This is a genomic window from Pseudacidovorax sp. 1753 (assembly GCF_040544975.1).
GTDB lineage: Bacteria > Pseudomonadota > Gammaproteobacteria > Burkholderiales > Burkholderiaceae_C > Xenophilus.
Map to the genome: position 1 here is coordinate 1 of NZ_JBEPKY010000016.1, position 113,413 is coordinate 113,413.

The following is a 113,413-nucleotide window of genomic DNA, read 5'->3' on the forward strand; positions in this document are numbered from 1 at the left end:
CAGCGCCACGGGCAGTCACCACGAGGGCACGGAAGTCGGTTCGCCACCTCAGCACCTGTCCGGGGCAGCGTCAAGATGGAGGTTGCCTTATGAGCGCAGCCCGAGCCCTCACCATGCGCGAAGACGCAGCCAGCGCGCTGCGTGACGCTTCTCTCCTCTCCAGGGCTTTCCGATGAGCACCCCGCCCCTGCTGAAGGTCACCGACCTGGTCCGCCACTACGCGCTGCCGCGTGAGAAGCTCTTTTCTCCGCCGCCCACCGTCAAGGCCCTCAACGGCGTGAGCTTCGAGGTGCAGGCCGGGCGCAGCCTGGGCATCGTGGGCGAGTCGGGCTCGGGCAAGTCCACCATCGCCCGGCTGGTGATGGCCCTGGACAAGCCCACGTCCGGCCGCATCGAACTGCTGGGCCGCGACCTGAACCGGCTGTCGGCTGCCGAGCTGCGCACCGCGCGCCGCGACTTCCAGATGGTGTTCCAGGACCCGTACGGCTCGCTCGACCCACGCCAGACCGTGGGCCGCATCGTGGCCGAGCCGCTGGACGCGCTGGCCAACGCCTCGCGCGCCGAGCAGCGCGAACGCGCCGCCGAATCGCTGGCCGCCGTGGGCCTGCGCAGCACCGACATCGACAAATATCCGCACGAGTTCTCGGGCGGCCAGCGCCAGCGCATCGCCATCGCCCGCGCCCTCATCACCCGGCCCAAGCTCATCGTGGCCGACGAGCCGGTGAGCGCGCTGGACGTGTCGGTGCAGGCCCAGGTGCTCAACCTCATGCAGGACCTGCAGCAGCAGTTCGGCGTGAGCTACCTGCTCATCAGCCACGACCTGGCCGTCGTCAACCACCTGTGCGACGACGTCTGCGTGGTGCTCAAGGGCCGCATCGTCGAGCAGGGGCCGCCCGAGCGGCTGTTCCGCGAGGCGGAGCATCCCTACACCCGCAGCCTGCTCGAAGCCGTTCAGCACGCGCCCTCCGGCGACGTGCTGCACGCGGCCTGAAAGCCGCTCCAGAGTTGGGCCACAATGGCCCGCGCCGAGGGGCCGCCGGCCGCTCGTGAACCGTTTCCGTCAGCCTTTTCGGAGATCTCACCTCATGTTGAATCGTCGCACCCTCCTGGTCACCGGCAGCGCCTCGGTCGCGCTGGCCAGCCCCCTCGCCTCGCTGGCCCAGAGCCGCAAGGACACCATGGTGCTGGGCATGACGCTGGAGCCGCCGGGCCTGGACCCGACCGCCGGCGCCGCCTCGGCCATCGGCGAGGTCGTGCTCTACAACATCCTCGAGACGCTCACCAAGATCAATGCCGACGGCAGCGTGTCGCCGCTGCTGGCAGAGAGCTGGGAGGTCTCGCCCGACCTCAAGACCTACACCTTCAAGCTGCGCCGCGGCGTCAAGTTCAGCAACGGCGAGCCCTTCAATGCGCAGACCGTCAAGTTCGCCTTCGACCGTGCCGGCGGCGAGAAGAGCACCAACAAGGACAAGCGCACCTTCGCCGCCATCAGCACGCAGGCGGTGGACGAGTACACCGTGGTGCTGATCAACAAAGAGATCGACCCCGACCTGCCCTTCGTGCTGGGCCAGGCCACGGCCGTGATCGTCGAGCCCAAGAGCGCCGACGGCAACGCCGCCAAGCCCGTGGGCACCGGCCCCTACAAGCTGGACGCCTGGGCCAAGGGCTCCACGCTGACGCTGAGCAAGTGGGAGGGCTTCCGCGATCCCAAGCTGGCCAAGCTCAACAAGATCGTCTTCCGCTTCATCTCCGACCCGGCGGCGCAGGCCGCCTCGCTGATGGCCGGCGACGTGGACGCTTTCCCGCGCATCGCCACGCGTGTGGTACCGCAGTTCAAGGCCAATCCGCAGTTCCAGGTGATCCTGGGCGGCTCGCGCGCCAAGACCATCGTGGCCATCAACAGCAAGAAGAAGCCGCTGGACGATGTGCGCGTGCGCCGTGCCATCCTGGCCGCCATCGACCGCAAGGCCTTCATCGATGGCGCGGCCGACGGCTTCGGCACGCCCATCGGCAGCCACTACGTGCCCGGCGCGCCCGGCTACGTGGACACCACCGGCATCAACCCCTACGACCCCGAGAAGGCCAAGAAGCTGCTGGCCGAAGCCGGCGTCAAGCTGCCGCTGGAACTCACCATGACGCTCCCGCCCCCGCCCTATGCCCGCCAGGGCGGCGAGGTGATCGTGGCGCAACTGGCCAAGGTCGGCATCACCGTGAAGACGCAGAACGTGGAATGGGCCCAGTGGCTCAGCCAGACCTATGGCGGCGGCCACAACTACGACCTGTCGATCATTTCGCATGTCGAGCCCTTCGACCTGGGCAACTATTCCAAGCCCGACTACTACTGGGGCTACGACAGCAAGGCCTTCACCCAGCTCTACGACAAGATCAAGACCACGGGCGACGCCAAGGAGCGCAACAAGCTGCTGGGCGACGCGCAGAAGATGCTGGCCCAGGACGCGGCCAACGGCTTCATGTACCAGCCGCAGTTCCCGGTGATCGCCAAGAAGAGCGTGAAGGGCCTTTGGACGCAGATGCCCATCTTCTGCAACGACCTGGCGGCGCTGCACTGGGGCTGATGCCCGCTCGATGAGGCGGCGGCAGAATGGATGCATGCCCGCCGCCTCCAACTTGCCCGCCGACCCGTTCGGCAACCCGATCAGCGTCAGCGACACCACCAGCCGCCGGCTGATCGACGACTTCGCCTCGGGCTTCCTGGCCTGCGAATCCAGGGCGGCCAACCTCGTCACCGACGGCCACGACGACGACGCCCCGCTCTTCCAGGCCTATGCCGCGGCGCTCCAGATGTTCGCGGAGACGGGCGATGCGCCCGCAGCCGCCCGGCCCCACATCGAACGCGCACGGGCGGGCGCTGCCGGCGTCACGGAACGCGAACGGCGCTTCATCGAGGCCGTCGCTGCCTGGGTCGACGGCGACATGTGCCGCGCGGTGCAACTGCATGAGGAACAGGCCCGCGAGTTTCCGCGCGACCTGGTCTCGGTCAAGCTGGGCCAGTACCACTGCTTCAACCTGGGCGACTGCGCCGGGATGCTGCGCCTGGGCCTGGCTGCCCTGCCCCATGCGGCCGACGTACCGCAAGTGCATGGCATGGTGGCCTTCGGCTTTGAGCAATGCCATCGACTGCGCGAAGCCGAGGCCAGCGCCCGCCGCGCCATCGCCCTGCAGCGCAAGGAACCCTGGGCCCACCATGCGCTGGCGCACGTCATGCTCACCGAAGGCCGGCTGCGCGAAGGCCTGGCCTTCATGGAGGACGTGAGCGAGACCTGGACGGGCCTGAACTCCTTCATGGTCACGCACAACTGGTGGCACCTGGCGCTGTTCCTCATCGACCTGGGCCGCGCCGACGAGGCGCTGGCGGTGCATGACCGGCACTGCTGGGGCGTGGCCAAGGCCTATTCGCAGGACCAGATCGGCGCCGTCTCTCTGCTCGCCCGGCTGGAACTGGCCGGCCAGGACGTGGGCGAGCGCTGGACCGAACTGGGCACCTACCTCGCCGAGCACACGCAGGATCAGGTGCTGCCCTTCCTGGATCTGCAGTACCTCTACGGCCTGGCCCGCGCCGGCCGGCCCGAGGCCAACGGACTGCTGGCACGCCTCGAGGCCTTCGCGCCCCGGGCGCCGGAAGCCAGCCGCCATGCCTGGCAGAAGGTCTGCGTGCCCGCAGCCCATGGCCTCGTGGCCCATGCACGCGGCGACTTCAAGGAGGCGGCCGAGGCACTGGGCACCGCGCTGCCCCGCATGATCGAGATCGGCGGCAGCCATGCGCAGCGCGACCTCTTCGGCCAGATCCATGTCGACGCGCTGGTGCGCAGCGGCGAGGCCCGCCACCTGGCGCAGGCGCTGGATGTGGTGCAGCCGCAGCGCAACGGCCAACCGGAATCGCTGCGGCTGGCGCGGCTGGCCGATACGATCCACGCCGGCCTGGGGCTGCCGCCGGTGGCGCACTGAGCACGCGGCCGCTGCGGCGGTGTCTGCGACATGCCGCCTGCATGCACCGCTGGCGCCGTGCCTGCCTCGGTTCCTGACCCGCCGCATCCCTCTATCGTCTTCGGCCTCCGCCCTTCCATGACCACGCCCGTCCCGCATTTCACCGAGCCGACGACCCACTACTGGCAGCAACTGCTGCCGGCCGACGCCGCGCCGGCGCCCATGCCGCCCTGGCGCCACGGCGTGCCCGCCACGCTGCCGGACGGCCGGGTGCTGGTGCTGCCCATCCGCCAGATGGCCGACGACCCGGGCCTGGCGGTCGCCTCCTTCCTGTGCAACCAGGCCTCGCTCGACGTGGTGGATGAACTCGGCCGCCTGCTGGCCGAGCGCCTGGCGCCGCTGGCGCCCGAGGTCGTCATCGGCCTGCCCACGCTGGGCCTGACCTTCGCGCCGCTGGTGGCCCGCCACCTGGGCCACGCGCGGTACGTGCCGCTGGGCTACTCGCGCAAGTTCTGGTACGACGAGGCGCTGTCGGGGGCGGTGCAGTCGATCACCACGCCGACAGGCGGCAAGCGCGTCTATCTCGACCCGCACCTGCTGCCGCTGGTGCAGGGCAAGCGCGCCGTGGTGGTGGACGATGCCGTGAGCAGCGGCCGCACCCTGCTGGCGCCCTGGACCATGCTGGAGTCCATCGGCGTGCAGGTGGCGGCCGTGGGCGTGGCGATGCGCCAGGGCAACCGGTGGCGCGACACGCTGGGGCCGGAGCGCGCCGCGCGCGTGGTCGGCATCTTCGAAAGCCCGCTGCTGCGCGCCACCGACGAGGGCTGGGTGCCGCGGGACTAAGCGCCGGCGGAGCCCGCCTGGGCGTCGCGGTCGTCGCTCTGGTGCCAAGGTGGTACGCAAACTGCTTGAAGCAGCCGCATCGCCCTTCCGTATCCCTTTTCGTATACGTTCTGGTGCATGCAGCGGCTCGCGCCTCGGCCGCGCTGCTGCCGCGCCAGGGTGTGCGATGGAGCCCCGCATGTCCCGATCCACCCTGACCGCCCGTCCTCCCCTGCCCGCAGGGACCCTCACCCGCCGCAGCTGGCTGCAGGCCGCCGCAGCGGCCGGCGCCACCATCGCCGCCCCGGTCCTGGCGCAGACCCGCGCCATCAGCATCACCCTGCCGTGGGTGGTCAACGGCTCCAACTACTGGCCGATGGTCGGCAAGGAACTGGGCTTCTTCAAGAAGCGCGGCATCGACCTCACCGTCTCGCGTGGCAATGGCTCGGTGGCCGCGGCCCAGGCCGTGGCCAACAAGCAGTTCGACATGGGCGTCGTGTTCTTTGGCGGCACCCTGGTCAACATGGCGCGCGGCCTGCCGCTGCAGGCGCTGGCCACCGTGGGTTACGACTCGCTGATGGGCAACCTGGTGCTGGCCGACTCGCCGATCCGCGGCCCCAAGGATTTTGAAGGCAAGCGCGTCGGCACCGTCGCCACGTCGGCCGAGTCGCCCTACTGGGCCGCCTACGCCGCCAGGACCGGCATCGACCTCACGAAGGTCACGCGGCAACAGCTCGATGCGCGGCTGATCGAACGCGCGCTCATGGACAAGCAGGTCGACGCCATCACGGCCATCGGCTCGTCCAGCATTCCCGTGCTCGACTCCCTGGGCGTCAAGACCCGCTTCATCCCCTGGTCCGCCGCCGGCATCGAGCTGTATGCGGCCCAGGTCATCGCCCGCACCGAGACCATCCAGGCCGACCCGGGGCTGTGCCAGGCGATGGTCGACGGCATCCTCGAATCGGTGGTCTACACGCTCAAGAAGCCCGAGGAATCGCTGGAGATCCTGTTCAAGGCCCAGCCCGAGATCGCCTTGACCAAGGGCGGCAAGGAGAACGCCCGCCTGTCGCAGGGCCTGGCCCAGGCCACCATGGTGGCGCCCGAGGCCATCGAGCACGGCATGGGCTACAGCAGCATTCCCAAGCTGGCCGGCATGATCTCGCTGGCCGCCCGCGCCGGCGCGCTCAAGGCCGATGCCAAGCCGCTGGTGCCCGAGGACCTGGCCACCAACCGCTTCGCCGGCCGCATCAAGCTGAGCGCCGCCGAATGGGACGCGGTGCGGCGCAACGTGGCACCCTACGCCAAGCTGGTGGGCATGGCCTGATGGCCGCGCAGGCCAGAGCGATCACGCTGCCGACACTGCCGGAGCCGCTGGAGGCCTGCGCCTCGCAGACGGCGCTGGTGGTGATCGACATGCAGAACGGCTATCTGTCGCCCGGCGGCTACCTGGACCTGGCCGGCTTCGATGTCAGCGGCACGCCACCGGTGATCGAGCGTGCGACACAGGTGCTGCAGGCGGCACGCCGCGCGGGGCTCATGGTGGTCCATGCGCAGAACGGCTGGAGCCCCTCGCTGGCCGAAGCAGGGCCACGCCGCTCGCCGATGTGGCACAAGTCCAACCCGCTCAAGTACATGCGCGCCCATCCCGGCAGCCAGTTGCTGATCCGCGGCACCTGGGACCATGCGATCGTCGAAGCGCTGCAGCCGCTGCCGCACGAACCCGTGGTGCACAAGCCCCGCTACAGCGCCTTCGCCGGCACCCACCTGGAGATGATGCTGCGGGCCCACGGCGTCACCACCCTGGTCTTCGTCGGCGTCAACACCAACGTGTGCGTCGAGACGGCCGTGCGCGATGCCTTCCACCGGGAGTTCTTCGCCGTGATGGTCGCCGACGCCACGCTGCAGGCCGGCCCGCCGTCCGTCTACGAATCCAGCGTGTTCAACATCCAGAAGTTCTTCGGCTGGACCGCCACGACCGCCGACATGGTGGCTTTCCTGGAGGGCCTGGCGGCGCCGGGCGCCGAGGCCATCGCCCCATGACAGCACCGTTGCGCCGCATCGTCCTGCCGCTGGCCTTTGCCCTGATCACCCTGCTGGCCTGGGAGGCCGCGGTGCGCGTCTTCGCCATCCGCGAGGTGCTGCTGCCGGCGCCCAGCGCCGTTGCAGCGCGGCTGGTCGACACCTTTCCGCTGCTCATGCAGCATGCCTGGCCCACGGTATGGGAAAGCGTGGCCGGCTTCGCCATCGCATCGGTGCTGGGCGTGGCGCTCGCCGCACTGCTCAGCGCCTCGGCACTGATGCGCGACATGCTCTATCCCAACGTGGTGCTGTTCCAGCTCATTCCCAAGATCGCGCTGGCACCGCTGTTCATCGTCTGGCTGGGCATCGGCTTCCAGTCGCGGCTCACCTTCTCGGTGTTCATCAGCTTCTTCCCGGTGGTGATCGCCACGCTCGCAGGCTTGGACCATGTGGACCGGTCGCTGCTGCGGCTGTGCCGGGCGCTCACCGCGTCGAGCTGGCAGGTCTTCGCCTGGGTGCGGTTGCCGCATGCACTGCCCTACGTGTTCAGCGGCATGAAGATCGCGACCACCTTCGCCATCATCGGCGTGGTGGTGGGCGAGTTCATCACCTCGCAGGCGGGGCTGGGGTACCTGGTGCTGTTCGCCTCGGCCCAGGCCGACACCGCACTCATCCTCGCAGCCATCCTGGTGCTGTGCTTCTTCGGACTGGCCTTCTATGGCCTGGTGGCGCTGCTGGAGCGCTGGACCCAGGGCCGCTTCGGTGGCTGATGCCGCGCTGCCCATGACGAACCCACCTTCCTGGCTGCTGCCCGACAGCACCGCCCCCGACCGCGCCGCCAGCTACCTGAGCGTGCAGGACGCCGGCAAGACCTATGCCGGCCGCAGCGGCGCCGTGCAGGCCGTCGCGCATGTCGACTTCGACATCGACGAGGGCGACTTCGTGAGCCTGGTCGGCCCGAGCGGCTGCGGCAAGAGCACGCTGATGTCCATGATCGGCGGGCTGGAGTCGCCCAGCACCGGCCGCATCCGCGTGGGCGGCACGCCCGTGGACGGTCCGCGGCGCGACTTCGGCTACGTGTTCCAGGACGCGACGCTGCTGCCCTGGAAGAGCGTGCTGGACAACGTGCTGTTTCCCATCCGCGCGCACCGGCGTCCGGTGGCCGAGTTCCGGCCCGAAGCGGAACGGCTGCTGCGCCTGACCGGCCTGTGGGACTTCCGCGACAAGCGCCCGGCAGAACTCTCCGGTGGCATGCGCCAGCGCGTGGCCATCTGCCGCGGGCTCATCCACGACCCGCGGCTGCTGTTGATGGACGAGCCCTTCTCGGCGCTGGATGCCATCACCCGGGACGACATGAACCTCGCGCTGGCCCGGCTGTGGGACCAGCAGCAGCGCCGCACCGCCGTGTTCATCACGCACAGCATCCGCGAGGCGGTGCTGCTGTCCGACCGCGTGCTGGTGATGAATGCGCGGCCCTCGCGCATCGTGGCCGACATCCGCGTGCCGCTGGCACGGCCGCGTCATGCGGGGCTCCAGGAGGACCCGGTGTTCAACCAGATCTGCGCCTTCGTGCGCGAGAAGATCCATGAAGGCCATGGCGGACAGGACCTCTGATTCGCCGCTCTCGCGCCTGGTGCGCGAGCGCCTGGGTGCAATGGGCGTGCGTCCATCCACCGACGACATCGTCCATGTGCTGCACCAGGCCATCGTGCGCGGCCTGCTGGCGCCCGGCCTCGCGCTGCGCCAGGACGAGCTCGCGGGGCTCTTCCAGGTGAGCAAGATCCCGGTGCGGGAGGCACTGCGGACGCTGCAGGCGCAGGGCTTCGTCGAACTCCAGCTCAATCGCGGCGCCATCGTCAAGCCGCTGACGCTGGCACAGCTGCGCGACGCCTTCGACCTGCGGCTCATGATCGAGCCGCACCTCATGCGCACCGCCGCGCCGCGACTCACGCCGGCCATGCTGGACCAGGCCGAGGCACTGATCCAGGACATGGACGACGCGGCCGACGCGTGGCGCTTCAGCGAGTGCAACACCCGCTTCCACGACCTGCTCTATGCGCCCGCCGACCTGCCGCTGTCGCGCTCCATCCTCGCCATGCTGCAGGGGCACATCCAGCGCATGTCCTTCATGCAGCTGTCGCTGGCGGGCTTCAACCGCAGCTCCAACGAAGACCATCGAACGATCGTGGCCGCCTGCCGCACAGGGGATGCACTGGCGGCGGCGCGGGCCGTCGGGGTCCATGTGCAGAGCGTGCGCGACATCGTGCTGGCCCTGTACCTGCGCCACCATGCCGAAGCCGGCTGAGCGCGGCGCGCCGCCTAAACTCGGCGGCGCCCGTGACCTCTTCCACACCTGCCTACCTGCCCCATGTGCGCGACCTCTTCGCACGCATGCAGGCCCGCGCCCGAACCGCCGGCGTGGCGTTGCGCCCGCCGCCGCCCGAGCCCACCACCTGCTGCGGGCGGGGCTGCAACGGCTGCGTGTGGGAGGGCTTCTATGCCGCCGCCGACTGGTGGATGGAGGACGCGCAGGACGCCCTCGCCGCGGCCAAGGCTGCAGCCGACAGTCAGCGCAGGTAAGCCTGAACCAGCGACACCCAGTAGCTCGCCGTGCTGGGCAGGATCTCGTCGTTGAAGTCGTAGCCGGTGTTGTGCACCATGCAGCCCGGCCCGTTGCCCGGCGTGCCGTCGCCGTTGCCCACGATGAAGTAGCAGCCCGGCACCGCATTCAGCATGAAGGCGAAGTCGTCGCTGGCCTGCAGCGGCGCCATGTTCTCGATCAGCGCGCGCTCGCCCATCGTCTGCAGCGCCACCTCGCGGGCGAACGCCGCCGCGTCGGCATCGTTGACGCAGGGCGGCATCTTCCACTGGTAGTCGACCTTGGCGGTGGCGCCGTGCACCGCCGCCTGTGCGGGCGCCATGGCCGTGATGCGATCACGCAGCAGCGCCCGCACCTCGGGCCGCCGCGCGCGGATGGTGAGCTTGAGCTCGGCCGTGTTGGGAATCACGTTGGGCGCCTGCCCCGCATGCATCGAGCCCACGGTGACCACCGCCATGTCGTTCGGGTCCACCTCGCGCGACACCAGCGTCTGCAGCGCCAGGATCAGGTGCGCCGCCACCACCACCGGGTCCACCGTGGTGTGCGGCATGGCGCCATGGCCGCCCTTGCCTTCGATGGTGATCACCGCCGTATCGGAGGAGCTGTAGATCGGCCCCGCCAGGAAGCCGAAGCGCCCGGCCGGAAAGCCTGGCTCGTTGTGGTACGCGTAGACGGCATCGCAGGGAAAGCGCTCAAACAGGCCTTCTTCGACCATGCGCTTGGCGCCCATCAGGCCTTCCTCGGCCGGCTGGAAGATGAGGTTGAGCGTGCCGTTGAAGGCGCGGCTCGCGGCCAGCACCTGCGCCGCCGCCAGCAGCGTGGCGGTATGGCCGTCGTGACCGCAGGCATGCATGCGGCCGGGCTGGCGGCTGGCCCAGGGCAGGCCGGTGGTCTCGGTCATCGGCAGCGCGTCCATGTCGGCGCGCAGGCCCAGGCGCCTGCCGCCCGAGCCCACTGTCAGTGTGCCCACCACGCCGGTGCCGCCCAGGCCGCGGTGCACCGTGTAGCCCCATCGGGCCAGACGCTCGGCCACCAGTGCGCTGGTCTGCTCTTCCTCGTAGCCCAGCTCGGGGTTGGCATGGATCTGCCGGCGCAGGCCGACCATGTCGTCGAGGTGGGCGGCGATGCCGGGATGGATAGGGACGTCGATCATGCGAAGGGTCTTGCAGTTGCCATGCCACACGGCGACGGGCAGGCGCCGGTCAGCCGAAGGCGCGCATTCTGCGCCGCTGCGCCAGCCCCCGGCAAATGGCCCTGAACTTGCTATAAACAGTGCCCTCCCGGCCTGCCCAGAACCCACAACACCATGGCTCCCTCCGACCTCCCTTCTTCCCTCACCCGCCGCCAGCTCGGCCTCGGCGCCATCGCCCTGGCCGGCGGACTGGCCGCGGGCCCGCGTGCCTGGGCCGCCACCGGCAAGGGCACGGCCGTGCTGGGCATCGATGCCGACCCGCCCACCCTCAACCTGGGCACCACCACCGACTTCGCGGCCGGCGACGTGTCGGCCAAGATCCTCGAGGGCCTGGTCTGGCTGGACCAGCAGTACAACCCGCAGCCCTCGCTCGCCACAGCGTGGACCGTGTCGCCCGATGGCAAGACCTACCGCTTCACGCTCCGCAAGGGCGTCAAGTGGCATGACGGCCGCGACTTCAGCAGCGCCGACGTGCGCTTCTCACTGACCGAGATCGTGGGCAAGCTGCATCCGCGCGCCGCGCCGGTGTTCAAGAACCTGGGCGTGGAGGTGGAGGCGCCCGATGCCTCCACCGTCGTCATCAAGCTGCAGAAGCCCTATGCGCCCTTCCTGTCGCAGATGACGGTGTTCGACGCACCCATCCTGCCCAGGCACCTCTACGAGAACGGCAACGTGGGCACCAACCCCGCCAACCAGAAGCCGGTGGGTACGGGCCCCTTCAAGTTCAGCGAATGGAAGCGCGGCTCGACCCTCACGCTGGTGCGCAACGACCAGTACTGGGACGCCGGCAAGCCCTACCTGCAGAGCCTGATCTTCCAGGTCATCCCCCAGGCGGCCAACCGCGTGCCCGCGCTGCAGACGGGCGAGATCGACGAGCTGCTGGACTTCTACACCCCAAAGCCCGAGGTACCCCGCATCCTGGCCGACAAGGGCCTGGCCACGCGCCGGGGCGTCAACATCCCGGCCATCTACTTCCTGATGTTCAACACCCAGTCGCCGCTGCTGTCGAAGGTGGAGGCACGGCATGCGCTGGCCTTCGCCATCGACCGGCCGCGGCTGGTCAAGCAGGTGATGAACGGCATCGCGCGGCCCGGCGCGGGCGCCTTCGGCGACGGCTTCAAATGGCTGATGAACGACGAGGTGGGCTACGAGCGCAAGTACCCGCTCAATCCCGCCAAGGCCCGTGCCCTGCTGGACAAGCTGGGCGTCAAGCCCGGCACGACCACGCTGCGCATGCCCTTCGACGCCGGCCGCGCGCAGATGCGGGCGCAGGCCCAGATCATTCAGGACAACCTGCGCCAGATCGGCCTGGAGGTGAAGCTGGAGCCGCTGGAGCGCTCGGTGTACTACGACCGCGTGTTCGCCAAGCGCGACTTCGACATGACGCTGGCCTCGTACTTCTCGGCGGGCGATCCGGCCATCGGCTACACGCGGCTGTACAACACCTACGCGGGCACGGCGCCCAACACCAACGCCAGCGGCTATTCCAACGCGAAGGTCGATGCGCTGCTGGCCGAGGCCGCCACCTCAGTGGACCGCGCCCAGCGCGCGCGCGACTACAAGGCGCTGCAGGTCATCCTGAACGAGGACCTGCCATCGCTGGTGCTGTTCGACGAAGAGACGGTGGACACCGCCTCGAAGAAGCTCAGCGGCGTGTTCCCGGCCCTCGACGCCCGCGACCAGTGGGCCGGCGTGCGGCGCGCGGACTGAGCGCAGCGCCAGTCCGATGGGCCGCTTCATCCTCCGACGCCTGCTGCAGGCGCTTCCGCTGCTGCTGGCGGTGGTGGTGCTCAACTTCCTGCTCATCGCCTTCACGCCGGGCGACCCGATCACGCTGCTGGTGGGCGACTTTCCGGCACCGCCCGAATACCTGGCGCAGATGCGCCGCGACTACGGCCTGGACCAGCCGGTGTGGATGCAGTTGCTGCACTACCTGGGCAAGGTGCTGCAAGGCGACTTCGGCTATTCCTTCGCCAACCAGCAGCCGGTGGCCAGCCTGATCCTGGAGCGCCTGGGCGCCACGCTGGAGCTCACGCTCACGGCGCTGGGTCTGGCCAGCGTGCTGGGCGTCGCCTTCGGCGTGCTGGCCGCCCGCGCCCGCGGCGGGCCGGCCGACTCGGTGATCCAGGCCGCATCGTCCGCGGGTTACGCGGTGCCGGACTTCTGGCTGGGCCAGTTGCTGATCCTGGCCTTCGCCATCGGCCTGGGCTGGCTGCCCTCGCAGGGCTACAACCCGGTGCGCGGCGTGGCGCCGGGCTGGGAAGGCTTCGTGCAGCACCTGCGCTACCTGCTGCTGCCGGCGCTGGCGCTGTCGATGCGCTACCTCACGCTCATCACCCGCATCACCCGCGCTTCGATGCTGGAGGTGATGAATGCGGACTACATCCTCGCCGCCCGGGCACGGGGCAGTGCCGAGTTGCAGGTGGTGCTCGGCCATGCGCTGCGCAACGCGGCGGCGCCGGTGCTCACCGTGATTGGCTACAACCTGGGCTTCGTGCTGGCCGGCTCGGCGCTGATCGAGGCCGTCTTCGCCTGGCCGGGCATCGGCCGGCTGCTCTATGAATCCATCGCCAAGCGGGACTATCCGGTGATGCTGGCCATCCTGCTGATGGTGTCGGTGACGGTGGTGCTGGCTAACCTGTTGACGGACATCCTGCATCGGCTGCTCGATCCCCGTCTGGAGCGCGCATGACGCACGGCTCTTGCGCTCAACGACGATGACCTCCCCCTCTTCTTCTTCCTTGCCGCTGGCCACCGAGCCCGCGGTGGGCACGGCCTTCCAGCGCGCGGGCTTCTGGCGACGCCTGCTGCGCCGGCCGGGCAGCCGGCTCGCCCTGGCCTGGCTCGTGCTGCTGCTGGCTGCGGCGCTGCTGGCGCCCTGGGTCGGCCGGGTCGATCCGCTTTCGGGCGGCGGCGATGCGCTGCTTCGACCCTTCTCTGCCGGGCACTGGCTGGGCACCGACGACCTGGGCCGCGACGTCTGGGCACGCGTGGTGCACGGCTCGCGCATCTCGCTGATCGTCGGCGTCGCCAGTGCGCTGCTGGCGGTCGCCGTCGGCGTCATCGTGGGTGCGCTGGCCGGGTACTTCGGCGGCCTGCTCGACGCGGTGCTGATGCGCACGGCCGAGTTCTTCCAGACGCTGCCGCGCTTCGTGGTGGCGCTGATCGTCATTGCGCTCTACGGCACCAGCGTCTTCAAGATGGTGCTGGTGATCGCGGCGCTGTCGTGGCCGCAGCTGGCCCGCGTGGTGCGCGCCTCGGTCGCCAGCCTTCGGCAGTCGCAGTTCGTGGAGGCGGCGCGCGTGGCGGGCATGGGCCATGGCGGCATCATCCTGCGCCAGATCCTGCCCAACGTGGCGGCGCCGATCATCGTGCTCGGCTCGCTGGACATCGCCATGGCCATCCTGATCGAGGCCAGCCTGAGCTTCTTCGGCCTGGGCGATCCGAACCAGGTGTCATGGGGCACCATGCTCAACGAGGCACAGCAGTACCTGCGCGATGCCTGGTGGATGTCGGTGTTTCCCGGCCTGGCCATCGCGCTCACCGTGCTGGGCTTCAACCTGATGGGCGACGCCCTGAACGATGCGCTCAATCCGCGCGGGGAGTCCTTCCGATGACGGGCCTGGAACCCACCACGCCGTTCGGCGTCGATCCCCACGCGCCGGAAGCCGGGCCACCGCTGCTCGACGTCCGCGGCCTGTCGGTGGATGTGGGCCGGGGCGAGCGGGCCCTGCGGGTGGTGCGCGACGTGAGCTTCAGCGTGCGCCGGGGCGAAGCCGTGGGCCTCGTGGGCGAGTCGGGCTCGGGCAAGTCGATGACCGCCTTCGCGCTGATGAACCTGTTCCCCTCGCCGCTGGCCCGCGTGGCCGAGGGCCAGGTGCGGCTGGAGGGCCATGAACTGCGCGCGCTCGATGCGCAATCGATGCGTCAGGTGCGCGGTGCGCGCATCGGCATGGTCTTCCAGGACCCGACCAGCTACCTCGACCCGCTGATCCCCGTCGGTCGCCAGATCGCCGAGCCGTTGCGCGCCCATGGCCGCACCGACGGTCTCGACGCCCGGGTGCGCGAGCTGATCGAACTGATGGAGCTGCCCCAGCCCGCGCAGACGGCGCGCAAGTACCCGCACGAACTCTCGGGCGGCCAGCGCCAGCGCATCCTGATCGCGGCGGCGCTGGCCATGCGGCCCGCCCTGCTCATCGCCGACGAGCCCACCACCGCGCTCGACGTGACGGTGCAGGCCGGCATCCTGCAGCTGCTGGCGCGGCTGCGACGCGAGCTGGACCTGGGCATCCTGCTCATCACCCACGACCTGGGCGTGGTGGCCGAGACCTGTCAGCGCGTCAACGTGATGTACGCCGGCGAGATCGTCGAGCAGGAGGCCGTCGGCCCGCTCTTCACGGCACCGCGCCATCCCTACACGCAGGGGCTGCTGGGCAGCATCCTCACGCCGCGCTCGCGGGCGCACTCGCTGTTCTCCATACCGGGCGCGGTGCCCATCGCCGGACGCTGGCCGAGCGGCTGCCGCTTCCATCCGCGCTGCCCCATTGCCCGCCCCGGCCTCTGCGACACACAGCCGCCCGCCTTGCTCGGCAGCGGCCTAGGTGAAGGCTCGGACCGCTGCCATCTGAGCGCCGAGCGCGGCAGCGCGAATGCATGGCGCTCCGCGGAGGCTGGCACATGACAGCCTCCCAGTTGCCAGGTGAGGCCGACACCGCACGCCCGCATGCCGGCGGACAACCCGCCGGCGGCACGCTGCCGCTGCTCGAAGCCCGCGGCGTCGGCCGCAGCTTTGCCCAGCGCGGCACCGGCGGCCTGTGGCGCGCGCGCCAGACCCAACTGGCGGTCGATGGCGTGTCGATGCAGATCCATCCCGGCGAGGTGGTGGCGCTGGTCGGCGAAAGCGGCAGCGGCAAGACCACGCTGGGCCGCTTGCTGCTGGGCCTGACCGCACCCAGCAGCGGTCAGGTGCTGTTCCGCGGCGAAGATGTCGCACAGTTGCGCGGCACCGCGTGGCAGCGATTCCGCCGCGAGGTGCAGGTGGTCTTCCAGGACACCGGCGGGTCGCTCAACCCACGCCACACCATCGGCCAGAGCGTGGCCCTGCCGCTGCGCCACAACCGCGGCCTCGACGCCGCCGCCAGTGCGCGCGAGGTCGATGCATTGCTGGAACAGGTCGGCCTGCCGCCCGCGCACTTCCGCCACCGGCTGCCGCACGAGCTGTCGGGCGGCCAGCGCCAGCGCGTGGGCATCGCCCGGGCGCTGGCCTCGCAGCCGGCCGTGATCGTGGCGGACGAGCCGGTGTCGGCCCTGGACGTCTCGATCCGCGCACAGATTCTTCGGTTGATGGCCGAACTTCAGCGCGAACGTGGCCTGGCCTACCTGTTCATCACGCATGACCTGGGCGTGGTCCGCGCCCTGGCCGACCGCGTACTCGTGATGACCGGCGGCCGCGTGGTCGAAAGCGGCAGCGCCGACGAGGTGCTGGAGCGGCCGCAGCATGCGTACACCCAGCGGCTGCTGGCGGCGACGCCGGTGCCGGATCCTGGACGGCAGCGGACCGACTGAAGCACAGACGACGAGCGGCTCCTCCTCGTTGAATCGCCTGAGGACGCGGCCGCTGACGTTCAGCCCTGCGCCATCAGCGCATCGCACTCGCGCGTGAACGCCGCGCGCCAGGCACTGCGGGTGCTGTCGTCGATCCAGGCCGCATCCAGGCCGTTGAACATGAAGTCGCGCAGGTCCTCGCGCGTGAAGCCGAAGTCGCTCACCATCTTGCGCCAGGCCTGCGTCGGCGTGACCAGGTGCAGCGTCGGGTCATCGGTGTTGGGATGGATGCGCAGGCCCAGGCCCGGCATGCGGCGGATCGGATGGTCCAGCGCCCAGCGCTCGGGCGGCAGGGTGCGCAGGTAGTAGGAGTTGGTCGGCACCACGGTGAAGACGATGCCGCGCTCGGCGCATTCGCGCGCGAAGTCGGGCGCGTCGACGATGGTGTAGCCGTGGTCGATGCGGTCCACCTTCAGCAGCTCGACGGCGGTGCGCACGTTGGTCCAGGGCATGCCGAACTCGCCGGCATGGGCGGTGGTCTTGAGGCCGCCCTCCCGCGCCAGCGCATAGGCAGGTACGAACCACTCGGGCGGGTGTTCGATCTCGCTGTAGTCGATGCCGATACCCACCACCTCGTCCACGCGGTGCGCCCGCACCCACTCGACCATCTCCACGGCCGCCTCGGGCGAGGCCTCGCGGTCGATGGCGGGGATCAGCCGGCCGACGATGCCATGGTCCGCCTCGGCATCATGGATGGCACGCACGATGGCAGCCAGGGCCTGCGGATAGGCGATGCCCGACTTCTGCGCCGTGCCCGTGGGGTTCCAGAAGAACTCGGCATAGCGCACGGTGTGGGCGGCGGCGTCCTGCAGGTATTCGTAGGTCAGTCGGTGCAGGCCGTCGGGCGAGCGGATGAGCTGCGCATCCAGCGTGCGCAGCGCCTTGAGCACACCCACCGGCTTCTCGCCGCGGATGTAGAAGGCGTCGATCTCGGGCTGGGTGATGGCCGCCTGCGCACGCCGCGCCAGGTCGCTGAAGGTGGCGTGGCGTACGGTGCCGAGCAGGTGGCAATGCAGTTCCACCTTGGGCAGGGCATGGCAGAAGTCGGTGAGCGCGTCGGTCATCGGGGCATCGTAGTGCCGGGCTGCTCGGTGAGCGTGATGTGCAGCGTCCGACCCAGTGCAGGGCTCGGGCTCAGGTCGCCGCGGCGGCCAGGGCGTCCAGCACCACGCGCCGCACGCGCGCCTCGTCGGCGATGTGGGCCACGCGCGCATTGGCCGGGGCCTTGCGCGGCACGCGCCACTCCACCACGGTCATGCCGCGGGTGTGGCGGCCCTCGCACTCGGCCACCACATGGGCCGGGCGCCACTGCATGCAGTCGGCGTCCACCAGCGCCGCGGCGGCCGTAGGGTCGTACAGCGACATGGGCAGGCGGCCGTCGGGGCTGGCGATGCGCACATAGCCCAGCAGCAGGTCGCCCAGCAGCCGGCCACGCGGTGTGCCCAGGTCGCGCAGGCGCTGCGCATCGTCGGCATGCACGCGCACCTGGCGGCAGGCATCCAGGCCCACCATCTCCAGCGGCACGCCGGCATCGAGCACGACATTGATCGCCTCAGGGTCCACCGCGGCGTTGAACTCGGCCGCGGCCGTGTGGTTGCCCGGGCCGGCGCTGCCGCCCATCCAGACCAGCCGGCCGATGCGCGGTGCCAGCGCGGCGTCGCGCTGCAGCAGGGTGGCGACGTTGGTGAGCGGGCCCAGGGCCAGCACGGTGGCCGGCGCGTCGGCCTGCCGCAGCCAGGCGGCCAGGGCGTCGAAAGCAGGCAGCGCATCGAGCACCGCACGCGCAGGCGGCAGTTGCTCGCCAGCCGAGGCCATCGCGTCCTCGCCCAGGATGTTCTGCGCCGTGACCAGCGCGCCCACCAGCGGCGCAGAACAGCCCGCATGGATCGGCATGCGCCAGCCGAAGCAGTGCGCCGCGCGCAGGGCGTTGTCCGTCACCACCGGCAGCGGCGCATTGCCGGCCACCAGGGAGAGTCCGTCGATGGTCCAGCCCGGCTGCTGCGCCACCGTGATCACGGCGGCCAGGTCGTCGAAGCCGAGGTCGGTGTCGATCCAGACGTGGTTCATGCGTCGGCTCAGCCGATCTTGAGATGCCGCCGCTGGTCGTAGCTGGGCTGCGGGCCCAGGCCTTCCAGATGCGCCGTCTCGGCCCAGCCGACGATGGCCAGCGCCTCGGGCCTCGCCGGGTCGTCGATGCGGATGCGGTTGATGCCCGCGTTGGGAATGTCGCTCTGCCGCGGCCCGTCCAGGCCCAGGCCGTGCACCGTGCGCCAGACCATGTCGAGCACGCCGCCGTGCGTGACCACCAGCACCGGGCCGCCCGCATGCTGCGCAGCAATGTCGGCCAGCGCCTGCATCACCCGGGCATGGAACTGCCGCGTGCTCTCGCCGCCGGGCAACGAGCGGTCGGCCTCGAAGCGCAGCCAGCCGTCCCAGGCTTCGGGATGCTTCTCTCGGATCTCCTCGGCCCGCAGGCCCTCGCCCACGCCGAAGGCCTGCTCGCGCAGCGTGACCGTGGTGCGCACCGGCAGGCCCAGTTGCTGCGCCGCGGGCGCTGCCGTCTGCTGGGTGCGCAGCAGGTCGCTGCAGACGATGTGCTGCACCGGCTCACGGGCCAGCGCCAGGCCCAGGCGGCGGGCCTGCTCGTGGCCGGTGTCGTTGAGGGGAACGTCGATGTGGCCCTGGAAGCGCAGTTCGCGGTTCCAGTCCGTCTCGCCATGGCGGATGAGGATCAGGTCGGTGGGCATGCGCCGGCCATTGTCCATGGCGGGCCGGCCCTGTTCCTGTCAAGCCAGAGGCAGAGCCAGGGGCAAGGCCCCCACCGGCATGCGAGGAGCGGGTGTGAACACCGACAGCAGCGCACCCAGCACCAGCGAAGCCACGATGGCGCACAGCGCGAACACCACCGTGTAGACCAGCGCCTTGTCCGCCGGGCATTTCATGAGCACCGGCACGCCGGTGTAGAAGAGATAGACCGAATAGAGGCCCACCAGCGCCCCCAGCACCGCGAGCGAGGGCAGCAGGCTGAAGATGCCGCCCACGAAGCCGGCGGTGCTGGCATAGGCCACCAGCTTGAGGGCCTGGATCGGGCTGCGCTGCCCGCCGAAGCTGGGCGCCAGCGCGTCCACGATCAGCGCCAGCACATAGACCATCACCAGCGACAGCACATAGCTCACGACGGCCTGCACCAGCCCGGTCACGATGGGCAGCCGGAAGCTGACGCCAAACGCGCCGGCCCCGATGATCGACAGGCCGATGAAGCCGGCAATGGCCGGGATCGCCGCCAGGATCAGCACGTACTCGCGGTAGAGCGTGGCCGCGTCGGTGGATTCGGCCTCGATCTCGGGCCAGGTGCGCTTGGGGTGCAGCAGGATGTCCTGCACGCGTTGGACCAGGTTCATGGAAAGGGGCTCCGGCGTTGGATCGACGCGCAGTCTAGGCAGCCGGGACCGCGCTGGCTGCTGGCCGTGCAGCCTATGCCGATGGCGCACCGCGCGACGGCCGCTGCAACAATGGCCGCATGTCCGACACCGCACTGCCCCGCCTCGTTTTCCTGCCCGGCCTTGCCTGCGACGAACGCCTGTGGGAGGCACAGATGCCGGCCATGCCCGCCGCGCTGCGCCCCCGTGTGGCGGACGTCAGCCGCCACCACGACACCATCAAGGCCATGGCCGCCGCGCTGCTGGCGCAGGAGGACGGCCCGCTGCTGCTGGCCGGTGCCTCCATGGGCGGCATGGTGGCCATGGAGGCCGCGCGCCAGGCGCCCGGGCGCATCGCCGGCCTGGCGCTGCTCGGGACCTCGCCCCTGCCGGAAACGCCGGAGATGCACGCGCTGCGCAGCGCCGCCATCGAGGAGTTCGCCGCCGACCGCGCCGAGGCGGTGATCCGCGCCAACATGGCCTTCGCCTTCCATCCCACGAATGCCGCGGACCCGGCCCTGGTGCAGCGCTACCTGGCCATGGTGCTGGATGCCGGTGCCAAACAGCTGATCCGCCAGAACCGCGCCGTCATGGCACGGCCCGATGCGCGGCTGCACCTGGGCGGCCTGCGCTGCCCCGTGCTGCTGATGTGCGGCGAGGCGGACCGGCTCACGCCACCGGACTGCACGCACGCGATGGCGGCGCTGATCCCGCAGGCCGAGGTGGTGTGGCTGGCCGAGGCGGGCCACATGCTCACCATGGAAGCGCCGGACGCGGTGAATGCCGCGCTGCTGCGGTGGCTGGCGCCCTTCCTGCGCTGATCACCATCCACGTCGCGCGCCCAACGAAGCGGCGCCCGTCCCCGGCGTCACCCGCGCCACACACGCCGCCGGACGTATGCTCGGCCTCCCGTCCGCTGCCGAGGTCGCCCATGAGAAACCTCTGTTCCTGGTCTTCGGAAAGCCTGCCCGAGCCCCAGCGGCTGCGCGGCTGGCGCGATGCGCTGCATGCCACCGTGCTGGAGATGGACGCCGTGCCGCTGCAGCGCGACGGCTTCTTCGGCAGCATCGAGCGCTGTGCCCTGCAGCGCATCCTGCCGCACCAGGCGCGCGGCACGCCGCAGAAGATCGTGCGCGGCGCGGCCGACATCGCACGCAGCCAGCACAACGCCTACTACCTGCTCTCCCAGCCGCGCCTGCCCTGGCGCGCCGCCCAGGCGGGCCACACGGCCCTGCTCCAGCCGGGCGATGCGGTACTGATCGACTCGCGCGAGCCCTATGCCTTCGACTTCGGCGCGGGACTGGACGACCTGTCCATCGAACTGCCCATCGACTGGGTGGCGCACTGGGTGGCCGACCCGGCCCGGCTCATCGGCCGGCCGCTGCGGGCCGATGCCGGCTGGGGCCTGGCGCTTCGCGGCGTCAAGGAGGCGCTGGTGCCCCGGGCCTTGCGCCAACAGCCGGCCGACCATGACGCCTTGATCGAGGCCCAGTTGGGCGGCCTGCTCTCGCTGCTGGGCGATGCGCACGCCCCTGCGCAGCCCGAGCCACCCGATGCGCAGGCCCGCATCCTCGGCGTGCTGCGCGCGCGCTTCATGCAACCCGGGCTGACTGCGGCCGAAGTCGCCACCGAGGCGGGCGTGTCGCTGCGCGCCCTGCACCGCGCCATGGCGGCGCAGGGCCGCGGCTTTCTGCCCACGCTGATGGCCCTGCGGGTGGAGGCCGCCGCCGGCATGCTGGCGCAGCCGCGCCTGCGCCACCTGGGCGTGGCCGAAATCGGCCGGCGATGCGGCTTTGCCGATGCCTCGCACTTCGCACGGCAGTTCCTGCGCCAGCGCGGCATCGCGCCCGCCGCCTTCCGCGCCCAGGCACTGCGCTGAGCGCCTGCGCGCCGCGCCTCCGCTGGCACGCACCGGCCAGCCGGCTGGCGCGATACGGCGAGCCGCCGGGGCAACGGCTTCCTAGACTTTTCCGGCAGGCCGCCCGCGCGGCCGCCGCGCCAGCGTGCGTGCTTCCAACGACACAGGAGACAGACATGACCCTCAAGACGACCCTCGACACCATCCTGGCCGAAGGCGTGGCCAGCGGCCAAGCCCCCGGCGTGGTGGCTCTCGTGGCCGACCGCGACGGCCTGGTCTATGAAGGTGCAGCTGGCGAGCGCCAGTTGAGCAGCGGCGTCGCCATGACGTCCGATACCGTGCTCTGGATCGCCTCCATGACCAAGGCCCTCACCTCGGTCGCGGCCGTGCAGTGCGTGGAACGCGGCCTGCTCGACCTGGACGCGCCCGCTGCCCGCGTGGTGCCCGCCATCGGCGAGCTGGGCGTGCTGACCGGCTTCGACGCCGAGGGCCGGCCGACCACCCGGCCGCCCAGGCGGCCGGTCACGCTGCGCCACCTGCTCTCGCACAGTTCCGGCTGCAGCTACGAGATCTGGAACCCCGACATGCAGAAGGTGCAGGCGGCGCTGGACATCCCGGGCGTCATCGGCTGCCAGCTCAAGGCCCTGACGCTGCCGCTGCTGGCCGACCCTGGCGAGCGCTGGGAATACGGCGTGGGCATCGACTGGGCCGGCCGCATGGTCGAGGCCGTCAGCGGCCTGACGCTGGGCGAATTCATGCGCCAGAACCTCTGGGAGCCGCTGGGCATGGCGAGCACCGGCTTTCGCATCACGCCCGACATGCGCCAGCGCCTGGCCGGCGTGCACCTGCGGGGCGAGGACGGCGCCTTCGCGCCCTTCCCCTTCGAGATCGCGCAGGAGCCCGAATTCCACATGGGCGGCGGCGGGCTCTACAGCACCATGGGCGACTACGCGCGCTTCATGCGCATGGTGCTCAACCTGGGCCAGCTCGACGGCGAGCGCGTGCTGCGGCCCGAGACGGTGACCACGCACCTGTCGCTCAACCAGATCGGCAATGCGCGCGTGAGCCTGCTCAAGGCGGCCATCCCGCTCACGGCCGACGCGGAGTTCTTTCCCGGAATCACCAAGCGCTGGAGCCTGGCCTTCCAGATCAACGAGCAGCCGGCGCCCACCGGCCGGCCCGCCGGCAGCCTGTCGTGGGCGGGGCTGGCCAACAGCTTCTTCTGGATCGACCCGCACACCGGCATCGCCGGGCTGCTGGCGACGCAGACCTTCCCTTTCGCGGATGCACGGGTGATGGAGCTGCTCTATCGCTTCGAGAAGGGCGTGTACGACACGCTGGGCTGAGCGCCTGCGCTGCCTGCCCGGCGCCAAGGGCGAAAGCGAGCGTCAGCCCGCGAAGGGTGCGACGCCGATGCCCTCGGCCGCCAGCCGCTCGCGGATGCGGCGCGCGAAGGCCAGCGCATGGGCGCCGTCCCCATGCAGGCACACGCTCTGCGCGTTGACCGGCACCACGCTGCCGTCGATGGCGGTGACCTGCCGGTCGCGCACCAGCGACAGCGTCTGCGCGAGCGACTGTTCCTCGCTCTCGATCAGCGCGCCCGCCTGGCTGCGCGGCACCAGGCTGCCGTCGGGCATGTAGCCCCGGTCGGCGAAGACTTCTTCGACCGGCGTCAGGCCGGCGGCGCGTGCGGCGTCGATCATGCCGCTGCCCGCCAGGCCGAAGAATTTGAGCGACGGGTCGAAGCGGCGCACCGCCTCGCACAGGGCCGCGGCCAGCTCGGGCTCCTTCACCGCCTGGTTGTAGAGCATGCCGTGCGGCTTGACGTGCGCCAGGCGCCCGCCTTCGGCGCGCACGATCGCGTCCAGCGCGCCGATCTGGTAGAGCATGTCGGCCACGATCTGCGCCGGCGGCAGCTGCATGGCGCTGCGGCCGAAGTTCTCGCGGTCCGGAAAGCTGGGATGCGCGCCGATGGCCACGCCCTTGGCCAGCGCCCAGCGCACGCACTGCTGCATGGTCAGCGCGTCGCCGGCATGCCAGCCGCAGGCGATGTTGGCCGAACTCACCAGGCCCAGCAGGGCTTCGTCGTTGCCGGCGCCTTCGCCGAGGTCGGCATTCAGGTCGATCTGCATGGTTCCTTGCTCCAGAAAGAGAGTCAGAGGCGTACCGGCGGCGCGGCCGGCCAGCCGAGCGCGGCGAGGCCGCGGTCGATGTCGTGGCGCCAACGTTCGAGCGCCTGCCAGGCCCGCGCCGCCGCGGCGGCGTCGACCTCGACCATGCGCAGCCGGCTGCCCAACGGCGCCTGCGCCAGCTTCCACAGGTCGGCGCGGATCACCACGCCGATGCGCGGATAGCCGCCGGTGGTCTGGGCATCGCCCATCAGCACGATGGGCTGGCCCGAAGGCGGGACCTGGATGGTGCCGGGCACCACACCGGCGGAGAGCATGTCGACCTCGTGCCCGCGCTTGAGCGCAGGGCCTTCGAGCCGGCTGCCCATGCGGTTGCTCTGCGGCGTGATGCGCCAGGCGGCCTGCCAGAACTGCGTGCGCGCCGCGGCGCCGAACTGCGCGTATTCGGGCCCGGGCATCACGCGCAGCGGCCACACGCCGTCTTCGGGCGGCAGCGCGCAGACCGGCTCCGCCGCGCCCTCGTCGCGCCAGGGGTCGAGCGGATGGATACCGAAGGCGGGCCGCGCGCGCTGCGCCTCCGTCAGCGCGGACACGCCCAGCGGCAGCCGGTCGCCCTTCTTCAGCGCCCGACCGTCCAGCCCGCCGAAGCCGGCCTTGAGGTCCGTGCTGCGCGATCCCAGCACCTGCGGCACGTCGATGCCACCCGCCACGGCCAGCCAGCTGCGCACGCCGGCCTTGCCCGCCTGCGCATTGACGCCACCCAGCACCAGGCGCGCGCCCGCCTGCACGGGCACGCTCCACCCCGGGCGCAACGCGCGACCGTCCAGGCGGGCGCCGAAGTCGTCGCCCATCAGTGCGATGCGCGTCGGCGCCTCGAAACGCAACTCGGCGTTGCCCATCGTGAGTTCGAGCCCGGCGGCGCCACACGCATTGCCCACCAGCCGGTTGGCCACCGCCAGCGCCGCGCGGTCCAGCGCGCCGCCCGGGCAGATGCCGCGCTGGCGATGGCCCTCGCGGCCCAGGTCCTGGACCGAGGCGAGCAGCCCGGGCTTGTGGACGAGGATCACAGCGTCACGCTCTCAGGCACGAAGCGCACCCGATCGCCCGGCTGCAGCAGCGTGGGCGGCTCGGCCGCCGGGTCGAACAGCGTGAGCGCGGTGCGGCCGATCAGCTGCCAGCCGCCCGGCGAGTCGAGCGGATAGATGCCCGTCTGCGCACCGCCGATGCCCACCGACCGCGCCGGCACCGCGGTGCGCGGCTCGCGCCGGCGCGGCGTGTGCAGCTCGGGCGCAAGGCCGCCCATGAAGGCGAAGCCGGGCAAAAAGCCCAGCAGGTAGACCACGTACTCGCCGGCCGCATGGCGGCGCACCACCTCGGCCGGAGACAGGCCCGTGTGACGGGCGACATCGTCCAGGTCGGGGCCGTGCTCTCCGCCATAGGCGACCGGGATCTCCACGACGCGGCCAGCGCCCGGGGCCTCGACGGCGAGCGCGGGCCATGCGGTGAGCACGCGCAACTCCAGCTCGCCGGCATCGACCTGCTGCGGATCGAACAGCAGGGTGAGGTTGTTCATGCCCGGGAGCACCTCCTGCACCTCGGGCCACGCGGCGGCCTCGCGCGCCAGGGCCCAGATGCGTTGCTGCGCCAGCAGCGTGGAAGGCGGCGGCAGCTCGCACAGCAGGGCGGCGTCGCCCAGGGCGTGGAGGCGGGGAAGGGCCCGCGCGTTCATGCCGCGCGAAGGACGGCGGGCGAGCCCGGAATGTGCACGGGTCCGCCCACCCGCCTCATTCGCGGCCCAGGCTGCGCACCTTGGCGGCCAGCCGCTCCTGCACGTGCGGCGAGACAAACTTGTCCACCTCGCCGCCGAGCATGGCGATCTCGCGCACGAAGGTGCTGGAGATGAACTGGTACTTGTCGCTGGGCGTGAGGAAGACGGTCTCGACCTCGGGCATGAGCGAACGGTTCATGCCGGCCAGCTGGAATTCGTAATCGAAGTCAGTCACGGCGCGCAGGCCGCGCACCATGGCCTTGCCGCCGCGCTCGACCACGAAGTCGCGCAGCAGGCCCGAGAAGCTCTCGACCGTCACCCGGTCGCCAAAGGGCTCGGCCACGGCGCGGGCCATCTCGATGCGCTCGGCCAGCGAGAACAGCGCCTTCTTGTGGTGTCCGGCCGCGACGGCCACGATCACCTTCGGGAACAGCTGCGTGGCACGGCGGACCACGTCCTCATGGCCAAGCGTCATGGGGTCGAAGGTGCCGGGGTAGACGGCTATCACATCGGTCGTCATCTCTTCCTCCTGGGTCGGGGGCCGGGGGTTGTCTCGGCGCGCATTATGTACGCCACGCTGCACTGCACCATATCGCGCCCGGGTACGCGCGGACGCGCGTCAGGTCGCCGGTGCCAGGGGCTTGAGCAGGTGCGCATGCACAGCGCCTGCCTTGAGGTGGCGGAAGACGGCCAGCCCGTAAGGCGCAAGGCGCTCGTCGGTCCAGGCCTGGTCGGCCTCCAGATAGACCACGCCGTCGGGCTGCAGCGCTGCCGCCGCGGCCTTGAGTGCGCGCTCGTACAGCGCCGCCTGTTCGAAGGGCGGGTCGAGGAAGATGGCATGCCAGTGGCGCGGGCTGCTGCGCTCCAGCCAGGCGGTGCCATCGCCACGCTGCACCTGCACGGCATCGGCCTGCAGCTTGTCGCGCGTGGCCTTCATCTGCTGCAGCAGCGCGGCATCCTGCTCGCAGACCAGCACCTCGGCCGCACCGCGCGAGGCCGCCTCGAAGCCAAGCGCGCCGGTACCCGCGAAGACGTCGATGCAGCGCCAGCCCGGCAACTCCCCGCCGCTGGCACCCGCCAGGCTGGCCAGCCAGTTGAAGAGGGTCTCGCGGACCCGGTCGGGCGTGGGGCGCAGACCGGGCCGATCGGCGACGGGCAGCCGCGTGCGGCGCCACGCGCCGCCGATGATGCGGACTTCGTGGGGCCGGCCCGCACCGGCCTTCGTGGAGGACTTGCTTCGGTTCATCGGGCCGAGCTTAACGGCGCCCATGACCCGGACCGAGGACGCGGGGGCGCCGATGCGCCCCGCGCCGTGCTCAGCGCGCCTTGTCCGTGCCGCCCACGATGACCGTCACCATGCGCTGCGGCTGCAGCTTGCGCTGGAAGGCGGCGCGCACATCCTCGACGGTGACGGCGTTCACGCGTTCGCGCCAGGTGTCGAGGTAGTCCAGGGGCAGGTCGTTCCACGCGATGTTGGCCACGTTGCCCAGCAGCTTGCGGTTGCTGTCCAGCAGCAGGGGAAAGCCGCCGATCAGGTTGTCCTTGGCCGCCTGCAGTTCGGCCGCCGTCGGCCCCTCGGCGACGAACTTCGCCAGCACCTCGCGCGCCACGGCCACGGCCTGCTCGGCCTGATCTGGCCGCGTCTGGAAGCCGATGCGGAAGGCGCCCGCATGCAGCCCGGGCGAGAAGCCGCTGTAGACGCTGTAGGCCAGCCCGCGCTTCTCGCGCACCGCCTCGGTCAGGCGCGAGACGAAGCCGCCGCCGCCCAGGATGTAGTTGCCCAGCGTGAGCGCGAAGTGGTCGGCATCGGCCCGGCGGTAGCCCGGCTGGCCGATCCACACATGCACCTGCGCCGAGTCGAAGGGGATGCGCTCCAGGCGCGGCTCGGCCAGAGGCGGCACCTCGGGCACCGCGGCGAGGGCCGGGCAGCCCTGCTGCGGCAGGCGCGAGAGCAGCTGCGTCGCCAGGCGTTCCGCGCCCGGCCGGTCGATGGCACCCACCACGCTCACCTTGGCCCGGCAGGGCCGCACGAACTCGGCATGGAAGCGCCGCATGTCCTCGATGCCGATGGCCGCCAGGGTCGCCTGGGTCATCTCCTGGCCGTAGGGATGGCCGCCGTAGACATCGCGCGCGAAGGCGCGTCCGGCGACGCTGGCCGGCCGGGTGTCGGCCTCGCGCAGGCCGGCGGCGATGCGCTCGCGCTCACGGCGCCAGACCTCGTCGGGGAAGGCCGGCTCGCCGATCTCGCGCGAAGCCAGGGCCGCCGCGCGGGCCAGCAGCGCCGGATCGGCCAGGCTGCGCAGGCTGAAGCTCATGCGGTCGGCGCTGGCGCCGACGTCGAACTCGGCGCCCAGGTCGGCCCAGGCCTCGCCCAGCTGGTTCTCGTCCAGCGCGGGTTCGCTGCCGCTGGCCCGCACGCCCTTCTCGGCCATGCCGGCCGTGGCGCCCGCCAGGCCGGACTGGGCGGCGGGGTCGCGCCGGCTGCCGGCGTCGACATCAATCTGCACATCGACGATGGGCAGGGCCGGGGTGCGCGCCAGATAGACCTGCGCGCCGTTGGCCAGGCGCCAGTGTTCGATCGCCACGCCCGCCTGGGCCAGGCCGGCGGCGCCGGCCAGCACGGCCAGCAGGGCGGTGCGGCGACAGCGCCGCATCAGGACAAGAGCGCGCTTCATCGGATCTCTCCCACCGGGCCGAAGGGGCTGCGCGGCCGCTTGGCCGCCGACGACATGGGCTGCGGCCGCAGCGTGGCGACGGTCAGTTGGTCGTCCCCGAAATAGCGGCCGGCGACGGCCTGCACCTGGGCCGGCGTCACGGCCAGCAGCTTGGCCAGCATGCGGGCATCGGCGTCGAGCGGCAGGCCCTGCACCCACTGGCTGCCCAGCTCGCGCGCCTGGGCCATGACCGAGTCGCGCTTGTAGGTTTCGCTGGCGACCCACTGCGTCTTCACGCGAGCGAGTTCGGACTCGGAGACGCCTTCCTGGGCGATGCGCGCCACCTGGGCACGCAAGGCGGCCTCGACAGCCTCGGTGGTCTTGCCGGCCGCCGGAACGCCGGTCAGGTAGAAGAGCTGCGGCCCGCGGCCGTACAGGCCGTAGCCAGCGCTCACGCCGTCGGCCACGCGCTCGGGGCCGCGCACCAGGGCACGGTCCAGCCGCGAGCCGTTGTAGCCGTCCAGCACCGCCGCCAGCACCAGCAGGGCCCAGGCGTCGGAGTCCTCGTCGAGGGAATCCAGCTGCGGCACACGGAAGGCCAGCGACACATAGGCCTGCTCGGCGGGTGCCTTGAATTCGATGCGCCGGATGCCGCGCTGCGGCAGCTCGGTGTAGGGCTTGCGAACCGGCACGGCGCGCGCCGGGATGCGACCGTAGTAGCGCTCGGCCATCGCCCGCACCTTCTGCGGATCGACATCGCCAGCCACCACGATGGCCGCGTTGTCGGGCACGTACCAGCGTCGATAGAAGGCACGCACGTCGTCGGGCGTCATGGCCGACAGGTCGCTCATCCAGCCGACCACCGGCCGCCGGTAGGGCGAGGCGTCGAAGATGGCCGCGTTCTGCTGCTCGCCCAGCAGCGCGCGGGGCTGGTCTTCGGTGCGCATGCGGCGTTCTTCCTTCACCACCTCGATCTCGCGCTTGAATTCGTCGTCCGGCCACTGGTTGCTGGCGAAGCGGTCCGCCTCCAGCCGCATGGCCTCTTCCAGCCGTTCGACGGGGATCTGCTGGTAGTAGCCGGTGTAGTCGCGGGTGGTGAAGGCGTTCTCCCGCCCGCCCAGCGCCGCCACGCGGCGCGAGAACTCGCCCGGCTTGAGCTGGGCCGAGCCCTTGAACATCATGTGCTCGACCACGTGCGCGACACCGCTGGTGCCGTCCAGCTCGTCGACGGAGCCGACACGCACCCACAGCATCTGCACGGCCGTGGGGGCACGGTGGTCGGGCTGCACGATCAGCGTCAGGCCGTTGGCCAGCCGGAACTGCTGGGGCGGCTGGGCCGCCGAAGGCAATGCGGAGGGGGTGAGGGGCGCCCCTTCGGCGGGGGGCTGCTGGGCATGGACGGGCGCTGCCAGGGCAAGACAGGCCGCCAGCAGGGCCGCAGCAAGGGGCCGGCGGCTCGGCGGGGGGTGTTTCATAGAATGGCTCGGATTCTAAAAAGCGCCTGGATGTTCAGTTTTTTCAAGAAAAAGCCGCCGGCGGAGCCTGCGGCGCCGGCCGGCTCCCCGCCCTCCCCTGCACCTGCGCCGGCCCCTGAAGCCGGCGGCGGGCGCTCGGTGTTCTCGCCGTCGAGCTGGTTCGGAAACAAGCCGAGCGCGCCGACCCCGGGGCCTTCGCCCCTGCCTCCCGCCGCGGCACCGGTGGCGCCCGCGCCGACGCCGGTCGCTCCCGCATCGCCCCGCCCGTCGGTTACACCGCAGCTCCCGACCTCGACACCCAGCCCGGTGCCGATGCCTGAGGTGCCCCCCGTCCTGCCGCCGGCCCAGGCACCCGCTCCTGCCGGCCGCGACATCCCATCGGTTGCCCCGGCACTGGTGACGCCACCGACCCCACCGACCCCACTGGCTCCCACAGCGCCGCCCGCCAGTGTCGCCACGCCCGCCCCCGTGCCGGTCGCCCCGCCGACGCCCGTGGTGCGGTCGGCACCGCCCGTCGTCGCCGAGCCGGCCTCCGAGCCTTCGCGGCAGGGCTGGCTCAACCGCCTTCGCACCGGGCTCAAGAAGACCGGCAGCGGCATCCAGGCCGTGTTCGTCAATGCCCAGATCGACGACGAGCTCTACGAACAGCTGGAAGAAGCGCTGCTGATGGCCGACACCGGCATCCCGGCCGCGGAGCACATCCTGCAGGACCTGAAGGACCGCGTCTGGCGCCACAGCGCCACCACGCCGCAGGCCGTGCGCGCCCTGCTGGTGGACGCCGTGGCCGAGGTGCTCAAGCCGCTGGAAAAGCCGCTGGAAATCGGCCGCCACACGCCCACCGTGATCATGGTCGCGGGCGTCAACGGCGCGGGCAAGACCACCTCCATCGGCAAGCTCACTAAGCACCTGGCCAACGAAGGCTGCACGGTGCTGCTGGCCGCGGCCGACACCTTCCGCGCTGCCGCGCGCGAGCAGCTCGCCATCTGGGCCGACCGCAACCTGGTCGAGATCGTCAGCCAGGCGGGCGGCGACCCGTCCGCGGTGGCCTTCGACGCCGTCAACGCGGGCAAGGCGCGCGGCAAGGACGTGGTGCTGGTCGACACCGCCGGCCGCCTGCCGACGCAGTTGCACCTGATGGACGAGCTCAAGAAGATCAAGCGCGTGATCGGCAAGGCCGACACCGGCTCGGCCGACGGCGTGGCCGCCCCGCACGAGGTGCTGCTGGTCATCGATGGCAACACCGGCCAGAACGCCCTGGCCCAGGTCAAGGCTTTCGACGATGCGCTGGGCCTCACCGGTCTGGTGGTGACCAAGCTCGACGGCACGGCCAAGGGCGGCGTGCTCTGCGCCATCGCCCGCTGGGGCGAGGAACGCGCCCGGACCAAACCGGGCACGGCGCCGGTGCCGGTCTACTTCATCGGCGTGGGCGAGAAGCTCGAGGACCTCGAAACCTTCGACGCCCGTGAGTTTGCCCAGGCGCTGGTAGGCTGATTGCGCCACAGGCCCGGCGGCTCGCCATGCGCGGCCGCCGCTTCGGCGGACCGGCGCAGCTGATCGCCGGCCCGCCATGGCCCCGCCCGCAGGAAAGTCTGGCTGCGTCGAACCGCCCGTCGCGCGCGGGCCGCGGGAGGGACAAGCCCCTGCCAGCAATTGGCCGTGCCGATTCCGATTGGCCCCTGGCCTCGAATTTCAATTCCGGATTGGCCAGCAACCCGTACGCAAAAGAATTGTTTTTCCACGGTTCGGTCTATTTCTTCCGAATTGAATTTCGACGTTTCGCGCAGCCTCATGGCGCCCCTTAGACACCCGGCACGTCACCGCTTCGTTACCGCAGCCGTTACGTAACGCCCGCCGGAACATCCTGGGCAAGGACCCCGGCATCCCCCTCAAAACGCCAAAAAATCCACACTTTTGTGCGTGCCCGTGGCCGCTTTCGCTGCGGCACACGTCTTGCCCCCTGCATCCGCATCTTTCAACCAGACGCGTGGAGCAAGAGCGATGGCAACGACGACGACCGATACGGCCGGCAATTCCGGCATGGCCCCTGTACTCATGGCGCAAGCCTCATCTGCGGGCGTCATGGCCACGCCAATTCCGATGGGGGGTGGCAGCGCCAATGCCGCCGGCGGAATTGGAACGCTGACCAGCGTTTCGCCCGGCGTGATGGTGGTGCGCGATGGCGTGGACATCCCGGCGCAGGCCAACCAATTGCTACAGGCGGGTGACCGGGTCCTGGTGCCGCAGGACGGCCAGGCAGGCGTGGTGTTCAACCCGACGGGGCCGAACACCCAGCCGATCAGCGGCACCTTCGTCGGTGGCACGGACGCCACCGTGACCACCCGCGCGCTCGAAGGCGGCGGTTCCCAGCTCGATGTGGGGCTTGCCTCGGGCGACCTGCAGGTCGACTCGGGCGTCGACTCCGCCGCGCTGGCCGTGAAGAAGGGCGCGCCCCCGATGGCCGGCGGCCTCGGACTCGGCGAGTTCGCCCTGGCCGCCCTGGGCGGTGGACTGGTCCTGGGCGCACTGGCCGGCGGCGGCGACGACAACGGCACGGCCTTCCCCGTCTTCCTCACACAACCTGGCGGCACCAACCCGCCCACGACCCCGCCTGATGACGGCGACGCTGACGCTGACGCTGATGCTGATGCTGATGCCGACGCGGATGCCGATGCCGATGCCGATGCCGATGCCGATGCCGATGCCGATGCCGATGCCGATGCCGATGCCGATGCCGATGCCGACGCCGACGCCGATGCGGATGCCGACGCCGACGCCGACGCCGATGCCGATGCCGATGCCGATGCCGATGCCGATGCCGATGCCGATGCCGATGCCGATGCCGATGCCGATGCCGATGCCGACGCCGATGCCGATGCCGATGCCGATGCCGATGCCGATGCTGACGCGGATGCGGATGCGGATGCCGACGCTGACGCTGACGCCGATGCCGATGCCGATGCCGATGCCGATGCCGATGCCGATGCGGACGCAGATGCAGACGCAGACGCAGACGCAGACGCAGACGCAGACGCAGACGCAGACGCAGACGCCGATGCCCTGCTCGATCCCACCGACAGCCTCGGCGGCACCGTCGTCGGGGGCGTCTCCGATGCCCTGGGCCTGGGCGACTCGCTCAACCCCGTGGTCAGCGTCGTCGACAACGTGACCACCGTGCTGGACAACACCCTCTCGCCCCTGGTCGGCTCCGAATTCACCGCCAACGACCCCAACGCCCTCGACCCCGTCGACCAGAGCGTCGACAGCGTCACCGACGGCCTGGGCACCGTGCTCACCCCTGTCGTGGACGACCTCCTGGGCAGCGGCACCACGGGCGCCGTGCTCGGCTCCCTCGACACCCAGGTCGACTACGTCACCGATGCCGTCGTCAACCTGCTGGACAACCTCGTGAGCAGCGACGGCCCCCTGGGCGGCGTGCTCGGCGCCACCGGCCTGGACGGCGTGGTGGACGGCCTGCTCGCCGAGGACGGCGTCGTCGGCAACCTGCTGGGCGGCGTGCTCGGCGACGACGGCCTCGTCGGCGGGCTGCTGACCGAGAACGGCCTGGTGGGCGGGCTGCTGGCCGAGGATGGCCTGGTCGGCGGCCTGGTGGCCGACAACGGCCTGCTCGGTGGCGTGGTCGGCAACGGCGGCATCGTCGACGGGCTGACCGACACGCTGCTGGGCGAGGACGGTCTGATCGGCGGCTTGGTGGGGGGCACGCTCGGCGGCCCGCTGGATGCCGTGCTGGGCGACCAGGGGCTGCTGGGTGGCGTGCTGGGCGACGACGGCCTGGTCGGCGGTCTGCTGACCGAGGACGGCCTGGTGGGCGGACTGGTCGGCGAGAACGGCGTCGTGGGCGGCCTGCTGGGAGGCGAGCTCCTCGGCGGAGACCTGCTCGGCGGCGTTCTCGGTGAAGACGGCCTGCTGAGTGGCCTCACTGGTGGTGACTTGCTGGGCGGCGATCTGCTCGGTGGCGTGCTGGGTGACGATGGCCTGCTGGGAGGCCTCCTTGGCGGCCTGACCGGCGGGGGCGACGGTGGCACGGGCAACCAGCTGCTGGACCCCGCGGTGGGCGTGGTCTCCGACACCGTCGCCAGCCTGGACAGCCTGCCCCTGGTGGGCGAGCTGGGCCTGTCGGACACGCTGGCACCGGTCACGGGTCTGGTGGACAACGTCGGCGGCACGGTCAGCGGTGCGCTGTCGCCGCTGCTGGGCGACAGCTTCACGGCCAACGACCCGAACGTGCTGGACCCCGTGGATGACGTAGTGGGCACGGCCACCGGCGCGGTGGACGGCCTGGTCTCGCCGCTGAGCGAAGGGCTGCTGGGCTCGAACATCGTGCACGACGTCCTCTCCGGCGTGACGCAGCAGGTGGACTACGTGACCGACGGCGTGGCGAACATCACCGACGGTGCGTTGGGCGGCGACCTGCTGGGCGGCGTGCTCGGCAGCGACGGCCTGCTGGGTGGCGTCACTGGGGGTGACCTGCTGGGAGGTGACTTGCTCGGCGGCGTGCTGGGCCAGGACGGTCTGCTGGGTGGGCTCACCGGCGGTGACCTGCTCGGCGGCATCGCTGGCGACACCGGCATCGCGGGCGGTCTGCTCGACACCGTGGCCGGCGACGGCGGCCTGCTGGGCGGCGTGACCGGCGGCGAACTCCTGGGGGGCGATCTGGTGGGGAGTGTGCTGGGTGACGATGGCCTGCTGGGCGGCATCGCCAGCGGCAACCTGACGGGCGACGACGCCGTCGGCGGCCTGCTCGGCGAAGACGGCATCGTCGGTGGCCTGCTGGATACCGTTGCAGGCGCCGACGGCGTGCTGGGCAACGTCACGGGCGGGGATCTGCTGGACAGCGTCCTGGGTGGGAACGGGCCGGTCGGTGGTGCGCTGAGCGGGGCCAACGGCGCCAATGACCTGTTGGACAGCGTTCTGGGCGACAACGGCGCGCTGACTGGCGTGCTCGATACCGTCGCCGGAGACAGCGGGCTGCTGGGTGGCGGGCTCGCCGGCTCTGCAGGGGGCCTGCTTTCCGGTGACGGCGCGGTCGGCGGGCTGCTGGGCAGCCTGGTCGGCACCGTCGCGAGCACCACCGAGCCCGTGTCCAGCGGTACGGCCACGGGTGCGGCGAACAGCCCCGTGGGCGCCGTGTCGGGCCTGCTCCACAACCTGCTGGGTTGAGCCGGAAAGGCGCTGCGTTCCGCCCCGGCGGGAACGCAGCGCCACCAGCCAAGCTCTAACCCAGCCAGTCGGTGCTCTCCTTCGGGCGAAGCGGAGCTCATGGACTCCACCAAGGTGGGTTCAGCCCGAGCGCAGGACGCGCCGGCGTCTCGGCGGCGTCCACGTCCTACCAATAAAAACTATCGACTATGCGGGAATGATGGGAACTCACCCGGGCGTTAGCACTCAAACCCCCCGAGTGCTAATATCCTCAAGCAAGGAGTAACCCTGATGTCCAACCTGTCTGCTGTGTCTTCGCAGTCACTGGCCGTTGCCAACCCGTGGGCGATGGTGCCCCCGCTGGGCAACCTGGACGCCTACATCTCGGCGGCCAATCGCCTGCCCCTGCTCTCCCAGGAAGAAGAGCGCAACTTCGCACGCCGTCTGCGCGACGAAGGCGATCTGCAAGCCGCCGGTGCGCTGATCCTGTCGCACCTGCGCCTGGTGATCTCGATTTCCCGCCAGTACCTGGGCTATGGCCTGCCGCACGGCGACCTGATCCAGGAGGGCAACATCGGCCTGATGAAGGCCGTGCGCCGCTTCGACCCAGACCAGGGCGTTCGGCTGGTGAGCTACGCCATCCACTGGATCAAGGCTGAAATCCACGAGTACATCCTCAAGAACTGGCGCATGGTCAAGGTGGCGACCACCAAGGCCCAGCGCAAGCTGTTCTTCAACCTGCGGTCGCTCAAGCAGGGTTTCAAGGCCGAGGCGGTTGATGCCGACACGCATCGGGAAACCCTCAACAGCGAGGAGATCGGCCTGGTGGCCGAGCACCTGAACGTCAAGCGCGAAGAAGTCGTGGAGATGGAAACCCGCCTGTCGGGTGGTGACGTGATGCTGGACCCGACGCCTTCGGACGGCGACGACGAGGCCTTCGGCCCCATCGCCTATCTGGCCGACGCAACGCAAGAGCCGACGGCGCAGCTCGAGTCGCGTCAGCGCGATCGCCTGTCCACCGACGGCATTGCGACCGCGCTGGAGACGCTGGACCCGCGCAGCCGCCGCATCGTGGAAGAGCGCTGGCTCAAGGTGAATGACGACGGTTCCGGCGGCATGACGCTGCACGAGTTGGCCGCCGATTACGGCGTGTCGGCCGAGCGCATCCGCCAGATCGAGTCGGCGGCGATGAAGAAGATGAAGAAGGCGCTGGCCGAATACGCCTGAGCTTCGCCGCGCGCTACCAATGAAACCCGGCCGAGGCCGGGTTTTTCATTGGGCGTTCGCCCTCCAGCCCACCTTGCGCGCGGATGGCGCACCCGTCAACGGTCTGGCTCAGCTCGACGCCAGCAGCGTCTTGAGGTCCGAGGCCATCGCGTCGGTGCCCAGGCCGTAGCGGGCGTACAGACGCAGCCGGCCTTGCGGGTCGTAGACGAAGCTCGCGGCCGAATGGTCCATCGAATAGCTGGTGGGCGTCTTGCCCTCCACCTTCTTGTAGTAGACCTTGAAGTCCTTGGCCAGCGCGGGCAGTTGCTCCGTCGTGGGGATCAGCGCCAGGAAGCTGGGGTCGAAGGCGGTCATGTAGGCCTTCATCACCTCGGCCGTGTCGCGCTCCGGATCGACAGTGACGAACAGCACCTGCACGCGCTGGCCATCGGCACCCAGCTTCTCCCGCACCTGGAGCATCTCGCTCATGGTGGTGGGGCACACGTCGGGGCACTGTGCGTAGCCGAAGAAGAGCACCACCGCCTTGCCCTTGAAGTCCGCCATGGTGCGCTCGCGGCCGTTCATGTCGGTCAGGCGGAAGTCCTTGGCATAGTCGGCACCGGTTATGTCCACGGCCTGGAAGCTGGGCTTGGGATCGGTGCAGGCACCCAGCGCCACGGCAGCGCAGCCGGCGCCCAGCAGTTGCAGCGCGCGGCGCCGGCCCGGCAACGTATGCGCGAGCGTCGAGGAAGGCGAAGGCAGTCGGTCGGTCATAGGACGTAGTGGTCCACCAGCAATGCTGCGAACAGCACGCTCAGATGGATGAGCGAGAAGCGGAAGGTCTTGCGCGCCAGTTGGTCGGAATAGCGGCGCCACAAGGCGTAGGCATAGCCGCAGAAGCCCACGCTCACGGCAATGGCGGCCAGCAGGTAGAGCCAGCCGCTCATGCGATAGATGAACGGCATCAGGCAGGCCGCGAACAGGATCAGCGTGTAGAGCAGGATCTGCAGCCGCGTGTATTCGTTGCCGTGCGTCACCGGCAGCATCGGCAGGCCGGCGCGGCGGTAGTCCTCCACCCGGTAAAGCGCCAGCGCCCAGAAGTGCGGCGGCGTCCACAGGAAGATGATGAGGAACAGGATCAGCGCCTCCGGGTCGACGCTGCCCGTCATGGCGGCCCAGCCCAACACCGGCGGCATCGCGCCGGAGGCACCGCCGATCACGATGTTCTGCGGCGTGAGCGGCTTGAGCACCACGGTGTAGACCACGGCATAGCCCACGAAGGTGGCGAAGGTGAGCCACATCGTCAGCGGGTTGACCGCGAACCACAGGATGGCCGAGCCGAGCGCACAGAGCGCTGCAGAGAACAGAAGCGCCTGTCGGTCGGAGAGTTCACCACGGGCGGTCGGCCGCCAGGCCGTGCGCTTCATGCGGGCGTCGATGCCCTTCTCGACCAGGCAGTTGAAGGCTGCGGCCGCACCGGCGACCAGCCAGATGCCAAGGCAGGCCTCGGCCATGCGCAGCAGCTCTGCCAGCGTAGGCACCTCGGGCACGGCCAGCACCATGCCGATGAGGGCGCAGAACACGATCAGCTGCACCACGCGCGGCTTGGTGAGCGCGTAGAACTGCCGCCACACGCTGGTGGCCGGCATCTGGGCGGGATGGGCTGGCGCGCTCACGGTCGAGCCTCCTGCGGACCGAAGGCCGGACGCCGCGTCGGTGCCTGCGGCAGGCCGCCCCGTTGCACTCGGCTCTCGCACAGCGCCCAGGTCATCACCGTGGCCAGCGCGGCGGCACCGCCCGTGTGCAGCACGGCCGCAGCCAGCGGCCAGCCCAGCAGCACGTTGCCGAGACCGGTGGCCAGTTGCAGCAGAGCAAGGCCCCCGAGCCAGCGGGCCTGGGTACGCAATGCGGGAACATGACGGAGCTTGAGGAAGAGCACGATGAGAACGGCAAAGACCGCGTAAGCCATCAGTCGGTGTGTGTAGTGGATGGCCGTGAGCGAGGCGAATTCGATGGGCGCCCCGGCGGTATCCATGCCGAGGTGGCGCCAGGGCTGGAAGCCCTGGGCGAAATTCATGGTGGGCCACCAGCTGCCCTGGCACTTCGGGAACTCGGTGCAGGCGAGGACCGCATAGTTGGTGCTGACCCAGCCGCCGAGTGCGATCTGCACGACCAGCAGGCCCATGCCCAGCCACAGCCATCCGCGCAACGACGAAGTGACGGCGGCCGGCCGCCGGGCCGCAGCCGCCTGCTGGTAGCGCACGGCCTGGATGCACAGCAGCATCAGCAGCACGACGGCGCCCATCAGATGCAGCGTGACGATGGCCGGGAACAGCTTCCAGGTGACGGTGAAGGCACCGAACGCGCCCTGCAGGCACACCCACACCAGCGTGGCCGCGGGCCACAGGGGACTGAGGACCTGCGGCTCACCGCCCTGGTGAAGCCGCTGCTGCCGCCGCGCCCACCAAGTCGCCAGTGCCAACGTGACAATGAGTGCCCCGACGCCCGTGGCCAGGTAGCGGTGGACCATCTCGATCCAGGCCTTGGCATGCGTGACGGGGCCCGTCGGCTGGGCCGACTGCGCCATGGCGATCTCGTGGCGCGCGCCCAGGGGGCTGGCATTGCCGTAGCAACCCGGCCAGTCGGGGCAGCCCAAACCGGAATCGGTGAGGCGCGTGAAGGCGCCGAACAGCGTGAGGTCGAAGGTGAGGAAGAGCGTCAGCACCGTGAGCGCATGCAGGCGGCGCGCCGCGCCCGCGCCGGCGTTGCGTCGCCACACCCACAGCACCGGGCCGAGCGCCAGCAGCGCACCGCCCAGCAGAAGCAGCGCAACGGGTTCGAAGTCATAGAGGGCCTGCGTCTGCACGTCGATCACCGCCCCGGCTGGTCCCACGAACTCGACGCGCGCAGCAGGCGGTCGAGATCGCGCTTGGCCTTGGCCGCGCCCTTGAGGTCCATGCGGGCGGGAAAGCGCATCATCCAGTTGCCCATCGGGTCCACCACGTACAGGTGCTCGCCCAACGATGCGCCTGAGGCCGGCGCCAGCCACCCCCCCAACGTGTCTGCGGGCACGCGCAGCACCGTCGCACCGTCGAGCGCCGCCTTCAGCCGCTGGGGAATGGGTGCATCGTCAGACACCAGCCAGACCCGATCCACGCGGTCCTTCTCACGGCCAAGCGTCTCCCGCAACTGGCGCTGCAGGTAGAGCTGCTGCTCGCACAGTTCGTTGCACGCGCCGCCGGCCACCGCCACCAACAGCCACTGGCCCTTGAGCTGGGCGAGCGGCTGCGGGGTGCCATCGGCCGTGCGGACGTCGATCGGCGGAAGCGGCCGCTGCGGATCGATCAGCTCGCCGAATACGCTGCGGCTCTGCGGCCGGATCACGTAATAGGTGAAGTAGGAGGCGATCACCGGTGCCGCGCAGCACAGCAGAACCAGCGTCATCTGCCAACGGCCCCGCTTGCGCTGTCGGCCGGCGTCGGCGCCCACGCCCAACGCCTCGCCCGGCGAAGGCATGGAATGGACGGTCAGGCCCAGGGGCTCGTCAGCGAGAGCGGCGACGGCGGGGCGCGATGAGTTGGAACCAGACATAGAGGATGACCACCAGGGCGGCGAGCCCGAACCACTGGAAGGCGTAGCCGTAGTGCTTTTCGATGCCCAGCGCCGGTGCCGGCCACTCGCGCAGCAGGCCTTCGGAGGCGGGGCCGACCTGCTGCAGCGAAAAATCGGTGCGCAGCGGCAGCCCGGTCTCGTTGCGGAAAGTCTCCAGGTCCAGATTCTGCCGGATGCGGGCGTGGGCCACGTCTGCGGGCTTTTCGGTTCCGGGCTGCGCGGCGGACGCGGGCTGGGCCGGCGGATCGGCACCCAACTGCAGCAGCTTGGCGGGCGGCAGTTCGATGCGGGCCTCGATGTCCACCAGGCCGGCGGGTGTGTCGATCGGCGGCAGTTGCGTGCGGTCCGAAAAATTGCGCGGGACCCAGCCGCGCTGGACCATCAGCGTCTGCGTGGTGCCCTCCAGGGCGAGGGGCGTGAGCACGTAGAAGCCGGGCTGCCCGTGCATCTGGCGGTTGTCGAGGAAGACCGTCTGCGTCGGCAGCCAGAGCCCGCGCAACCGCACCTTGCGATGGAGCTCGGTGGTGGGCTGCTCCACCGCGAGGAAGTCTTCCATTGCCAAGGCGGGATACGCCTGCTGCGTCTCGATGCTGGCCTGCAGAGCCTCCTTCTGCGCGGCACGGGAAAGCTGCCAGCGGCCCAAGGCGACCGCTGTGGCCGCGACCAGCAGGGCCGCCAGGGTGATGATCCAGAAACGCACGGCAGGGTGCGCGCGCGACGAGGAAGAGGAAACCCGCATCCGGTCACGCATGGCAATGAACGCGGCCAGGGCCGCACATAATCGAACTCATGAAATATCTCGTGGCCCTGGGCTTCATGGGCATCCTGGGCAGCCTGGCATGGGCGCTGTACCACATGCTCACCGGCGGACGCGACGGCAAGTCCAGGCCGGGTGGCATGGCTCGCGCGCTGACCGTTCGGATCGGGTTGTCGGTGGTTTTGTTCCTGTGCCTGCTGCTCGCCTGGAAGCTCGGCTACATCCAGCCGACGGGCTTGCCGGCCGGACGCTGAGTCCTCAGCGGACGACAACAAAAAAGCGCCTTGCGGCGCTTTTGTGCTTTCTGGACCTCGATCATAGCGAGGCCCCTTCGGCAGCCTTGTCGGTCAAAGCCAATAGACGAGCACGTACAGGCCAAGCCAGACCACGTCCACGAAGTGCCAGTACCAGGCCGCGCCCTCGAAGCCGAAGTGGCGCTCCGGCGTGAAGTGGCCCTTCATCAAGCGCAGCGTGATGAACAGCAGCATCAGCATGCCGACGAACACGTGCAGGCCGTGAAAGCCGGTGAGCATGAAGAAGGTAGAGCCGTAGGCGCCCGAACTCAGCTTGAGGTTGAGTTCGGTGTAGAGGTGGTAGTACTCGTAGCCCTGCACACCGAGGAAAATCACGCCCAGCAGCACCGTGATCCACATGAAGCGGATGGTCTGGGCACGGTGGCCGGCGCGCAGCGCATGGTGGGCGATGGTGAGTGTCACGCCCGAGGACAGCAGCAGCGCCGTGTTGATGGTGGGCAGCCAGAAGGGTCCCACGGTCTGGAAGGGCTCGACGATGCCGGCGGGCGAGCCAGTGGCACCGGCCTGCACGCTGGGCCACACGGCCCTGAAGTCGGGCCACAGCAGCGCGTTGTCCAGGCTGCCCAGCGCCGGCAGCGAGTGGGTGCGGGTCCACCACAGGGCGGTAAAGAAGGCACCGAAGAACATCACCTCCGAGAAGATGAACCAGCTCATGCTCCAGCGGTACGAGAGGTCGATCTTGGCGCTGTACTTACCGGCCTCGCTTTCTCCCACCGCTTCACGGAACCACTGGAAGAGCACCACCCACCACCAGATCAGGCCGAAGGCGAGCGAATAGGCGCCCCATGCATGGTCATTGATCCACTGCCCGGCCCCGAGGATGACGAAGAACAGGCCGATGGCGGCCATCAGCGGATGACGCGATGGGCCCGGCACGAAGTAGTAAGGCGCGGTGCCGTGGGTGGTCGAACTCATGTTGCTCCTCAGGCTTGATCTCTGTCTTGTGGGTTGCAGGGGAACGGATGTCGGCTCAGGTCGAAACGGCGAACTTCACCAGCGCAAGCAGCACTGCGATGAGCACCAGCACCGCGACGAAGCCCACCGCCACGATGTGCAGCGGTGACAGGCGCGAAATGTCTTCCTGGTACTCGCTGTGCTTGCGCACGCCGAAGAAGCCCCAGGCCACTGCCTTGATGGTGCGCCACAGCGACGGCTTGGGCACCGGGCGGCCATCTTCCGGCGCGGTCACGAGCGCGGCTCCCCGTTGCCGGCCGCCGCCGTGGGCGCGGGCGGCGTACGGCCGCCGACCTCGAAGAAGGTGTACGACAGGGTGATCGTCTTCACGTCCTTGGAGATGCGCGGATCGATCACGAAGGCCACGGGCCACTGCTTCTTCTCACCGGCGTCCAGCGTGTACTGGTTGAAGCAGAAGCATTCCAGCTTGTTGAAGTACGGCGCGGCCTGCTGCGGCGCATAGCTGGGCACGGCCTGTGCAGCCATGCGGCGGTTCTGGACGTTCTGGAACTCGTACATCACCGTATGCAGTTCGCCGGGATGGACCTGCATCGAGCGCTGGGCGGGCGCGAAGTCCCACAGCCCGTGTGCATTGGCATCGAACTCCACCGTGATGGTGCGTGACAGGTCCACCTGCGTATTGGCCGGAACCTTGACCGCCGAGCCGCCCTTGGCGCCACCCGGCACGTCGAGTTCGGACCGGGCCAGCACATTGATGCCCGTGACCTCGCAGATGGCACGGTACAGCGGCACCAGCGCATAGCCGAAGGCGAACATGCCCGCCACCACGATCGCGAGCTTGCCCACCATCTGGAGGTTCTCGCGGCGCAGGCGCCGGGCAAAGTGCAGGGCCATGGAAGATCCTCAGTGGCCCAGCCAGGCCATCCGGATGATGAAGCCGATGAAGAACAGCACCGCGATGGAGGCCAACGTCAGGCCCATGCGGCGGTTGTTCTTCTTCTGGTCGGGCGTCATGGCAGGTGGGGACACGTGTTCAGCCTCAGCCGATCACCTTGGTCGCGGTGGCGTCCAGGCGGGGCGGGTTCTCGAAGGTATGGAATGGCGCTGGCGACGGCACTTCCCACTCCAGGCCTTCGGCGCCTTCCCAGGGCTTCTGGGGCGCAGGCTCGCCCTTGCCTCGCATGGCGGGCAGCACGACGAAGAGGAAGAAGTACACCTGCGCCAGGCCGAAGGCAAAGGCACCGACCGAGGCGATGGCGTTGAAGTCGGCGAACTGCATCGGATAGTCCGCATAGCGACGCGGCATCCCCGCAAGACCCAGGAAGTGCATCGGGAAGAAGGTGACGTTGAACGAGATCAGCGACCACCAGAAGTGCAGCTTGCCCCGCGCCTCGTCGTACATCACGCCGGTCCACTTGGGCAGCCAGTAGTACACGCCAGCGAACATGGCGTAGAGCGAGCCGGCCACCAGCACGTAGTGGAAGTGCGCCACCACGTAATAGGTGTCCTGCAGCTGGATGTCGATGGGCGCCACGGCCAGGATCAGGCCGGTGAAGCCGCCCATGGTGAACACGAAGATGAAGCCCACGGCGAAGAGCATCGGCGTCTCGAAGGTCATCGAGCCCTGCCACATGGTCGCGATCCAGTTGAAGATCTTCACGGCCGTCGGCACCGCGATCAACATGGTCGCGTACATGAAGAACAGCTGGCCCGTCACCGGCATGCCGGTGGTGAACATGTGGTGGGCCCACACGATGAAGGACAGGATGGCGATCGAGCTGGTGGCGTACACCATCGAGGCATAGCCGAAGAGCTTCTTGCGCGCGAAGGCCGGCACGATCTGGCTGATGATGCCGAAGGCCGGCAGGATCATGATGTAGACCTCGGGGTGACCGAAGAACCAGAAGATGTGCTGGTACATCACCGGGTCGCCACCGCCGGCGGGGTTGAAGAAGTGCGTGCCGAAGTGCCGGTCGGTCAGCGTCATGGTGATGGCGCCGGCCAGCACGGGCATGACGGCGATCAGCAGGTAGGCGGTGATCAGCCAGGTCCAGCAGAACATCGGCATCTTCATCAGCGTCATGCCGGGGGCACGCATGTTGAGGATGGTCACGATGATGTTGATCGAGCCCATGATCGACGAGGCACCCAGGATGTGCATCGCGAAGATGCCGGCATCCATGGAGGGGCCCATCTGCAGCGTGAGCGGTGCATAGAGCGTCCAGCCCGCTGCCGGTGCGCCGCCCGGCAGGAAGAAGGAGCCCACGAGCATGAGGGCGGCGGGAATCATCAGCCAGAAGCTGAAGTTGTTCATCCGCGCAAAGGCCATGTCGCTGGCGCCGATCTGCAGCGGGATCATCCAGTTCGCGAAGCCCACGAAGGCCGGCATGATCGCGCCGAACACCATGATGATGCCGTGCATGGTGGTGAACTGATTGAACAGCTCGGGATTCACCAACTGCAGGCCGGGCTGGAACAACTCGGCGCGGATGAGCAGCGCCAGGATGCCGCCGATCATCAGCATGGTGAAGGAGAACAGCAGGTACAGCGTGCCGATGTCCTTGTGGTTGGTGGCGAACATCCAGCGGCGCCAGCCGTGCGGGTGGTCGTGGTGTTCGTCGTGCACATCGCCACCGTGGGCGGCGTGGCCATGCGGGTCGAGGACTGCGCTCATGTCGTTATTCCTTGGCTGACTCTCGGAGGGACTGCAATGGCGCCGGCATCACTTGCCGCGCTGTGCCAGCACCTCGGCCGGCTGCACGAGCTGGCCTGTCTTGTTGGACCAGCTGTTCTTGGTGTAGGAGACGACTGCCGCGATATCGGTATCGGACAGTTGCTTCCACGACGGCATGGCGCCGTTGTTCTGGCCGTTGAGCAGCACATGGATCTGCTTCGTGTGGTCGGCGTCGAGCACCACGGCGGACCCGTCGAGCGGCTTGATGGGGCCGGCGCCCTTGCCGTTGGCCTGGTGGCAGGCCGCGCAGTTGGCGGCATACACGCGTTCGCCGCGGGCCAGGATGTCGGGCAGCGTCCAGACCTTGTTGGGGTCGTCCTGCTTGGCGGCGGCTTCCTTCTTCTTGGTGTCGACCCACGCGGTGTAATCGGCAGCGGACAGGACCTTGACGTGGATCGGCATGTACGCATGCTCCTTTCCACACAATTCCTGGCATTGACCATAGAAATCGCCAGTTCGCTCGGCGCGGAACCAGGTGTCGCGCACGAAGCCGGGAATCGCGTCCTGCTTGATGCCGAACTGCGGCACGGCGAACGCGTGGATCACGTCGTTGGCCGTGGTGATGATGCGGATCTTCTGCTTCTCGGGCACCACCAGCGGGTTGTCGACCTTGAGCAGGTAGTCGTTGGGCACATCGCCCTTGGCACCAGCGTCGGACAGGGCACGGTGCGAGCTGTCGAGCGTGGAGATGAAGGACAGGCCTTCCCCTTCGCCCTTGAGGTAGTCGTAGCCCCACTTCCACTGGTAGCCGGTCACCTTGATCGTGAGGTCGGCGTTGGTGGTGTCTTTCTGCGCCACCAGGATCTTGGTGGCAGGCAGGGCCATCAGGATCACGATGATGAAGGGGACGATGGTCCAGACCACCTCGACCACCACGGACTCATGGAAGTTGGCGGCCTTGTGGCCCACGGACTTCCGATGCTTCCAGATGGAATAGAACATCACCGAGAAGACACCGACGAAGATCACGAAGCACAGCAGCAACAGCACGTTGTGCAGGAAGTGCTGCTCCTCCGAGATGCGCGTCGCCCCCACCGGAAGGTTGAGCTGGCGCACCATCGGGCCGCCCGGCAGATCCTCGACTGCATGCGCGGCGCCACTGAACGCCACGCCAGCCGCCAGCATCCATCTTGCCGGCACGGTCCAAATGCTCTTCATCGTGTTCACTTTTTTCAGACCTTCAAACAATCCACCGTCTCCACCATCCACCAGCGCCGCGCGAAGCTAGGCTTCGCGCAACGCGCTGCGGATCTCCCGTGCCAGTGCGGCCCGAAGCTCGGGACGCACATAGCGTCCCACGCAGACCGAACGCCCCTGCGCCGACACCTCGATCAGCGAGCGGTCGCTCGCCTGGGGCTCCACGCGCACCTGGTGCCGAAGAAATTCAGCCCGCTCGACGCTGCCGCCATGCTCGTGCTCGATCACGAGCCGACCGTCCTGCAGCGCTATGCGCTCGCCGTCCGTCGCATGCCGGGCATAGAACATGAACGCCAATCCCACCGCCGCCAGTTCCAGCCAGGCGAATGGCAACACGAGCTTGGCGCCCTGCAGCCAGAAGACACCGGCGATCCCGAGAGACACCACGCACAACGACGCATAGGCCCACCCGAGCTGGCTGGGCGTGATCGAGCAATTGCGCCGCAGGAACCAGTGGATGCTCTGGCCCGAAACAGTGGCGAAGCGAAACACGGGATTCGGCACGGGCGGGAGGGGCTCTTTCGAGGGGGTGCCGCTGCAGCCGAGGGCCAGTCCCAGGGCCGCAAGCACTCAAGAATTGTAGCGTGGCACCCTGTTTCGGCAGTCGGGGCAAGCCCTGCCCCGAAGCCCCTTCGCGAGCGTCGCCTGAGCGGTTAGGCGCCGTCGCGGCCGCGTCGCAACATTTGACGCATGTCATTCAGGCCGATGGCGCTTTCCGGGGCGACCGCCACCCGCGAAACCGGCTTGAAGGCATGGCCATAGATGATCTCGAAGGTCAGGGCGATGCGTCCGCCGTGCTCGTCGGACGCCAGGCCGGCCAGCAGGTCGAGCATCTGCGCGCGCCAGCGCCGCCCGCGCAGGGCCGGGAAGCGATCCCGATGCAGGTTGCGGCCCAGCGTGCGCAATTCGGCCAGCGCCGCCTCGGGCGTGCCCCAGGTCAGCACGATGCGCTCCATGTCCATGACCGGCTCGGCAAAGCCGGCATGCACGAGCATGTCGCCCCAGTCGTGCATGTCGGTGAAGGCATGGGCTGGCTCCGGCCAGCCGCGAGCCCGATAGGCGGAACGCAGTTCCATCAGTGTGTCGGGGCCGAGGCCGGAGAACATCAGGAAACCGTCGGTCGCCACGCGGCGGTGCCATTCGGCGATCAGGACCTCGGGGTCCGGCGCCATGTGCAACCCCATGTTGGCCCACAGCAGGTCGACGCCCCCTTCAGGCAAGGCGCCGAAGACTTGCGGCCGGCCGCCCCGCCAGCGCTTCGCGCTCCACCAGGGTGCGGCAAAGGCGGCCGCCGTGAGGGCGTGCAGGGCCGGCTCCGGCTCCTGCACATAGGCAGCCGCCTGGGGATAGCGCTGCGCCACCCGCTCATGCACCTCCAGGCCACCTCGAAGCGGCGACCAGTCGGCCCAGTGCCGCGGCGTGGCCTTGATCCACTGCAGGCGCTCTTCCATCCGCCGGCCCACTTCCTCGTGGAGCCAGGGCGCCGCATCGCCGGGCGCCTGCCGCGCCCAGCGGCGGGCGGCCACCGGGTCGATGGTGGGCGGCCGGGATGCGGAAGAAGAAGACATGTCGATGAAGAGGCGCGCCGCGTGCGAATCGTCACGGCGGCGGGCGGGGTCGGCGAGGGGCGCGCCAGTATATTGAGCCGATGCCGACCTCTGCGCCGACCCGGCTTCGCCTCCCGGCTGCCCGACTGTTCAGCGCCCTGCTCGACCTGCTTCCCAGCCAATGCGCGCTCTGCCGGGCCTGGCCGGACGAGGTGCTCTGCCGCGCCTGTCTGGACCAGTTCGCCGTCCCCGTCCCGCGATGCCGGCACTGCGCACTGGCGGTGCCGCCGGGCCAGCCCGTCTGCGGTGCCTGCCTGCGCGATCCGCCGCCCCTGGACGAATGCGTCGCCGCCTGCGACTACGACTGGCCCTGGAGCGCCTGCGTCTCGCGCTTCAAGTTCGCGGGCGAAGCCGGCTGGGCGGCGCCGCTGGCGGCCGTGCTGCGCCGCCACCCACGGGCGGCGGACCTGATCGACGCCGCCGACCTCGTGCTGCCGATGCCGCTGTCGCAGGAACGGCTGCGCGAGCGCGGCTTCAACCAATCCCTGGAACTGGCACGCCGGCTGGCGCCGGGCCGCTGCAATGCCCACGTGCTGCTGCGGCCGGTCCACACACCGCCGCAGTCGGGCCTGAGCCGGGCCGACCGGCTGCGCAACCTGCGGGGGGCCTTCGCGGTGGAGCCCGCGCGCGCTCACGGCCTGCGGGGCCGCGCCGTGCTGCTGGTCGACGATGTGATGACCACCGGCGCCTCACTGAGTGCCGCCGCCCGGGTGCTTCGGCAGGCCGGCGCGGCGCAGGTGACGGCCCTGGTGCTCGCGCGCACGCCCGCCCCCGGCGACGCGTGACGGATGCACCATCGCCGCGTCGCACGGGGCCATCCAGCGGCGGTTAAGCTCGCCGCCCCTCCCTGCCTGGTCGACCGTCCCATGTTCCGCATCGTTCTCGTCGAGCCCGAGATCCCGCCCAATACCGGCAACGTGATCCGTCTCGCGGCCAACACCGGCTGCGAGCTTCATCTGGTGGAGCCGCTCGGTTTCTCGATGGAGGACCGACTGCTGCGGCGAGCCGGCCTCGACTACCACGAGTTCGCCCGCGTCGAGCGCCATGCCAGTTGGCAGGCGCTGGTCGACCGGCACGCGCCGGCGCCCGAGCGCCTGTTCGCCCTAACGACGCGCGGCACGCGCATGGTGCACGACGTCGCCTTCCAGCCCGGCGACTGGCTGGTGTTCGGGGCCGAGACCCGCGGACTGGCGCCCGAACTGCGGGAGCGCTTCGCCCCGCCGCAGCAGTTGAAGCTGCCGATGCGGCCGGGCCAGCGCAGCCTCAACCTGTCGAACGCGGTGGCCGTGACGGTGTTCGAAGCCTGGCGACAGAACGGGTTCGCCACGGCAGGTTGAGCCGGGGCGGCTCCAGGGATGTGTATCCGTTGGCTACACGTGAATCCAGGCAAAGGGCGCGGGCGTATCTGGATCAGGCCCCTGTACAGCCTCATGGCGGCCAGGCGCCATCCCTTCACCTCTAATCAAGGAAGTCTCCCATGATCCGCAAGTTCACCGCCGTCGCCCTCGCCACCCTGTTCACCGCGGGCGCTGCCCATGCCGTGGATGGCGAGATGTCGCCCAACCCGCCGGCCCCCTTCCAGTCCATGCTGTCCCGGGCACAGGTGCAGGCCGACGCGCGCAATGCGCCGGCGCCCAACAACGGCAGCACCGGCGTGCTCCAGGTGCGCGGCAACACGGATCGGGCCATGGTCCGGGCCGGTGCCCGGGCCACGGCGCGCGAGGGCTGCGCCAACTGCGCCGAAGTCGGCACGCTGTGAGCCGCCACGGCGCGCCCTGGCCCGGGTCTCAGGGGTAGCGCCGCACCACCGACTCGGCCACACACGCGGGCTTCGCGGTGCCTTCGAGCTCGATGGTGCTCTGCCAGACCATCTGGTAGCCGCCGCCTTCGATGGCTTCGCTCGACAGCAGCTTGATATGGGCGCGCAACCGGCTGCCGACCGGCACCGGCGACATGAAGCGCACGCGATTCAAGCCATAGTTGACCCCCATGCGGGCTTCGACCACTTCGACCGCGGTGTCGAAGAAGGTCGGCAACAGCGACAGCGTGAGAAAGCCGTGGGCGATGGGCGCGCCGAAAGGCCCAGCCTTGGCGCGCTCCACATCCACGTGGATCCACTGGTGGTCGCCCGTCGCCTCGGCGAACTGGTTGACCTGGGTCTGCGTCACGGTGGTCCAGTCACTGGTGGCGATGTCCTGGCCGACGCAGGCGCTCAGGTCGGCAAGGGTCTGGAAGATGCGCTTGGTCATGCGGCGGATGATGCCCCGGGCCCGCCGGCACCGCTGTCTGCGCCGGGACAGGAGCGATCGGTGCTTTCCCGCAAGCGGCTGGCGCCTGGCCCTCACAAGGTGTGAATGAATCCGCCGTGCCCGATCGGCGGCTGCCAAAACGCTCCCAATCAAGGCGCAAAGCGCAGCCATAGCTCGGGCTATGGCGAGCATTTGCACCGCAGAGTGGGCGTGTTTTTGCAGGACGAGCGGGCATGTCGGGTTCGTTCACTCTTTGTCAATCGTCCAGCCACTGGATCAGCGGCTGCCACTGCGCCAGGTCGCGCTCGTAGCGCGTGGGCGAAAGGTCGAACAGGGTCAGGCCGTGGGCCGCGAGCTGCACATAGTTCTGCGTCTCGCGCAGTTCCGTGACCAGCGGCATCTTCATCTGCATGGCGAATTCGCGCAGCCGTTCGGCGGCCAGCGTGCGCGCCCCTACCCGCATGCCCACCAGGCCGATGCGCGGCGCCCTCTTGCCCGGCAGGCGCTCTGCCAGCCGGTCGAGGAAATCGCGGGTCGCGAAGATGTCGAACAGGCTGGGCTGCACGGGCACCACCACCTTGTCTGCCAGCGCCAGCACTTCCTTGAAACGCCAGCCATGCAATCCGGCCGGCGTGTCCAGCACGGCGTGGGTCGTCCCCGCGGGTGGACGCACGATGCTGCCCTGCCCCTGCGCCTCCCAGCCGCGGATGCCGACGGCCTGCGCCGGCCGCAGCGAGAGCCAGAGCCGCGAGGACTGCTGCCGATCCACGTCGCCCAGCATGACCGGATGGCCCCGGCTCGCGAAATAGCCCGCGATGTGGGTCGCAAGCGTCGACTTGCCCGACCCACCCTTCGGATTGGCGACGAGAACCACCGGCATGCAGCGCTCCTGGCGTTGAACCAAGCTGCATGGTAGGCCCAGCCGATGCCGGCAGGCCGACGCGCGTTTGCGCTATGGTCGCCGCCATGCCGACCATTCCAACCTCAACATCCGGCGCCCTCTCCAGCGAGCTTGACGCGGCCGCGGTCTATGTGCTGGCGGCGCATCCCCACTGGCGGGAATCCCGGGCCAACCGGCGCCTGCGCGACGCCGCCCTGGGTCTTCCACACGTGCAGGTCAACGACCTGTACGCCACCTACCCCGACTACGCCATCGATGTGGCGACCGAGCAGCGGCGACTGGACGCCGCCGAGCTGGTGGTGCTGATGCATCCGATCCAGTGGTACAGCATGCCGCCCCTGCAGAAGCTGTGGCTGGACGAGGTCCTGGGCTACGGCTGGGCGTACGGCCCCGGTGGCCATGCACTGCGCGGCAAGTCGATGTGGCTGGTGGCCAGCACCGGCGGCGCACAGGACAGCTACCACCCCGCGGGCTACAACCGCTATTTCTTCGACGCCTTCCTGCCGCCCTACGAGCAGACCGCGGCCCTGTGCGGCATGCGCTTCCTGCCGCCGCTGCTGCTGCACGATGCCCGGCGCGTGCCCGAGCCCGAACTCGCGGCGCATGTGGAGGTCTTCGCCCAGCGCCTGAGCAGCTATCCGGACTGGCCCGAACTGGCGGAGCTGGAGGACTGCCCCGAATGCCTGGTGCCTGCGGGCGACCGACCCCAGGCCCAGGGGGTGCGCTGAGCATGGAACACGCACCCGCCTGGCTGACCAACAGCCTGATCTACCTCGGCGCCGCCGTGCTGGTCGTGCCGCTTTCGCGCGCGCTCGGCCTGGGCGCCATCATCGGCTACCTGGTGGCCGGCATCGCCATCGGCCCGGCCGGCCTCGGGCTGGTGTCCAGCGTCGAGGAGGTGCTGCACTTCGCCGAGTTCGGCGTGGTGCTGATGCTTTTCCTGGTGGGGCTGGAACTGGAGCCGCGCCGGCTCTGGCTGCTGCGCCGGCCCATCTTCGGCTGGGGCAGCGCCCAGGTGCTGGGCTGCGCCGTGGTGCTCTTCGCGGTGGGTTGCGCGGCCGGCGCGCCCTGGCGGGTGTCACTGGTGGCGGCGCTGGGGCTGGCGCTCTCCTCCACGGCCATCGCGCTGCAGGTCTTCGGCGAGCGCAAGCTGCTCAAGACGGCCAGCGGCCAGGCGGGTTTCTCGATCCTGCTGTTCCAGGACGTCGCCGCCATTCCCATCCTGGCCTTGCTGCCGGTGCTGGCCAGCGGACCGGCCGACGCGCCGCTGGACGCCACGGCCCGCGCGCTCGAAGCCGCCAAGATCATCGGCGTGGTGGGGGGCATCGTGCTGGGCGGCCGGCTGGCGCTGCGGCCGATCCTGCGCTGGATCGCCCGCAGCAACACGCCCGAGATCTTCACCGCGGCCTCGCTGCTGCTGGTGGTGGCCATCGCGGCGCTGATGCAGTTCGTGGGCCTGTCGATGGCGCTGGGCGCCTTCCTGGCCGGCGTGCTGCTGGCCGAGAGCGAATACCGCCGTGAGCTGGAGACCGACATCGAGCCTTTCAAGGGCCTGCTGCTTGGCCTGTTCTTCATCGCCGTGGGCATGAGCATCGACTTCCGCGTGCTGCTGGCCCAGCCGCTGCTGATGGCCGCGCTGGTGGTGGGCTTCATGGCGCTCAAGTTCGGCGTGATCCTGGGGCTGGCGCGCGCCATGGGGCTGCCGGCGCGCGAGCGGCCGGTGTTCACGCTGCTGCTGGCGCAGGGTGGCGAGTTCGCCTTCGTCGTCTTCCAGGCGGCCGTGGGCGCGCAGGTGCTGGCGCCCGAGACCTCGTCGCTGCTGATCGGCGCGGTGGCGCTGTCGATGCTGCTGTCGCCGCTGCTGCTGGTGCTTTTCGATCGCCTCATTCCCGACCCGCAGATCCGGGCGCAGGTGGAGGAGATCTCCGAGCCGCAGGAAGCGCAGGTGCTGATCTGCGGCTTCGGCCGCTACGGCCAGATCGTAGGCCGCGTGCTGCTGTCGCAGGGCATGCCGGTGACGGTGCTGGACCATGATCCCGACACGGTGCAAGGCCTGCGGGAGTTCGGTTTCCGCGTGTTCTATGGCGACGCGACGCGACTCGATCTGCTGCGCATCGCAGGGGCCGGCCATGCGCGCGCCATCGTGGTGGCAGTGGACGAGGTGGCCACCTGCCTGGCCATCGTCGATCTGGTGCGGGAGCACTTTCCGCAGGCCGAGATCATCGCCCGCGCCCGCAACCTGGGCCACTACTACCAGTTGCGCGATCGCGGCATCACCCTGGCCGAACGCGAGCTGTTCGAGTCGTCGCTTCGCAGTGCGCGCTCGGTGCTGGAGACGCTGGGCTGGCCCGCGCACGAGGCCCGTGAGGCGGCGATGCAGTTCCGCCTGCGCAACATGCGCATCGCGGAAGACAGCTATCCGCACTACAAGGACCGCAAGAAGCTCATTGCCGTGGCCAAGGAAGGCCGCCAGCAGTTCGAAGAGCAGATGGCCCGGGAGCGCGAGGAGCGCCGGCGGGCACGCGATTCCTGGGGCGTGCGGCACGAGGGCCAGGGCGACGGGGCACGCGCCGAAAGGCCCGACTGAGCGCTCCCGCCTCGACGCCTACTTCAGCCCGAGCAGACGCACCGCGTTGTCCTTCAGGATGCCGGGCATCACCTCCGGCTTGAAGCCGGCCTCCTGGAAGTCCTTCATCCACCGGTCGGGCGTGATCAGCGGGTAGTCGCTGCCGAACAGGATGCGGTCCTTCAGCAGCGTGTTGGCGTACTGCACCAGCTGCTTCGGAAAATACTTGGGGCTCCAGCCCGACAGGTCGATCCAGACGTTGGGCTTGTGCGTGGCCACCGACAGCGCCTCGTCCTGCCACGGAAAGCTGGGGTGGGCCATGATGATCTGCATGTCCGGGAAGTCGATGGCCACGTCGTCCAGGTGCATCGGGTTGCTGTACTCCAGCCGCAGGCCGCCGCCGCAGCGCATGCCCGAGCCGATGCCGCTGTGGCCCGTGTGGAAGATGGCCGGCAGCTTGTGCTCGGCGATCACCTCGTACAGCGGCCAGGCCATGCGGTCGTAGGGGTGGAAGCCCTGCACCGTCGGATGGAACTTGAAGCCCTTGACGCCGTGCTCCTCGATCAGCCGGCGCACCTCGCGTGCCCCCATCTTGCCCTTGTGCGGATCGACGCTGCCGAAGGCGATCATGATGTCGCTGTTCTTCTGCGCCGCCTCGGCGATCTCCTCGTTCGGGATGCGGCGGCGGCCCAGGTTGGACTCGCTGTCCACACCGAACATCACCAGGCCGATCTTGCGCTCGCGGTAGTAGTCGATGCTCTCCTGGATGGTGGGGCGCCGGCTGGAGCGGAAGTACTTGTCCGCCGCGCGGTCGTACTCCTCGCCGTAGTTGTCGAAGGGGTTCCAGCAGCTGATCTCGGCGTGGGTGTGGATGTCGATGGCGGTGAGGTTCGCGATGTCCATGAGGCGCGTCTCCGTTCGGGTAAGTACTGATGAGTTGGCCGTTCCGGGCCGTTGAATTGATTATTTTGAATAACCATAATCGATCCAACTTCCGAACGCAATCATGACTCATCAGGACCTCAGCCTCGACATCCAGGGCGACATCGCCATCGTCCGCCTCACGCGCCCCGCCAAGCGCAACGCGCTCAACGATGGCCTCATCCTGGCGCTGCGCAACACCTTCGAGAGCCTGCCCGACACCGTGCGTGCGGCCGTGATCGATGGGGAAGGTCCGCACTTCTGCGCCGGCCTCGACCTGTCCGAGATCAGCGAGCGCGATGCCGGCGGCGGCCTGCGCCATTCGCGCATGTGGCATGCCGCGCTGGAGCTGGTGCAGCACGGCCCCGTGCCCGTCGTCGCGGCGCTGCACGGCGCCGTGGTGGGTGGCGGCCTGGAACTGGCCAGCGCCTGCCACATCCGCGTGGCCGATGCCAGCACCTTCTACGCGCTGCCCGAAGGCACGCGCGGCATCTTCGTGGGCGGCGGCGGTTCGGTGCGGATCCCGCGCCTGATCGGCGTGGCCCGCATGACCGACATGATGATGACCGGCCGCGTCTACAACGCCGAGGACGGCGAGCGCGCCGGCTTCGCGCAGTACCTGGTGCCCGAAGGTGCCGCGCTGGACAAGGCTGTCGAGCTGGCCCGCCGCATCGCCACCAACGCGCCGCTCACCAACTATGCGCTGATGCACGCCCTGCCCCGCATCGCCGAGCAGAACGCCGACCACGGTTTCTTCACCGAGGCCTTGATGTCCGGCATCGTGCAGGACGCGCCCGAGGCCAAGGCCCGCGTGCGCGCCTTCCTCGAAGGCAAGGCCGCCAAGGTCAGCAAGGGCTGAGGCCCGGGCACCGGAGGACAAGAACATGCTGGAGACACTCGACATGCCCGCAGCCCAAACTGCAGCGCCCGCCGCCCGCTACCGCGCGCTCGAATTCGGCATCACCCGCGCCGTGCTGCGCGAGGCCGAAGGCGGCGTGCAATACCTGCAGGCCGACAAGCCGCTGGGCCACCATGCCCACCGCATGACGGACCGCCTGGTGTACTGGGCCGCCATGGCGCCCGACCGGACCTTCGTGGCCCGCCGCGCGCGCAATGCCGACGGCAGCACCGGCGACTGGATCCGCATCAGCTATCGCGAGGCACTGGCCAAGGTCCGTGCCATCGGCCAGGCGCTGCTGGACCGCGGCCTGAGCGAGGACCGGCCGGTCGCCATCCTCAGCGAGAACAGCATCGAGCACCTGCTGCTGGCGCTGGGTGCACTCTATGTCGGCATTCCGCACTGCCCGGTGTCGCCGCCCTACTCGCTGGTCAGCAAGGACTACGACAAGCTGCGCCATGTGATCGGCACGCTCACGCCCGGACTGGTGTTCGCCAGCGATACGCGCTACGCCGCCGCCATCGCCGCCGTGGTGCCGGCCGACACCGAGGTGGTGCTGGGCGGCGGCGCGCTGGAAGGCCGCACGGTCACGCCGCTGTCGCAGCTGCTGGCCACCGAGCCCACCTCCGCCGTCGAGGCGGCCATGCACGGCACGCACCCGGGCACCATCACCAAGTTCCTGTTCACCTCAGGTTCCACCAAGAACCCCAAGGCTGTCATCAACACCCACCGCATGTGGTGCGCCAACCAGCAGCAGCTGCGTGCCTCCATCCCTGCGCTGGGCGAGGAGCCGCCGGTGCTGGTCGACTGGCTGCCCTGGAACCACACCTTCGGCGGCAACCACAACGTCGGCATCGTGCTGGACAACGGCGGCACGCTGTACATCGACGACGGCAAGCCCACGCCCGCAGGCATCGCCGAAACGCTGCGCAACCTGCGCGAGATCGCGCCCACGGTCTACTTCAACGTGCCCACCGGCTTCGAATACATCGCCAACGCGATGGAGGAAGACCCGGTGCTGCGCAAGAAGCTGCTGTCGCGCTGCCGCATGTTCTTCTACGCCGGCGCGGCGCTGCCCCAGGCCGTGTGGGACCAGCTGCACCGCCTGCAGGAGGCCGAGATCGGCGAGCGCCTGGTGATGGGCACCGGCCTGGGCATGACCGAGTCCGGCCCCTTCGGCCTGTACATCACGCGCCCCGAAGTGCGCACCGGCGACCTGGGCCTGCCCTGCGCGGGGATGGAGATCAAGCTGGTGCCCACCGACGGCAAGGTCGAGATCCGCTACCGCGGCCCCAACGTCACGCCCGGCTACTGGCGCATGCCCGAGGCCACGCACGAGGCCTTCGACGAGGAAGGCTTCTTCAAGACGGGCGACGCCGTCGCCTGGATCGACCCCGACAACATCCACCTGGGCCTGCGCTTCGACGGCCGCATCGCCGAGGACTTCAAGCTGGCCACCGGCACCTTCGTGAGCGTGGGCCCGCTGCGCGCCAAGGTGATCGCGTTCGGCGCGCCCTATGTGCAGGACGTGGTGCTCACCGGCATCAACCTGAAGGAAGTGGGCGCGCTGATCTTTCCGACCCAGGCGGTGCGCGAGCTGGCTCCCTCGCTGCCGGGCGATGCACCGCTGAAGTCGGTGCTGGAGCATCCGGAGGTTCAGCTGCACTTCCAGAAGGTGATCGACCGCCTGGCCGGCGACGCCACGGGCAGTGCCAACCGCATCGCCCGGGCCGCGCTGGTGGCAGAGCCGCCCTCCATCGACAAGGGCGAGATCACCGACAAGGGCTCGATCAACCAGCGCGCCGTGCTCAAGCACCGCGACGCCGCCGTGCAGGCCCTGCACGCCGACACGCTGCCTTTCACCATCAAGCCCCAGTGGCAGTAGCCATCCGCTCCCTCCCCCGCCGGGGGAGGGCTGGGGTGGGGGCCTGCGGCGGTGGTTCGGCTGCAACGCACCCAGCGCCCCCGGCCCCCATCCCCACCTTCCCCCAGAGGGGGAAGGAGCAAGAAGACCCGACAAGGAGATGAAGTCATGAAGATCGAAGGACAAAACGCACTCGTCACCGGTGGCGCCTCCGGCCTGGGCGAAGCCACGGCCCGCGAACTCGCCCGGCTGGGTGCCCGGGTGGCGGTGCTGGACCGCAATCTCGATCAGGCGAAGAAGGTCGCCGCCGACATCGGCGGCACGGCCTTCGCCTGCGACATCACCGACACGGCGAGCGTCGACGCGGCCCTGAGCGCCGCGGCCGAAGCCCACGGCCCGGCCCGCATCCTGATGAACGTGGCCGGCATCGGCAGCGCCAAGCGGATCGTCGGCAAGGACGGCAGTGCCGCCCCGCTGGAGGACTTCGCGCGCGTCATCCAGGTCAACCTGATCGGCACCTACAACGTGAGCCGTCTTTTCGCGGCCCGCTGCGCGAAGCTGGAAGCGCTGGAAGGCGGCGAGCGCGGCGTGATGATGTTCACCGCCTCGGTGGCTGCCTTCGATGGCCAGGTGGGCCAGCAGGCCTACAGCGCCTCCAAGGGCGGTCTGGTCGGCATGACGCTGCCCATGGCGCGCGACCTTGCGCAGCACGGCATCCGCGTTTGCACCGTGGCGCCCGGCATCTTCGCGACGCCCCTCCTGCTGGAGCTGCCCGAGCCGGTGCAACAGTCGCTGGCCGCCGCCATCCCCTTCCCCCCCCGTCTGGGCAAGCCCTCGGAATTCGCCGAGCTGGCCTGCCACATCGTGACCAACGGCCACCTCAATGGCGAGGTGATCCGGCTGGACGGCGCGCTGCGCATGGCGCCGCGCTGACCCCCGGAGCGGCCGAGGGGCCGCTCTTTCCTTGTGCGAGACCTTCACGAAGAACCACCACGGAGACACACCATGAAGAAGGAAGACGGCAAGACTTTCGCGCTGCGGGCCCTGGCGGCCGTCGCGCCCCTCGCGCTGCTGGCGGCCTGCGGCGGCTCGGGCAACGACAACAACCAGAACGCCGCCCTGGCGGCGGCGCTGATCGCGGCCAACGCGCCCGCGCCAGCCCCAGCGCCCGCACCTGCGCCAGCCCCCGCGGTCGAGACCATCCCTCAGCTGTCGGCTGCGGTCGGCGCGTCGCTGCAATCGTGCACCGACCTGGCCACGCGCATCAGCTTCGCCAACACCACCATCACCTCCTCGACGCTGGTCGCGGCCGGCACGCTCACGGTGGGCGGCACCGCCGTGCCCGAGCACTGCCTCGTCACGGGCAGCATGTTCCCGCGCACCAGCAGCGTCGACGGCAAGAACTACGCGATCAAGTTCGAGATGCGCCTGCCGCGCGCCTGGAACGGTCGCTTCTTCTACCAAGGCAACGGCGGCCTGGACGGCAGCGTCGTGACCGCCACCGGCACGCTGGGCGGCGGACCGCTGACGGGCGCCCTCTCCACCGGCTTCGCGGTGCTCAGTTCCGACGCCGGCCACGACGGCAGCCTGGGCGCCACCTTCGGCATTGACCCCCAGGCGCGCCTGGACTACGGCTACCAGGCCGTGGCCAAGCTCACGCCCATGGCCAAGAGTGCCATCCAGACCGCCTACGGCAAGGGCCCCGACCGCTCGTACTTCGGCGGCTGCTCCAACGGCGGCCGCCACGCCATGGTCGCGGCCTCGCGCTATGCCGACCAGTACGACGGCATCATTGCCGGCGACCCCGGCACCCGCCTGCCGCTGGCGGCCACCGCCAACATCGCCGGCGCCCAGACCTATGCCACGCTGGCGACCACGCCGGGCGACCTGAGCACGGCCTTCACCCAGGCCGAGCGCACGCTGGTCACCAAGGCCGTGCTCGCCCAGTGCGACGGCCTGGACGGTGCCGCCGACGGCATGGTGCAGGACACCGCAGCCTGCCAGGCCGCCTTCGACATCAACCGCGACGTGCCCACCTGCGCCACCACGCGCAACGGCACCTGCCTCTCCGCCGACCAGAAGGCCAAGATCGACAAGCTGTTCAAGGGCGCCACCACCAACAGCGGCACGCGCATCTACAGCAGCTTCCCCTACGACGCGGGCCTGGACACGGGCGGCTGGTCGTTCTGGAAGTTCACCGTGCCGCTGATCCTCGACTCCGGCTCCGTCGGCCTGGTCTTCCAGTCGCCGCCGGAAGATCCGAGCTTCAACGGCCCGAGCTTCGCGCTCAGCACCAACCTGGACACCATCCTGGCCAAGGTGACCGGCACCTCGGGCATCTACACCGAGAACAGCATCTCCTTCATGACGCCGCCCAACTACGGCAAGCTGCCGGCCCTGAAGAAGCGCGGCGCCAAGCTGATGGTCTACCACGGCACGGCCGACCCGATCTTCTCCAGCGACGACTCGGTCAACTGGTACCAGCAGCTGCAGCAGGACAACGGCGGCGACGCGTCCAACTTCGCACGCCTGTACCTGATCCCGGGCATGAACCACTGCTCCGGCGGCCCCGCCACCGACCAGTTCGACATGCTCAGCGCCATGGTGAACTGGGTCGAGAAGGGCCAGGCGCCCGACCGCGTGGTGGCCAGCGCCCGCGGCACCGGCAATGCCGGTGGCGCCAACACCGACCTGCCGGCGACCTGGTCCGCCACCCGCACCCGGCCGCTGTGCCCCTATCCGAAGGTCGCCCGCTACAACGGCACGGGCAGCCTGGAGGACGCGGCCAACTTCAGCTGCCGCTGACCCCGTTTTCTTCCTTCGCTCTCCGGAGACATCCATGCAACATCGTCGTCAATTCCTCCACACCCTCGGCGGCGCGGCCGCCCTGGGCGCCCTGTCGCCCCTGTCGGCCTTCGCCCAGGCCATCGAGCAGGTCAAGATCATGTACGGCTTCCCGGCCGGCAGCGCCGGCGACACCGTCGCCCGCCGCGTGGCCGAGAAGATCGCCGGCACCGCCTATGCCAAGGGCGCCTACGTCGAGAACAAGCCGGGCGCCGGCGGCCGCATCGCGGTCGAGACGCTGAAGAACTCGCCGCCGGACGGCTCGGTGCTCACGCTGGCGCCGGTGTCGGCCCTGTCGGTGTACCCGTACATCTATCCCAAGCTGGCCTACAAGCCGGAGGACGTCACGCCCGTCTCCATCGGAGCCATCATGTTCCACGGCCTGGCCGTGGGCCCGGCGGTGCCGGCCGAGGTGAAGACGCTGAAGGACTTCCTCGCCTGGGCCAAGGCCAACCCGGCGCAGGCCAGCTACGGCTCGCCCGGTGCCGGCTCCATGCCGCACCTGCTGGGCGCGCTGCTGGGCATGCGCTCGGGCGTGGAGCTCAAGCATGTGCCTTACCGTGGCACCGTGCCCAGCATCACCGACCTGGTGGGCGGCCAGATCGCGGCCGCCATGAACCCCAGCGGCGACTACCTCCAGTACATGAAGAACGGCCGCGTGCGCGTGCTGGCCACCTCCGGCAAGAAGCGCTCGCCCTACCTGCCCGATGTGCCCACCTTCACCGAGCTGGGCTACCCGGACGTGACCTCGGAGGAGTGGTTCGGCTTCTACGCGCCCGCCAAGACGCCGGCAGCCATGCTGGCCTCGGCCAATGCCGCGATCAACGCAGCCCTGAAGGACAAGTCGGTGATCGACTCGCTGGCGCTGGTAGGCCTGGTGGCCCACGGCACCACGGCGCAGGACATGGCGGCCGACCAGAAGGCGGAATACGAGCGCTGGGGGCCCCTGGTCAAGCAGATCGGCTTTACGGCAGAGTCCTGATCACCCCAGGCTGACCGATCACGAAGCCGGCTCTTACGATGCCGGCTTCGCGCCGTTTGCGAGACCCCGACCATGAACACCTTCCGCCTTGCCGCCCTCGGCGGCGCCATCGCCCTGCTCGCGGCCTGCGGCTCGCGTCCGCCCGACGCGGCCATGGCCATGAAGGCCGCGCGCCCCGGCGAACTGCACACCTGCGAGGGGCTCGAAGCCGCGCCGGGCGTGGTGTTCACGGCCGTGCGCAGCGTGCCGGCCGGCCCGGTGGCGGTGCGCGGTGGCAGCGAGCAGGCGCCCGCCCACTGCCTGGTGCAGGGCCGCATGGCCGAGCGCACCAGCACGGTGGACGGCCAGCGCTACGCCATCGGCTTCGAGCTGCGGCTGCCGCAGGCCTGGAACGGCCGCTTCCTGTTCCAGGCCAACGGCGGGCTGGACGGCGTGGTCGTGCCGGCGCTGGGCGGCATCGGCGGCGGCGGGCCGCGCACCAACGCGCTGTCGATGGGCTTCGCGGTGGTCAGCAGCGACGCCGGCCATCCTGCGCCCAATCCGCGCTTCGGCCTCGATCCGCAGGCGCGGCGCGACTACGGCTACAGCGCCGTGGCCCAGCTCACGCCCGTGGCCAAGCAGCTCGTCGCACAGGCCTATGGGCGACCGGCCGACCGCTCCTACATCGCGGGCTGCTCCAACGGCGGGCGCCACGCCATGGTGGCGGCCTCGCGCCTGCCGCAGGCCTTCGACGGCGTGCTGGCCGGCAACCCGGGGTTTCACCTGCCGCGCGCGGCCGTCGCGCAGCTGTATGGCGCGCAGCAGTACGCGCCGCTGGCGACGGCCAGGACGCCGCAGGGCGAGCCCGACCTGCAGACCGCCTTCACACCCGGTCAGTTGCAGACCCTCTCGCGCGCCGTGCTGGCGCGCTGCGACATGCTCGACGGCCTGACCGACGGCATCGTCGGCGACCTCAAGTCCTGCCAGGCCCGCTTCAACCTGGGGCGCGACGTGCCCACCTGCACCGCCGGCCGGCAGGACAGCTGCCTGGATCCGGCCCAGAAGATGGCCCTGGCCCGCGTCTTCGCCGGCGCCCGCGACAGCAATGGGCGCCAGATCTACAGCAGCTTCCCCTTCGACCCCGGCGTCTCGGGCGCCAACTGGCGCGAATGGAAGCTCGCCAGCCCCGCCACCCGCGATGCCGGCGCCATGGCCTTCATCTTCAGCACACCGCCGATGACCGACCGGCCGCAGGGCATGGCCTTCGCACTCGGCTTCGACATGGACCGCGATGCACCCCGCATCGACGCCACGCAGGCGCCCTACGACGAGTCCGCCATGGCCTTCATGGCACCGCCCAACGCCGAGCGCCTGCAGTCGCTGCGGGCCCGGGGCGGCCGCATGATCGTCTACCACGGCACGGGCGACGGCGTGTTCTCGTCCGACGACACGGCCGCGTGGTACGACCGCCTGCAGGCCACGCACGCCGGACGCGCGGGCGAATTCGTGCGCTACTTCCCGGTGCCCGGCATGAACCACTGCAGCGGCGGCCCCTCGACCGACCAGTTCGACATGCTCACGGCACTGGTCGACTGGGTCGAGGGCGGCCACGCGCCCGAGCAGGTGCTGGCCGAGGCCCGCGGCCCCGGCTCGCCGCAGCCCAACCCCGAGGTGCCCGCCGGCTGGGCGCCCGACCGCACCCGTCCCCTGTGCCCCTATCCCGCCGTCGCACGATTCCGCGGCGGCGACACCGAACGCGCGACCAGCTTCGCCTGCGTCGCGCCCTGACTTCCTGCCCGTTTGCCATGGATTACGCCCCTCGCCCTGAAGACGTCCGCTTCCTTCTCGACTCCGTCCTCGGTGCCTCCCAGCAGCTGTCCCGGCTTGCTCCCTTCGCCGAGGTCGATGCCGACCTGCAGGCCCAGGTGCTGGAGCAGGCTGCCACCTTCGTCGGCGAGGTGATCGCCCCGCTGCAGCGCGACGGCGACGAGATAGGCTGCCGCCTCGAAGACGGCCAGGTCCGTACGCCGCCCGGCTTCGCCGCCGCCTACCAGGCCTTCGTGGAGGGCGGCTGGCCCAGCCTCTCCGCCGCAGCCGAGGACGGCGGCCAGGGCCTGCCCGCCGTGCTGGAGGCCGTGCTCTACGAATGGCTGGCCGGCGCCAACCACGGCTTCACCATGGCGCCCGGCCTGCTGCATGGCGCCTACGAATGCATCCGCCACCATGCCAGCGACGACCTCAAGGCGCGCTACCTGGGCAAGGTCGCCACCGGCGAATGGCTGGCCACCATGTGCCTGACCGAGGCCCATGCGGGCAGCGATCTGGGCCTGGTGCGCACCCGCGCCGTGCCGCAGGCCGATGGCAGCGTGCGCGTCTCGGGCACCAAGATCTTCATCTCGGGCGGCGAGCACGACCTCACGCCCAACATCGTCCACCTGGTGCTGTGCCGCCTGCCCGATGCGCCGGCCGGTCCGAAGGGCCTGTCGCTGGCGCTGGTGCCCAAGGTGCTCGAAGACGGCCAGCGCAACGCCGTGCAGTGCGAGCGCATCGAGGAAAAGATGGGCCTGCACGGCAGCCCCACCTGCGTGATGCGCTTCGACGAGGCCACCGGCTGGCTGGTGGGCGAGCCCGGCCGCGGCCTGGCCGCCATGTTCGTCATGATGAATGCGGCCCGTCTGCATGTGGCGCTGCAGGGCATCGGCCTGCTGGACGCCGCCTGGCAGAAGGCGAATGCCTATGCGCAGGAGCGCCGCCAGATGGTGGCCCCGGGCGCCGACCGCGCGGCGGGCCCCAGCCTGATCGCCGAGCATCCCGCGATGGTGCGCGTGCTCGACGTGCAACGGGCCTGGATCGATGGCGGCCGGCTGATCGCCTACCGCACCGCGCTGCAGCTCGACGTGGCGCGCCATGCCGAAGATGCCAAGGCGCGCGAAGCGGCGCAGCAGTGGTGCAGCTACATCACGCCCGTGCTCAAGGCGGCGTGCACGCAGCAGGGCTTCGATGGCGCCAGTGCCTGCCTGCAGGTGTTCGGGGGCCACGGCTATGTGCGCGAATGGGGCATCGAGCAGATCCTGCGCGACGCCCGCGTGACCATGATCTATGAGGGCACCAACGAGATCCAGGCCATCGACCTGCTGGTGCGCAAGGTGCTGCCCGATGCCGGCGCCGGCTTTGCGGCCACACTGCTGGCGCTGCGCGACGAACTGGACGCCTCGCGCGACGTGGATGCCGACGCCCAGCGCCGCCTGGCACAGCTGCGCTACCTGACCACCCAGATCGCCATGGCCGCCCACGCCCAGCCGCGCCTGCCCTACGAGCTGGCCGACGACTATCTGCGGCTGGTGATGGTGACGCTGCTGGCCTGGGCCTGGGCCCGGATCGAGCAGGCACCCGGCGCCGGCGAGACGCAGGCCCGCGCCGCGGCCGCCTTCCGCCGCTGGGTGCTGCCGGAGTTCGACATGCGCGCCGCGATCATCAAGAAGGCCTGCGAGCCGCAGAAGTGACCGGCCGGCGCCGCCCTAGACTGCGATCGCCATGACGCCCGCCAAGCCCCGAACCCGAAAGCCCGTCCCGCCGCCGTCCACCGCGCCCGAGCCGCTGGACAGCCATGTGCTCGAAAGCCTGGTGGGCTACAACGCGCGCCGCGCCTACCTGGTCGTGTATGTCGCCTTCGCCGAGCGCATGGCCGTCTACGGCCTCAAGCCGACGGATTTCTCCGTGCTCTCGCTGCTGGCGCACAACCCCGGCGCCACCTCGCGCCAGCTGTGTGCGGCGCTGGACATCCAGCCGCCCAACTTCGTGAGCCTGGTGGCGGCCATGGACCGCCGGGGTCTGATCGAACGACGACCCCATCCGCACGACGGCCGCGCGATGGGCCTGCACCTCACGCCAGCCGGCCATCAGCTCATGGTCGAGGCGGAAGAGGCCGTGATCCAGCTGGAGAAAGAAGCCAGCCACAAGCTCACCGACCGCGAGCGCGAGACCTTGATCCGGCTCTTGCAGAAGATTTACCTGTAGCGGCGCCAGCGCGCCGCCCGGCATAGACCTGGCGTCACCTTCCTGATCGAACGGCCGCGGAGCAGGCCATGCCAGTGCACCCGAGGAACTGGCTTTGCCAGGCCTCCGGGTGCGCCCCCCTCCCGAGCCGAAGGCGACAGAGAGAGGGGGGAGCCGCGTAAGCGGCTTGGGGGGTGCTTCAGTTCAGGATTTCCGCACATCCCCCACCGGCTGGGCGCCAAAGTCCGGCCGCTCCAGCCAGGCCAGCACCTTGCGGGCGGCCGACTCGGGCGAATCCAGTTGCCCGTTGCGGTGCAGGGCCTCGAAGCGGCCGCGATCGGGAAAGAGCGCCGCGTCGGCGCTGCGCAGCGCGATCTGCATGTCGGTGTCGATCACGCCGGGCGCCAGCGACACGATGCGGGCGCCGCCTTCCTCGGCCTCCTCCAGCGCCACGGCGCGCGAGAAATGGTCCATGCCTGCCTTGGCCGCGCAATAGGGCGCCTGGCTGCCCATGGCATTGCGGCCCAGCCCCGAAGAGATGTTGAGCACCCGCCGCGGCATCGACCAGCCGGCGGTCGCCGACAGGAAGGCGCTGGTCAGCAGCAGCGCCGCCTCCAGGCCCACGCGCAGTGCCGCCGACAGCTCGCCCAGCGAAGCCCGGGCCAGTGGCGCCGTGCGCCCCACGGTGCCCGCGTTGTTGATCAGCACGGCACGGCCAAGGGCGGAAGGGTCCTGCTCGGCCAGCCAGGCGGCCAGCCGCTCGGCCACCGGCAGCGGATCGGCCAGGTCGGCCGACCACTGCAGCACCTCGCTGCCCGCGGCGGCTGCTTCGGTCTCCAGCGTGGCATCGGTGCCGCGGGACAGGCACAGCAGCCGCACGCCGCCGCGCGCGAGCAGCTGGCTGGCCATCGCACGGCCCATGCCGCGCGAGGCGCCCGTCAGGACGATGAGTTCGTGGACAGAAGCCATGGGCGAAAAACTCCTTGCAATGGAAAGTCGAGGATGGGCGAGGCAGGCCAGCGAGCGCGCGCAGCCTTCAGAAGAAACCATCCCACACCAGCTTGAGGCCGGTGAGGAACATGCCGCCGTAGACGCAGCGGTAGAACCACGTCGGATCGATGCGCCGTGCCACGTGCACGCCCGCCCACACGCCCAGCGGCGCAAGCGGCATCAGCAGCAGCGAGGTGCTGAAGCTGCGCGCGTCCAGCAGGCCCAGCCAGGCGTAGGGGATCCACTTGGCGAGGTTCACCAGGAAGAACAGGTAGGCCATCGTGGCCGTGAAGACGATGGGCCGCAGCTTCAGCGGCAGCAGGTAGGCGTTGATGGGCGGCCCGCCCGCATGCGAGATGAAGCTGGTGAAGCCCGACAGCACGGTGAGCACCCAGCCCGCGGCGCGCGAGGGCGGCGGCGCATCGGGGCGCGGCGGAAACAGCAGCCGCTGCGCCAGGAAGAGCAGCGTGCACACACCCACGATGCCGGCCACCGTCGCCGCCGACAGCGCATGGAAGAGCAAGGCCCCCAGCACTACGCCTACCAGCGCCGGCGGCACCAGGAAGGCCAGCAGCCGGCGGTCCAGGTCGCGGCGGAAGGCGGCGATGCCCAGCACGTCCATCACGAACAGCAGCGGCATCAGGATGGCGGCCGCGCGCGGCACCGTGATGGCCAGCGACATGAGCGGCACCGCCAGCGAGCCGAAGCCCGCGCCGAAGCCGCTCTTGCTGATGCCCAGCAGCAGCACGGCGGGGACGGCGACCAGGTAGAAGGCAGGGTCCGCGATCGGCGGCGCGAAGAACTCGGGGAAGGACAAGGCGGGGCGGCCGCGCGGCGGGCCGTGGCAGGAAGAGCGAAGCGGGCATTGTGCCGAGGGCCGCCCCGGCGTGCAGGACGCGGCGCGGGACGCCGGGCCGGCCCGCGCCCCTGCCTTCAGAGCGGGATCAGCTCCGTGTCGAGCTGCGACTCCAGCACCTCGACCGGCTGCGGCCGGCCGAACAGGAAGCCCTGGCACACGCGGCAGCCGTTGCGGGTCAGGAAGTCCAGCTGCGCCTGCGTCTCCACACCCTCGGCCACCACCTCCAGGTCGAGGTTGGCCGCCATGCCGATGAGCGTCTGCACGATCAGCTCGATCTTGGGATTGGTGCCGATGCCGCTGACGAAGAACTTGTCGATCTTGATCTGGTGCAGCGGCAGCTGCGCCATGTACGACAGCGACGAGTAGCCCGTGCCGAAGTCGTCCATCGAGAAGCGGATGCCGATGGCGGCCAGCGACTTCATCTTGCGGATGGTCTCGGCCACCTCGTCGTGCAGCAGGCTTTCGGTCAGCTCCAGCTTGAGCTTGGACGGATCGGCGCCGGTGCGGATCAGCACCTCGCGCACCTTGTCCGCGAAGTCCTCCTTGCGGAACTGGCGCGCGCTCACGTTCACGGCCAGCGTGAGGTGGCGGCGGCGCGGATGGTTGCTCCAGTCGTCCAGCTGCTTGCAGGCCTGCTCCAGCGCCCACAGGCCGATGGGCGAGATCAGACCGGTCTCTTCCGCCACGTCGATGAAGGCGGCTGGCGGGATCAGCCCGCGCTGCGGATGCAGCCAGCGGATCAGCACTTCGGCGCCCACCACGCGCCCTTCGGAGGTCACCTGCGGCTGGTAGTGCAGCAGGAACTGGCCGCGCGCCTTCAATGCCGCGCGCAGCTCGCTCTCCAGCGAGGCGCGCGCATTGACGGTGGTCTGCATGTCGGCCTCGAAGAAGCGCAGCACGTCGCCGCCGGCCGTCTTGGCGTGGAACATGGCGATGTCGGCCTGCTTGAGCAGGTCCTCCAGCGAGGCCGAGCTGGCGCTGATCAGCGTGGCACCGATGCTGCAGGTGCCGTGGTAGGTCATCGCCGGCAGCTGGATGGGCCGGCCCAGCTCGGCCAGCACCGCCTCGCCGAAGGCCTGGGTCTGCATCACGGCGGTGGCGGAGTCGGCGCTCAGGCCCTCGATCAGGATCACGAACTCGTCGCCGCCAAGGCGGGCCACGGTGTCGCCCTCGCGCATGAGCTGCTGCAGCCGCTGCGCCACCTGCTTGAGCAGCACGTCGCCGGCATTGCGGCCCTGCGCGTCGTTGAGCGTCTTGAAGTGGTCCAGGTCCAGGAAGAGCAGCGCCGCCTGGCGCTCGCGCCGCACGTTGGCGTCGATGGCCGACTGCAGGCGGTGCAGCAGCATGCGCCGGTTGGGCAGGCCCGTCAGGTTGTCGTAGAAGGACAGGTGATCGATCTGCAGCTGCGCCGACATGCGGTCGGTAATGTCGCGCAGGATGACGATGAAGCGCGCGTCGGCGCCCTCGCCCACCAGCTTGCGCGAGGCTGAGATCTCGAACCAGGCCGTGCCCTGCGAGGCGCGGCGCTCGAACTGCTTGCCGAAGGACAGGCCCTTCAGATAGGCCTCGCGCATGGCGGCCATGATCTGGATGGCGGCGTCGCCGGGCAGCACCTCCGACAGGGTGCGGCCCACCGGGTCGCCGATGTCCAGCAGCGAGGCGCGCGCCGAATGGAAGCCGATGCAGCGCCCGTCCAGGCACAGCTCCAGCAGCACGTCGGGCAGCGCGTCGAGCGTGGCCTGCAGCTGGGCCTTGCCTTCCACGATGTCGGCCAGGTGGCGGCGCTTCTCGCTGGTGTCGCGGTAGACGCAGACCATGCCGCCGTTGGGCGTCGGGCTCTTGACGACGACCACCGTGCGGCCGTCGGGCAGTTCCAGCTCCTGCTCGCCCGGCGCGGGCAGGCTCGGCGGCAGCAGGGCCGCCTCCTCTGCGCTGCGGCCCGAGACGGCACTCTCGACCGCCACCATGTGCATGCGCGCCTCCAGCGCGACGCGCGCCTGCGGAAAGATCTCGGCGAAGCGCCGGTTCCAGGCCGCCACGCGGCCTTCGGCATCCAGCAGCACGAAGCCGTCGGACATGGATTCGAGGGCCTGGTCCAGCATGCTCTTGGCATGCAGCGCCTCGCGGCGGCGCAGCCACTGTTCGCGCAACTGATGCAGCGCATAGGCCGACACGCCCACCACCATCAGCATCAGCAGCACCGTCACGCCCACGATCAGGTTGCGCTCGGTGCGGAAGCCCTCCAGCACCTCCTCCATGGGCAGGCCCGCGCTGAGCACGATGTCCTGGTTGAGCGTGGGGCGCAGCGCCATCAGCGCGTCCTGCCCCATGAGGCGCGAATTGGCACGCACGATGCCGCGCGCATCGGCGGCGCTGCGCAATTCGGGCAGCGAGGCCGAGCCTTCGGCGATCTCGCTGCGCGGAGGCACGCTGACCAGCAGGCCCTGGCTGAGGCTTTCGAGCGTGACCTCCATGCCGTCGATGCCCGCCCCATGCGCCAGCAGCCGGGCCAGCGACGCCACCTGCACCTCGGCCAGCGCGATGCCTTGCGTGCCGTCGGGCAGGCGCACCATGCGGGTGAAGTACAGCACCTGCTGCGAGGTGCGCGGGCTGAGCGAGGGCGCCGTGGTCATCAGCTCGGGCACGGGCTGGCCCATCAGGCGGGCGGTGAAGGCGGGCGACAGCTGCACCGCCTCGCCGCCCGGAGGCGAGACCACGCTGCCGTCCGGACGCAGCACCTCCAGGCGCTCGACCAGCAGGCTGTGCCGGGCGAGCGACTGCATGCTGGTGGCCGCCCGCTGCGCCGCCGCGGCCATGTCCTCGTTGCCCACGGGGCGCAGCAGCATGCCCAGGTCGGCCAGCAGCAGATCCACGCCCAGCAGGTTCTGGTTGACGGCCGCCACCGACCCGCTGAGGAAGCGGTCGATCTGGTCGCGGGCGTCGTCGACGGCGCGGCTGCGCATCTCCAGCACCGCGAACACGGAGAGGCCGAAGACCACCACGATGAACAGCGTGGCCAGCGCAAGGGTGGACGCGGCCAGTTGCCGCGGCGGGCTGCTGGTCGACTTCATGGCGTCCGCGCCGCCTTGCCGTCGACCACGGGCGCAATCGTGCGCTGCCACAGCCGCGTGCACTCGGTACCGCAGCGCTGCAGCCAGTTGACCAGGATGGTGGAGCGGAGGATCTGGCGGCGCAGGCGGTCGTCCTCGGCGGTGGGCGCGACGGCCACCATGGCGCCGGGCGTGCCGCCGTCGCAGGGACCGGCGCCGGTGTTGCAGGCGACGGCGAGGTCGGTGTCGCGGATGGACTGGTCCCAGATGCGGCGTTCGAGCTGCGGCAACTGCTGCTCCAGCACGATGCGCAGGTCGGCCGGGAGCACCGCCCAGGCGTCGGCATTGGCGCCGAAGATGGCCAGGCCCCAGTTGATCGGCATGGTGAAAAGCGAGCGGGTGATGCGGTGCAGCCCCAGGGTGTTGCCCGAGGCCCCGCCGGTGATGGCGCAGTCGGTGTTGCCCGAGGTCATGTTGCTCATGAGTGCGGCGAAGGCGGTCGGCACCGGGGTGCCGCCCAATGCCTGAACGAAGTCGGCCTGGGTGCCGCTGGAGACCCGGATGCGCCGGCCCTTGAGGTCGGTCAGGCCCTTCATCGGCGTGGCACAGAATATGACCTGCGCCGGGTAGATGTACATGGCCAGCAGCTTCACGTTGAAGCGCTCGCGCAGCATGCGGTCCATCTCGGGCCGGAAGGCATCGACCACCCGCCGCAACGTGGCGGCATCGGCGCTGAGGCCGGCCACGTCGGGCAGGGCGAGGGCCGGATGCTCACCGCCCACCTGGCTGAGCAGCACGGTGCCGAAAGGCACCACGCCGGTCTCCAGCAGGGTGAGCATCTTGTTGCCGGGCACCCCGGCCTGGTCGAAGGGCGCAATGGTCGCGGCCACCCGCCCCTGCATCAGCCGGGGCAAGGTCTGCGTCCAAAAGGGCGCCTCGTGCTGCGTGTACTGGGCAACCCCCGCCAGGCCCCCCACGACCCGCAACTGCAGGGGCGTGTCCTGTCCTGCCGCGGGCCAGGCGGCGGCCCAGACACAGCAAAAAAAAATCCTCAGGAAGAGGCGCATGGGGCAGAAATGAACGTGCGGCGCGCAATCAATCCCCGCATCTTGAAGAGGAATTGGCCATGTTGCAAATTGTGTCTCGACTTTAGGACTTCGCGACACATTTTTGGAAACCTTAAGTATTCGTTCTGACGTTGCGCGCGCGGCAGGTGTTGCAGACCTGCCTACACTGCCTCGTTTTCGGCATTTCCCTGCGGAACTTTCATGGACTTCCTGGCCTTGCTGGCCCTGGCCGCGCTTGGCCTGCATTTGTTGAAACGGCGCGATCAACAACGTCGCATCGCGCTGCTCGGCGCGAAGCTGGCGCCCTACCGCATCGAACCCCAGATGGAGACGCTGCTCGACGGCTATCTGCGCTGGCTGGACGAGGCGGACGAGGACCGCCGCCGGCAGATCTGGCAGACGCTGTGCGCGACGGAGGAATCGCTGGCCGAGCAGCTGCGGCGCTTCGCTGCCGACGTGGCCGGCACGGAGGCACCGCTGGCGCAGATGAGCAAGCTGCCGATGTGGCTGCCCTGGGCGCAGCCGCTGTTGTCGGGCGGGCTGCTGTTCGATGTGCGGCGCGCCTTCGCCATCCATGCGAAGGGCATCGCGGCCGTGGCGGCCAACGAGCCCGGGCTGGCCGACAAGCCGCGGGCCTTCATGATGAGTGCGGAGCTGCTTCTGCTGCAGCACACCTGCCACTGGTTCTGCCGCTCCAAGGCCGTGGCCAGCGCGCGGCTGCTGGCCCGGCACGGCACCTCGTACGAGCAGGTGCTGGCCTCGGTGTCGCCGCGCACGCGCAGCGACTACCTGGCGCTCATCGGCCGCTGATCAGACCTTTTCGAGGATCAGGGCGATGCCCTGGCCCACGCCGATGCACATGGTGCACAGCGCATAGCGGCCGCCGCCGCGGTGCAGCTGGTTGACCGCCGTGGTCGCCAGACGCGCGCCACTGGCGCCCAGCGGATGGCCCAGCGCGATGGCGCCGCCGTTGATGTTGACGCGCGCGTCGTCGTCCTTCAGGCCCAGCATGCGCAGCACGGCCAGGCCCTGGGCCGCGAAGGCCTCGTTCAGCTCGATGACGTCGATCTGGTCCAGCGAGAAGCCGGTCTGCGCCAGCACCTTCTGCGTGGCCGGTGCCGGACCGATGCCCATGATGCGCGGCGCCACGCCGGCCGTCGCCATGCCGACGATGCGGGCGCGCGGCGTCAGGCCGTTCTTCACGGCCGCCGCTTCGCTGGCGATCAGCAGCGCACAGGCGCCGTCGTTCACGCCGCTGGCATTGCCGGCCGTGACCGTGCCCTCGGGCTTGACCACGCCCTTGAGCTTGGCGAGCGACTCCAGGCTGGTGTCGCGCGGATGCTCGTCCTTGGCCACGACGATGGCGTCGCCCTTCTTCTGCGCAATGGTCACGGGCACGATCTCGGACTCGAAGAAGCCCGACTTCTGCGCCGCCACCGCGCGCTGCTGGCTGGCCAGGGCCATGCGGTCCTGCGCCTCGCGCTCGATCTTGAACTGCTCGGCCACGTTCTCGGCCGTTTCGGGCATGGAGTCCACGCCGTACTGCGCCTTCATCAGCTTGTTGACGAAGCGCCAGCCGATGGTGGTGTCGTAGACGGCGTTGCTGCGGCTGAAGGCCGACTCGGCCTTGGGCATGACGAAGGGCGCGCGGCTCATGCTTTCCACGCCGCCGGCGATCATCAGCTGCGCCTCGCCGGCCTTGATGGCGCGGGCCGCGCTGCCCACGGCGTCCAGGCCCGAGCCGCACAGGCGGTTGATGGTGGCGCCCGGCACCTCGATGGGCAGGCCGGCCAGCAGCGCGGCCATGCGCGCGACGTTGCGGTTGTCCTCGCCGGCCTGGTTGGCGCAGCCGTAGAGCACGTCGGTCACGGCCTGCCAGTCGACCTTGGCATTGCGTTCCATCAGCGCCTTGATGGGGATCGCGCCCAGGTCGTCGGTACGCACGCTGGCGAGTGCGCCGCCGTAGCGGCCGAAGGGGGTGCGGATGGCGTCGCAGATGAAGGCGTCGATGGTCATGCGGAAGGTCTCCTTGGGAATCGGATGGAAAGGGGTCGGTGTTCAGTCGGCAGCCGTGTCTTCGGCGATGGGCAGGCCCACCAGCCGTTCGAGCTCCTGCAGCGACAGGCCCGGCACGCGATCGATGCAGCGCAGGCCCTGCGGCGTGCAGGCCAGTGTCGCCAGGTCGGTGTAGATGCGCTTGACGCACGCGAGACCCGTGAGCGGATAGCTGCATTGCGCCACGACCTTGCTCGCGCCCTGCTTGGTCAGCAGGTCCATCATGACCCAGGTCTGCTTGGCCCCCGTGGCCAGGTCCATCGCACCACCGACCGCCGGGATGGCCCCGGGCTCGCCGGTGCTCCAGTTGGCCAGATCGCCCGTGGCGCTGACCTGGAAGGCGCCCAGCACGCAGATGTCGATGTGGCCGCCGCGCATCATGGCGAAGCTGTCGGCATGGTGGAAGTAGGCGCCGCCCGGCAGCAGCGTCACGGGCTGCTTGCCGGCGTTGATGAGGTCGTAGTCCTCCTCGCCCGCGGCCGGCGCCGGGCCCATGCCCAGGATGCCGTTCTCGCTGTGCAGCACCACCTCGCGGCCCGCGGGCAGATGGTTGGCCACCAGCGTGGGCTGGCCGATGCCGAGGTTGACGACGGCACCGTCGAAGATGTCCTGTGCCACGCGGGCGGCGAGCTGGTCCTTGGTTCGGCGTTGGTAGTCGGCCATCACGCCACCTCCTTCTTCTTGAAGCCGCCGGCCTGGGTGGCCGTGCGGTCGATCTTTACCACCCGGCTGACGAAGATGCCGGGCGTGACGATGGCCTCCGGGTCGAGCGTGCCCAGCTCGGCCACCTCGTGCACCGTGGCGACGGTCGTCTTCGCGGCCATGGCCATCACGGGGCCGAAGTTGCGCGCGGCCTTCCGGTAGGTGAGGTTGCCCCAGCGGTCGCCCCGCTCGGCCTTGATGAGGGCCAGGTCGCCGTGGATGGGGAGTTCGAGCACGTAGTGCTTGCCATCGATCACGCGGGTCTCGCGGCCGGCCGCGAGTTCGGTGCCATAGCCGGTCGGGCAGAAGAAGGCACCGATGCCGGCACCGGCGGCGCGGATGCGCTCGGCCAGATTGCCCTGGGGCACCAGCTCCAGCTCGATCTTGCCGGCGCGGTAGAGCCCGTCGAAGACGAAGCTGTCGGCCTGCCGCGGGAAGCTGCAGATGATCTTGCGCACCCGGCCGGCCTTGAGCAGCGCGGCCAGGCCGGCCTCGCCGTTGCCGGCGTTGTTGTTGACCACCGTGAGGTCGCGCGCACCCTGCGCGATGAGGCCGTCGATCAGCGCGTCGGGGATGCCGGCCGTGCCGAAGCCTCCGATCAGCACCGTGGCGCCATCGGGCGTACCCTGGAGCGCCTCCTCCACCGAGGCGGCGAGTTTGTCGATCATGCGGGGTTCCTTCTTCAGGGACGCCAGCCTTTGCACGGGCGGGCGCGGGTCACGGGAAAGTCGACGGGGAAAAGCCGGAAGATGTTCGTAATACGAACATTTGTTCTTAGAATGAATTCTAGCCCGCTTCCTCGACCATGCCATCCACCCCGTCTTCCACCGAAGTCCCCGAAGCGCCACGCCCCGGCGACGGTTTCGTGCAGTCCTTCGCCCGCGGCCTGCAGGTCATCCGCTCCTTCAGCGCCAGCGCGCCGCGCCAGACTTTGAGCGAGGTCGCGGCCGCCAGCGGCCTCACCCGCGCCGGGGCGCGCCGCATCCTGCTCACGCTGCAGACGCTGGGCTATGTGGAAAGCGACGGCCGCTTCTTCTCGCTCACGGCGCGCATCCTGGACCTGGGCTTCGCCTACCTGTCGTCGATGCCGATCTGGAACCGCGCCGAGCCGGTGATGGAGTCGCTGGTGGCCCAGGTCAAGGAGTCGTGCTCGGCCGCGGTGCTGGAGGGCACCGACGTGGTCTACGTGATGCGCGTGCCCACGCACAAGATCATGCGCATCAACGTCGGCATCGGCTCGCGCCTGCCGGCCTACTGCACCTCGATGGGCCGCGTGCTGCTGGCCGCCCTGCCCGAGGACGAACTGCAGCGCCGCCTGGCCGCCTCGCCCATCGCCCCGCTCACGCGCCACACGCTGACCGATCCCGAGGCCATCGCCGCGCGTATCGCCCAGGCGCGGCGCCAGGGCTGGTGCCTGGTGAACCAGGAGCTGGAGGAAGGGCTGATCTCCATCGCCGCACCGGTGCGCGACCGCGCGGGCCGGGTGCTGGCCGCGCTCAACATCAGCGGCCAGGCCAACCGGACCAGCGCCAAGGTGATGCAGGACAGCCTGCTGCCGCCGCTTCTGGACGCCGCGGCGCGGGTGTCCAGCCTGCTGTAGGGTCGCCGCCGAACCCGTAGATTTGATCTAGCGCAATACAAGCAGGGGCGGCGCTGCCCAGAATCGGCGCGCCATGCGCCCTCCCTCCCTGCCCCCGCGGCCCTCCGGGCGCCTGCGCCCGCCGCCGCGGCCCGATGCCATGGCCGGATGCGGCGCCATGCCCGCCCAGCCGCACCGGCTGGCACCGTCACCTCAGGCCTTGCCGAAGGCCGCCCCGTGAGCGCGGCGCCCTCCGCCCCACCCTCGGACTGGGGCAGCCTCCAGCCGCGGCACGCCCTGGCCGCGCCGGCGGCGGCCCCCGATGCGCGCCCGGTGCAACTGCCTCGCGCCTGGTACCTGCGGGTGGGCGCGATGGCGGCGCTGCTGCTGGCGGGCCTCACCCTCACCTACCTGCGCGCCGATCCGGCACCGGCCAGCGCGCACATGGCCTTCCTGTGCCAGCTGCTGGGCGTGCGCGAGGCCGATGCCGGCTTCGATGCGCAACTGCTTTCGCTACAGGCCGGGCGCACGGTGGACGACCGCGCGCTGTCGCAGTTCGCCACCCGGGCCGCGCAGCAGATCCAGCAGCTGCAGGCCCTGCCCGACGTCGTACCCGCGGCGGATCGGCCCGCGCTGCAGCAGGCGCTCGCCGCCCTGCGCACGGCCATGGAGGCCAAGGCCGCCGGCCTGCCAGACTTCCGGCGCAGCCACCTCGGACTGGTGCAGGCCCAGGCCGGCCTGCCCTCTGCCGCCCAGGACCTTCTGCAGGCCACCGAGAGCACGCCGCTGCAAGGGGCTGCCCGGCGCTACGTGCTCGGCTTCCTGCCGGGCAGCGGCAACAGCGACAGCGACGGCGCGGAGGCCGACGCGGCGGCCGAGGCGCTGCGGGTGGCCGCCCAGTCCGACCCCGCGCTCGCCCTGCCCGTGCAGCGCCTGCTCACCCAGGGCGACACCATCCATCGCCTGCGCAGCGCCCGCGACGGCGCGGTGGACGCCGTGCGCAGGCTCGACACCACGGCCCGCATCCAGGACGTGCAGCGCCGCTACGAGGAAAGTTGGCGGCGCCTGGACGCCGAGGCCCACGCCTGGCGCCTGGTGCTGTTCGGCCTGGCCATGCTCATGGCCGCTTACCTGAGCTGGGCCTTCCTGCAGTGGCACCGCATGCAGCGCCAGCTGGCGGGCGCCCATGGCGAACTGCAGCGACGCTACCAGGCGCAGCTGGCGGCCGAGCAGCGCCTGAAGCTGCATGCCACCGCCTTCGAGAACGCCTACGACGGCATCACCCTGACCGACGCGCGGGGCAACATCGTCGACGTCAACCCGGCCTTCTGCCGCATCACCGGCTACAGCCGCGCCGAGGTGATCGGCCGCAACCCCAGCATGATGCAGTCGGGCCGCCACGACCGCGCCTTCTACACGGCCATGTGGAAGCGCATCCTGGAGACGGGCAACTGGAACGGCGAGATCTGGAACCGCAACAAGTACGGCGAGGTGTACCCGGAGCTGCTGTCCATCTCGGCCATCCGCGACGGCCACGGCCAGGTCAGCAACTTCGTCGCCGTGTTCGCCGACATCCGGCACCTGAAGGCGCAGGAGAAGCAACTGGCGCGCATGGCCTACTACGACGCGCTCACCGGCCTGCCCAACCGCGTGCTGCTGGCCGACCGGCTGCAGCACGCCGTGGCCCGGGCCCGCGGGCGCGCCACGGTGCTGGCCGTCTGCTACATGGACCTGGACAACTTCAAGCCCGTCAACGACGGCCATGGCCATGCGGCGGGCGACCTGGCGCTGGTCCAGGTGGCGCGGCACCTGCAGGCGGCCGTCCAGCCCGACGACACGGTGGCGCGCACCGGCGGCGACGAGTTCGTGCTGCTCTTCGAGCGCAGCGACACCGAAGGCTGCCACCGCATGCTGCAGCAGGTGGTGGATGCCATCACGCTGCCGCTGCAGGTGGGCGGCGGCAGCCACACGCTCACCGGGAGCATCGGCGTCACCTTCTTCCCGCAGGACGAGGTGGAACCCGAAGCCCTGCTGCGCCATGCCGACCAGGCCATGTACCGCGCCAAGCAGGCCGGCGGCGGTCGCTTCCATGTCTTCGATGCCGAAGACGACCGCCATGCCCGCGATGTCGGCCACCATGCGCAGCGCCTGCGGCAGGCCATGCGCAACGGCGAGCTGGTGCTGCACTACCAGCCCAAGGTGGACATGCGCCTGGGCACGGTGCTCGGTGCCGAGGCGCTGATCCGCTGGCAGCATCCCGAACGCGGGCTGCTGCCGCCCGGTGCCTTCCTGCCCCTGCTGGAGGACGATGCGCTGACCATCGACCTCGGCGAATGGGTGATCGAGCAGGCGCTGGTGCAAGCCGGGCGCTGGGCAGCCGCGGGCCTGCGACTGCCGGTGTCGGTCAACGTGGCCAGCGCGCAGCTGCAGGCGGCCGACTTCATGCGCAAGCTCGGCCTGGCGCTGGAGCGGCATCCGGACGCGGCGGACCTGCTGGAGCTGGAGATCCTGGAGACCACCAGCCTGGACGACGTGGTCAAGGCCGCCCGCATCATCGAGCAATGCCACGCCCTCGGCGTGCATGTGTCCATCGACGATTTCGGCACCGGCTATTCCTCGCTCACCTACCTCAAGCGCCTGCCCGCGCGCACCATCAAGCTGGACCAGAGCTTCGTGCGCGAACTGCTGGAGGACAGCGACAACCTGGTGATCGCGCATGGCGTGATCCGGCTGGTCCACGCGCTGGACCGGCGGGTCATCGCCGAAGGCGTGGAAAGCGAGGCCCACGGCCGCCTGCTGCTGCAGATGGGCTGCGACCGCGCCCAGGGCTACGGCGTGGCTCGCCCCATGCCGGCGGCCGACCTGCCGGCATGGGTGCAGGTGTGGCAGCCGCCGCAGGTCTGGCGCGACTGCGCGCGCGTGCGCTGGACGGACGAGATCTATCCACTGCTGCTGGCCGAAGTGCAGGCGCGCGGCCACCTGCAACAGCTGCGCCATGCGCTGCAGCACGGCCGGCGCCTCACGAGCCCCGTGATGCCGCCGCTGCCGACCCTGCCCGACCCCGCCGCAGCACCCACCCTGTCCGCCGTCGACCGCCTCGCGCTGGTCGAACGGGTGCGCCAGGAGCACGCCATCGTGCGCCGGCACAGCGACGAGGTCGGACGGGCGCTTGCTCTGGGAGCGATCGACGAAGCCCGCTCCCGCGTCGACACCTTGCAGGCCGCGCATGCGCAACTGCTGCGGGCCCTGGCCGACATGCAGTTCGCGCTGGCCTCGCCTGCCACCGCGCGACAGGCCGTGCCCGGCTGAAAGCCGGGCGCGCGGTCAGGATCGTTCGAACAGCAGCACCGCGTTGGAGCCGCCGAAGGCGAAGGAGCTGCTGACGGCCGCCCGCAGGTCGGGCGCATCCAGGCCGGCCGCCGGCACCAGGTTCAGGCCGAAGGCCGGATCGGGCTGCTCGGCATGGGCATTGGGCGGCAACTGGCCGTTCTTGACCGCCAGCACGGTGATGGCCGCCTCCAGCGCGCCGGCCGCACCCAGCAGGTGGCCATGCAGCGCCTTGGTGGAGCTGACGCGCAGCGCGCCGATGGCATCGCCCCAGACGGCACTCAGCGCCTCGGCCTCGACGCCGTCGCCGATTCGGGTGGCGGTGCCATGGGCATTGCAGTAACCGACATCGGACGGCTGCAGGCCGGCCACCTGCAGGGCGGCGCGCATCGCGCGGGCCTGGCCGGCCGCGTCGGGCTTGGTCAGGTGGGTGGCGTCGCAACTGTGGCCCCAGCCGGTCAGCAGGGCATGCGCCGCGGCGCCGCGCGCGCGGGCGCGCTCGGCCGATTCGAGCACCAGGAAGGCCGCACCCTCGCCCAGCGCGAAGCCGGCCCGGTCGGCCGCGAAGGGCCGCACGGCGCGCGATTCCTCGCCGGGGACCACCGGCGCCAGCGTCTGCATGGCCTGCCAGGCCAGCACCACGCCGGGAACGATCAGCGCCTCGCTGCCGCCGGCGATGGCCACATCGACCTCGCCGCGCTGCACCGCCTTGGCGGCCTCGGCGATGGCCACCGCCGACGAGGCGCAGGCCACCGAATAGGTGAACACCGGCCCGCGCGCATTCAGCCGCATCGCCACCTGCGACGCCGGCGCGTTGGGCATGAAGGCGGGAATGGTCAGCGGAGGCACCCGGCCGTTGCCGCGGTAGGCGGCCTCCAGCGCCGTGGCGCCGCCCATGCCACAGCCGCCGTAGACACCAAGGCGCTCAGGCGCCACATCGCGCAGTGCGCCGGCATCGCGGACGGCCATCTCGGCGGCGGCGACCGCCAGCTGGCTGACCCGGTCCACGCCGGGCAGCTGCAGCTTGGTGAACCAGCGGGATTCGTCGAACTGCAGCGTGGCCGCGGCGGCGGGCTTGGGCAGGTCGGGAAAGACGGGCCGGATGGCGGATTCGCCCCGCATCAGGGCCGCGAACATGGCCTGGGCGTCCTCGCCATGCGGCGAGACCACGCCCAGCCCGGTGATGGCGACCTGCGTCACGAGGCCTGCTTCGCGGCCGCCTCGGCACGCGCCTTGTCGACCACCGCGGCCAGGCCGGCGAGGGTCTCGATGCTCGGATCCGGATCGGGCATGGAGATCTTGAAGCGGTCCTCGATCTCGAACAGGAATTCAACCAGGGCGAGGGAATCGAGCCCCTTGTCGCGCATGGACTCGTTCGGGTCCAGGGTGGCAGGGTCGATGCCGTATTTCTCCTGGATCAGATCCTGCAATTCCTTCAGCGAGCTCATGAGTCTTGTGTCTGTAATGTCAAATTTCATGATAGCCGTTCGATCCGCGGGGCCTCGTCCGGCTCGCGCCAGCGCCACCGCAGCGAGGCCGCAGCAAACACCAGGCCCAGCGCCGTGCCGCCCACCACGTCCCAGGCCACATGCTGCCGGGTGGCCAGCGTGGACCAGGCGATGGCCAGCACCCAGGCCAGGCTCGTCAGCCGAAGCGCCGCCGGCGCCCCCACGCGCCGCAGCAGGTGCTCGATCCATACCGCCGTGAAGACGGAGATGGCCACGTGCATCGACGGGCAGGCATTGCCCGCCGCGTCGATGCCGGCCAGCAGCGCGAAGCCGGGCGCATCGGCGCGGTCCAGCGGCAGCGGAGGAATCTGCGTGGGCCACAGGTAGAAGATCATCAGCCCACAGGCGCACAGCGCCCCCGCCCAAACGCCATAGACCAGAAGCGGCATGAAGCCGCGCAGCAGCCCCGGGGCGATGCCCACGTACAGCCACAGCGACAGGTAGGGCACCAGCGCAAGGGGCTCGAAGGGCACCCAGGCATCGACCCAGGTCAGCGGCATGACCAGGGGTGGCCGCGCCGGGTGGCGCAGCAGGTAGAAGTAGCCGATGAAGAACACCCACACCCAGATGGTGGTGCCGACGATCTTGAGCGGGGCGCGCTCGCGCATTCGGGAGCCCAGTTCGCGGGCCCAGGGGGGCAGGTTGGTCATCCGGACGGTGAAATGGGGAATCCGCGATCTTGCCTGATGCGCAAGACAGCCCCGCGGCGGCAGCGTGGTGGCCGGTGCTAACCTCGGCAGGATGTTCAATCCCACCCAGGAAGACGTACGGCGCTTCTTCTGCGCCGTCCACGCCAAGCACCGCGCCGGCCAGCCCATGGAGGCGCTCGAGATCATCGCCGCGGAGTGGATTGCGCAGCACCCCGAATACCACGCCGACCTGGCCGACGCCGACGCCGCCGTCGCCCGCGTCTACGACGGCAAGGACGGCCGCGAGAACCCCTTCCTGCACCTGTCGATGCACCTGTCGATCAGCGAGCAGTGCTCCATCGACCAGCCGCGCGGCATCCGCCAGGCGGTGGAACTGCTGGCCGCGCGCCGCGGATCGCTGCTGGAGGCGCACCACGAGGCCATGGAGTGCCTCGGCCGCATGATGTGGGAAAGCCAGCGCGCCGGGCGGCCGCCCGACGGCCACGCCTACGTCGACTGCGTGCAGCGCAAGGCGACGCGCGACTGAGCGCGGCTGCCGGATCTCCCCTCTTCCCTCCCTCGCCAAGAACGAGACATGCACAGCAAACGCCAATTCCTAGCCCATTCCGCCGCGCTGGCCGCCGGCAGCCTGCTGCCCGGCCTGGCCGGGGCCCAGGGCACCTTTCCGTCGCGCCCGATCCGCATCGTGGTGCCCAATGCCGCCGGCGGCGGCGCCGACCTGACGGCCCGTGCCGTGGGCCAGGCCATCGCCGGACCGCTGGGCCAGGCGGTGGTGATCGACAACAAGCCGAGCGCCGGGGGCATCGTGGCGGGCGAGACCGTCTCGCGCGCCGAGCCGGACGGCCACACCCTGCTGCTGATCTCCAGCGGCTCGGCCGTGAGCGCGGCACTGTTCAAGACCATGCCCTTCGACACGCTGAAGGACTTCGCGCCCATCTCGCTGCTGGCCACCTTCGACCTGGTGATCGCCGTGGCCGGCAACAGCCGCTTCAAGAGCCTGCCCGAGATGGTCAGTTGGGCCAAGGCCAATCCCGGCAAGCTCAACATCGGAACGCCGCAGATCGGCACCACGCAGAACCTGGCGGCCGAGATGTTCAAGCTCACGGCTGGCATCGACGCGCAGGTGGTGCCCTTCAACGGCACCCCGCCGGTGGTGACGGCCGTGCGCGGCGGCGAGATCGACGCCATGGTCGACATCCTGGGCCCGCTGGTGACGCAGATCTCGGGCAAGACGCTGCGTGCGCTGGCCGTGCTCGGCAAGGACCGCGCGCCCCAGCTGCCCGACGTACCCGCCGCCCGCGAGACCGGCCCGGCCTTCGCCCAGATGAACCTGAGCTCCTGGAATGGCCTGGCCGCGCCCGCAAAGACGCCGCCCGCCGTGGTGGACCGCCTCAGCAAGGAGATCCAGGCGGCCCTGGCCAAGCCCGAGTTGGTCCAGCGCCTGCGCGACCTGAACCTCACGGCGCGCAGCAGCACGCCGCAGCAGGCACGCGACTTCCTGGCGGCCGACATCCAGCGCTGGAGCGACGTGATCGCCAAGGCAAAAATCCAGAAACTTTGATCCCCCCATGCCGCTTCGCGGCTCCCCTCTCTACAGCCTTCGGCTTGGAGGGGGGCGCACCCAGAGGCCTGGCGGAGCCAGTTCCTCGGGTGCCCTGGCATGGCCTGCTCCGCGGCCGCTCGATCAGGGCAGAGGCATGCCGTCCCTTGCCAATAAGAGGAGCCGTCGCCCGCGTGGCGAGTGCGGGAATGGGCGGCCGCGCTGGCGCGTCGGCGACAGGCTGACCTAACATCCGTTGCTTTTCGGACAGCCGTCAACCGATTGCGCTGCCGTTCGGTTGAGTTCTTCGTGCCGATGACACTCCTGCCCCACCTTTCGTCCCGCCTCGGTGCGCGCGTGCGCCCGGTGGTCCTGGGTCTCGCCACCTTGCTGGCGACCGCTTCGGCCCTGGCGCAGAGCCCGGTGGCCGTCGCCACCAACGGGCCGTCGCCCGCCTACCTGGCGGCCCACGCGCGCTGGAAGGCTTCGCTCGACGCCTTCGAGAAGGCGGACAAGGCGGCCCTGCCGGCCGAGGGCGGCGTGCTCTTCGTCGGCAGTTCCACGGTGCGGATGTGGACCAACCTGGCCCAGGACTTCCGCAATTGGCCGGTGGTCATCAACCGCGGTTTCGGCGGCTCGACCATGGCCGACTGCAGCCTCTTCGTGCGCGACCTGGTGGTGCGCTACAAGCCCAGCCATGTGCTGGTCTACGCCGGCGACAACGACCTGGCCGAAGGCCGCACGCCCTTCCAGGTGCTGGAAGACTTCGCGCTGTTCGTCAACACCGTGCAGAACGAGCTGCCGGACACACGCATCAGCTACATCTCGATCAAGCCCAGCCCGTCGCGGGCCCACCTGCTGCCGAAGATCCGCGAGACCAACGACATCATCGCGGCCTACCTGCGCACCCAGGCCAAGTCGGACTTCATCGACATCTTCAACCCCATGCTGGGCGCCGACGGGCAGCCGCGGCCCGAACTCTTCCTGCCGGACCGGCTGCACATGACCGAGGCGGGTTATCGCGTCTGGCATTCGGTGATCGCCAGCCAGGTGCAGCCGACGGCCGGGGCGCAGGCGGCGACGCCCGTGCAACCCCCGCCTGCGGTGGGCGCCTCCAGCGCGGCGGCCGTACCCTCGGTGCCGGCGATGGCGCCGACGGGTGCAATGGCGACGGCCAGCCGGCCGCACTGACCGGCGACACCCGGCCGGCCCTGCGTGGGTCCGGCGGCGACATGGCCGCGGGCGGTACTCCAGCCGCCCGGCTTCAGGTCAGGCCGGCAGATCCGGCGGGCGCAATGGCCTTCGCCGACCCCAGGTCCTCGGGCGGCTGAACCGTCTCTTCGGGCGGCGCGGCATCCGCGTTCTGGGTATAGCGCGCCACGGCCCACATCCACGCCAGCACCACGGCCAGCAGCAACGTGTCGGCCCACCAGGGGCGCGAGGTCTGGCTGTCGCCGAAGATGGCCAGCACCGTCAGCACCGCCACCAGATGCGCGCAGAAGGCCGGCAGCGACGCGCGGCCCAGCGTCTCCAGCCAGCGCACGCGCGGCAGCCAGCGGGCCCAGGTCGGGCCGAAGCGGATGGCGACGATGCCCAGCGCGATCAGGTTGAGCAGGCGCAGCGGCCCCAGCTGCCACTTGTCCACCCACAGATTGCGGGCGATGTCCGCGCCGAAGGGCGCCTGGCCATGCTCGCCGAAGTGCCGCCAGTACAGCCCCACCAGCGCCACCGCCACCGCCGGCAGAACCACCGCCCAGTGCAACCGCAGGGGCCGGGCATGCGGCGCGCTGCGCGTGAAGCCCAGCCACAGTCCACCGAACCACAGGAACTGCCAGGCATAGGCATTGAAGGCGCCCATCTCGTTGAAAGGCACCGGCAGGCCCGTCAGCGCGAAGGTCCAGCCGTACAGCCATTCGCTCATCCCGTACTGCGCGCCGATCCACAGCAAGGCGCTGGCCACCATGACCGCCGGCCAGCCCCAGCGCTGATGGCGCAGTGCGAAAGCCAGCACCCAGGGGCTCAGCAGCATGAAGAAGATGTACATCGGCAGGATGTCCAGCAGCGCCGGCTCGTAGACCAGCAGCAGGCCGAAGACGAAGCCTTCACCGGGCTGCGCGAGGTACCAGGACACGAGATTGGTCACCGCCGGCTGCATGCGCCGCACGCCCAGCGCCGTGATCACGGTGAACAGGAAAAGCAGCAGCGCCGCATGCGCCAGGTAGATCTTGAGCACCCGCCGCCAGAAGGCGCTGCGCATGGACTCCACGCCGTCGCGCCGCGCATAGCGGCTGTAGACCAGCCCCGCCATGAAGGCCGACAGCAGCACGAAGCCCTCGGCGGCGGACACCCAGCCGAAGGGCTGGCCGAGCGGGTCAGTGAAGTGGGTGGGCAGGTGGGTGACGGTCATCAGCACGAGCATCAGCCCGCGCAAGGCGTCGATTTCCCAATGGCGTTTCATGAGGCGGGTGGCGGCGGTCGGGCCTGAAGCGAAACGGCTTACTGCCACCCACGCGCACGGCCTGCGGACGAGGGCGCGATTGTAGGAGGCGGCCGGTTCTGCGGCGGGTATGCCGCGGACATCCGCTAACCTGCCGGGTGCTTTCCGAGTCAGAGGGACAAGAAATGAGACTTGCACGACGCCTTCCGTCCGTCGCCGCCCTGTTTGCGGCCGGCTTGACGGCCCTGGGCGCCCAGGCCCTGCAGATCGCCAACCTGTCGCCCCAGGGCGAGGTGGCCCGCGTGCGGCAGGTGGTGGCCACCTTCGACCAGCCGGCGGTGCGCTTCGGCGATGCCCAGGCGCCCGCGCCACTCACCGTCAGCTGCGACAACGCCCAGGCCGGCCGCGGCAGCGGCCGCTGGACCAGCGACCGCCGCTGGGTCTGGACTTTCGAGGACGACCTGCCCGCCGGCGTGCGCTGCACCGCCACCCGCGTCGCCAACTTCAAGTCGCCCGCCGGCGATGCACTGGCCGGTCCGCAGAGCTACGCCTTCAGCACCGGCGGCCCGGCGGTGCGCAACCACTGGCCCAGCTACGGCAAGATCGACGAGGAGCAGCTCTTCCTGCTCCAGCTCACCGGCCCCGCCACGCCCGAGAGCCTTCAGTCCAACCTCTGGTGCGCCGCTGATGGAATGGGCGAGCGCATTCCGGTCAAGCTGGTCGAGGGCGAGCAGCGCGCGGTGCTGATCAAGGCACGCGGCGTCGAAAGCCTCGCGAAGAAGGAGCCCCTGCGCTTCGTCGCCCTGCAATGCAACCGAACGCTCACGCCCGGCAGCCGGGTGCAGCTGGTGTACGGCAAGGGGGTGGCGACGCCTTCGGGCGTCGCCAACTCGGTGGAGAAGCGCCTGTCCTTCGAGGTGCGCGAGCCCTTCGCTGTCAGCTTCAGCTGCGAGCGTGAGAACGCGCAGGCCGCCTGCCTGCCGCTTCGGCCCATGATGCTGAGCTTCAACGCACCGGTCACCCGCAAGCTGGCGGGCCAGATCGAGGCCAAGGGCGGTGGCAAGACCATCAAGCCGGTGCTGGAGGACAACGGCGGCGGCGACGACGCGGTGGTCGATTCGGTCACCCTGCCCGCGCCCTTTCCCGAGCGCACCGAGTTCACCATCTCGCTGCCCCGCGGCTTCCAGGACGCCTCTGGCCGCACGCTGGGCCAGGAGGACGGCTTTCCGATGAAGACCGCCACCGGCGCCATGCCGCCACTGGCCAAGTTCGCCGCCTCGCCCTTCGGCGTGGTCGAGCGCCTGGCCGAGCCGAACGGCGTGGCGCTGATGCCGGTGACCGTGCGCCGCGTGGAGCCTGCCCTGCGTGTGGAGGCGCTGACGCCCGGCAAGGTGAGCGACCTCAATCCGAAGACCGACGCCGAGATCATCGCCTGGTACCGCAAGGTGCAGCGCTACGACCAGACCACGGTGGCGCGCGACGAGGCCCGCCGCGACAGCCGCGCACCGCTGCCACCGGTGGTGGACCGGGACAACGCCAAGCGGGTGGAGACGCGCGCCGTCTCGCTGCTGACCAGCCAGGCCGGCGCACGCCAGCTGGACATGCCCAAGTCCGATGCCGCCGACGACCGGCCCTTCGAGGTGGTGGGCATTCCGCTCACGCCCGGTTTCCATGTGCTGGAGATCGCCTCCCGCAAGCTGGGCGAGGCCCTGCTGAACGAGGAGTACGGCGCCAACCGCACGATGTACGTGCGCACGACGGCGCTCGCCACCAATCTGGCGGTGCACTTCAAGCTGGGCCGCGAGAACAGCCTGGCCTGGGTCACCACGCTCGACAAGGGCAAGCCGGTGGCCAATGCGCAGGTGCGCGTGTCGGACTGCCTCGGCAGGGAAATCGCCACGGCCCGCACCGATGCCAACGGCCTGGCCCGTCTGGCCGACGTGCCCTCCGAGCCGACGAGCTGTTCGGGCGAGGACGACTACTACAGCGAGGCCGCCTGGTTCGTCAGCGCCCGCGCCAAGGACGACAAGGGCGTGGAAGACCTGGCCTTCGTCTGGAGCAACTGGCAGCGCGGCATCGAGCCCTGGCGCTTCAACGTGCCCACCAGCATGGACGCGCAGCCCGACGTGGTGGCGCATACCGTGCTCGACCGGCCGCTGCTGCGCGCCGGCGAGACGGTGTCGATGAAGCACCTGATCCGCACCCAGACGGCGCAGGGCTTCGGCCTGCCGACGGACCGGCCGGGCCGACTGGTCATCACGCATGTGGGCAGCGGGCAGGAGTTCACCCAGCCGATCAACTGGCGCTCCACCGGCACCGGCGGCCTGAGCGCGGAGAACAGCTTCCAGGTGCCGCCGGCGGCCAAACTGGGCGTCTACCAGATCGAGCTGCGGAGTGGATCAGCGCCGCAGCGCGGCGAGGCCGAGGAAGACGGCGATCGCAGTGGCCGCAGCTATTCGACCGGCCAGTTCCGCGTCGAGGAATTCCGCCTGCCGGTGCTGGAAGGCCGCGTGGCGCCCGCCGACAACAAGCCGCTGGTGGCCGTTACCAGCCTGCCGGTGGCGGTGCAGGTGAACTACGTCTCGGGCGGTCCGGCCACCAACCTGCCGGTGCGCGTGTCGGCCATGGTGCGCGGCATGGTGCCGAACTACCCGGACTTCGACGGCTTCAGCTTCTCGCCGCCGCGCAAGGCCGAGGAGCGCTCATCCAACAGTGATGAAGAACAGCCCGAATCCACGCAGGACACCCGCGTCGTCGCCGACAAGCTGCCGCTGACGCTGGACCGCAGCGGCGCCGGCCGCGTCAACGTCGACAAGCTGCCCGCCACGGCCGACACCGGCCCGCGCGAGCTGCTGCTCGAAGCCAGCTATGCCGACCCCAACGGCGAGGTGCAGACGCTGCGCAGCACGCGCACGCTGTGGCCGGCCGCCGTGGTCGCGGGCATCAAGACGGAGGGCTGGGTCTCCACCGACCGGCAACTGCGCTTCCAGGCCCTGGCGCTGGACCTGGCCGGCAAGCCGCAGCCCAACGCCAAGATCAAGGTCGAGGCCGTGGCCCGCATCACCACCACCAGCCGCAAGCGGATGGTGGGCGGCTTCTACACCTATGACAACAAGACCGAGGTTAAGCCACTGGGCACCGTGTGCAATGGCCAGACCGACAGCCGCGGCCTGCTGCTGTGCGAGGCGCAGATCAAGGAGGCCGGCGAGGTCGAGCTGGTGGCGACCGCCACCGACGGCGAAGGCCGCGCGAGCCGGGCCGCCGGCTCGGTCTGGGTGACCAAGCAGGGCGAGCTGTGGTTCGGCGGCGAGGACAACGACCGCATCGACGTGCTGCCCGAGAAGAAGAGCTACCAGCCCGGCGAGGTCGCCAAGTTCCAGGTGCGCAGCCCCTTCCGCTTTGCCACCGCGCTGGTGTCGGTGGAGCGCGAGGGCGTGCTCGACACCCAGGTGGTGCAGCTCAACGGCCAGGACCCGACGGTCAACCTCACCATCAAGCCCGAATGGGGCCCGAACGTGTACGTGAGCGTGCTGGCCCTGCGCGGCCGGCTGCGCGAGGTGCCGTGGTATTCCTTCTTCAGCTGGGGCTGGAAGGCGCCGCGTGAATGGTGGACGGCCTTCTGGGTCGAGGGCCGCGAGTATGTGGCGCCGACGGCGATGGTGGACCTGTCCAAGCCGGCCTATCGCCTCGGCGTGGCCGAGATCCGCGTCGGCACCGAGGCGCACCGCCTGGATGTGGAGGTGGCCACCGACCAGCCCAAGTACACCGTGCGGGGCAAGGCGCAGGTGACCATCACCGCCCGCCTGCCGGGCGGCAAGCCGGCGGCGGGCGCCGAGGTGGCGCTGGCCGCCGTCGACCAGGCGCTGCTGGAACTGATGCCCAACGACAGCTGGAAGCTGCTGGAGGCGATGCTGCAGCGGCGCAGTTGGGGCGTGTCGACCTCGACGGCGCAGATGGAGATCGTCGGTCGCCGACATTACGGCAAGAAGGCCGTGCCTGCGGGCGGCGGCGGCGGCAAGGCGGCGACGCGAGAGCTGCTGGACACGCTGCTGCTGTGGAACCCGCGCGTGGTGCTCGACGCCAACGGCCAGGCCACGGTGACGGTGCCGCTCAACGACGCGCTGACCACTTTCCGCATCGTGGCCGTCGCCGACTCGGGCACCAACCTGTTCGGCACCGGCGAGGCCACCATCCAGAGCACGCAGGACCTGCAGATCATCAGCGGCCTGCCGCCCCTGGTGCGCGAGGACGACCAGTTCCGAGCCCAGTTCACGCTGCGCAACACCACGGCCAAGCCGATGAAGGTGGAAGTGGCGCCGCGCGCCACGCTGCTGACGCTGGCGCCGCGCACGGTGGACATCCCGGCCGGCGAATCGCGCGAGCTGGCCTGGGACGTGACCGCTCCCGCCCAACTGGGCCAGACGCGGGCCGAGGCCATCCTGTGGGAGATCGAGGCCCGGGACGTTTCGGGCAACGCGCGCGACGCGCTCAAGGCCAGCCAGCGCATCCTGCCGGCCGTGCCGGTGACGGTGCAGCAGGCCACGCTGGCCCAGGTGGACGGAATGTTCACGCTCGACGTGCAGGCGCCCGCCGGCGCCCTGCCCGGCCGCGGCGGCATCCAGCTGGCGCTGCAGCCGCGGCTGGCCGAGGGCCTGCCCGGCGTGCGCGACTGGTTCGCCCGCTATCCCTTCGCCTGCCTGGAGCAGAAGACCAGCAAGTCCATCGGCCTGCGCGACGGCAAGCTGTGGCAGTCGGTCGCGGCGCAGATCCCCGGCTATCTGGACGGCGACGGCCTGGCCAGCTACTTCCCGCCACAGGGCGGCGACGCCAATCGGGGCAGCGACATCCTGACCAGCTACCTGCTGGCCGCGACGAACGAGGCCGCAGGCATCGACCCTGCCTTCGCCCTGCCCGACGCCGTGCGCACGCCGATGGAGAACGGCCTGATCGCCTTCGTCGAAGGCCGCATCCAGCGCGACTTCTGGAGCCCGCGCAAGGACCTGGACGTGCGCAAGCTGGCCGCGCTGGAGGCGCTGTCGCGCTACGGCCGCGCCACCGGCGCCATGACGGGCAGCCTCACCATTGCGCCCAACCAGTGGCCCACCAGCGCGGTGATCGACTGGATCAACGTGCTGCGCCGCGTGAAGGACGTGCCCCAGCGCGAGCAGCGCCTGCGCGAGGCCGACCAGGTGCTGCGCGCCCGCCTTTCCTACCAGGGCACCAAGCTGATCTTCAGCACCGAGCAGGACGACTACTGGTGGTGGCTGATGGCGGGCGGCGACGTCAACACCGCGCGTCTGCTGCTCACGGTGATGGACGACCCGGCCTGGAAGGACGACCTGGGCCGCATCGCCGCCGGCTTCATCGGCCGCCAGCAGCGCGGCGCCTGGAACACCACCACCGCCAACCTGTGGGGCGGCCTGGCGCTGGAGAAGTTCAGCCGCGCCTTCGAGAGCGCGCCCGTGACCGGCACCACCGGCGCCACGCTGGGCGACGCCAAGGCGCAGGTGGATTGGGCCCGCGTCGAGCGCATCAAGGCCAGCGACCCGACCGGCGCGCCACACCAGGCCAGCGCCATCGGCGCCCCGGCCGCCGCCGGCATGCTGCGCAACAACACCATGAGCCTGCCCTGGCCGGCCGGCGAGGGTCGCGGCACGCTGCTGGTCACGCAGCAGGGCAGCGGCCGGCCATGGCTCACGGTGCAGTCGATGGCCGCCGTGCCGCTGACGGCGCCGGTGGCCGCGGGCTACAGCATCAAGAAGACCATCACGCCGGTCGAGCAGGCCAACGCCGGCCGCTACAGCCGCGGCGACGTGCTGCGCGTGGCGCTGGAGGTGAACGCCAGCACCGACATGACCTGGGTGGTGATCAGCGACCCGATCCCCGGCGGCGCCACCATCCTGGGCAGCGGGCTGGGCCGCGATTCGCAGATCGCGACGCAGGGCGAGAAGTCGGCGTCCGGCCGCGCCGCGCCGGCCTTCGAGGAGCGCAGCTTCGAGGCCTTCCGCAGCTACTACGAGTACCTGCCCAAGGGCGTGGTGAAGATGGAGTACACCGTGCGCCTGAACAACGCCGGCGACTTCGCCCTGCCGCCCAGCCGCGTCGAGGCGATGTACGCGCCGGAGATGTACGGCATGGTGCCGAATGCGCGGATGAAGGTGGAGGTCAAACAATGAGCGCCAGCCCGGCCGCTCCGAAGTGCGCTCGCGCCGCAGCGCGCCAGCGCGGAGGCTTTTGAATGTCCATCGAACTGGAACGCGACCAGCGCCAGGAGGCCGTGGCCTCCATCGAGCGCTACTTCGCCGAGAACATGGAAGAGCGCATCGGCAACATCGCGGCCGGCGCCCTGCTCAACTTCTTCCTGGAGGAGATCGGCCCGCTGGTCTACAACCAGGCGGTGGCCGAGGTGCAGGAGCGCCTGGGTCGCCGCGTGGCCGAGATCGACCTGGAGGTGCACGAGGACCCCTTCACCTACTGGCAGAAGCAGGGCAAGGCCAAGCGCAAGTAGGCGAGGAACAAGGGAAAACGGGCGCGCTGGGATAATCCGCGCCCACCATGTCGCTCCTGCCCCACCAGCTCGAACTGCTCTCCCCTGCCCGCGACGCCGACATCGGCATCGAGGCCATCAACCACGGCGCCGATGCCGTCTACATCGGCGGCCCGGCCTTCGGCGCACGGGCCGGCGCGGGCAACGACATGCAGGGGCTGGAGCGGCTGATCCGCCATGCGCACCGCTTCGGCAGCCGCATCTTCATCACGCTCAACACGATCCTGCGCGACGACGAGCTCGAAGCCGCACGCCGCATGGCCTGGCAGGTGTACGAGGCGGGGGCCGATGCGCTCATCATCCAGGACATGGGCCTGCTGGAGCTGGACCTGCCGCCCATCCAGCTGCACGCCAGCACGCAGACCGACATCCGCACGCCCGAGAAGGCGCGCTTTCTGCAGGACGCCGGCCTCTCGCAGATCGTGCTGGCACGCGAGCTGACGGTGCAGCAGATCGCCGCCGTGCGCGCCGCCACCGACCCCAGCCGCTGCACCATCGAGTTCTTCATCCACGGTGCGCTGTGCGTGGCCTACAGCGGCCAGTGCTACATCAGCCATGCCCACACCGGCCGCAGCGCCAACCGCGGCGACTGCTCGCAGGCCTGCCGCCTGCCCTACCAGGTGCTGGACGATGCGGGCCGCTTCGTGGCCCACGACAAGCATGTGCTGTCGATGAAGGACAACAACCAGTCCGACAACCTGCGCGTGCTGATCGACGCCGGCGTGCGCAGCTTCAAGATCGAAGGCCGCTACAAGGACATGGCCTACGTCAAGAACATCACGGCGCACTACCGCCGCCTGCTGGACGAGATCGTCGAGGAGCGCGAAGGCGGCGCCGCGCCGCTGGCCCGCGCGTCGAGCGGCACGACGCGCTTCTTCTTCACCCCCGACCCCGAGCAGAACTTCAACCGCGAGTTCACCGACTACTTCGTCAACGGCCGCCAGCAGGACATCGGCGCCTTCGACACGCCCAAGAACCCGGGCCGCGCCATCGGCTGGGTGACGCAGACCGGCCCCAACTGGTTCGAGCTGGAGACCGCCGACCACGCCGCCGTGCTGCACAACGGCGACGGCCTGTGCTACTACGACCTGCAGCGTGAGCTGGTGGGCGTGGCCATCAATCGCGCCGAGGCGGTGGGCAAGCCTGGCGCCGGCAAGTGGCGCGTGTTCCCCAAGGACCCGATGGAGGGCTTCAAGGACCTGCGCCGCGGCACCGAGCTCAACCGCAACCGCGACATGGACTGGGTGCGCATGCTGGACAAGAAGTCGAGCGAGCGCCGCATCGGCCTGTGGGCCCACCTGGCCGAGACGCCAAAGGGCTTTGCGCTCACGCTGACCGACGAGGACGGCTTCGTCGGCGCCGCCGACATCGCGCTGCCGCACGAGGCGGCCAGCGATGCCGCCCAGGCCGAGGCCAGCCTGCGCGAGCAGCTGGGCCGCTTCGGCAACACCGTGTTCGAACTCATCGACCTGCAGCTGGCGCTGTCGCAGCCGTGGTTCGTACCCGCCTCGCAGCTCAATGCCCTGCGGCGCGAGGCCGTGGAGGCGCTGGAGTCGGCCCGCGCCGCGGGCTTCCAGCGCCTGCCGCGTGCCCAGCCGGTGGAGCCGCCCGCGCCCTATCCCGAGGATTCGCTGAGCTACCTGGCCAACGTCTTCAACCAGAAGGCCCACGACTTCTACGCCCGCCACGGCGTCAAGGTGATCGATGCGGCCTATGAGAGCCAGGAAGAGGAAGGCGAGGTCAGCCTGATGATCACCAAGCACTGCGTGCGCTTCTCGCTGAGCCTGTGCCCCAAGCAGGCCAAGGGCGTGATCGGCGTCAAGGGCACCATCAAGGCCGAGCCACTGCACCTGGTCAACGGCAAGGAGAAACTCACGCTGCGCTTCGACTGCAAGCCCTGCGAGATGCACGTGGTGGGCCGCATGAAGCGCTCCGTGCTGCAGCAGCAGCGCAAGGAGATGGAGGCGGTGCCGATGCAGTTCTATCGCACACGGCCGGTGCCCGGCATCGGGCACTGACCCGCGACGGCCGCACCGGCCGATCCTGAGGGAAGCCGGGCCGCGGCGCAGAGCGGGCTCAGAGCCGCTTCACCGGCAGACCGGCCGGGGGCCGCAGCGGCGGCTTCACGCGTCGCGAGGGCAGCGGGAGGTCGGCAGGCAGGGCGTCAATCTCCGCGTCGCTCAAGTGCGGCAGTGCGCGCGGCGCCTGCGCACCATCGACCACGGCCGGCCCGGGACTGGCCGGCCCGAGCGGCGGCGCCACGCCGGGGCCGGCAGTTGGCGGCCATGCGGGTGCGGCGGGCTCCGGTGCGGGCACGGGGGACATCGGCGGGGCAGGCATCCAGCCATAGGCGGCCAGGGCGCCGCGCAGCACCTCACGCAGCTCGGCCGCATGGTGCGCATCGCGCTCCGCCTGTTCGCGCGCATGGAACTCCAGTTCGACCTGAAGGGCCTGCTGCACGCTCTGCGGCAGGCGTTGCTGTTCCTGGCGCAGGGCGGCGATCTGCGCGGCGAGGCGCTCTTCCACCATGCGTGCGGCACCCGCCTGCAGCTTGCGCCAGAAGACGGCCAGGGCGAACGCCGCCCCCAGCGCGCCGCCTGCACCGGTCAGCAGCAAGCCCAGCGCGATGATGGCGCCTTCGTCGAGGTTCATGGCCGGCCTCCCCGTGACGTCTCCTGTTCGTCGGCGGCCTCCCACTGGCGCAGCAGGTCCAGCGGCACCCAGTCGGCCACCTCGCTGAAGCGCCGCCCGACCATGCGCTCCGCCTGCCGCAGCAGCGCCGAGACGGGGCTGCTGGGTTCATGCAGCTCGAACCAGTCGCGCACCTGGCGGATGGCGGCGAGCGCATCGTCGCGCGTGACCGGTCGCAGGCCCGCGGCCAGCGGCGGTCGGCGCAGGTCCACCACGGCGGGCGTCGAGGTCGCCGCCGGCGAAGGCGGCACGGCGGTCACGGCTTCGAGTTCATCGGCCGCGGGAACGAAGAGCGCCAGCATGCGCTGCAGGGGCAGGAGGTCGGGCGCCTGCTCGCCCAGATGGCTGCGGCACCAGGCCGCGATGGTCTGTACATGGCGGCAGGCGGCGGCCAGCTGGTGCACCGGCACGTCAGGATCCCCCACGGCCGCCCGGCGCAGGGCGGTCAGTTGTCGGCGCACCGACTCCGGCGACCGTGCATCCTCGGGCCGCGGCACCGCCAGGGCCCGCTCCACATCGCGCACGGTCAGGCGCACGCCGGCCCCGGTGTCGAGCGCGATCTCGCGCACGTCGCCCACCAGGCCCTCCGGATCGGCCAGTGCCGCCAGCGCATTGGCGCGAACCGCCGGCTCGGCCTCGCCGTCGATGACCGGCTGCGGATGGATCGTGTCGGGCCAGGCACGCAGTGACTGCACCAGCATGTCCAGGCCCTGCAGCAGCCCCGCCGCCTGGCCCAGGCGGGTGCGCGCGCGGGTGAGGCAGATGATCAGGTGCAGGTCCTTGGTGCGCAGCAGCAGTCGGCGGCAATCGCGCTCGACCTCGGCCCAGTTGGGGCCTTCGGGCGTGTCGACGAAGCTGCCGTATTGCGCCTCGCCCCGCGGCTGCAGGCGCGTCCAGAGCATCGCGTACTCCGGGTCGTACTCCAGATTGGGACCGCAGGGTTCGACGTCGCTGACGGGCAGCAGCCAGTCGGCCGAGGCGCCGAGGACATGGCGAGCCCCGGCCAGCGGCGCGGAGTGGGGGACGGCGAGGGTCATGGGAAGGAAACGGAAGAACGTAGAAATGAGGCGGCGCCGGTCAGTCCGGGAGGTAGCGTTCGGGCTCGAAGATCATTCCCACGGCGTGGTCCTTCTCGGGCCCGGCACGGGATGCCACGCGCGGCCGGCCCCGCGGCGGGGATGCGTCATGGTCGGGACCCGCCGCGCCGGTGGACGGCGCGGGCATGCCGGCAAGGCCCAGCCAGGTCGTCCAGCCCAGGCGCTCGCCTTCTTCCAGCCGGGCGGGCGGCGCGCTGTCGCGCAGGACGCGCAACTCGACCTCCCAGGCGAACTCGAAGCCGACGAAGCCGCGCACCCACTCGATCAGCACCGGCAGGTCGGCCCCTCCCGGCGTGAAGCGCAGGTACTGCTGCAACGACAGGGGGCCGATCACCAGCCGGAACTTGTTCTGGCGGTCGGGCACTTTCTCGCCAGCGATGGCGCCCTGGCCCAGCAGTGCGGCCTCGTTGGCCTGGCCAAGCCGACTGCAGTCCGGTTTCTCGATGTCGATCCAGTGCATCACGAACTCCTGGAGCTCGACATGCACCTTGAAGAAATGGGCCAGGGTCGCCGCCAGCCCCGCCGGGTGGCGGGTACCGCCGGCCAGGTGCGGGGCCGCCGAGAGCCGCGCATGCACAGTCAACGGTCCGTGCTGGATCTCCCCCAGTTCATGCCCGGTGAGCCACGCCACGTACCGGCTGAAGCGCTCGTCGTCCGGCCGGTCGAGCCCGGCCGCCGACTGCCCTTCGGCCCAGGCGCGGTAGACCAGGCTCAGGTAACGGTGGTGGAACAGATCGAGGAAGTCCGCCAGCGTCGGGTCGCCGAGGTTCTCCCAGCGCTCGCGCACGATCTCGGTGTAGTGCAGGGGCAGCGGACCGTTGGGCCCCAGCAGGCCCAGGCCGAAGACACGCACGGCGGGCAGCGCCGGGTTGTTGCCCCGTCGCGGATGGGCGCTCGCATAGGGCGCCGCCGTGGCACGTGCCGGCAGCACGGCTTCGGCGATCTCGCGCGGCGCAAAGGCCAGCGAGGCGCGCTGGCCCAACCGCACCGGCTCCTGCTGTGGCCGTTGCGCATGGCCGATGCGGGGCAGCGCCGGATGCAGGGCACCCAGGCGCCGAAGCAGCGGCAGGAAGCCGAACTTCCAGGGCTGACGGCTCAGGGCCTCCAGCAAGGCATGGGCACGGGCCGCGGCGGGTTGCTGTCCCATGCCGGCTGCCGGCGCCTGGTCGGTCGCTTCAGCCATGTGCCTAGACGATGCCGCGGCCGCCCATGCGCACCGGCCACTGTGCCACCAGGCCGCGCTGCATCGACTCCAGACGGGTCTGCGTGAAGACGTTGATGCTGACGTGCCGCGCCAGGTACTGCTCCAGCACCAGCCCGAACAGGTAGGGGCTGGCGCCCGAGAAGCCCTGCTCGTCCACGGTCAGGGTGCACTGCACGCCACGCCCGTACACCAGCGGACCGCTGCCGGGCAGGCGGCGGGTCACCGGCTCGATGCGCGAGCCCACCAGGCTGTCGATCTGGCGCAGCTGCGACTCGTCCGCGCCGTTCACGAACAGCCGCAGCAGGTCCCGCAGGCCCTGCGCCCCCGGACGATGGCCGATGTCCGCCAGCGGCAGGTGGTTGAAGTTGAGCTGCCGCACCAGCCGCCACGCGAACTCGCGCTCCGCGAACGGCGGCTTGGGCAGGCTCGGCGGACGGATCAGTCCCACCGCCTCCACCGGAATGGAATCAGCCACGCGCAAATCCGCGCGGCCGTTGCGTGGCATGAGCGCCGGCAGGTCGCGGTTGGTGAGCAGCGCCCGCAGCGACAGGTAGCGGATGGCCTCGGGATAGGGCGCCTCGTTCTGGTCGACGAGCGAGATGAACACCTCGGTGCCGACGTAAGGGGTGCGCGTGCCGTAGCGGCGCGCCGTGTCCGACGCGGTGCGCGCCTCGCGGCGGACGCTGAAGTAACGGCCGAGGTTGCCTTCGTCCTCGTTGAGGCTCTGGTAGAGCGGCCGGAACTCCACACCGGCCGTGGTGCGGGCCTGGTGGCCTTCGACGGACCGGATGGCGTAGACCTCGAAATCGAGCGGCCGCGAGCGATCGGGCACCACATGGAACTCGGGCTGGGCGGCATTCATCTCGAGCCGGTCGGTGCGGCGCTCGAAGAGGTTGGCCACCGGCGTGCAGAAGAGCGCGAACTGCCCTTTGTCCACCACAGCCGCCAGCGCGCCGGGCGGCCGGCTCAGCAGCACGACGATCTCCAGCTCGTTGTGCGCCACCTGCCTCACGCCCGGCCCGAGCCCCGCCAGCGAGAAGAAGTAGAAGCGCTCCGGACAGGCGAAATACTCGTGCAGCAGGTTGTGGCCGTGGAAGCTGCGCCATTCGAGCGGCAGCAGGCCCTGTCCGGGCTCCAGCCCATGGTGGACCAGGGCCTGGGACGTGACCGCATGGGGCCGCACCAGCAACTGGCCCGGCGCCCCGGTGAACGACGCCACGGCCGACGTGTGCAGCAGCTCGAACAGATGCGATGCGACCGACGGGTCGCCGCACAGGTACACCGGCAGGCTGTCGAAGCCTGCCAGGTCGTGGAAGCGCAGATCGCCCGCCGTCCTCAGGCGCAGTCGGAGCGCACCGGCCACCTGCACATGGGCCGGCAGGTGCCGCTCCAGGCCGGGCAGATCCGGTGGAGCGCCCGTGAGCCGGGCATCCACGATCTCGATCGGCCAGAGCGTGACATCCTGGCCGGACCGGAACTCGCAAGGCGTCTCCTCACCGGCCGGCACCTGTCCGTGAAAGGCCGTGTCCCGGGGCACCACGAAGCCACGCGCAAGATCGCCCTCCTGGTAGTTGGGGTGGAGCTGCGCGACCGCCATCGACGGCGTGGGCGCCAGATAGTTGGGGTAGAGCACCTCCAGCAGCCGCTGGGTGAAGCGCGGGAACTCGGCGTCCAGCTTGATCTGCATGCGCGCCGACATGAAGCAGAAGGCTTCGATCAGGCGCTCCACATAGGGATCGGCCACCTCGATGCCGAGCATGCCGAGCCGGCCTGCGATCCTGGGATGCGACGCCGCGAATTCGCGCGCCGTTTCCCGCATGTAGACCAGTTCCCGGTTGTAGTAATCGAGCAGTTGGGGATCCATGGTTCCTCACGCCACGCAGCAGGTGGCCGTCATGGGTGCCGGGTGTCCAGGGCGGGGGCCGCCGGCCGCACGGCGATCCGGCTGTTCTCGAGATCGAGCGAGCTGCGCACCGTCAGCTCCAGCGGAAAGGGCTTGCAATCGATCATGGCGTGGATCTCGAAGAGCAGCACGTTGTAGGCGTCCCGGGCCTCGTCGGTCAGCAGCGGCCGCACCTGCACGGTCTGCGGGATCAGGCGCGGTTCGTAGTCGGCGATCGCACGGCGGATGATCCGTTCGATGTCGGCCCAGCGCCGCTCGGACGCATAGCCTCCCGCCAATGCGGGCACACCGAAGTTGAGGGTGGACGACGCGGCGGCCTCATGGCGCCGGCGATCGATCAGGTCTTCGACATTGGTGGTATTGAGCAGGTAGCCGAGGTCGCGCTGCACGATGTCGCGCAACTGGGCGGGCGTGATGCCGTGCTCGGCGCCCGCGCCGGCAGCACGCCCGGGCGCGTCGTCGCGCAGCCGGTCGAAGAGCGTGGGCAGCAGCCGCCCATCGGCGCGCCAGGTGCGCTCGGCCGGCAACCGGGTGAGGCGGACACCCGGGTGCATGGCGCGCTCGCCGCGCTCGTGCGCACGGGTCTGCGGCGCGGCCATGGGCGGCTCCGCCCCGAGCCGCGGGGCCCGGAGCTCGCCGCGCGCTTGCGGCGCGGGCACGGCACCGGCCTGGGGTGCTTCGCCGGATGGGGGGTGCATGTCCTGCGCCGTCATGGCCGCTCGCCCTTGGGAGGGACCGCATCGCCGCCGCCGATGCCGTTCATCGCGCGGCCCAGTCGTACCGCACTGTCTGCGGCCAGGGCATGGTGCTCCCGGCGGGTCAGGGCGGGCAGCCCCGGGGACAGGCCCGCCACGAGCTCAGGCGCGAAGAGCCGCAGCACGTCCGGTTCACCCTCCACGGCCAGCAGGTCGCCCTCGCCCAGGGAGGGGAACTGGTCGATGAGCCTGTCCATGTCCTCCCGGGGTTGAAGGATGTCGCGCAGCAGGGCAAAGGACCGGGCTTCCTCGCACAGGGCATCGAACGAGGGCGCCTGCCCCCGCGGGTCGGGCGACGTCTCCGGCCAATCCCAAGGCCTTGGGAGCCCGGTGGGGTCGCGCACCGCCCGCACGAACTCCTCGTGCAGTTGCTCGAGCAGCGGCACGCCCGGCTGCGCCGCCCGGGCCGAAGGCTGGGCCGCAGAAGGTGGCGCAGACACAGCGCCCACTGGCCCGGGATCCAATCCGAGCAACGCCAGCCACGGGTCCTCAACCGCCGCCGACCGTACGGCGTCCAGACCCAGGACACTGAAGGGGTCCTCCGTGGCGCGTTCGGACTCGACGACCATCGGGCCAGCGACCGACGTCCCGGCGAGGTCCCGCAGGTCGAACTCGGGTTCTGCCTGGCGCCCGGCGGCGGGCCACGCCCGCGGTTCGCGCTCCTCCATCACGCCTGCGATGCCGGCGCCCTCGACCACCAGACGGACCAGGCCGATCTCGAGCTCGTCCCCCGCACGCAAGGCCACCGTCTCGCCCAGCGCCAGGCGCCGGCCGTTGAGGGTGAAAGCCAGGCCCGCCCCCCCATGGCTCAGTTGCCACTGCTGCGCCGCGGCCTGCCAGGCGAGCTGTCCATCGCCCTGCGACCCAAGGTCGGCCGCGTCTTCACCCAGACACTGCAGCACCCGTCCCACGGCCATGCCGGCCGGCTCCAGGACCAGGCGGGCATCGGCCGCCCTGCCATGGCTGTGCGTGAGCCGCAGCCGCAACGGTGGCGCCTCAACCATGCCGTCCATGCCGGCCCTCCCATAGCGATACAAGGTTCTCGGAGGCATTGACGAAGCGCCCGGCCACGTCCTGCTGCCAGAAGGCGCAGTGGCCGCGCACGCCCTGCAGGCGCCGAGGCCAGTCCGACCATGGCAGGTGCCGCACCCCATGCAGCGCGGCCGCGGGGTCGTGGAAGCCATGCGCTGGCGCGCGGACCGCCGGGGCATCCGCGGCCTTGCCTGCCGGGCCTCCGGAGCCACCGTCGCCCAACTCGCACCACAGCCGGTCGACGTGCTGCGCCAGTTGCCGCAGCTCGCAGTCGGCCCGCGCCTGGACATGCTGGGCCAGAAGCCGCGCCAGCCCAAACTGCCAGCTCCGGGGCTCATGGACGTGCCGCTCGTAATGGCGTTCGATCCAGACCCGGCGCGCCACCTGGTAGACCACGAGAGGATGCCGCCTGCCCACGCGGTCGGTCGACGGCAGGATCACGCCGAGCACGAACCGCCCCTGCGCAAACGGCACATGCCCCGGCGGCAGCACGAACGCGATGGGAATCGAGGTACGCAGGGCCCGGCCGGCATCCGGCTCGTGCTGCGAGGCCGCTCGGCCGAGTGCGCCCCTCAGCCATGCCTCCCAACCTTCGGCCTCGCCGTGGCGCACACCGTGGCGCACGAAGTCGGCATGCGCCGGCAGGCGCCCCCAGATGGCCGGCGACGTCACCGGTCGGGCATTGAAGAGGTGCGCCAACATGTTCAGCCCATCGCTCCGGGGCAGTGGAACCCGCTGAACAGATCGCTGTTGAGCGGATTCGGCTGGCTGCCGGTGCCGAGATCGAGCACCGCCTTGCGACCATCGAGCACGAACTCCACGGCCACCCTGCCGGGTGTGGCGGTGTTGACGACCCGGCCCTTCTGCATCAGCCGCAGCAGCGCCCACGGCCCCTGGGCCATCAGGGTCGAGCCCGCGGCGGAGATCCTCGGCTGGGCCGTGATCTCCGCCGAGGCGCCCCCGCGCGGCCCCGGCCATTTCACCGGCAGAGCCTCGACCGGGCCATGCACGTAGCGCTGGCCCTGGCCATCGATGTCCAGCATCAGCGCCGTGATGCTCGGCTCGAGTTCGGCGACCCGCACGTCGACCTTCCAGGCCAGCCGCCGGCCGTCGCCCTCGCGGAAGTAGAGGTCGCGGATCTGCTGGGCCCGGTAGAAGGTGTCGAGCCGGGGCCCGCCCTGCTCCAGCAGCTTGAGCAGTTCGCCGACCAGCGTCGGGCCCGTGGAGGCCGGCGCGGGCGCCACGCCATTGGCCACGTTCTCGGCCCCGACGAGTGCATTGCCGGTCGACGGTGGCTTGTATCGCCAGGGGCGCACACCCGTGTCGACGAAGGCGGCCAGGTACTTGGTGAAGAAGGCGTCCGCGGCGCCGCCTGCAGCGAAGACGGCCGTCACGTCCTCGATGGAGGCATCCTGCCCGGATGCCAGGAAGGGATAGCGTCCCTCGATACCCCGGCGGCAGGGCTCGGTCACCTGCATCGCCATCAGGCCCATGATCCGGTCGAACTGCTGCTGCGCCTGCTTCCTGAGGATCTCGGTGGCCCCCTGGTTCACCTTGTCGGCACCGCTCTGCGCCAGGGCGCTCAGCACCTCGCGAAAGGGGGCCGGCAACTTGCCGGCCTCCAGTCTCATGCGTGCGCCGACGTCGTTGCTCGTCGGGGGCAGGCTGCCGGCCGTGATGGCGGTGTCTGCGACCACCAGGACGGTGTAGAACTCGTTGATGAGGCCCAGCACGCTGTCCAGCCCCTGCCGGCCCGCACCTGCCGGCGCGACGCCAGCCGACACATCGGCTTGGCCGGTGACCACCTCCCGCAGGGCGGCGAACCGGTCGTCGACCCCTTCGCGCTCCATGCGCTCCTCGGGACGGATGCCCAGGTTGCGGCCCAGTTCGCGCGTCTTGAGGTCGAGCTGCTCGGTGGCCCGGTCCAGCAGGCTCTTGTCCTGCTGCCGCTCGGCGTCGAGCACGCGGGACAGGGTTGTCTCGCGTGCCGCCGCGCGGGCCAGGCGGGCCAGCGGCGAGTCCGGCGACGACAGCTGCCGCAGCACGGCCAGGTCGAAGCCAAGACTGGTGCCGCCTTCGCCCGCACCCACCACGCGGATGGAGTCGAGGAAGGCCGTCCAGCGCTCGGCATACTCGCTGAGGTATTGTCGGCGGACATCCTCGATGAGCACGGCGTTCTGCCTGATCCGCTCGGCCTCGGTGCCCATCGCCTTCGCTGTCGCAGCCGCGTCGGTGCGGCCCATGACCCAGGCATCCTCCTGCAGTGCCCGATCCACGAACGCCCCCAGGCGCTTGTTGAACACGGTGTGGTAGCCCGCGTAGGTGAACAGGCCCGGCACGCCCCGGTCGAGCGGTTGCCCGTCGGCACGCGAGAAGACGGTGCCGACCTGCGGCCCCACCGCGCGGATCAGGCTGAACTCCTGGGGCGCCTCGGTGGTCATGGCCGACTTCGCCCGCTCGTACACCCGCTGGGTCGACGTGTTGCCGTCGAGGAAGGCCTGGACGTCGCGGATGAGGACTTCCTTGGGAACAGCACCGGACTGCACGAGCCGGTCGCCGGAGAACAGCCGGTCCACGTGCCCCACCATCGCGGCACGCCCGCCGAAGAGGGCATCGCTGTCGCGCCGCTCCCAGTCCTTCATGACCCACTCGCGGACATCCCGCGCGCCGCCCTGCATGTAACGCTCCGGATCATGGAGGAGCTTGTAGGCACGCAGCGTGGCGTAGGCGGAACGGGTGTCCCGCTCCCGGACGCTGCGGGAGAGTTCATCCTCCATGCGGGCGATCACCACGGGAAGCAGCAGGTCGTCCTGGAGGCCCGCGTAGAGCTGCCGCGCCGCCGCCACGATCGGTGGTGCGCTGTAGAGGCCGAACTGGAAGGAGAGTGGCGGATGGTCGAGATCCAGTCCCGCATAGGCCGGCAGCGCGTGGGCGGCGTCCAGTACCGCGGGCACCTGGGCCGGGTCCACCGTCCGCCCCGCGCTCAGGCCCTGGGCGGCCAGGGCCTGCACCCGCTGCGCCATGGTGCTCAGGTACTGGCCGTTGTTCCGGAAGCTCAGCGCCATGCTGGTTCCAAGCCAGGCCAGGACGATCAGCACCAGCGCATGCCCCAGCAGTTGCAGCAGCCGGAAGCGCAGCTCCCACCGCAGATTGGGGCGGACGAGATGAGCCTCAGGGATGATGATCCGCGCGAAGACGTCGTGCAGGAAGAAGCCCCGGTGGCCCGTGGCGGCTTCCATTCCGGCATCGATGGACGTACGCCGCCCGGCGCCGGCCAGCGCCCGCCTGAGGCGGCCGAACACCGTATCGGCAGGGGGTGGCAGTGGCGTCCTGGCCTGCGCACCGCTGGTGAAGTACACGCCGCGCAGCATGGCGTGGGATTGCGTGTCGTCGAAGCGGGAATCCAGGAAGACCTCCTCCAGCACCTGCACGAGCGGCTCGCGCAGCGCATCGAACTCCTGCGGCAGCGCGAACAGACGCCGGCGATGGCCGGTGTCGAATTCCTCGATCAGGCGGCCGCGCAAGCCAGCGGACAGGCGCTCGTGCAGACGGTCCAGTTGCTCGTCCAGTGCCAGCCGCATGGCGGACTGACGGTTGCCCCCCGACACCCGCGCGGCGTCGACCTTGTCGGCCCCGACAGGGAAGGTAAAGCCCCAAGGCTGGGCACGCCCCTCCGAGGTGAGCGAGAGGAAATACTCTTCGAAACCCTGCAGCAGATCGGCCTTGGTCACCAGGACGTAGACCGGAAAGCGGATGCCCAGCGTCCTGCGCAGTTCCAGCAGGCGATCACGGATCAGGGCGGCATGGTCCACGCGTTGGTCCGGCGTGAACGTGCGCAGCTCCGCGACGCTGAGGGCGACGATGGCCCCGTTGATCGGCGCACGTGGCCGGTGCTTGCGCAGCAATGCCAGGAAGCCGGCCCATTCCTCGGTGTCCTTGCCCTTGTCGCTGTCCTGGGTCGTGTAGCGGCCGGCGGTGTCGATGAGCACCGCCTCGTTGGCAAACCACCACTGGCAGTTCAGGGTGCCGGCGCCCGACTCGAGCACGGAGACCCGGGACGCATTGCCCATCTGCCGCGAGACCGGGAACTGGAGCCCGGAGTTGAGCAAAACGGTGGTCTTCCCCGCGCCGGCGCTGCCCACGATCATGTACCAGGGCAGTTCGTAGAGATACCGCCGCCCCTCGAAGATCCGGCGAAGGAATCCGCGACGCAGACGCAGGGTCCGCAACTGCCGAAGGGCTCTTGCGACGATCTCGGACACTGTCTTCAGCTCCTCCGCGGCGACCGCCTCGCGTCGGGCACCGCTTCCGAAGTCCAGCACCTTGCGCAGGAACTCCGTGTCCGTGCGCATGGCCTGCCAGAGCCGGTAGACGCCATAGAGCAGGTAGGCCAGCAGGATGATGGCCACGATCACGACGCGCACCTGCGTCGAAGCGAGGGGCGCGACCTGGCCCACCGCGAGCAGAGGGCCCAGGTGCCAGATTGCCAGGCACAGGGCCGGGATGCCGACAAGGCTCAGCGGCCATGCGACCAGCCACAGGCTGAGCAGCACCAGCAGCATCACGATGACGGTCACGCGCGCAGCGGCGGAAGCGAGCGGCCGCGCACCATCGAACGACAGCAGCGGGCCCACGAACCAGATAGCGCAGGCCAGCGCCACCACGGTGACGAAGGCCAGCATCTGCCGCGAGAACAGGAACTTCAGGAATTGGGTGAGGGCTTGCATCGGTGACCTCCGTGGGGCGCTCAGGGCATGCCTGCGGCAGTGGAAGACGCACGCGGCGCGGCGGCCTTGTCGGCGCCGGGAACGCGCCCACCGCCACCATTCGCCTGCGCAGGCATGGCCGCCGCGGCCGCGCCTTCGGCCGACGCCTCGTCCACCACGATGTCGACCCGGCGGTTCTTGGCCCGACCCGCAGGCGTGAGGTTGTCTGCGAGCGGCAGCGTGTCACCCCTGCCCTGCACGGTGATCCGGTCGCCCCGGACGCCTCGCTGCCGCAGCACGGCGGCCACGGCCTCGGCCCGGCGCTCGCTGAGTGCCTGGTTGCTCGCGAACTCCTGGCTGCGGATGGGCACGCTGTCCGTGTGTCCGGTGACCTGCACCCTGCCCGGGACGCGCGCGATCTCGTCAGCCACCTTGTTCAGCACGGGAAGGATCGCCGCATCCAGGGTGGCGCGTCCCGGCATGAACATGGCGTCGCCGCTGAAACTCACTGCACTGCGCTGCTGGTCCTCCCTCACACTGACGAGCCCCTTGGCAATCTCGCCCGCCAGCAGATCCCGCAGCCGCAGCGAGGCCTGCGGCGCTGGCGGGGCGGCTTCCCCGACGGCCGCCCCGGAGGCGATGGCGCGGATCTTCTTCTCGACAGCGAGCGTGGACTGGTCCAGCTGATAGCGATACCAGGCGAAAAGACCCAGCGCGGCGGCGCAGGCCGCGGCGGCGGTGAGCCAGACCGGCACGCTGCGCAACAGGCCGAGCCGGCCCGGCGCACCGCCCCGCCACTGCGCCGACAGCGCCTGCGGCACCTCGCCACGGACCGCCGTGATCTGGCCCTGAAGGCGGTGGCGGATGGTCTCCAGTTGCCGGCGCCCGTTCGAAGCCGTGCTGAACCGACCTTCGAAGCCCAGGCCCAGCACCAGGTACATCAATTCCAGCAGGTCGATGTGGTCCTGCGGGCTCGCGGCCAGCCGGCCGATCAGCAGGAAGAACTTGTCGCCACCACGGATGTCGCCATGGAATTGCGCCGCCAGCGGCCGGGCGGCCCACACGCCCGCAGATCCGGCTTCGGCACCGCCCCATTGCGTACTGCTGGCGGCTTCGTCGAGGGCCGTGCACAGCGCATAGCTTGCGGCGACGGCATGCTCGTGGCGGATCTGCGCGTCGTTGCACAGCGACTGGAAGACAGCGATCTCCCGCTCCAGGAGGTCGCGCAGCACGCCCACAGCGGTGGGGTCGAGGTCGGTGTCCATGTCTGCCAGGGCACGCAACAGGGGCTGCGCGGCTTCCAGCAACGGATTCGTGGCCGCCTTGACGCAAGCGAGCCGCTCCGCTGCCGCAGGGCCGGGCGCGACGCGAAGGTGGGCCGCGCTTGGATCGCCTTCGGCGACGCCGACGGGCATGTCGTTGGGCAATGCCTCGGGACTCTCGTGATCTGTGATTTCGCCGTCACGCATACAGGGCTGTAGAGAAGAAGGGAAAGGGGCGGTGGCTCGCGGCCAGGGAGCCGGCGTTCAGGACTCGCATTCGGACCCGTCGTTGACGATGCGGTCGAACCGGCTGTTCTGGATGTGGCTGGTCTGCATACGACACGCCACCATCCGCCAGAGGCCCGTGCCCTGGCATCCGTCGATCAGCACGCGGGCCGCCAACGGGGTGCCGCGGTCGGCACGCCGCCCGATCGCGAAGCTCATGTCGGAGAAGCGGCAGCCTTCCATCGTGAGTGCCGTTCCCGCCACCAGCACCTCGCCAGACCCGATGCAGTTGCGGAAGGTGACTTCGCCGGTGCAGCCGATGCCCCGGAAATCCTGCGGCGCCGAGCCGCCTCCGGCAAAACTGCATTGCTCGAACACGACCGCCGTGCTGCCATCGCGCCCACAGACGATGGTGCGGCCCTGGCTGGCGCATTGGCGGAACCGGACTCCCTGCATCACGCCGAAGTCGTGGTCTGCACTGAGGAAGCGGCAGGTCAGGAAGCTGCAATCGCTCATGGCCGCCAAGGCGACGTTGCCACGGCCGCCAAACACGCAGTCGACGAAGCGCACACCGGTCCACGCCACCCCCATGAACGAGCCCGCGGTCATGTCGGCGCCGACGACGGTGATCCCGCCACCGCCTGCGGACAGCACCGCGTGCTCCTTGGCCATGGCCGTGATGGGTGTGGTCATGCGCGGCCTCCACCACCCAGGCCGACGGGGACCCTGGGCGCAGAGACGGGACAGGGCAGGAAGGCAAGGCTCACCGCTCTCGCACTCCCCACAGTTCGAGCCTCAGGCCCGGAAAGTCGCCCGCAAGGTGAAGGGCAAGCCCGCCGAACTTGAGCAGGTGCTCCCAGAGTGGCCCCCGGCTGTCGAGCTGGAAATAGACGAAGCCCGCGTTGAACGGAATCTGGCGCGGCGCCACCGGCAGCGACTGCAGTGCGATCCCCGGCAGATGCGAGCGCAGCAACTCCGTCAGCCGATCGCTCGGCCCCACCTTGCAGCGGGCGGCAAACTGCGCCATCAGCTGGTCGGCAGGCATCTGCGCCGACACGGCGAACACCAGGGCCGTGAAGTCCTGCAGTTGGGTGGGATCGACGCTGGCCACGCGGACCCCATGCGGCCGCTCCTCCAGACGGATGCTCTGGGCACTGCGCACCAGGACGTCGTTCAACTGGGCCTGGATGTCCAGCACCAGGTTTCGCAGCGACAGGTAGGGATCCAGGTGCTGGTAGGCCGGATGTGGCGGCGGGCGTCGCGAGCCCGTCCGGATGTACGTCGACAGCTCGCCGCTCATCATCTTCAGCGCGGCATAGACCTGTTCGGGCGAGGTCTCCCGCACCCGCGTCCAGTGCTCCAGGAGCGGCTCATAGCGGTTCAATATCTGGAGCAGCAGGAAATCGGACACCTCGGCCGCTTCGGACGACTTGCCGTCGCTGGCCGTCAGCCGCGCCGCCAGCGACTGCGCGCGCAGCCGGCACAGGCCATGCAGATGGGTGATCCAGTCCGACAGCAACGCGCTCGCGCCATAGCCGGTGACGGGCGGGATCAGGTTCTCGTCCAGGACGATGCTGCCGTCGGAGCGGATCAGCGTGACCCGCGCGAGTGGAAGGCCGATCCACCCCTCGGTCAGTTCGCGCTCCGGCAGCAGCCGCAGGCGCAGATGCGACAGCTGCACGGCCTTCGGCCCCTGGCCGAAGGAGTTGGCATCGCGCAGCTCGGTCTCGAAGACGGAGAAGCGCGCCAGCGAGCCTGCCGCGTCCGCGGAGTCCTCGAAGGTGGTCTCCTCGCCGTTGGGCGTGCGGATGGGCACACCCAGATGGATGATCTGCTCCAGATGCTCTGGACGGATGGTGAGCGGTGGCGGCAGGGGTGCCTGGGCAGGCGCCTCGAAGGGAGTGCCGTCCGCAAAGACGCCCGCCGCTGCCGCCAGCACCACCTTGCCGAGCGCCAGCGATTCCGGGTCGATGGTGTAGCGGCTGAAGCCCCAGAAGAAGGCGTTCAGGGTCGCGGCGCGACGGTGCGCCACGTACTCGAGGTAACGCTCCTGCTGCTGGAAAAGCTGGGGGCGCAGGAACAGCCCTTCGCTCCATGCCACCTTGTTGTACCAACTCATCTGCTCATCCCTGACATGTCTTCGGCGCGCTCATTCACGTTGGAGCACACGCACGCCACGTGATCCGATACGGATGTCGAGGCTGGCCTTGTTGGAAGGCAGCACGGCCCGGTACCAGGCCGCCTCGGGCGCGGGCTCGATCTTCTGGACCGCCCGCCAGTCCGAATTCACCAGGTCCTTGTAGCCCGCAACCACGCCGATGGCATTCACGTCCGGATGGGAGCGTCGCCGCAGGACGCGGGTCTCGCCAGGTTTCAGGACCATTTCGTCCCGCACGAGCAGGTCGTCGGCGAGCACGGCCTTGTCGCTGTTCTGCAGCGAAAAGTAGTCCGCGGCCAGGAAGACCGCGTCACCCTTGAGTTCGTAGAGGCGGACCATGATGGGCGCGGCACGGCCTTTTTCATCGGGGTTGACGTCCTCGGCCGCCGAGACCCTGATCTCCAGCCGCGTCTGCTCGCGCGGATAGGCAAACTGGGCCTGGGCGGGGGTGCATGGGGCCAGCACCCCCACCATGCCTGCGACCCCGCTGATCAGCGCCGATCGGACGCAAGACAGGCATGTTCTGACCGGCAGCGACAGCGCTGCGCGCACGCGGATGGCGAGCAAGTGAATACCCATGTTCGATCTGCAAGGCGAAACCACGACAGCGGAAGGACCAGACGGCCCCTCCGACACTTGGCGGAGACACGCACGGGCATCCCCGAGCCGTTGCCGACCCGGGTGCCCCGTGCGCGGGTCACATCTCCTTGTTGGCCTTGATGTCGTAGCCGGCGGTCACCGCGCCGCCGCTGCCACCCTGGGCGTTCTGCACGGCGTACTCCTGCTTCACCTTGGTGAAAGACAGCCGCACCCGTTCGCGGACCCGCAGCTCGTCGTCATTGGAGCCGTGCGGCTGCACGCTGGTGATGATGACGTCCGTGAAGGTGAACTTGAGATATTCGAGAGGGCTGCCGCCCGCCTTGCGCACCACCAGCTTGGCCTCCGGCACATGCTTGCCGGTCAGGCAGTACTTCATCAGATTGGGACTCGAGCGGTCGACGAAATGGATGAACTCGAGGTCCTCCACCGTGGCCTTGCCGGCACCACCACCAGAGCCCGAGTGCATGGTGGACTCCTGGAACACCTTCCAGTCGAAGCTGAGCACTTCGATCTCGTTCTTGTGGTCGGCGTCGAGCGCCTCGCCTTCGATGCCGTTGATCTTCAGAAAGATATCTTGAGACATGGTTTACTCCCTGGGCGGGTCGCCCTTGTTTTGGTCAATGAACAGAGGTGTGACAGCTTGACTCAGGCCGCCTCGCGCAGCGACGGCAACTTGGCGACCAACCGCAGCGACACGGTCAGGCCTTCGAGCTGGAAGTGCGGGCGCAGGAAGAACTTGGCGTTGTAGTAGCCGGGATTGCCCTCGATCTCGTCCACCACCACCTCGGCGGCAGCCAGCGGACGGCGGGCCTTCGTCTCCTGGGAGGAGTTGGACGGGTCCGCATCCACGTAATTCATGATCCAGCCGTTCAGCCAGCGCTGCATGTCGTCGCGCTCCTTGAACGTGCCGATCTTGTCGCGGACGATGCACTTGAGGTAGTGCGCAAACCGGGTGGTCGCAAACAGGTAGGGAAGCCGCGCCGACAGATTGGCATTGGCCGTGGCGTCGGCGTCGTAGTACTCCTGCGGCCGCTGCAGCGACTGCGCGCCGATGAAGGCCGCGTGGTCGGTGTTCTTGCGGTGCACCAGAGGGATCAGGCCGGCCTTGGCCAGCTCGGCTTCGCGGCGATCGGAGATGGCGATCTCCGTCGGGCACTTCATATCAAAGCCGCCGTCGTCGGTGGGAAAGGTATGGCAGGGCAGGTTCTCGACCGTCCCGCCCGACTCCACCCCGCGGATCATCGTGCACCAGCCATAGAGCTTGAAGCTGCGGTTGACGTTGACCGCCATGGCGTAGGCCGCGTTGCTCCAGACGTAGTTCCTGTGGTCCGCGCCGTCGGTCTCTTCCTCGAAATCGAACTCGTCGACGGGGTTGGTCTTGGCCCCATAGGGCAGTCGTGCCAGGAAGCGCGGCATGGCCAGGCCCACGTAGCGCGAGTCCTCGGTGTCGCGCAGCGAGTTCCACGGCGCGTGTTCGAGGTTGGAGGTGATCTTCGCCAGATCCCGCGGGTTGGCCAGTTCCTGCCACGACTCCATGCCCAGCAGGGACGGCGCAGCGCCCGCGATGAAGGGCGTGTGCGCGGCGGCCGAGACCTTCGCCATCGCGTTCAGCAGTTCGACGTCCGGCGGCGTGTGGTCGAAGTAGTAGTCGGCCACCAGGCAGCCGTAGGGCTCGCCACCGAGCTGGCCATATTCCTCCTCGTACACGCGCTTGAAGATGGGACTCTGGTCCCAGGCCACGCCCTTGTGGCGACGCAGCGTGCGCCGCACGTCGTCCTTGGAGATGTCGAGGAAGCGGATCTTCAGCTTCTCGTCCGTCTCGGTGTTCGACACGAGGTGATGAATGCCGCGCCAGGCCGACTCGAGCTTCTGGAACTCATCCTTGTGCAGGACCAGGTTGATCTGTTCGGACAGCTTGCGGTCGATCTCGGCGATCACGGCCTCGATGCTGCCGTAGGCGTCGTCGGAGATCGTGACCGCGTTGATCAGCGCCTGCTCGGCCAGGGTGCGGACGGCCGCCTCGACCGCACTGCGCGCCTCGTCGGTCTTGGGCTTGAATTCGCGGTCCAGCAGGGCGGCGAATTCACCGGGGTCGGCCAGCAGCACACTGGACTCTGCGGACTCGATGGTGTCGGTACTCATGAGCTTGTCTTTCCTGGATGGTGGAGGTGCCGCCCTTCAGCGGTCCGTCGTGGCCGGCTCGGCATCGATCTGCCTGGGTGCCGCGCTCAAGGCCTTCAGCAATGCCGGGTCCTGCATCAGCTGGTTGATCAGGCTTTCGGCGCCAGCCTTCCCGTCCATGTAGGTCTGCAGGTTGGACAGCTGCGTCCGGGCCTCCAGCAGCTGCCGCAGCGGCTCGACCTTGCGCGCGACGGCTGCGGGCGAGAAGTCCTCGATGCTTTCGAACGTGATGTCGACCATCAGCTGGCCTTCGCCCGTGAGCGTGTTCGGCACGGCGAAGGCAACGCGCGGCTGGATCGCCTTCATGCGCTCGTCGAAGTTGTCGATGTCCACGTCCAGGAACTTGCGCTCGCCCACGGGCGGAAGCGGCTGCGCGGGCTTGCCCGACAGATCGGCCAGCACCCCCATGACGAAGGGCAGCTCGATCTTCTTTTCCGACCCGTAGATCTCGACGTCGTACTCGATCTGCACACGCGGCGCGCGATTGCGCGCAATGAACTTCTGACTGCTGTTGCTCATAGGCTCCCTGCTGGTTGATGAAGAAGGCTGACGACTCAGGAACGGAGCACGCGCTCCGGCGAGAGGCTTTGCGGTCCGGGCCTGGCTGTGCCGGCAGTGCGGATCCCAGGGTGGCAGCCCGCACGCACGCTCACGCCGGCACCTCCAGCGTGCTCGCGGCGCAGCGGATGCGGATCTGCGGCGTGGCGGCGCGAGGATCGCGCGGCTCGGACGTGGATATGTCGGCGTCGATCACCACCAGCGGCCGGCCCTGCTCCAGGGCAGTGAGCCAGCAGCGAGCGAGTTCGGGCAGCAGTTCCTGCTCGATGGCGGTGATCAGGCGGCGGACACCCGCTTCATGGTTGCCGCCCACCTCGCGCAGATAAGCGGCCAACCGCGCGCTCGCCTGCATTCGGAGGCCGTGCTGTTCCTGGAGACGCCGGGCCACCCGGCCCAGTTGAAGGTCGACGATGGTCGACAGGTCGCGCGCTTGCAGGGGCCGGTAGGGGACGACGGTCACACGCCCCAGGAAGGCGGCTGGAAACACACGTCTCAGGGCCGGCATCGCGACCTCGGCGCTCAATGGCGCGTCCCCGGCGCCGGACGCCACGTCGGCGGCGTCCATCAGCGCCTCCGCGCCGACATTGCTGGTCAGCAGGATGATGCAGTTCCTGAAGTCGATGCGACGACCCTCGCCGTCCTCCATCCAGCCCTTGTCGAACACCTGGAAGAAGAGCTCGTGCACATCCGGGTGGGCCTTCTCGATCTCGTCGAGCAGCACCACGCTGTACGGGCGGCGGCGGACCGCCTCGGTCAACACCCCGCCTTCGCCATAGCCCACATAGCCGGGCGGCGCTCCCTTGAGCGAGGACACGGTGTGCGCCTCCTGAAACTCGCTCATGTTGATGGTGACCATGTTCTGTACGCCGCCATACATGGCGTCCGCCAACGCGAGTGCCGTCTCGGTCTTGCCCACGCCGGAGGGTCCCACGAGCAGGAACACGCCCACCGGCTTGTCGGGGTCGGTGAGCCGTGCCTTGGCGGCCTGCACCCGGTCGGCGATGGTCTGCAGCGCTGAGTCTTGGCCGATGACCCTTGCAGCAAGCAGCGCCTTGAGCTGGAAGACCGCCTTCGCGTCGTCGCTGACCATGCGCCCGACGGGAATGCCCGTCCAATCCGCGAGCACCTGGGCCACGACGGACTCGTCGACCTGGGCCAGCGCCAGACCTGGCCGCTCGCGGACTTGTTGGTCCAACGCCGCGAGCTCCGCCGACACTGGTGATGCCGCGCCATCCGCTGCGTCGACGCCATCGCGCAGAAGGTCCTGCCGCAAGGCACTGATGCGCTGCACCAGCGCCACCTGCGCTTCCCAGCCCTGGAGCTGCCCGGCCAGCTCGTCGCGGGCCTGCGAGAGCGTGGTACGGACTGCCTGCAGGGACACCTCGGCGGAACCGCCGCTCAACCCGAGCCGGATCTGCTTCTGCAGCAGGTCGACCTCGACCTCGAGCGACGCCACCCGGTGGCGCAGCCGCTCCACGCCGGCAGGCGGTGCGTGCATGGACAGACCCACCCGTGCGCAGGCCGTGTCCAGCAGGCTGATCGCCTTGTCGGGCAACTGGCGGGCCGGCAGATAGCGGCGCGACAGCGTGACTGCCGCACGGATGGCTTCGTCCAGGATCACCACGCCGTGGTGGCGGGCAAAGGCGTCCGCGAGGCCGCGGACCATGTCGATGGCGGCGGCCTCCTCGGGCTCGGCGATCTGCAGCACCTGGAAGCGCCGCGTGAGTGCCGGATCCTTCTCGATGTGCCGCTTGTATTCCGCCCAGGTGGTCGCGCCGATGCTGCGCAATGCGCCTCTGGCCAGTGCCGGCTTGAGCAGGTTGGCGGCGTCGCCCGTGCCTGCCTGCCCACCCGCACCGACCAGCGTGTGGACTTCGTCGATGAAGAGGATGACCGGCGGCACGGCCTTGGTGGCATCTTCGAGCAGTCCTTTGAGCCGGCTCTCGAACTCGCCCCGGACGCCCGCACCCGCAAGCATGGCCCCGACATCGACGCTCAGCAGCCGATGCTCGCGCAGTGCCGGCGGCACCTCGCCGGCAGCGATGGCCAAGGCGAGGCCTTCGACGACGGCGGTCTTGCCCACGCCCGCTTCGCCGGTGAGCAAGGGATTGTTCTGCCGGCGACGCAGCAGGATGTCGATGAGCCCGCGAACCTCCAGCTGACGTCCGACCACCGGATCGACCTGCCCGGCCCTGGCCTTTGCCGTGAGGTCGGTGCAGTAGCGCTCCAGGCCCGAGGCACCGTTTCTGGTGAGGGGGCCAGCACCCAGACCGGGTGCTGCTGCGGCATTGCCAGCGACTGCGCTCGCGCCGTCGTGAGGACCTTCACGCCCTTCGGGCGAGCCCTCGACGACCCGGGCCCAGGCCTGCGACAGCCGATCGACATCGATGCGGGCGAAGGCCGGGACGATGCGCAGCAGTGGCGCACGCCGGTCGGCCGATTGCAGGAGCGCCAGCAGCAGCCACGCACCTCGCACGCACTGGCCGCCGTACTCAATGCTGGAAATCACCCAAGCCCACTCCACCGCATCGCTGACATGGCGAGAGA

At 70.0% G+C, this 113,413-nt stretch carries 100 protein-coding genes (1 of these 100 cut by a window edge); 44 read left to right on the forward strand and 56 right to left on the reverse strand.

Annotated features, from left to right (window positions below; translation table 11 throughout):
- Positions 1-172: 172 nt before the first annotated feature.
- The 10 genes from ABIC63_RS19725 (at position 173) to ABIC63_RS19770 (ending at position 9,366) form a co-directional block, all read left to right on the forward strand.
- Positions 173-991 carry an ATP-binding cassette domain-containing protein gene (locus ABIC63_RS19725; RefSeq protein WP_294377574.1) on the forward strand — a complete coding sequence of 273 codons (819 nt, stop codon included), beginning with the start codon at positions 173-175 and terminating at the stop codon, positions 989-991.
- Positions 992-1,085: 94 nt separating this feature from the next.
- A complete protein-coding gene (locus ABIC63_RS19730; protein ID WP_294377575.1) occupies positions 1,086-2,576 on the forward strand; it encodes an ABC transporter substrate-binding protein in 1,491 nt (496 codons plus the stop codon).
- Positions 2,577-2,610: 34 nt separating this feature from the next.
- Positions 2,611-3,966 carry a tetratricopeptide repeat protein gene (locus ABIC63_RS19735; protein WP_294377577.1) on the forward strand — a complete coding sequence of 452 codons (1,356 nt, stop codon included), beginning with the start codon at positions 2,611-2,613 and terminating at the stop codon, positions 3,964-3,966.
- A 117-nt stretch (positions 3,967-4,083) separates the two neighbouring features.
- A complete protein-coding gene (locus tag ABIC63_RS19740) occupies positions 4,084-4,788 on the forward strand; it encodes a phosphoribosyltransferase (protein WP_294377580.1) in 705 nt (234 codons plus the stop codon).
- 178 nt (positions 4,789-4,966) lie between these two features.
- The gene (locus tag ABIC63_RS19745) at positions 4,967-6,091 is read left to right on the forward strand and encodes an ABC transporter substrate-binding protein (protein WP_354321049.1); all 1,125 of its coding nucleotides are present in this window, start codon (positions 4,967-4,969) and stop codon (positions 6,089-6,091) included.
- On the forward strand, positions 6,091-6,807 hold the full coding sequence (locus tag ABIC63_RS19750; RefSeq protein WP_354321050.1) for an isochorismatase family protein: 717 nt from the start codon (positions 6,091-6,093) through the stop codon (positions 6,805-6,807). Before ABIC63_RS19745 ends, ABIC63_RS19750 begins: the two co-directional genes overlap by 1 nt.
- Positions 6,804-7,556, forward strand: coding sequence for an ABC transporter permease (locus tag ABIC63_RS19755; protein ID WP_354321051.1), 753 nt, complete (start codon positions 6,804-6,806; stop codon positions 7,554-7,556). The genes ABIC63_RS19750 and ABIC63_RS19755 overlap by 4 nt, the downstream gene beginning before the upstream one ends.
- A gap of 13 nt (positions 7,557-7,569) precedes the next feature.
- The gene (locus ABIC63_RS19760; protein WP_354321052.1) at positions 7,570-8,400 is read left to right on the forward strand and encodes an ABC transporter ATP-binding protein; all 831 of its coding nucleotides are present in this window, start codon (positions 7,570-7,572) and stop codon (positions 8,398-8,400) included.
- The gene (locus ABIC63_RS19765; protein ID WP_354321053.1) at positions 8,372-9,091 is read left to right on the forward strand and encodes a GntR family transcriptional regulator; all 720 of its coding nucleotides are present in this window, start codon (positions 8,372-8,374) and stop codon (positions 9,089-9,091) included. The genes ABIC63_RS19760 and ABIC63_RS19765 overlap by 29 nt, the downstream gene beginning before the upstream one ends.
- Positions 9,092-9,177: 86 nt before the next feature.
- Complete coding sequence (locus ABIC63_RS19770; protein ID WP_354321145.1) at positions 9,178-9,366, forward strand: oxidoreductase-like domain-containing protein; 189 nt, start codon at positions 9,178-9,180, stop codon at positions 9,364-9,366.
- Here the strand turns inward: ABIC63_RS19770 and ABIC63_RS19775 are convergent.
- Complete coding sequence (locus ABIC63_RS19775) at positions 9,354-10,538, reverse strand: M20 aminoacylase family protein (RefSeq protein WP_354321054.1); 1,185 nt, start codon at positions 10,536-10,538, stop codon at positions 9,354-9,356. The two genes, ABIC63_RS19770 and ABIC63_RS19775, sit on opposite strands and share 13 nt — an antisense overlap.
- A gap of 153 nt (positions 10,539-10,691) precedes the next feature.
- Here ABIC63_RS19775 and ABIC63_RS19780 point away from each other — a divergent pair, with 153 nt between their 5' ends.
- From ABIC63_RS19780 to ABIC63_RS19800, 5 genes are read left to right on the forward strand one after another with little or no spacing between them, the layout of a single operon-like run.
- Positions 10,692-12,287 carry an ABC transporter substrate-binding protein gene (locus ABIC63_RS19780; protein ID WP_354321055.1) on the forward strand — a complete coding sequence of 532 codons (1,596 nt, stop codon included), beginning with the start codon at positions 10,692-10,694 and terminating at the stop codon, positions 12,285-12,287.
- A 16-nt stretch (positions 12,288-12,303) separates the two neighbouring features.
- On the forward strand, positions 12,304-13,269 hold the full coding sequence (locus ABIC63_RS19785) for an ABC transporter permease (protein WP_354321056.1): 966 nt from the start codon (positions 12,304-12,306) through the stop codon (positions 13,267-13,269).
- Positions 13,270-13,294: 25 nt separating this feature from the next.
- Positions 13,295-14,194 (forward strand): ABC transporter permease, encoded by a 900-nt coding sequence (locus ABIC63_RS19790; protein ID WP_294377611.1) that lies wholly within the window; start codon positions 13,295-13,297, stop codon positions 14,192-14,194.
- Positions 14,191-15,258, forward strand: coding sequence for an ABC transporter ATP-binding protein (locus tag ABIC63_RS19795; RefSeq protein ID WP_354321057.1), 1,068 nt, complete (start codon positions 14,191-14,193; stop codon positions 15,256-15,258). Before ABIC63_RS19790 ends, ABIC63_RS19795 begins: the two co-directional genes overlap by 4 nt.
- Positions 15,255-16,142: an ATP-binding cassette domain-containing protein gene (locus ABIC63_RS19800; RefSeq protein WP_354321058.1), complete on the forward strand. Its 888-nt coding sequence runs from the start codon at positions 15,255-15,257 to the stop codon at positions 16,140-16,142. The genes ABIC63_RS19795 and ABIC63_RS19800 overlap by 4 nt, the downstream gene beginning before the upstream one ends.
- A gap of 59 nt (positions 16,143-16,201) precedes the next feature.
- Here the strand turns inward: ABIC63_RS19800 and ABIC63_RS19805 are convergent, their stop codons facing one another.
- The 4 genes from ABIC63_RS19805 to ABIC63_RS19820 all read right to left on the reverse strand — a co-directional run bounded on the left by ABIC63_RS19805 (position 16,202) and on the right by ABIC63_RS19820 (position 19,582).
- Positions 16,202-17,245: an adenosine deaminase family protein gene (locus tag ABIC63_RS19805; protein ID WP_354321059.1), complete on the reverse strand. Its 1,044-nt coding sequence runs from the start codon at positions 17,243-17,245 to the stop codon at positions 16,202-16,204.
- A 70-nt stretch (positions 17,246-17,315) separates the two neighbouring features.
- Positions 17,316-18,248, reverse strand: coding sequence for a nucleoside hydrolase (locus ABIC63_RS19810; protein WP_294377620.1), 933 nt, complete (start codon positions 18,246-18,248; stop codon positions 17,316-17,318).
- Between the two features lie 8 nt (positions 18,249-18,256).
- On the reverse strand, positions 18,257-18,928 hold the full coding sequence (locus tag ABIC63_RS19815) for a histidine phosphatase family protein (protein ID WP_294377623.1): 672 nt from the start codon (positions 18,926-18,928) through the stop codon (positions 18,257-18,259).
- Positions 18,929-18,967: 39 nt separating this feature from the next.
- Entirely contained in the window at positions 18,968-19,582 is a 615-nt protein-coding gene (locus tag ABIC63_RS19820) for a Yip1 family protein (RefSeq protein ID WP_294377626.1), read from the reverse strand.
- A 119-nt stretch (positions 19,583-19,701) separates the two neighbouring features.
- Between ABIC63_RS19820 and ABIC63_RS19825 the strand changes: the two genes are divergently transcribed.
- The 3 genes from ABIC63_RS19825 to ABIC63_RS19835 all read left to right on the forward strand — a co-directional run bounded on the left by ABIC63_RS19825 (position 19,702) and on the right by ABIC63_RS19835 (position 22,804).
- Positions 19,702-20,421: an alpha/beta fold hydrolase gene (locus ABIC63_RS19825; protein ID WP_354321060.1), complete on the forward strand. Its 720-nt coding sequence runs from the start codon at positions 19,702-19,704 to the stop codon at positions 20,419-20,421.
- A 110-nt stretch (positions 20,422-20,531) separates the two neighbouring features.
- Positions 20,532-21,479, forward strand: a complete 948-nt coding sequence (locus ABIC63_RS19830) for a helix-turn-helix domain-containing protein (RefSeq protein WP_294377630.1) — start codon at positions 20,532-20,534, stop codon at positions 21,477-21,479.
- 155 nt (positions 21,480-21,634) lie between these two features.
- Positions 21,635-22,804: a serine hydrolase domain-containing protein gene (locus ABIC63_RS19835; RefSeq protein ID WP_354321061.1), complete on the forward strand. Its 1,170-nt coding sequence runs from the start codon at positions 21,635-21,637 to the stop codon at positions 22,802-22,804.
- Between the two features lie 42 nt (positions 22,805-22,846).
- Here the strand turns inward: ABIC63_RS19835 and pxpA are convergent, their stop codons facing one another.
- The 7 genes from pxpA to ABIC63_RS19870 form a co-directional block, all read right to left on the reverse strand.
- Positions 22,847-23,590, reverse strand: coding sequence for a 5-oxoprolinase subunit PxpA (pxpA, locus tag ABIC63_RS19840; RefSeq protein ID WP_354321062.1), 744 nt, complete (start codon positions 23,588-23,590; stop codon positions 22,847-22,849).
- A gap of 23 nt (positions 23,591-23,613) precedes the next feature.
- A complete protein-coding gene (locus ABIC63_RS19845; RefSeq protein ID WP_354321063.1) occupies positions 23,614-24,654 on the reverse strand; it encodes a 5-oxoprolinase subunit C family protein in 1,041 nt (346 codons plus the stop codon).
- Positions 24,651-25,316, reverse strand: a complete 666-nt coding sequence (pxpB, locus tag ABIC63_RS19850) for a 5-oxoprolinase subunit PxpB (RefSeq protein WP_354321064.1) — start codon at positions 25,314-25,316, stop codon at positions 24,651-24,653. The genes ABIC63_RS19845 and pxpB overlap by 4 nt, the downstream gene beginning before the upstream one ends.
- A 55-nt stretch (positions 25,317-25,371) precedes the next feature.
- Complete coding sequence (gene coaD / locus ABIC63_RS19855) at positions 25,372-25,875, reverse strand: pantetheine-phosphate adenylyltransferase (protein WP_234196954.1); 504 nt, start codon at positions 25,873-25,875, stop codon at positions 25,372-25,374.
- Between the two features lie 99 nt (positions 25,876-25,974).
- A complete protein-coding gene (rsmD, locus tag ABIC63_RS19860; protein WP_294377646.1) occupies positions 25,975-26,601 on the reverse strand; it encodes a 16S rRNA (guanine(966)-N(2))-methyltransferase RsmD in 627 nt (208 codons plus the stop codon).
- A gap of 70 nt (positions 26,602-26,671) precedes the next feature.
- Positions 26,672-28,030: a M16 family metallopeptidase gene (locus tag ABIC63_RS19865; protein ID WP_502935894.1), complete on the reverse strand. Its 1,359-nt coding sequence runs from the start codon at positions 28,028-28,030 to the stop codon at positions 26,672-26,674.
- Entirely contained in the window at positions 28,027-29,484 is a 1,458-nt protein-coding gene (locus tag ABIC63_RS19870) for a M16 family metallopeptidase (protein WP_294377650.1), read from the reverse strand. The genes ABIC63_RS19865 and ABIC63_RS19870 overlap by 4 nt, the downstream gene beginning before the upstream one ends.
- A gap of 30 nt (positions 29,485-29,514) precedes the next feature.
- Here ABIC63_RS19870 and ftsY point away from each other — a divergent pair, with 30 nt between their 5' ends.
- Positions 29,515-30,975, forward strand: a complete 1,461-nt coding sequence (gene ftsY, locus ABIC63_RS19875) for a signal recognition particle-docking protein FtsY (RefSeq protein WP_354321065.1) — start codon at positions 29,515-29,517, stop codon at positions 30,973-30,975.
- Positions 30,976-31,370: 395 nt separating this feature from the next.
- Here ftsY and ABIC63_RS19880 read toward each other — a convergent pair whose 3' ends face one another.
- Positions 31,371-31,538, reverse strand: a complete 168-nt coding sequence (locus tag ABIC63_RS19880) for a hypothetical protein (protein ID WP_354321066.1) — start codon at positions 31,536-31,538, stop codon at positions 31,371-31,373.
- A 25-nt stretch (positions 31,539-31,563) separates the two neighbouring features.
- Between ABIC63_RS19880 and ABIC63_RS19885 the strand changes: the two genes are divergently transcribed.
- Positions 31,564-34,662 (forward strand): hypothetical protein, encoded by a 3,099-nt coding sequence (locus tag ABIC63_RS19885; protein WP_354321067.1) that lies wholly within the window; start codon positions 31,564-31,566, stop codon positions 34,660-34,662.
- 270 nt (positions 34,663-34,932) lie between these two features.
- Complete coding sequence (gene rpoH / locus ABIC63_RS19890) at positions 34,933-35,868, forward strand: RNA polymerase sigma factor RpoH (RefSeq protein ID WP_017761728.1); 936 nt, start codon at positions 34,933-34,935, stop codon at positions 35,866-35,868.
- Positions 35,869-35,976: 108 nt separating this feature from the next.
- Here rpoH and ABIC63_RS19895 read toward each other — a convergent pair whose 3' ends face one another.
- Genes ABIC63_RS19895 through ABIC63_RS19915 form a run of 5 tightly spaced genes read right to left on the reverse strand, consistent with a single transcriptional unit; the run spans position 35,977 to position 40,198 of the window.
- The gene (locus ABIC63_RS19895; RefSeq protein WP_354321068.1) at positions 35,977-36,621 is read right to left on the reverse strand and encodes an SCO family protein; all 645 of its coding nucleotides are present in this window, start codon (positions 36,619-36,621) and stop codon (positions 35,977-35,979) included.
- Entirely contained in the window at positions 36,618-37,496 is an 879-nt protein-coding gene (gene cyoE / locus ABIC63_RS19900) for a heme o synthase (protein ID WP_043112320.1), read from the reverse strand. The genes ABIC63_RS19895 and cyoE overlap by 4 nt, the downstream gene beginning before the upstream one ends.
- Before the next feature lie 23 nt (positions 37,497-37,519).
- Positions 37,520-38,713, reverse strand: coding sequence for a COX15/CtaA family protein (locus tag ABIC63_RS19905; protein ID WP_476346087.1), 1,194 nt, complete (start codon positions 38,711-38,713; stop codon positions 37,520-37,522).
- A gap of 5 nt (positions 38,714-38,718) precedes the next feature.
- A complete protein-coding gene (locus tag ABIC63_RS19910; protein WP_354321069.1) occupies positions 38,719-39,438 on the reverse strand; it encodes a redox-active disulfide-containing membrane protein in 720 nt (239 codons plus the stop codon).
- Positions 39,392-40,198, reverse strand: a complete 807-nt coding sequence (locus tag ABIC63_RS19915; protein ID WP_017761733.1) for an SURF1 family protein — start codon at positions 40,196-40,198, stop codon at positions 39,392-39,394. The genes ABIC63_RS19910 and ABIC63_RS19915 overlap by 47 nt, the downstream gene beginning before the upstream one ends.
- A 50-nt stretch (positions 40,199-40,248) precedes the next feature.
- Here ABIC63_RS19915 and ABIC63_RS19920 point away from each other — a divergent pair, with 50 nt between their 5' ends.
- Entirely contained in the window at positions 40,249-40,470 is a 222-nt protein-coding gene (locus ABIC63_RS19920; protein WP_294369930.1) for a twin transmembrane helix small protein, read from the forward strand.
- 93 nt (positions 40,471-40,563) lie between these two features.
- Here the strand turns inward: ABIC63_RS19920 and ABIC63_RS19925 are convergent, their stop codons facing one another.
- From ABIC63_RS19925 to ABIC63_RS19960, 8 genes are all read right to left on the reverse strand, one after another.
- Complete coding sequence (locus tag ABIC63_RS19925) at positions 40,564-41,445, reverse strand: cytochrome c oxidase subunit 3 (RefSeq protein WP_017761735.1); 882 nt, start codon at positions 41,443-41,445, stop codon at positions 40,564-40,566.
- A gap of 55 nt (positions 41,446-41,500) precedes the next feature.
- Positions 41,501-41,719 (reverse strand): DUF2970 domain-containing protein, encoded by a 219-nt coding sequence (locus ABIC63_RS19930; RefSeq protein WP_017761736.1) that lies wholly within the window; start codon positions 41,717-41,719, stop codon positions 41,501-41,503.
- A complete protein-coding gene (locus ABIC63_RS19935) occupies positions 41,716-42,339 on the reverse strand; it encodes a cytochrome c oxidase assembly protein (protein ID WP_294369934.1) in 624 nt (207 codons plus the stop codon). The genes ABIC63_RS19930 and ABIC63_RS19935 overlap by 4 nt, the downstream gene beginning before the upstream one ends.
- A 9-nt stretch (positions 42,340-42,348) precedes the next feature.
- Positions 42,349-42,459, reverse strand: a complete 111-nt coding sequence (locus tag ABIC63_RS19940) for a cytochrome oxidase small assembly protein (protein ID WP_294370368.1) — start codon at positions 42,457-42,459, stop codon at positions 42,349-42,351.
- Positions 42,460-42,484: 25 nt separating this feature from the next.
- On the reverse strand, positions 42,485-44,119 hold the full coding sequence (gene ctaD / locus ABIC63_RS19945; RefSeq protein WP_234197992.1) for a cytochrome c oxidase subunit I: 1,635 nt from the start codon (positions 44,117-44,119) through the stop codon (positions 42,485-42,487).
- Between the two features lie 48 nt (positions 44,120-44,167).
- Positions 44,168-45,337 carry a cytochrome c oxidase subunit II gene (coxB, locus tag ABIC63_RS19950; RefSeq protein WP_294369939.1) on the reverse strand — a complete coding sequence of 390 codons (1,170 nt, stop codon included), beginning with the start codon at positions 45,335-45,337 and terminating at the stop codon, positions 44,168-44,170.
- 66 nt (positions 45,338-45,403) lie between these two features.
- The gene (locus ABIC63_RS19955; protein WP_043112312.1) at positions 45,404-45,880 is read right to left on the reverse strand and encodes a DUF2244 domain-containing protein; all 477 of its coding nucleotides are present in this window, start codon (positions 45,878-45,880) and stop codon (positions 45,404-45,406) included.
- 149 nt (positions 45,881-46,029) lie between these two features.
- A complete protein-coding gene (locus ABIC63_RS19960) occupies positions 46,030-46,944 on the reverse strand; it encodes a class I SAM-dependent methyltransferase (RefSeq protein WP_294369945.1) in 915 nt (304 codons plus the stop codon).
- 80 nt (positions 46,945-47,024) lie between these two features.
- Here ABIC63_RS19960 and ABIC63_RS19965 point away from each other — a divergent pair, with 80 nt between their 5' ends.
- From ABIC63_RS19965 to ABIC63_RS19975, 3 genes are all read left to right on the forward strand, one after another.
- Entirely contained in the window at positions 47,025-47,768 is a 744-nt protein-coding gene (locus ABIC63_RS19965) for a ComF family protein (RefSeq protein WP_354321070.1), read from the forward strand.
- Between the two features lie 81 nt (positions 47,769-47,849).
- Positions 47,850-48,320 carry a tRNA (cytidine(34)-2'-O)-methyltransferase gene (locus tag ABIC63_RS19970; protein WP_354321071.1) on the forward strand — a complete coding sequence of 157 codons (471 nt, stop codon included), beginning with the start codon at positions 47,850-47,852 and terminating at the stop codon, positions 48,318-48,320.
- Between the two features lie 140 nt (positions 48,321-48,460).
- Positions 48,461-48,742, forward strand: a complete 282-nt coding sequence (locus ABIC63_RS19975; protein WP_354321072.1) for a DUF4148 domain-containing protein — start codon at positions 48,461-48,463, stop codon at positions 48,740-48,742.
- Between the two features lie 28 nt (positions 48,743-48,770).
- Here the strand turns inward: ABIC63_RS19975 and ABIC63_RS19980 are convergent, their stop codons facing one another.
- Together ABIC63_RS19980 and ABIC63_RS19985 are read right to left on the reverse strand one after the other, a co-directional pair.
- Positions 48,771-49,232 carry a MaoC family dehydratase gene (locus tag ABIC63_RS19980; RefSeq protein ID WP_354321073.1) on the reverse strand — a complete coding sequence of 154 codons (462 nt, stop codon included), beginning with the start codon at positions 49,230-49,232 and terminating at the stop codon, positions 48,771-48,773.
- A gap of 256 nt (positions 49,233-49,488) precedes the next feature.
- Complete coding sequence (locus ABIC63_RS19985) at positions 49,489-50,112, reverse strand: nucleotide-binding protein (protein WP_294369956.1); 624 nt, start codon at positions 50,110-50,112, stop codon at positions 49,489-49,491.
- Positions 50,113-50,198: 86 nt separating this feature from the next.
- Between ABIC63_RS19985 and kefF the strand changes: the two genes are divergently transcribed.
- A complete protein-coding gene (gene kefF, locus ABIC63_RS19990) occupies positions 50,199-50,861 on the forward strand; it encodes a glutathione-regulated potassium-efflux system oxidoreductase KefF (RefSeq protein ID WP_354321074.1) in 663 nt (220 codons plus the stop codon).
- Positions 50,862-50,863: 2 nt separating this feature from the next.
- Positions 50,864-52,720, forward strand: coding sequence for a glutathione-regulated potassium-efflux system protein KefC (gene kefC, locus ABIC63_RS19995; protein ID WP_354321075.1), 1,857 nt, complete (start codon positions 50,864-50,866; stop codon positions 52,718-52,720).
- An 18-nt stretch (positions 52,721-52,738) separates the two neighbouring features.
- Here kefC and ABIC63_RS20000 read toward each other — a convergent pair whose 3' ends face one another.
- Positions 52,739-53,602: an amidohydrolase family protein gene (locus tag ABIC63_RS20000; protein WP_076511995.1), complete on the reverse strand. Its 864-nt coding sequence runs from the start codon at positions 53,600-53,602 to the stop codon at positions 52,739-52,741.
- Between the two features lie 103 nt (positions 53,603-53,705).
- On the opposite strand from ABIC63_RS20000, the gene ABIC63_RS20005 reads away from it, so the two are divergent.
- From ABIC63_RS20005 to ABIC63_RS20040, 8 genes are all read left to right on the forward strand, one after another.
- Positions 53,706-54,479, forward strand: a complete 774-nt coding sequence (locus ABIC63_RS20005; RefSeq protein WP_017760569.1) for a crotonase/enoyl-CoA hydratase family protein — start codon at positions 53,706-53,708, stop codon at positions 54,477-54,479.
- A 25-nt stretch (positions 54,480-54,504) separates the two neighbouring features.
- Entirely contained in the window at positions 54,505-56,403 is a 1,899-nt protein-coding gene (locus ABIC63_RS20010; protein ID WP_354321076.1) for a feruloyl-CoA synthase, read from the forward strand.
- A gap of 147 nt (positions 56,404-56,550) precedes the next feature.
- Positions 56,551-57,315, forward strand: coding sequence for an SDR family NAD(P)-dependent oxidoreductase (locus tag ABIC63_RS20015; protein ID WP_354321077.1), 765 nt, complete (start codon positions 56,551-56,553; stop codon positions 57,313-57,315).
- A 72-nt stretch (positions 57,316-57,387) separates the two neighbouring features.
- Entirely contained in the window at positions 57,388-59,187 is a 1,800-nt protein-coding gene (locus tag ABIC63_RS20020) for a tannase/feruloyl esterase family alpha/beta hydrolase (RefSeq protein ID WP_354321078.1), read from the forward strand.
- A gap of 34 nt (positions 59,188-59,221) precedes the next feature.
- On the forward strand, positions 59,222-60,208 hold the full coding sequence (locus ABIC63_RS20025) for a Bug family tripartite tricarboxylate transporter substrate binding protein (protein WP_354321079.1): 987 nt from the start codon (positions 59,222-59,224) through the stop codon (positions 60,206-60,208).
- 72 nt (positions 60,209-60,280) lie between these two features.
- Positions 60,281-61,975 (forward strand): tannase/feruloyl esterase family alpha/beta hydrolase, encoded by a 1,695-nt coding sequence (locus ABIC63_RS20030; RefSeq protein WP_354321080.1) that lies wholly within the window; start codon positions 60,281-60,283, stop codon positions 61,973-61,975.
- A gap of 17 nt (positions 61,976-61,992) precedes the next feature.
- The gene (locus ABIC63_RS20035) at positions 61,993-63,690 is read left to right on the forward strand and encodes an acyl-CoA dehydrogenase family protein (protein WP_354321081.1); all 1,698 of its coding nucleotides are present in this window, start codon (positions 61,993-61,995) and stop codon (positions 63,688-63,690) included.
- Positions 63,691-63,721: 31 nt separating this feature from the next.
- Entirely contained in the window at positions 63,722-64,204 is a 483-nt protein-coding gene (locus ABIC63_RS20040) for a MarR family winged helix-turn-helix transcriptional regulator (protein ID WP_354321082.1), read from the forward strand.
- A gap of 183 nt (positions 64,205-64,387) precedes the next feature.
- On the opposite strand, the gene ABIC63_RS20045 is transcribed toward ABIC63_RS20040, so the two are convergent.
- The 4 genes from ABIC63_RS20045 to ABIC63_RS20060 all read right to left on the reverse strand — a co-directional run bounded on the left by ABIC63_RS20045 (position 64,388) and on the right by ABIC63_RS20060 (position 70,149).
- The gene (locus ABIC63_RS20045; protein ID WP_354321083.1) at positions 64,388-65,152 is read right to left on the reverse strand and encodes an SDR family NAD(P)-dependent oxidoreductase; all 765 of its coding nucleotides are present in this window, start codon (positions 65,150-65,152) and stop codon (positions 64,388-64,390) included.
- A 67-nt stretch (positions 65,153-65,219) separates the two neighbouring features.
- Positions 65,220-65,990: a sulfite exporter TauE/SafE family protein gene (locus ABIC63_RS20050; RefSeq protein WP_294369982.1), complete on the reverse strand. Its 771-nt coding sequence runs from the start codon at positions 65,988-65,990 to the stop codon at positions 65,220-65,222.
- A 116-nt stretch (positions 65,991-66,106) separates the two neighbouring features.
- The gene (locus ABIC63_RS20055; RefSeq protein ID WP_294369985.1) at positions 66,107-69,103 is read right to left on the reverse strand and encodes a putative bifunctional diguanylate cyclase/phosphodiesterase; all 2,997 of its coding nucleotides are present in this window, start codon (positions 69,101-69,103) and stop codon (positions 66,107-66,109) included.
- On the reverse strand, positions 69,100-70,149 hold the full coding sequence (locus tag ABIC63_RS20060; RefSeq protein WP_354321084.1) for a TRAP transporter substrate-binding protein: 1,050 nt from the start codon (positions 70,147-70,149) through the stop codon (positions 69,100-69,102). The genes ABIC63_RS20055 and ABIC63_RS20060 overlap by 4 nt, the downstream gene beginning before the upstream one ends.
- 201 nt (positions 70,150-70,350) lie before the next feature.
- Here ABIC63_RS20060 and ABIC63_RS20065 point away from each other — a divergent pair, with 201 nt between their 5' ends.
- On the forward strand, positions 70,351-70,959 hold the full coding sequence (locus ABIC63_RS20065) for a hypothetical protein (protein WP_294369990.1): 609 nt from the start codon (positions 70,351-70,353) through the stop codon (positions 70,957-70,959).
- Here ABIC63_RS20065 and pcaF read toward each other — a convergent pair whose 3' ends face one another.
- The 3 genes from pcaF to ABIC63_RS20080 are packed head-to-tail and all read right to left on the reverse strand — an operon-like array spanning position 70,960 to position 73,574.
- Entirely contained in the window at positions 70,960-72,165 is a 1,206-nt protein-coding gene (gene pcaF / locus ABIC63_RS20070) for a 3-oxoadipyl-CoA thiolase (protein WP_354321085.1), read from the reverse strand.
- A 42-nt stretch (positions 72,166-72,207) separates the two neighbouring features.
- A complete protein-coding gene (locus ABIC63_RS20075; protein WP_354321086.1) occupies positions 72,208-72,867 on the reverse strand; it encodes a 3-oxoacid CoA-transferase subunit B in 660 nt (219 codons plus the stop codon).
- A complete protein-coding gene (locus ABIC63_RS20080) occupies positions 72,867-73,574 on the reverse strand; it encodes a 3-oxoacid CoA-transferase subunit A (protein ID WP_354321087.1) in 708 nt (235 codons plus the stop codon). The genes ABIC63_RS20075 and ABIC63_RS20080 overlap by 1 nt, the downstream gene beginning before the upstream one ends.
- A gap of 137 nt (positions 73,575-73,711) precedes the next feature.
- Here ABIC63_RS20080 and ABIC63_RS20085 point away from each other — a divergent pair, with 137 nt between their 5' ends.
- Positions 73,712-74,506 (forward strand): IclR family transcriptional regulator domain-containing protein, encoded by a 795-nt coding sequence (locus ABIC63_RS20085; protein WP_294370000.1) that lies wholly within the window; start codon positions 73,712-73,714, stop codon positions 74,504-74,506.
- A gap of 216 nt (positions 74,507-74,722) precedes the next feature.
- Complete coding sequence (locus ABIC63_RS20090; RefSeq protein WP_354321088.1) at positions 74,723-77,794, forward strand: EAL domain-containing protein; 3,072 nt, start codon at positions 74,723-74,725, stop codon at positions 77,792-77,794.
- 15 nt (positions 77,795-77,809) lie between these two features.
- On the opposite strand, the gene ABIC63_RS20095 is transcribed toward ABIC63_RS20090, so the two are convergent.
- From ABIC63_RS20095 to ABIC63_RS20105, 3 genes are read right to left on the reverse strand one after another with little or no spacing between them, the layout of a single operon-like run.
- Positions 77,810-79,012 (reverse strand): beta-ketoacyl-[acyl-carrier-protein] synthase family protein, encoded by a 1,203-nt coding sequence (locus ABIC63_RS20095; RefSeq protein ID WP_354321089.1) that lies wholly within the window; start codon positions 79,010-79,012, stop codon positions 77,810-77,812.
- Positions 79,009-79,260: an acyl carrier protein gene (locus tag ABIC63_RS20100; RefSeq protein ID WP_017759745.1), complete on the reverse strand. Its 252-nt coding sequence runs from the start codon at positions 79,258-79,260 to the stop codon at positions 79,009-79,011. The genes ABIC63_RS20095 and ABIC63_RS20100 overlap by 4 nt, the downstream gene beginning before the upstream one ends.
- A 26-nt stretch (positions 79,261-79,286) precedes the next feature.
- Positions 79,287-79,970 carry a phosphatase PAP2 family protein gene (locus ABIC63_RS20105; RefSeq protein ID WP_294370011.1) on the reverse strand — a complete coding sequence of 228 codons (684 nt, stop codon included), beginning with the start codon at positions 79,968-79,970 and terminating at the stop codon, positions 79,287-79,289.
- Between the two features lie 91 nt (positions 79,971-80,061).
- Here ABIC63_RS20105 and ABIC63_RS20110 point away from each other — a divergent pair, with 91 nt between their 5' ends.
- The 3 genes from ABIC63_RS20110 to ABIC63_RS20120 all read left to right on the forward strand — a co-directional run bounded on the left by ABIC63_RS20110 (position 80,062) and on the right by ABIC63_RS20120 (position 82,701).
- Positions 80,062-80,496 carry a DUF1841 family protein gene (locus tag ABIC63_RS20110; protein ID WP_234197961.1) on the forward strand — a complete coding sequence of 145 codons (435 nt, stop codon included), beginning with the start codon at positions 80,062-80,064 and terminating at the stop codon, positions 80,494-80,496.
- Positions 80,497-80,544: 48 nt separating this feature from the next.
- Positions 80,545-81,531 (forward strand): Bug family tripartite tricarboxylate transporter substrate binding protein, encoded by a 987-nt coding sequence (locus ABIC63_RS20115; protein WP_294370018.1) that lies wholly within the window; start codon positions 80,545-80,547, stop codon positions 81,529-81,531.
- A gap of 294 nt (positions 81,532-81,825) precedes the next feature.
- A complete protein-coding gene (locus ABIC63_RS20120) occupies positions 81,826-82,701 on the forward strand; it encodes an SGNH/GDSL hydrolase family protein (protein ID WP_354321146.1) in 876 nt (291 codons plus the stop codon).
- A 73-nt stretch (positions 82,702-82,774) separates the two neighbouring features.
- On the opposite strand, the gene opgC is transcribed toward ABIC63_RS20120, so the two are convergent.
- The gene (opgC, locus tag ABIC63_RS20125; protein ID WP_354321090.1) at positions 82,775-83,968 is read right to left on the reverse strand and encodes an OpgC domain-containing protein; all 1,194 of its coding nucleotides are present in this window, start codon (positions 83,966-83,968) and stop codon (positions 82,775-82,777) included.
- Between the two features lie 164 nt (positions 83,969-84,132).
- On the opposite strand from opgC, the gene ABIC63_RS20130 reads away from it, so the two are divergent.
- The 3 genes from ABIC63_RS20130 (at position 84,133) to ABIC63_RS20140 (ending at position 92,512) form a co-directional block, all read left to right on the forward strand.
- Positions 84,133-90,123 carry an alpha-2-macroglobulin family protein gene (locus ABIC63_RS20130; RefSeq protein WP_354321091.1) on the forward strand — a complete coding sequence of 1,997 codons (5,991 nt, stop codon included), beginning with the start codon at positions 84,133-84,135 and terminating at the stop codon, positions 90,121-90,123.
- Positions 90,124-90,185: 62 nt separating this feature from the next.
- Entirely contained in the window at positions 90,186-90,455 is a 270-nt protein-coding gene (locus tag ABIC63_RS20135; RefSeq protein ID WP_354321092.1) for a DUF2164 domain-containing protein, read from the forward strand.
- 47 nt (positions 90,456-90,502) lie between these two features.
- Positions 90,503-92,512, forward strand: coding sequence for a peptidase U32 family protein (locus ABIC63_RS20140; RefSeq protein ID WP_354321093.1), 2,010 nt, complete (start codon positions 90,503-90,505; stop codon positions 92,510-92,512).
- A gap of 58 nt (positions 92,513-92,570) precedes the next feature.
- On the opposite strand, the gene ABIC63_RS20145 is transcribed toward ABIC63_RS20140, so the two are convergent.
- From ABIC63_RS20145 to tssH, 16 genes are all read right to left on the reverse strand, one after another.
- Complete coding sequence (locus tag ABIC63_RS20145; RefSeq protein WP_354321094.1) at positions 92,571-93,146, reverse strand: hypothetical protein; 576 nt, start codon at positions 93,144-93,146, stop codon at positions 92,571-92,573.
- Positions 93,143-94,222 carry a type VI secretion system protein TssA gene (locus tag ABIC63_RS20150; RefSeq protein WP_354321095.1) on the reverse strand — a complete coding sequence of 360 codons (1,080 nt, stop codon included), beginning with the start codon at positions 94,220-94,222 and terminating at the stop codon, positions 93,143-93,145. Before ABIC63_RS20150 ends, ABIC63_RS20145 begins: the two co-directional genes overlap by 4 nt.
- A 40-nt stretch (positions 94,223-94,262) precedes the next feature.
- The gene (gene tssG / locus ABIC63_RS20155) at positions 94,263-95,465 is read right to left on the reverse strand and encodes a type VI secretion system baseplate subunit TssG (protein WP_354321096.1); all 1,203 of its coding nucleotides are present in this window, start codon (positions 95,463-95,465) and stop codon (positions 94,263-94,265) included.
- 4 nt (positions 95,466-95,469) lie between these two features.
- Entirely contained in the window at positions 95,470-97,350 is a 1,881-nt protein-coding gene (tssF, locus tag ABIC63_RS20160) for a type VI secretion system baseplate subunit TssF (protein ID WP_354321097.1), read from the reverse strand.
- Positions 97,351-97,379: 29 nt separating this feature from the next.
- Complete coding sequence (gene tssE, locus ABIC63_RS20165; RefSeq protein ID WP_354321098.1) at positions 97,380-98,087, reverse strand: type VI secretion system baseplate subunit TssE; 708 nt, start codon at positions 98,085-98,087, stop codon at positions 97,380-97,382.
- An 11-nt stretch (positions 98,088-98,098) separates the two neighbouring features.
- Entirely contained in the window at positions 98,099-99,157 is a 1,059-nt protein-coding gene (locus tag ABIC63_RS20170) for a TagK domain-containing protein (protein ID WP_354321099.1), read from the reverse strand.
- Positions 99,141-99,878, reverse strand: a complete 738-nt coding sequence (gene tagF / locus ABIC63_RS20175) for a type VI secretion system-associated protein TagF (RefSeq protein WP_354321100.1) — start codon at positions 99,876-99,878, stop codon at positions 99,141-99,143. Before tagF ends, ABIC63_RS20170 begins: the two co-directional genes overlap by 17 nt.
- Positions 99,879-99,880: 2 nt before the next feature.
- Positions 99,881-103,903 carry a type VI secretion system membrane subunit TssM gene (gene tssM, locus ABIC63_RS20180; RefSeq protein WP_354321101.1) on the reverse strand — a complete coding sequence of 1,341 codons (4,023 nt, stop codon included), beginning with the start codon at positions 103,901-103,903 and terminating at the stop codon, positions 99,881-99,883.
- Positions 103,904-103,923: 20 nt separating this feature from the next.
- Complete coding sequence (gene tssL, locus ABIC63_RS20185) at positions 103,924-105,297, reverse strand: type VI secretion system protein TssL, long form (protein WP_354321102.1); 1,374 nt, start codon at positions 105,295-105,297, stop codon at positions 103,924-103,926.
- Positions 105,298-105,408: 111 nt separating this feature from the next.
- Positions 105,409-106,062: a hypothetical protein gene (locus tag ABIC63_RS20190; protein ID WP_294370048.1), complete on the reverse strand. Its 654-nt coding sequence runs from the start codon at positions 106,060-106,062 to the stop codon at positions 105,409-105,411.
- Between the two features lie 70 nt (positions 106,063-106,132).
- A complete protein-coding gene (gene tssK / locus ABIC63_RS20195) occupies positions 106,133-107,488 on the reverse strand; it encodes a type VI secretion system baseplate subunit TssK (RefSeq protein WP_354321103.1) in 1,356 nt (451 codons plus the stop codon).
- A gap of 30 nt (positions 107,489-107,518) precedes the next feature.
- Positions 107,519-108,106, reverse strand: coding sequence for a type VI secretion system lipoprotein TssJ (gene tssJ / locus ABIC63_RS20200; RefSeq protein WP_354321104.1), 588 nt, complete (start codon positions 108,104-108,106; stop codon positions 107,519-107,521).
- A 118-nt stretch (positions 108,107-108,224) separates the two neighbouring features.
- Positions 108,225-108,710: an Hcp family type VI secretion system effector gene (locus tag ABIC63_RS20205; RefSeq protein ID WP_234197943.1), complete on the reverse strand. Its 486-nt coding sequence runs from the start codon at positions 108,708-108,710 to the stop codon at positions 108,225-108,227.
- Positions 108,711-108,772: 62 nt separating this feature from the next.
- Positions 108,773-110,269, reverse strand: a complete 1,497-nt coding sequence (gene tssC, locus ABIC63_RS20210; protein ID WP_294370055.1) for a type VI secretion system contractile sheath large subunit — start codon at positions 110,267-110,269, stop codon at positions 108,773-108,775.
- 36 nt (positions 110,270-110,305) lie between these two features.
- Entirely contained in the window at positions 110,306-110,827 is a 522-nt protein-coding gene (gene tssB, locus ABIC63_RS20215) for a type VI secretion system contractile sheath small subunit (RefSeq protein WP_294370059.1), read from the reverse strand.
- A 130-nt stretch (positions 110,828-110,957) separates the two neighbouring features.
- A protein-coding gene (gene tssH, locus ABIC63_RS20220) for a type VI secretion system ATPase TssH (protein ID WP_354321105.1) crosses the window boundary here: on the reverse strand, positions 110,958-113,413 show its 3' portion. 259 nt of this gene lie beyond the right edge of the window; the window shows 2,456 of its 2,715 coding nt (coding positions 260-2,715); its start codon lies off the right edge, out of view; the stop codon is at positions 110,958-110,960.

Coding starts and splice junctions, on each gene's coding strand:
- ABIC63_RS19960 (WP_294369945.1), bottom strand. CDS start 46,944: ATGTCTTCTTCTTCCGCATCCCGGCCGCCCACCATCGACCCGGTGGCC.
- ABIC63_RS19880 (WP_354321066.1), bottom strand. CDS start 31,538: ATGAGTACAGGGGCCATGCCGGAATTGCCGGCCGTATCGGTCGTCGTC.
- ABIC63_RS20040 (WP_354321082.1), top strand. CDS start 63,722: ATGACGCCCGCCAAGCCCCGAACCCGAAAGCCCGTCCCGCCGCCGTCC.
- tssG (WP_354321096.1), bottom strand. CDS start 95,465: ATGGCTGAAGCGACCGACCAGGCGCCGGCAGCCGGCATGGGACAGCAA.
- cyoE (WP_043112320.1), bottom strand. CDS start 37,496: ATGCCGGCCACCAGCGTGTGGCGGCAGTTCTACGCGCTCACCAAGCCG.
- ABIC63_RS19830 (WP_294377630.1), top strand. CDS start 20,532: ATGAGAAACCTCTGTTCCTGGTCTTCGGAAAGCCTGCCCGAGCCCCAG.
- ABIC63_RS19755 (WP_354321051.1), top strand. CDS start 6,804: ATGACAGCACCGTTGCGCCGCATCGTCCTGCCGCTGGCCTTTGCCCTG.
- ABIC63_RS19980 (WP_354321073.1), bottom strand. CDS start 49,232: ATGACCAAGCGCATCTTCCAGACCCTTGCCGACCTGAGCGCCTGCGTC.
- ABIC63_RS20130 (WP_354321091.1), top strand. CDS start 84,133: ATGAGACTTGCACGACGCCTTCCGTCCGTCGCCGCCCTGTTTGCGGCC.
- ABIC63_RS19750 (WP_354321050.1), top strand. CDS start 6,091: ATGGCCGCGCAGGCCAGAGCGATCACGCTGCCGACACTGCCGGAGCCG.
- ABIC63_RS19820 (WP_294377626.1), bottom strand. CDS start 19,582: ATGAACCTGGTCCAACGCGTGCAGGACATCCTGCTGCACCCCAAGCGC.
- tssF (WP_354321097.1), bottom strand. CDS start 97,350: ATGGATCCCCAACTGCTCGATTACTACAACCGGGAACTGGTCTACATG.
- ABIC63_RS19800 (WP_354321058.1), top strand. CDS start 15,255: ATGACAGCCTCCCAGTTGCCAGGTGAGGCCGACACCGCACGCCCGCAT.
- ABIC63_RS20060 (WP_354321084.1), bottom strand. CDS start 70,149: ATGCGCCTCTTCCTGAGGATTTTTTTTTGCTGTGTCTGGGCCGCCGCC.
- ABIC63_RS20055 (WP_294369985.1), bottom strand. CDS start 69,103: ATGAAGTCGACCAGCAGCCCGCCGCGGCAACTGGCCGCGTCCACCCTT.
- ABIC63_RS19810 (WP_294377620.1), bottom strand. CDS start 18,248: ATGAACCACGTCTGGATCGACACCGACCTCGGCTTCGACGACCTGGCC.
- ABIC63_RS19915 (WP_017761733.1), bottom strand. CDS start 40,198: ATGCGGGTTTCCTCTTCCTCGTCGCGCGCGCACCCTGCCGTGCGTTTC.
- ABIC63_RS19985 (WP_294369956.1), bottom strand. CDS start 50,112: ATGCCGGTGGTTCTCGTCGCCAATCCGAAGGGTGGGTCGGGCAAGTCG.
- tssE (WP_354321098.1), bottom strand. CDS start 98,087: ATGCACCCCCCATCCGGCGAAGCACCCCAGGCCGGTGCCGTGCCCGCG.
- tssC (WP_294370055.1), bottom strand. CDS start 110,269: ATGAGTACCGACACCATCGAGTCCGCAGAGTCCAGTGTGCTGCTGGCC.
- ABIC63_RS19815 (WP_294377623.1), bottom strand. CDS start 18,928: ATGCCCACCGACCTGATCCTCATCCGCCATGGCGAGACGGACTGGAAC.
- ABIC63_RS20190 (WP_294370048.1), bottom strand. CDS start 106,062: ATGACCACACCCATCACGGCCATGGCCAAGGAGCACGCGGTGCTGTCC.
- ABIC63_RS19835 (WP_354321061.1), top strand. CDS start 21,635: ATGACCCTCAAGACGACCCTCGACACCATCCTGGCCGAAGGCGTGGCC.
- ABIC63_RS19895 (WP_354321068.1), bottom strand. CDS start 36,621: ATGACCGACCGACTGCCTTCGCCTTCCTCGACGCTCGCGCATACGTTG.
- ABIC63_RS20100 (WP_017759745.1), bottom strand. CDS start 79,260: ATGAGCTCGCTGAAGGAATTGCAGGATCTGATCCAGGAGAAATACGGC.
- ABIC63_RS20150 (WP_354321095.1), bottom strand. CDS start 94,222: ATGACCCTCGCCGTCCCCCACTCCGCGCCGCTGGCCGGGGCTCGCCAT.
- ABIC63_RS19795 (WP_354321057.1), top strand. CDS start 14,191: ATGACGGGCCTGGAACCCACCACGCCGTTCGGCGTCGATCCCCACGCG.
- tssJ (WP_354321104.1), bottom strand. CDS start 108,106: ATGGGTATTCACTTGCTCGCCATCCGCGTGCGCGCAGCGCTGTCGCTG.
- ABIC63_RS20000 (WP_076511995.1), bottom strand. CDS start 53,602: ATGGACATCGCGAACCTCACCGCCATCGACATCCACACCCACGCCGAG.
- ABIC63_RS20135 (WP_354321092.1), top strand. CDS start 90,186: ATGTCCATCGAACTGGAACGCGACCAGCGCCAGGAGGCCGTGGCCTCC.
- rpoH (WP_017761728.1), top strand. CDS start 34,933: ATGTCCAACCTGTCTGCTGTGTCTTCGCAGTCACTGGCCGTTGCCAAC.
- ABIC63_RS20170 (WP_354321099.1), bottom strand. CDS start 99,157: ATGGACGGCATGGTTGAGGCGCCACCGTTGCGGCTGCGGCTCACGCAC.
- pcaF (WP_354321085.1), bottom strand. CDS start 72,165: ATGACCATCGACGCCTTCATCTGCGACGCCATCCGCACCCCCTTCGGC.
- tssB (WP_294370059.1), bottom strand. CDS start 110,827: ATGAGCAACAGCAGTCAGAAGTTCATTGCGCGCAATCGCGCGCCGCGT.
- ABIC63_RS19725 (WP_294377574.1), top strand. CDS start 173: ATGAGCACCCCGCCCCTGCTGAAGGTCACCGACCTGGTCCGCCACTAC.
- ABIC63_RS19780 (WP_354321055.1), top strand. CDS start 10,692: ATGGCTCCCTCCGACCTCCCTTCTTCCCTCACCCGCCGCCAGCTCGGC.
- ABIC63_RS20020 (WP_354321078.1), top strand. CDS start 57,388: ATGAAGAAGGAAGACGGCAAGACTTTCGCGCTGCGGGCCCTGGCGGCC.
- ABIC63_RS19965 (WP_354321070.1), top strand. CDS start 47,025: ATGCCGACCTCTGCGCCGACCCGGCTTCGCCTCCCGGCTGCCCGACTG.
- ABIC63_RS20085 (WP_294370000.1), top strand. CDS start 73,712: ATGCCATCCACCCCGTCTTCCACCGAAGTCCCCGAAGCGCCACGCCCC.
- ABIC63_RS19920 (WP_294369930.1), top strand. CDS start 40,249: ATGAAATATCTCGTGGCCCTGGGCTTCATGGGCATCCTGGGCAGCCTG.
- ABIC63_RS19940 (WP_294370368.1), bottom strand. CDS start 42,459: ATGACGCCCGACCAGAAGAAGAACAACCGCCGCATGGGCCTGACGTTG.
- tssL (WP_354321102.1), bottom strand. CDS start 105,297: ATGCCCGTCGGCGTCGCCGAAGGCGATCCAAGCGCGGCCCACCTTCGC.
- ABIC63_RS20120 (WP_354321146.1), top strand. CDS start 81,826: ATGACACTCCTGCCCCACCTTTCGTCCCGCCTCGGTGCGCGCGTGCGC.
- rsmD (WP_294377646.1), bottom strand. CDS start 26,601: ATGAACCGAAGCAAGTCCTCCACGAAGGCCGGTGCGGGCCGGCCCCAC.
- ABIC63_RS20205 (WP_234197943.1), bottom strand. CDS start 108,710: ATGTCTCAAGATATCTTTCTGAAGATCAACGGCATCGAAGGCGAGGCG.
- ABIC63_RS19740 (WP_294377580.1), top strand. CDS start 4,084: ATGACCACGCCCGTCCCGCATTTCACCGAGCCGACGACCCACTACTGG.
- tssM (WP_354321101.1), bottom strand. CDS start 103,903: ATGCAAGCCCTCACCCAATTCCTGAAGTTCCTGTTCTCGCGGCAGATG.
- ABIC63_RS20110 (WP_234197961.1), top strand. CDS start 80,062: ATGTTCAATCCCACCCAGGAAGACGTACGGCGCTTCTTCTGCGCCGTC.
- ABIC63_RS19770 (WP_354321145.1), top strand. CDS start 9,178: ATGCAGGCCCGCGCCCGAACCGCCGGCGTGGCGTTGCGCCCGCCGCCG.
- ABIC63_RS19870 (WP_294377650.1), bottom strand. CDS start 29,484: ATGAAACACCCCCCGCCGAGCCGCCGGCCCCTTGCTGCGGCCCTGCTG.
- pxpA (WP_354321062.1), bottom strand. CDS start 23,590: ATGCAGATCGACCTGAATGCCGACCTCGGCGAAGGCGCCGGCAACGAC.
- ABIC63_RS20025 (WP_354321079.1), top strand. CDS start 59,222: ATGCAACATCGTCGTCAATTCCTCCACACCCTCGGCGGCGCGGCCGCC.
- ABIC63_RS19730 (WP_294377575.1), top strand. CDS start 1,086: ATGTTGAATCGTCGCACCCTCCTGGTCACCGGCAGCGCCTCGGTCGCG.
- kefC (WP_354321075.1), top strand. CDS start 50,864: ATGGAACACGCACCCGCCTGGCTGACCAACAGCCTGATCTACCTCGGC.
- ABIC63_RS19765 (WP_354321053.1), top strand. CDS start 8,372: ATGAAGGCCATGGCGGACAGGACCTCTGATTCGCCGCTCTCGCGCCTG.
- ABIC63_RS20030 (WP_354321080.1), top strand. CDS start 60,281: ATGAACACCTTCCGCCTTGCCGCCCTCGGCGGCGCCATCGCCCTGCTC.
- coxB (WP_294369939.1), bottom strand. CDS start 45,337: ATGAAGAGCATTTGGACCGTGCCGGCAAGATGGATGCTGGCGGCTGGC.
- ctaD (WP_234197992.1), bottom strand. CDS start 44,119: ATGAGCGCAGTCCTCGACCCGCATGGCCACGCCGCCCACGGTGGCGAT.
- ABIC63_RS19910 (WP_354321069.1), bottom strand. CDS start 39,438: ATGTCTGGTTCCAACTCATCGCGCCCCGCCGTCGCCGCTCTCGCTGAC.
- ABIC63_RS19785 (WP_354321056.1), top strand. CDS start 12,304: ATGGGCCGCTTCATCCTCCGACGCCTGCTGCAGGCGCTTCCGCTGCTG.
- ABIC63_RS19925 (WP_017761735.1), bottom strand. CDS start 41,445: ATGAGTTCGACCACCCACGGCACCGCGCCTTACTACTTCGTGCCGGGC.
- ABIC63_RS19790 (WP_294377611.1), top strand. CDS start 13,295: ATGACCTCCCCCTCTTCTTCTTCCTTGCCGCTGGCCACCGAGCCCGCG.
- ABIC63_RS20080 (WP_354321087.1), bottom strand. CDS start 73,574: ATGATCGACAAACTCGCCGCCTCGGTGGAGGAGGCGCTCCAGGGTACG.
- ABIC63_RS19865 (WP_502935894.1), bottom strand. CDS start 28,030: ATGAAGCGCGCTCTTGTCCTGATGCGGCGCTGTCGCCGCACCGCCCTG.
- opgC (WP_354321090.1), bottom strand. CDS start 83,968: ATGAAACGCCATTGGGAAATCGACGCCTTGCGCGGGCTGATGCTCGTG.
- ABIC63_RS19760 (WP_354321052.1), top strand. CDS start 7,570: ATGACGAACCCACCTTCCTGGCTGCTGCCCGACAGCACCGCCCCCGAC.
- ABIC63_RS20045 (WP_354321083.1), bottom strand. CDS start 65,152: ATGGCTTCTGTCCACGAACTCATCGTCCTGACGGGCGCCTCGCGCGGC.
- ABIC63_RS20035 (WP_354321081.1), top strand. CDS start 61,993: ATGGATTACGCCCCTCGCCCTGAAGACGTCCGCTTCCTTCTCGACTCC.
- ftsY (WP_354321065.1), top strand. CDS start 29,515: ATGTTCAGTTTTTTCAAGAAAAAGCCGCCGGCGGAGCCTGCGGCGCCG.
- ABIC63_RS20145 (WP_354321094.1), bottom strand. CDS start 93,146: ATGAACCTCGACGAAGGCGCCATCATCGCGCTGGGCTTGCTGCTGACC.
- ABIC63_RS20140 (WP_354321093.1), top strand. CDS start 90,503: ATGTCGCTCCTGCCCCACCAGCTCGAACTGCTCTCCCCTGCCCGCGAC.
- tagF (WP_354321100.1), bottom strand. CDS start 99,878: ATGTTGGCGCACCTCTTCAATGCCCGACCGGTGACGTCGCCGGCCATC.
- coaD (WP_234196954.1), bottom strand. CDS start 25,875: ATGACGACCGATGTGATAGCCGTCTACCCCGGCACCTTCGACCCCATG.
- ABIC63_RS19745 (WP_354321049.1), top strand. CDS start 4,967: ATGTCCCGATCCACCCTGACCGCCCGTCCTCCCCTGCCCGCAGGGACC.
- ABIC63_RS20065 (WP_294369990.1), top strand. CDS start 70,351: ATGGACTTCCTGGCCTTGCTGGCCCTGGCCGCGCTTGGCCTGCATTTG.
- tssK (WP_354321103.1), bottom strand. CDS start 107,488: ATGAGTTGGTACAACAAGGTGGCATGGAGCGAAGGGCTGTTCCTGCGC.
- ABIC63_RS20010 (WP_354321076.1), top strand. CDS start 54,505: ATGCTGGAGACACTCGACATGCCCGCAGCCCAAACTGCAGCGCCCGCC.
- ABIC63_RS19970 (WP_354321071.1), top strand. CDS start 47,850: ATGTTCCGCATCGTTCTCGTCGAGCCCGAGATCCCGCCCAATACCGGC.
- ABIC63_RS19885 (WP_354321067.1), top strand. CDS start 31,564: ATGGCCACGCCAATTCCGATGGGGGGTGGCAGCGCCAATGCCGCCGGC.
- pxpB (WP_354321064.1), bottom strand. CDS start 25,316: ATGAACGCGCGGGCCCTTCCCCGCCTCCACGCCCTGGGCGACGCCGCC.
- kefF (WP_354321074.1), top strand. CDS start 50,199: ATGCCGACCATTCCAACCTCAACATCCGGCGCCCTCTCCAGCGAGCTT.
- ABIC63_RS19825 (WP_354321060.1), top strand. CDS start 19,702: ATGTCCGACACCGCACTGCCCCGCCTCGTTTTCCTGCCCGGCCTTGCC.
- ABIC63_RS19735 (WP_294377577.1), top strand. CDS start 2,611: ATGCCCGCCGCCTCCAACTTGCCCGCCGACCCGTTCGGCAACCCGATC.
- ABIC63_RS20015 (WP_354321077.1), top strand. CDS start 56,551: ATGAAGATCGAAGGACAAAACGCACTCGTCACCGGTGGCGCCTCCGGC.
- ABIC63_RS20075 (WP_354321086.1), bottom strand. CDS start 72,867: ATGGCCGACTACCAACGCCGAACCAAGGACCAGCTCGCCGCCCGCGTG.
- ABIC63_RS19805 (WP_354321059.1), bottom strand. CDS start 17,245: ATGACCGACGCGCTCACCGACTTCTGCCATGCCCTGCCCAAGGTGGAA.
- ABIC63_RS20005 (WP_017760569.1), top strand. CDS start 53,706: ATGACTCATCAGGACCTCAGCCTCGACATCCAGGGCGACATCGCCATC.
- ABIC63_RS20115 (WP_294370018.1), top strand. CDS start 80,545: ATGCACAGCAAACGCCAATTCCTAGCCCATTCCGCCGCGCTGGCCGCC.
- ABIC63_RS20105 (WP_294370011.1), bottom strand. CDS start 79,970: ATGACCAACCTGCCCCCCTGGGCCCGCGAACTGGGCTCCCGAATGCGC.
- ABIC63_RS19935 (WP_294369934.1), bottom strand. CDS start 42,339: ATGGCCCTGCACTTTGCCCGGCGCCTGCGCCGCGAGAACCTCCAGATG.
- ABIC63_RS19775 (WP_354321054.1), bottom strand. CDS start 10,538: ATGATCGACGTCCCTATCCATCCCGGCATCGCCGCCCACCTCGACGAC.
- ABIC63_RS19975 (WP_354321072.1), top strand. CDS start 48,461: ATGATCCGCAAGTTCACCGCCGTCGCCCTCGCCACCCTGTTCACCGCG.